Origin of the sequence: Methylobacterium sp. NPDC097929, from assembly GCF_049543375.1 — a bacterium.
In the GTDB taxonomy this organism is placed as follows: Bacteria; Pseudomonadota; Alphaproteobacteria; order Rhizobiales; family Beijerinckiaceae; genus Methylobacterium.
Map to the genome: position 1 here is coordinate 1,052,512 of NZ_JBMVEP010000001.1, position 110,454 is coordinate 1,162,965.

Genomic DNA, 110,454 nt, shown 5'->3' on the forward strand with positions numbered 1-110,454 from the left:
GTCTCGGACGCGCTCGGGCGGCGGCCCACCCTGCTGATCGGCCTCGGCATCTACACCGCGGGCTGCATCCTCTCGATGCTGGCGCCGAGCTACGAATGGCTGCTGGCCTCGCGGGTGATCCAGGGGATGGGCGCGGCCAGCGGGCGGGTGCTCTCGACGGCGATCGTGCGCGACCGCTTCTCGGGGCGCGAGATGGCGAGCGTGATGTCGCTCATCATGATGGTGTTCCTGATCGTGCCCATGCTCGGGCCGGCCATCGGCGCGACCATGCTGCTTCTCGGCTCGTGGATCTGGGTCTTCGTCTCGATGCTGGTGCTCGGCGGCGTGCTCGCGCTCTGGTTCGCCCTGCGCATGCCCGAGACGCTCCACCCCGAATACCGCCGCCCGCTCTCGCTCAGCGCCACGGGCCAAGCGCTGGCCACGGTGCTGCGCACCCGCATCGCCATCGGCTACGCCACGGCGCTCGGCCTGCTGACGGGCTGCATCATGGGCTATGTCGGCTCGGCCCAGCAGGTGTTCGACACCGGCCTCTACCACCTCGGCGGCCTGTTCCCCCTCGCCTTCGGCGCGGTGGCGGGCGCCATGGGCGCGGCAACGCTGATCAATTCGCGCATCGTGCGCCGGCTCGGGATGCGCACGCTCTCGCATGCCGGCATCACCGCCTTCACCGCGGTCGCCCTGGTGCAGGTCGGCATCGGCCTGCACTTCCAGGGTCACCCGCCGCTGTGGATGTTCCTGTCGGTGCTGGCGCTCAACCAGTTCCTGATCAGCTTCGCCCTACCGAACTTCAACGCGCTGGCGCTCCAGCCGCTCGGAGCCATCGCCGGTACGGCCTCCTCGTTCCTCGGCTTCTACACGACGATCCTCGGTGCCTTCTGCGGCTTCCTGATCGGGCGCGCCTTCGACGGCACGGTGATGCCGGTGGCCTACGGCTACGCCGCGCTCGGGGGGCTCGCGCTGCTCGTGGTCGCCTGGACCGAGCGCGGACGCCTGTACCGGGCGGGCGTTTCCGGTTGATGCCGCGATCCGCTTAACCGACGATTCAGGCTGCCCGCACAGGCTCCGGGAACCCTTCTCCCGTCGGAGCGTCCCCTCGTGTTCGGTTCAGCCCAGAACGGCGTGCTTCTCGCCGCCCGCCTCCTCATGGCCTCGGCCCTGCTGCCGACGGGCATCGCCCGGGCGCTCAACGTTTCCGGCTTCGCGGTGACGCTGGCGGGTGCCGGCTGCCCCGCCCCGAACGCGGTCGCGACGGCGGCCGTCATCGTGCAGGTGTTCGGGCCGCTCGCGGTGATCCTCGGGGTGATGCCGCGGATCACCGGTCTTGCCATGGCCGGGTTCGTGGCCGGCATGGCCGCGCTGCTGCACCCGTTCTGGCTCCAGGCCGGCGCGGCCGCGGTGACCGAGCGCACGTTCTTCCTCGCCGATCTCGGGCTGGCCGGCGCCTTCCTGATGTACGCGATGACCGGCCCCGGCGCCTGGGGCTGGCAGGGCTTCTTCCGCAGCGGCGACGCGCCGGCCCCGGCTCGAGCCCCCGCCAAGGCGCCGGCCCGGGCGAAGTCCGGCGGCGTCAAGCGGGCGGGCGGCCGGGCTCCGGCGCGGGCCGCGGCGTGACGGGCGCGAGAGCCTGAACCGATCCGTCGGCGGGGGTCGGCCCGCCGCGCGCGACCCGGCGCTGGCCCGACACCTCGGCGCCGGCATCCGGCGCCAGCCGCCGGAAGACGAGGAACGAGGCCGCCGAGATCACGGCCACGACCCCGAAGGCGACGGAGAAATCCGTCGCCTCGATCCCGGAATGGCCACGCCAGCCGGCGGCGCCTTCGAGCGCGAGGGCGCCGATCGAGACGCCGAGGCTGAGGGACAATTGCTGCGCCACGCTGGCGAGACTCGTGGCCGCGCTCATCTCGCGGGATTCGAGATCGGCATAGGCGATGGCGTTGACGCAGGTGAATTGCAGCGAGCGCACGCAGCCGCCCAGCAGCAGCACGCAGACGATGACCCAGTGCGGGGTTTGCGCCGTGAACAGCCCGTTGACCGCGAGAAAGGCCGCGGCGATCAGCGCGTTCGTCACCATCACCCGGCGGAAGCCGTAGGCGCGCAGGATGCGCGGGCCGACGATCTTGATGAGCAGCGCGCCGGCGGCGGCCGAGAAGGTGATGAGCCCCGAATGCAGCGGATCGAGCCCGAAGCCGATCTGGAGCATGAGCGGCAGCAGGAAGGGGATCGCCCCCGTGCCGATGCGAAACAGGCTGCCGCCGGTCACCGCCGCGCGGAAGGTGTGGTGCTTGAGGAGATCGAGCCGGATCAGCGGATGCTCGGTGGCCCTCGCATGGCGCAGGTAGAGGCCCACCAGCGCGAGGCCGCCGCCCATGCAGGCCCAGGAAACGCCGTCCGGCAGGAGGTGTCGCCCGGTCGAGGCAAAGCCCAGCATCAGCAGGGCGAGGCCGCCGCCGGAGAGGATGAAGCCGGCCACGTCCAGCGGCGGGCGCGTCTCCTCGCGGATGTCGCCGAAGTACAGGGTCGCGAGCACGATCCCGGCGAGCCCGATCGGGATGTTGATGAAGAAGATCCAGCGCCAGTCGGCGTAGGTGGTGATGAAGCCGCCCAGCGGCGGCCCGATGATCGGGCCGATCAGCGCCGGGATGGTGAGGTAGGCCAGCGCCCCCACGAGTTCCGATTTCGGCACGCTTCGCAGGATCACAAGGCGGCCCACCGGCACCATCATCGCCCCGCCCATGCCCTGCACGAAGCGGGCGGCGACGAATCCGGAGAGCGAGTTCGCGGCGGCGCAGGCGAGCGAGCCCGCCATGAACACGCAGAGCGCCGCGCGGAAGACGTTGCGGGCGCCGTAGCGGTCGGCGGCCCAGCCCGAGACGGGGATGAAGATCGCGAGGCTGACGAGGTAGGCGGTGAGCGCGAGCTTGAGGGCGATCGGGTCCGTCCGCAGGCTCGCCGCGATGGCCGGCAGCGCCGTGGCGATCACCGTCGAGTCGGTGTTCTCCATGAACAGCGCCGTGGCGACGACGAGGGGGACGATCTGGGCTGGACGCATCGGCAGGGACAAGCGCGGGGCGTGCGAAAGAGTTGCAGGCGTGAGACGCCGGAACCTGAAGGCGGCGCGGGGCGGGAATAAACAACGTGGCTGAACGGTCACAGCCCCCCGGGATGTGCCGGGCGGCACGTCTGCCAACCTTCCGGGAGCGGCCCCGTACAGCTAGGCTTCCGCCCGAAAAGAGACGCTGTCCGGCCGCTCGCGGCGGGATGCGCGTCCCCGAGCGCCCAGGGCGCCGGACCCAACATCCACGAAAGTGTCCGATGCTTCTGCGGTCGCCACGACGTCATCGCCTTCCCGCCCGTGCCGGGCGCCTCGCGCTGGCCGCGGCCCTGCTCGCCGGGGTCGCCGGCTGCGGCGACGTCGTCCTCACCGACGGCAGCTCGCTCTCGCGCCGCGACCAGTTCGTCACCAGCGATGCGGTCGCCTCCGAATCCAAGCTCTTCATCGACCCGACCCTGCCGCAGACCGTGCGCACCGTGCGCATCGTGCCGACCCGGTTCACCGCGGCGGTCTCCGGCCCCGGCCTGAACGAGGTGGAGCGGCGCGTCATCGCCAACGCCGCCGACCGGGCGCTCTGCTACGACCTCTCGCTGCGCTACGACGTGGTCTCGTCGGGCCGGGCCGACCTCACCGTCCGCTCGGCGATCACGCGGGTCGATCTCACCAACGTTCCGGCCTCCGGTGCGACCGTCGCCGCGACGACGGCCATCTCGGTGGCGGGCCAGGTCGGCGTCGGCTTCGCCAACTCGATCGGCCGGATTCCGGTGCCGCGGGTGCCGATCGGACTCGGCAGCCTGACCATCGAGGCGGAGGCGCTCGACGCCCGCAACCGCCAGCGCGCAGCAATGATCTGGGCGGGGGCGGCCAACTCCTTCACCAACCAAGCCCGGTTCTCCGCGGCCGGCGACGCCTACGATCTGGCGGGCGAGTTCGGCCAGGATTTCGGCTCCTACCTCGCCACGGGCAAGGACCCGTTCAAGGGCGAGCTGCAACTGCCGACCTACGACCGCATCCGCATCACCACGCTGGGCGAGGCGCCCCTCGACCCCGATTGCGAGGCCTTCGGCCGCGCCCCGGGCTTCGACGGCATGCTCGGCGACATGATCGGCCTGCCGCCGGACTGGACCGACAAGGGGCCGGGAATCTCCGCCGCCCGCTGAGGAACACTCTCCTCCGCCAGCGTGAGCGAAGCGATCCAGCCGCGCGACCCGTCCGGAAAGGTCGTGCCGCTGGATTGCTTCGGCATCGCCTCGCGAGGACGAGAGCGGCTCAGGCCGCCTCGAACAGCGGCACCGGGGCCATCTCCGGCACCCGCACCAGACCCTTGTCGGTGATGCGGATCTGCGGGATCACCGCGAGCGGGATCAGGTTGAAGCCCATATAGGGGATGCTGCAGCCGGCCCGCTCCCAGGCGCGCTTGAGGGCCTTCACCTCCTCAGCCACGTCGCCCACGCGCTTGTCGGAGATCAGCCCCGCCACGGGCAGCGGCACCATCGCGACGACCCGGCCCTCCTCGACGACGCAGACCCCGCCCCGGTGCGCGGCGATGGCGTCGAGGGCCGCGCGCATGTCGGCCTCGTTCAGACCCGCGACGATGACGTTGTGCGAGTCGTGACCGACGCTGCTCGCCACCGCGCCGCGCGTCAGCCCGAAGGCCGAGAGCAGCCCGTGGGCGACGGTGCCGACGCGGCCGTGCCGCTCGATCACGGCAACGTGGCAGAGGCCGTGCGCGGCCAGCGTCTCCGGCCAGTCGGCGCCGGGCGCCAGCGCGAGCCGCTCGTGGGTCAGCTCGATCCCCGGCAGCGTGGTGCGGATCGCGTTGACGGTGCAGGGGCCGGCGGGAAGAGCGGGGATCAGCGCGGGCAGCGGATCGGGCAGGCGCAGCGTGGCATAGGCCGGGGCCGGGTAGCGGTAGGGCCGGGCCAGCGCCGCCTCCAGAAGTGGGGTGGGCCGGCGGTCCTCCACCACGGGCTCGCCGCCGTACCACGTCGCCTGGGGCACGAGGTCGTCGTTCAGGAGCACGAGGTCGGCCCGGCGCCCGCCGCCCAGCCCGCCGATCTCCCCGTCGAGGCCGTAGCGGGTCGCCCCGTGCAGCGAACCCATCGCCCAGGCGGCGGGGCCGGGGATGCCGCGGGCCACGGCCTCGCGCACCACCCAGTCGAGGCCGAAGGCGAGCAGGTCGTCGGCATCGCGGTCGTCGGTGCAGGCGCAGACCCGCTTCCAGGCGGCACCGTACTCGGTCACCGTGCCGATCGCCCTGGGCAGCGAGTGCCAGGGGGTCGTGGGCGGGCCGCCGCGCAGGAAGATCCAGAGGCCGGCCTCCAGGAGGTCGTCGGCGATGTCGGCGTCGGTGGCCTCGTGGGTGTCGGTGACGCCGCTCGCCGCGTAGGCCGCCACGAAGTCGCGTCCGTAGACGTGGCCCGAGATCGGGCGCCCCCGCTCCAGGGCGGCGCGGATGATGGCGTGCGCCCGCTCGTCCCCGGCGGCGACCGCCACGAAATCCATCTTCTCGCCCAGCCCGATCGCCTCGGGCCAAGCGTCGAACAGGGCGGCGATCTTCGCGGCCGTGAGGTCGCCGCCCGCGGTCTCGAGGTCCGGCGTCGTGGCGGGCACCGTGCTCGGCACGGTGAGGAAGATGTTGAGGGGCGCCACGCGGGCATCCTCCAGCATCCATTCGACGCCGTTCACGTCCAGCACGTTGCCGATCTCGTGGCTGTCGCAGACGATCGTGGTCGTGCCGTTGATGAGCGCGGCCTCGGCGTAGGCGCAGGCCGTGACCATGCTGCTCTCGATATGCAGGTGCGGATCGACCAGTCCCGGCGCGATCAGGCCGCCGGCCACGTCGGTCCGCAACGCGCCGCCGCGATGCGTGCCGGCGGGCTTCACGGCGGCTATGCGCCCGCCCGCGATCCAGATCTCCCGGTCGGGCAGGATGCGCTCGGAATAGGTGGAGAGCACCCGCGCCCCGGTGATGACGCGGTCGGGCTCGGCGCGGCCGGAGGCGACCTCGGCGAGGCGCCGGGTCATCGCAGCCAGCGGCGCGACGGCGAAGCGGTTCAGGGGCGTTGCGGTCATCGGAACCTGCACCAAGCGCAGCGGTCGAAAGCGACCCGCAGGCATCGTGCCACGGAAGCCGCCTGCGGGGCACCCGGCGTCCCCGCCTCCGCTTGACGCGTCGTCATCGCGAGCGTCGGCGAAGCGATCAGCGGCGCGACATCTCCGAACAGGTCGCGCCCTGGATCGCCACGGCTTCGCCTCGCGATGACGGGCTGGCCATGACGGGGTGGCCATGACGGGGAACGGATGGATCTTCCGCGAACCGACGCTCGGGTCAGGCCTCGTCGTCCGCCTCGACCGTGCCGGACTGCCCCCGGAAGCCGGTGGCCAGAACGTAGAGCTCGCTCGAATCCGCCCGGCTCGCCGCCGGCTTGACGTGGCGCACGATCGCGAAGTCGCGCTTCAGCTCGGTCAGCAGGTCGCCCTCGGTGCCGCCCTGGAACACCTTGGCGAGGTAGGCGCCGCCCGGCGCCAGGATCTCGCGGGCGAAGGCGGCGGCGGTCTCGGCGAGCCCGATGATGCGCAGGTGGTCGGTCTTCTTGTGGCCGGTGGTGTTGGCGGCCATGTCGGAGAGGACGAGATCGGCCTTGCCGCCCAGAAGCTCGGTCAGGCGCTCGGGCGCGGACGGGTCGAGGAAGTCGAGGGTGATGAAGGTCGCGCCCGGCATCGGCTCGATCTCGAGCAGGTCGATGCCGACGATGCGGCCGCTCTCCCCGAGCGTGCGCGCCGCCACCTGCGACCAGCCGCCCGGCGCGGCGCCGAGATCGACGATCCGCTGGCCGGGCTTCAGCAGCTTGAAACGCTCGTCGATCTCGATGAGCTTGAAGGCCGCGCGGGAGCGGTAGCCCTCGCGCTTGGCCCGGGCGACGTAGGGATCGTTGAGCTGGCGCTCCAGCCAGCGCTTCTGGGACAGGGTGCGCCCGCGCCCGGTCTTCACCCGCTGCTTCAGGTCGCCGCGCAGGCCGCCCGTTCCGCCTCGCCGGTCGCTCATGGTCACCGTCCCTCTCAAGGACCCGTCCCTATCGCGGTCCGGCCGGCCCGTGAAGACCGGGGCTGTCTCAGCGGTAGCGGCCGCGGCGCCAGACGCCGTCCTCGCGCATCATGTTCATGAGCAGCCCCTCGCGCAGGCCCCGGTCGGCGATGCGCAGGCGCTCGGAGGGGAAGACCCGGCGGATCGCCTCCAGGATGGCGCAGCCGGCAAGCACGAGATCGGCCCGGTCGCGGCCGATGCAGGGATTGTCGGCGCGCTGCTCCAGGCGGGTGTCGAGCAGATCCTCGATCGCGTCGCTGACCTCCCCGTCGCTCATCCAGAGCCCGTCGACCCGCCGCCGCTCGTAGCGGGCGAGCCGCAGGTGCATGGCGGCGAGCGTCGTCACCGTGCCGGAGGTGCCGAGCAGGTGGAAATAGGGGGCCGTGGCCGCGGCCGCCGCGCGGATCGCGAAGGGGGAGATCAGGTCGCCGACCTCCTCCACCATGCCCTCGAAGGTGCGCCGGGTCACCTCGGTGCCGCCGTGGCGTTCGGCCAGCGTCACCACGCCGACGGGCAGCGAATCCCAGGCGCGGATGCGCAGGGTGGGGTCGGTCGAGGGGTTGGCCGCCGCCCCGTCGAGCCAGGCGATCTCGGTGGAGCCGCCGCCGATATCGAAGATCACGACCGATTCCGCCCGCGGGTCGGCCAGGGCGGCGCAGCCCGTCACGGCGAGGTAGGCTTCCGTTTGCCGGTCCACGATCTCCAGGTCGAGCCCGACCTCCGCGCGCACCCGCGCGACGAACTCGGACCCGTTGACGGCGAGCCGGCAGGCCTCGGTGGCGATCACCTTGGAGCGGGCCACCGCGCGGGCCTTCATCTTGCCGCGGCATATGCGCAGGGCCTCGACGGTGCGCTCGATCGCCGCCTCGGTGAGGCGGTTCGAGGTGCCCAGGCCCTCGCCGAGCCGGACGATGCGGGAGAAGGCGTCGATCACCCGGAAGCCGTTGGGCGTGGGCTCGGCCACCAGCAGGCGGCAATTGTTGGTGCCGAGGTCGAGCGCCGCGTAGGCGTCGCGGCGGCCGTGACGACCGGTCTCCTGGCGGCTGGCCTCGTAGCGCGGGGGATAGGCCTCGATCGGGCGTCCTCCCGTGATCGCGCGGGAACCCTCCCGCGAGGTTTGCGGGTCGGCGGGGCGGGCCGACACAGCGGCGGCGCTCTCATCCCTCATCGAGGCGGCCGAACTTCCTGGCGACGCGACCCAGCAAGACGCCGGGCCATCGTGGCTCCAAGGCTACAGGCGTTGTTCCGCAACTGCAAAGGCTCGATTGCCGGCACCGCACGATTTGCCGCGAGGAATGGTCCCGGCTGAAGCTGCGACGGAGGCCCTCAGCCCGGCTTTTGCTGCGGCCCGGTGCCGCCGGCGGAATAGCTGCGGCCCTTCCACACCCCCTTGCCCGCGCGGCCCGGGCGCAGCAGCACGTTCCACTGGATCGCGAGCGCGGTGCAGATCGTGGCCGGGTGCAGCGGGATCGTCGCCGGCGGCTCGGCCACCACGAGCGTGATGGCCGCGCGGGTCGCCAGGGAGACGAGGGCGGCGCCCGCGGCCACCAGGGCGGCGCCGTCCGCCCCGAGGGCGAGCGCCAGGACGAGGATCAGCCAGGGCAGAACGTGACCGCCGAACAGCAGCGCCGTCCAGACGGGCAGCGCCCGGGGCGTCGCCATGCCCTCGTGCGCGTTCTTGGAGAAGCCGGCCCAGGACTGGGCGAAACTCCGGTACATCCGGCAGGCGGCGAGCGCGTGGCCGGCGACGAGATCGGTGCGCAGGCCGCGCTCGCGGAACAGCCGCGGCAGGCGCACGCCGTCGTGGAGCGAGGTGCGGATCGCCCCGTGCCCGCCGGTCGCTGCGTAGGCCGCGCGCTCGATCAGGATCATCTGCCCGCAGGCCGCCCCCAGCGCGGGCGTGGGCAGCGCCCGCATCAGGCCGAAGGGCAGGTAGCCGATGAGCAGGAAGTCGATCATCGGCACGGTCAGGCGCTCGCCGAGGCTCTCCATCACCTGCCGCGGCACGCCGCTGACGAGATGCGCCCCGCAGGCGCCCGCATAGGCGGCCAGCGCCGCCGCCCCGTTCGGGGCCAGCGTCACGTCGGCGTCGAGGAAGAGCAGGTGCCCGCCCCGGGCCTCGCCCGCCAGCACCGTGCAGGCGTGGTTCTTGCCGGTCCAGCCCTCCGGCAGGGTGGGCACGGAGACGAGCCGCAGGCGCGGGTCGGAGCGGGCGAGCCCCGCCACGATGGTGGCGGTCGCGTCGGTGGAGTGGTCGTCGCCAACCAGAACCTCGACGGCGATGCCGGCACTGGACAGCGCCGCGCGCACGGTGCCCTCGATCACCGCCGCCTCGTTGCGGGCCGGGATCAGGATCGAGACGAGGCCGTCGCTGCGCAGCGGCGGCTCCGGCGTGCGCAGGATCGCGAGGTTGGCCGCCGTCACCGCGGCCGGCAGCAGGGCGAGCGCGAGGCTCACGATCGCGAGGACGAGCAGCGCAAGCGTCATCGCGGTCGTGTCTCCTGCCCCGGAGGGCGATCCCGGTGGCCGGGCTCGAAGCGGCGGCCGGTGAGGGCGGCCGCGAGCCGGCGCCAGCCGTCATAGACCCCGCCGACGCCGCGCCGGCCGGCGAGCAGCGCCTCGAAGGCGGCGGGGTCGCGGGCGATCACGTCCGCCGAGAGCCGGTCGAGGGTGGCGGTCAGCGCGTCCTCCAGCCGGGCGAGGCGCTCCGGACGGGGCAGGGCCAGGAGTTCGTCAGCCGTGAACGGCGCGCCGAAGGCGAGGCAGGCTTCCGCGCCGCGCTCGTCCCAGAAGGCGTACTCGATGGCGAGCGGCAGGACCGTCGCCCCGGGGGCGATCTCGGGCAGGCGGGCGACGCCGGGCTTCAGCCCGAGCGGCCGGGCGCGCACGTCGGCGAAGCGGCCCTGGGCGGTGATCCAGAGCACACGGCCGGGCTGCCCGAGGATCGCGCGGCAGGCGGAGAGGAATTGCGCGCCGCCCCGCGCGCTGTCGAGATCGACGGGAAAGGCGCCCATCCTGCGGAAGATGCCGTACTTCTCCAGCATCGCGGCCTCGATCGGCGCGAAGCTCTCGCGCTCCGGGAACAGGCGCTCGGCCGCCACGATCAGGATCGCCGCATCCCACCACGCCGGATGGTTGCAGTAGATCACGAGCGGCGCCCGCCCGTCGATGCCGGGCGGGCGGCCCCAGCGGGCGATCCGCAGGGCATTCATGTGGCGCCGCACGAAGCGATCGAAATAGGCGCTCATGAACCGCCAGAGCGGGGCCGAGCGCTCCGGCGGGGCTGGCTTCGCCGGCACGGCGAACGGCCTCAGGCGCTCTTGCGCAGCTCCGGCTCAGCCTTGCCGGGCAGATTTTGGCCGCGCAGATCCTGGTCGAGGGCGTCGGCCGCGATCCAGCCGGACATCATCACCATGGGCATGCCGGGCCCGGGATGGGCGGCGCCGCCGGCGAGGTAGAGGCCGCGCACCTCCCGCGAACGGTTGCCGGGCTTGAAGGCGCCCATCATCCGCCCGTGCGAGGCGAGCCCGTAGATCGCCCCGTTCAGAACCTTGTAGCGGTCGTGGATGTCCTGCGGGGTGAGGTGGCGCTCAAGCACGATGCGCTCCTCGAGATCCGGCATGCCGCCGGTGCGCTTGAGCTTCTCCAGGATGGTCCGGCGATAGGCCGGGAACATCTTCGACCAGTCGTGGTGGGGCCGCAGATAGGGCGTGTGGACGAGGACGTAGAGCGCCTCGCCGCCCTCCGGCGCCACGCTCGGATCGGTGGAGGAGGGGGCCGCGAGATAGGCGGTCGGATCGGGGGCCGGCTCGCCCTTGCGGTAGATGAAGTCGAACTCCTCCTCCGGATCGCGGGAGAAGACGAAGTCGTGGTGGTTGAGGTGCTCGTAGCGCTTGTTCAGGCCGAGATAGAGCACCACGCCCGAGCAGGCCGGCTCGAAGCTCTTCTTCTCGTAGGACTTGCCGACCTCGCCGCCGACGAGTTCGCGGTATGTGCGCACGGAATCCATGTTGGAGATGACGGCGTCGTAGGGCGCGATCCCGTCGCGGGTGCGCAGGCCGTGCAGGCGTCCGTTGGCGATGTCGAGACCCAGAACCTCGTCGGCCGGCTTCATCGTGGCGCCGAGTTCGCCCGCGAGCTTCATCAGCCCTTCCGCGACGGCGCGGGTGCCGCCCATCGGATACCAGACTCCTTCGGCCGTCTGCATGTGGGCGATGGCGCAGAGCACCGCCGGGGCGCCGTAGGGCGAGGAGCCGACATATTGCACGAAGTGGTCGAGCATCTGGGCGAGGCGCGCATCCTTGACCTTGCCGCGGATGGTGCTGGCGACGGTGGCGTGCATGCGCAGGGACAGCACGTCGCGCAGCGTGCCGGGATTCATGTTGGCGCGCAGGTCGATCGTGTCGAACAGGTCCTGCACCGCCTTCCAGAAGAAGAAGCGCTCGGAGACGCCGTGCAGGTGCTCGGAGACGGCGATGAACTTCTTGTAGCCCTCGCCCACCCCCTGGCCCGGCGCGAAGCGGTCCATGGAGGCAGCCATGGCATCGACGTCCTCGATGAGATCGACCTGGGAGCCGTCGTCGAAGAAGCAGCGCCATTGCGGGTCGAGCCGGCGCAGATCCATGTAGTCGTGCACCGAACGCCCGGCCTCGGCGAAGATCCGCTCCAACACGCGGGGTACGGTGAGGATGGTCGGCCCCATGTCGAAGCGGAAGCCGCCCTCGTGCAGCACCGCGGCCTTGCCGCCCATCCAGGCGTTCTTGTCGTAGACGGTGACGCGATGCCCGCGGGCCGCCGCCACGCAGGCCGAGGCGAGACCGCCGAGCCCGCTGCCGATGACCGCGACCGAGGAACCCTGGCTCATTGGAAACGCGTCTCCCGGGGCCCGAACAGGGCCTTCATGGCAAAGCTAGATGCCGGACGGGGCGGGTCAACGTGCCACCCGGTCGCGCTCCCGCCCTTTCACACCCCGGATTGTGGATAGAAGCGCCAGGAAGTTGCCGATTTCCCGCCGCCGCTGGCCGGATTCGAGGATGTCGGTGCCGAGACCGAGACGCCAGGCGCGGTGGCGGCGCGAGAGGCCCTCGCTCCCGGCCAGCTCGGCGATCTCCCCGGCATAGGCCTCGACCGCGGCGCGATCCGGGGCGAGCCCCTCGCTGACGACCTCGTCCGCGCTGAGCCGCAGCATCGCGGCCAGTTCGTCGAGGTCGGTCTCCGGATGGTACTGCGTGCCCCAGAACAGGCCGCGGCCCCGGCGGATCTCGATCGCCTGTACGTCGAGGACGGCGTTGGCCGCCAGCACGCGCGCGCCGGGCGGCGCCCCGGTCACGGCGTCGAGATGGATCGCGGGCGCGTCCCAGGCCGATCCGCGGCCGGCGAGCAGGGGATGCGCGCCGCCCTCATCGACCGGGGCGATGCGCCGGGCGAAGCCGTATTCCGGCCCACGGGGATTGCGGCCGACCTCTCCGCCGGCCACGGCGGCGGCGACCTGCATGCCCCAGCACGAGCCGAACACGGTCAGCCCGGCCTCGAATGCCGCGCGCATCAGCGCGAGTTGGCGCTCCACCGCCGGGCCGCCATCGGCGAGCCGCAGGGTCGAGCCGGTGAGGACGAGGCCGTCGAAGGCGGCAAGGTCGGTGCCGCGGGGCAGGGCGGCCTCGAGGCCGGCATCGGCCGGGTTCACCAGCGTGCAGGCCACCTCCGGCGCGAGATCCTGCACCACCGCCGCGAAGGCCTGCGAGGTCGTGCGCCCAACGGCCGCCTCCCGCTTGGCGCGGCCGTCGCGGTCGTTGCCGTCGGCGATCAGCAGGCGCAGCATCGTATGGGTCATGAGGCTCGAGGTCGTTCCGGCAGGGATCGGGTCCGATCGGCCTGCCTGTGCCCGATCCCGCCGCTCCGGTCGCGGGTGCCGGTCGCCGCGAGGCGATACGCCTCAGACGCGCCTGCGCCCGACCACGCCGACCGCCACCGCCAATCCCGCGGCGGCCAGGCCCGCCAGCACGCCCCAGGCGGGCAGCGCGGCGGCGGCGCCCTCGCCGAGGGCGGTCTGGTAGGCCTCGATCGCCCAGGCGTTCGGGGTGAGCCAGCCGGCCTGCTGCAGCCAGGGCGGCATGAGGAAGCGGGGCACCATGCTGCCGCCCACCGCCGAGAGCAGCAGCACGCCGAAGGTCGCGGCCAGATGCGCCTGCTGGCGGGTCGCCGAGAGGGCGCAGGCGGCGAGCGCCAGGCCCGCAGCCATGGCCGAGACGAGCGCCGAGGTGACGAGCCAGCCGATCCAGTGGGCGCTGATGTCGACGCCGTGCAGGAGCGCGGCCGCCGAGAAGATCAGCCCGGCCTGCACCACGCCCTGCCCAAGCAGGAACAGGAACTTGCCCATCACGATGACCGGCAGGCCGCCGGGGCCGGCGGCAAGGCGGTCGGCCAAGCCGCCTTCGCGCTCGTCCACCAGGGAGAGCGCCCCCTGCATCGCGGCAAACAGCAGGAACACGGCGGTGATGGCGCCCGCGTAGTAGCTCACCCGGTCGTTGCCGCGCCCGCGGGCGGTGGTGCGGGTCTCGACGAGGCGGGCGAAGGAGAAGGGCTCCTTCTTGGCGCGCTGCTCGGCGAAGGCCTCGTCGAGGAAGGCGCGCTCGTCGGCGCCGATCTTGCCGGAGCGCTCCACGTCCGCGACGATGCGCGAGAGCACCACGTCGGGCAGAGCCTCGTTGAGGACGCGCTGGAGCTGGCCGAGCGCGATCGGCGTGGCCAGCGCCCGGGAGGGGTTCTCGATCAGCAGAACCGGCTGCCCGGCGGCATTCGCCCGCGCCGAGAGGTCGCCCCGCAGCACCAGCGCCACGTCGACCTCGCCGCGCCGGACGGCGGCGATGGCGGCCTCTTCCCCCGTTCCCGGAAGGCGCTCGATGCGCAGGCTCGGGTCTGCTTCGAGCGCGCTCACGAGGCGCTGCGTGGTGGCGGTTCGAGCAAGGTCGGCCAGCCCGAGATGGATGCGGATGCGGTCGCCGATCGCGCCGGAGAAGATCGCGGCGAAGATCACGAAGATCACGGTCGGCAGCACGAAGGCCATCACCAGAGCCGCGCGGTCGCGCAGCAGCGAGAGCCACATCACCCGGAAGGCCGCCGCGATCATGCCGCCGCCCCGCGATCCGGCGCCAGCGCATCCCGGTAGAGGGTTTCGAGGCCGGGGCGGCGCACGCGGATCTCGGTCGCCGGCACGCCTTCCGCCCGCAGGGCGGTGAGCAGGGCCGCGCCGTCCAGCCCGCCCGCGGCGCCGTGGTCGGCCCGCCAGAAGCGCGGATCGGTCCCGTGCGGCGAGAACCCCGTTCGGCGCAGGGCCGCCTCGGCCGCGGCGTCGGGCGCGCCCTCCAGCACCGCCTCGTGCTCGGGCGGCGCCTCGTTGAGCGGGCGCATCAGCGCGGCCAGGGCGCCCTCGCGGCGGATCCGCCCGTCGGCGACGATGGCGACCCGGTCGGCCAGCCGCTCGGCCTCGGAGAAGTCGTGGGTGCTCAGGACGAGGCCGGCGCCCTCCGCGCGCAGCTTCGCCAGCACGGCGTGGATCGCCGCGCGCGCTTCCAGATCGACCCCCTGCGTCGGCTCGTCGAGCAGGATCAGGTCGGGGGCGGCCAGCAGGCTCGCGGCGATGTTCACCCGGCGCTGGTAGCCGCCCGAGAGCGTGGCGACCACCTGACGCCGCACGGCGTCGAGGGCACAGCGCCCGCTCACCGCCTCGACGGCCCGGCGCCGCTCCCCGCGCGGGAGCCCGGCGAGCCGCGCGAAGACGTCGAGGTTCTCGCTCACCGTGAGCCGCGGATAGAGCGCGATCTCCTGCGGCACGAAGCCGATCCTCTCGCGCACCGCGCGATCGGCATGCGGATCGCCGCCGAGAACGCGCACGGAGCCGGCATCGGGCTTGAGCCGCCCGGCGAGCAGGCGGATCAGGCTGGTCTTGCCGGCACCGTTCGGCCCGAGCAGCGCCAGCGTCGTGCCGCGAGAGAGCGCGAGATCGACGCCGCGCAGGGCCGGGCGGCCACGATAGGCGAGGGCGGCGCCCTCGACGCGGGCGAGGGGCGGGGCGGCGGGGGCCATCACCGGCCGGTCAGCGACGCGGCAGCGGGCGGGCGAGACGCACCCGGATCGAGGCGCCGGGCTCGCGCAGGGCGAAGCTCGCCTCGGCGAAATCCGGTCTGGCCCGGCGCCCGACCGCGCCCGAGAAACCGTAGGGCTCCAGCGGCAGGCCGAGCCCCGTGCGGTCGAGCCGGCCGTTGCCGTCGCTGTCCTGGAAGGCGGCGACCGCCCAGATCCCGGGGGATATGCCGGTGAAGACGAAGCGCGACTCGGCCCCGCGGGCCGGGGCGCTGCGGCCGACCGGGCAGGCGGCCTCCGACAGGCCGCCCTGGCAGAGGGTGACGTAGACTTCGCCCGCGCCCGGCTCGGCCCCTTCGACGACGACCTCCACGCTCGCGGCCCGCGCCGGGCCGGCGAGCACGGCCAGCGCGGCGAGGCTCGTGAGGGCGCGCCTCAACTCGGGTCGCCCTGCGTGGCGAGCGGCGAGGTGCCCGGAAGGTCCGCCAGGATCGCGGGGGCCTTCTCGCGGGCGAGATCCTCGATCAGCAGGCGCGCGGAGATGCGCGCGCCCTCGTAGATCACCGGAAGGCCCGAGCCCGGATGCGTGCCGCCGCCGACGAGGTAGAGGCCCGGCCCGAAGCGGTTGTGGGGGCGGAACCATAGCATCTGGAGCAGGTCGTGGGCGAGGTTGAAGGTCGCGCCCTCGTGCACCGCGAACGCGTCGCGCCAATCGCGGGGATCGACCACGCGCTCGTAGCGGATGCGGCTCTCCAGGTCGGGAATTCCGAGCAGCTTCAGCCGCTCCAAGATCAGCTGGCGGTAGGAGGGACCGACCGCCTCCCAATCGATGCCGGATTTCAGGTTCGGCACCGGCACCAGCACGTAGAGCGCCGTGTGGCCGGGGGGCGCCATGCCGCCATCGGTGAAGCCTGCGTGCTGCACGTAGATCGAGGGCTGCATCGGCAGGGTGCCGCCGGTGATCTCGGTGATGTTGCGCTCGTACTCCTTGGACAACAGGATCGTGTGATGGCCCAGGCTCTCGGGCATTTTGCCCTCGATGCCGAGGTAGAGCATGTAGGTCGAGCAGGAGAGGCGGGCCTTGCCGATCTTGGCATCGCGCCAGCGCGGACGGCGCTCCTCCGGCACGAGATCGCGGATCACCTTGGCGAAATCGCCGTTCACGACCACCGCGTCGGCCTTCAGCGTCTCCCCGCCGACGACCACGCCGCAGGCGCGCTTGCCCTCGAACAGCACCCGCTCGACGGTCTGGCCCAGGCGGATGTCGACGCCCATGCGACGGGCGAGCCCCGCCATCGCCTCCGAGACCGCGCCGCAACCGCCGACGGGGTGGTAGACCCCGTGCTCGTATTCGAGGAACGAGAGGATCGTGAACAGGCTCGGGCAGCGGAAAGGCGACATCCCGAGGTATTTGGTCTGGAACGAGAAGGCGAGGCGCACCCGCGGATCGGCGAAGTAGCGCCTGAGATCCCGGTCCACGCTGCGGCCGGGATGGAGATGGGGCAGGGCGGCGAGCATCGCCGGGCTCGCCATCGACAGGACATTGTCGAAGGGCTGCTCCAGCACCGGCTTGAAGTAGTTCAGCTTGGTCCGGTTCTCGGCGAAGAACTTTTCCACGTTCTCGGCGTCCGCCGGGGCGAGGCGGGCGATCTCCTCCTTCAGCCGCGGCACGTCGCCGGTCGCGCGGATCTGGCCCGAGACGCCGTCCTCGCCCTCGAAGACGAGATTGTATTGCGGGTCGAGCCGCTCCAGGCGGACATGGTCCTCCAGGCGCTCGCCGCAGGATTCGAAGATGTCGGCGAGGATCTGCGGGTAGAGGAAGAAGGTCGGGCCGATGTCGAAGCGGTAGCCGCCCGGCGCTTCGACGGTCTTGGTGCGCCCGCCGACCGCCGCGTCGCGCTCGATCAGCGTGACGTGCAGGCCGGCCTTGGCCAGGAGCAGCGCCGTGGCAAGCCCTCCCGGCCCCGCCCCGACGACGATGACGCGACGGCCCGACAGGGTGCGCAAACCTTCACGCGACTTCAACAACGCCCCAGGGCTCCTCGATCGGCACGAAAACGTGAGGGCCAATCTTGGCCGGAAGCGCGCGGCCGGCAAGTCGCGCGGATTGTCGCGCGCGATTTTCCTGGGCCGTGTCGGGTTCCATCCCGGATCACGTCCGACCACGCCGCCGAAGCGGCACGACCGCGGCGGCGCCGATCTGGGGCCCGGTCTCGGCGTCGAGATCGGGCACGGCGATGATCGGCGCGCCGCGCAGGTCGCGGCGCATGACGATGGCGCCGCGCTCCTCCAGATAGCCGAGCATGCGCCGGGCGCGGCCCGCCGAGCTCGTGCCGTAGGCTTCGGCGAGCGCCGCGTCGGAGGGGCAGGGCGCGTTCTGAAGCGCGGTGCGGGCGATGAGCAGGAACAGCCCGGCGAGATCCTCCGGCAGGCCGGCGGCGATCCCTTGCGCCCGCTCCCAGGCCGGCCCCTCGGCCGTCGCGTGGTCGACGCCGGCGCGGGCCACGGCGAGCCGCCGCTTGAACTCGGGCAGACCCATCGCCTCGCCGCCGATCCGGCGGATGCGGCAGCGGACGGTGAAGTCCTGGTAGAGGGTCGCGGGCGTGCAGGCGGCGGCGTCCGAATCCGCCAGCACGGAGGCCAGGACCTCGGCGATCGCCGCCTCGCGCTCGGCCGGGTCCATCGGCTCCTCCTCCGGCAGATCCTCGCGCACCGGCGGCCGGTAATTGGCGAGCTGGACCAGCACGTCGGGCCCGGGGGCGCGCACGGGCTTGGGTCGGGGGCTGAGCGGCGGTCGCGCCTCCTCCTCGGGGGAGGCGGTGAGGATCAGGGCACGGGCCTCCTCGCCCATGGTGGGCAGGGGCAGCAGGGCAGGGGCGGCGTTGCGGCTCTCCGTCACGGTCGGACCGATGGCGATGGGCAGCGGGCGCTTCGAGATCGCGGGCCCGAGGCCCACGAAATGGCCCCGCGCGAGATCGCGAAAGGTCTCGGCCTGGCGCCGGTCGAGGCCGAGCAGATCGGCGGCGCGGGCCATGTCGATGTCGAGGAAGGTGCGGCCCATCAGGAAGTTCGAGGCTTCCGCCGCGACGTTCTTGGCGAGCTTGGCCAGACGCTGCGTGGCGATGATGCCGGCGAGCCCGCGCTTTCGCCCGCGGCACATCAGGTTGGTCATGGCGCCCAGCGAGAGGCGGCGGGCCTCGTCGGAGACCTCGCCCGCGGCGGCGGGGGCGAAGAGCTGCGCCTCGTCCACCACCACCAGCATCGGGTACCAGAGGGATCGGTCGGCATCGAACAGGCCGCCGAGGAAGGCGGCGGCCGCGCGCATCTGGTCCTCGGCGTCGAGCCCTTCGAGCGAGAGCACGACCGAGACCCGGTGCTCGCGCACCCGGGCGGCGATGCGCAGAAGTTCGGCCTCGTTGCCGTCCGCCTCGACCACGACGTGGCCGTAGCGCTCGGCCAGCGTGACGAAATCGCCCTCCGGGTCGATGATCGCCTGCTGCACGAGGCCCGCGCTCTGCTCCAGCAGGCGGCGCAGCAGGTGCGACTTGCCCGACCCGGAATTGCCCTGGACGAGCAGGCGCGTCGCGAGCAGCTCGGTGAGGTCCATCGTCCCGGGCCTGTCGCCGGCCCGCCCCAGATCGATCTCGTAGCCCATCCCGTTCCCCGCTGGCGCCCTGGCTGTCTAACATGGGCGGGCGGGGCAAGGTCCGCGGCGGGGCGGGCCGTCCACAGGCGGGAGGCCGCACCCCACCCCATCGCCCGCGGCAGCGAAGCGATCCGGGGGCATGACCTCTTCGGATCGTGCGGAGCGCTGGATGGCTTCGGCTCCGCCTCGCCATGACGAAGCGGGTTCGCCGCCGGCTCAGCGGCCTTCGCAGGCGACCCTACTTCCGAGCCGCCGCCCGGCCAGATGATGCAGCGCGATCGCCCCGGCCGTCGCCACGTTGAGGGAGTCGAAGCCCGGCGCCATGGCGATGCGCACCCGGCGGGCCCGCGCCATCAGCGCGTCGGGCAGGCCCGGCCCCTCGGTGCCGAGCAGCAGCAGCGTGCGGGCCGGCGGTTCCAGCGCGTCCAGCGTCTCGACGCCGCCGGGCGTGAGCGCCAGCGGCGTGAGGGCGTGGCGCTGGGCGAGATCCAGCAGCGCGGCACCGTTCGCCGCGCGGGCGAAGGGGATGGTGAGCGCCGCGCCGGCCGAGACGCGGATCGCCTTGCGGTAGAGCGGATCGCAGGTGGCGGCGTCGAGCCAGACCGCGTCGGCGCCGAAGGCGGCGGCGTTGCGGAACAGGCCGCCGACATTGTCGTGGTTGGTCAGCCCCACGAGGCCGATCACGAGGGCCGGGTTCGGCGCAGGCGGGATCAGCGTCTCCGGCGCCGGCTCCTCGCCGCGCAGGCCCACCGCCAGCACGCCGCGATGGATCGGGAAGCCCGCGACCGCGCTCATCACGTCCCGGCCGGCGAGGTAGACCGGCGGCCCGCCCTCCCGGAACAGGTCCGCGAAGGCCGGCCAGCGCTCGGGCGCCAGCAGCACCGATTCCGCCGCGAAACGGGCGCGGGCCGAGAACAGCATCCGCAGGGTCACCTCGCCCTCGACGATGAAGCGGCCCTGCCGCCCCACGAGGTCGCGCTCGCGCACGGCCCGGTAGGCGGCGAGCCGGGAATCGTCCGGGTCGTCGATGGCGATCGGTTCGGGCACCGGTGGCCTACGCCCGGCCGCCGCCCATGCGCATGGCAAGCGGGTCCGCCTCTTCCTTCTTGGGCACCTTCACCAGGGCCTCGCCGTCGAGCACGACCTCGTCGCCGACGGAGCAGGTGCAGGCCAGCCGCGCCCGGCGGCGCTCGGGGATCAGCTCGGCCACCTCGACCTTCACCTCGACGATGTCGCCGATGCGCACGGGCGCGCGGAAGTTCAGAGTCTGCGAGATGTAGACCGCGCCCGGACCCGGCAGGCGGGTGCCGAGCACCGCCGAGATCAGGCCCGCCGTGTAGAGGCCGTGGGCGATGCGGGTGCCGAAGGGCGTGCGCGCGGCGAAGTGCTCGGAGAGATGGATCGGATTGCGGTCGCCGGTGATCTCGGCGAAGCCGACCACGTCGGAGGAGGAGATCTCCTTCTTGAGGATCTCGGTCAGCCCGACTTCGAGATCCTCGAAGTACAGCACGCGCAGTTCAGGCAACATCGTCAAGGCCTCCCCGGTCCGGGCCGCTCGATGGAGCGCACGGCAGCCCTTTGGCAAAGCTTTCGCCTTGCACAGGCGTGCGCGCAAATCCAGCCGGACAATAGGGCCAAAGCGGACGCAGCGGCGTGATCCCGTTTCCGATCGATCGGATTGAGGATGTGCCCTCGACAGGGCCGGGTGCCTCGGGCAATCACCGGCCCGCTTCCACCTGCCATGGAACCCGCCGGTGCCCCACCCGCCGCCTACGCCGAGCCTGCGCCCCGTCGTCGCCCGCGTGGCGGCGCTGAATCTCGGTTATTTCGGCATCGAGATCACGGTGGCCCTGGCCATCGGCTCGGTGGCGCTCATCGCCGACAGCCTCGACTTTCTCGAAGACGCCGCGATCAATCTCCTGATCTTCGCAGGGCTTGGCTGGAGCCTGCGCAACCGGGCGCGGCTGGGCACCCTGCTCGCCGCCATCCTGCTGGTGCCGGGCCTCGCCACGGCCTGGGCGGCCTACGAGAAGTTTTCGGACTTCACCGCGCCGTCCCCCGTGCCGCTGACCCTGACCGGGATCGGGGCGCTTCTCGTCAACCTCGCCTGCGCGCTGATGCTCGCCCGGCACCGCGACGGCCACGGCAGCCTGACGCGGGCGGCCTACCTCTCCGCCCGCAACGACGTGGCCGCCAACGTGGCGATCATCGTGGCGGGTCTCGCCACCGCCGTGATCCTCGCACGCTGGCCCGCCTTCGCCCCCTGGCCGGACCTCGTGGCGGCGGCAGGCATCGCCATCATCAACGCGGATTCGGCCTTCGACGTGCTCAAGGCCGCCCGGCGCGAGTGGCGGGCCGCGGCCGAGGCCGCCCGCGCAGAGGCCTGACCTCGCCCTCGATCTTTTCCCAGAAACCTGTTCCGGACAAACGTGCTGCGCCTCTTTCCCCTCTCCGACCTGCATCTCGAACGGCGCCGGCCCGCGTTGATCCCGCCGCCGTCGAACCCCTTCGACGTCCTCGTCTGTGCGGGCGACCTGCACGAGGGCCAGCCCGAGGCCGGGCTCGCCACGGTGCTGACGCTCGCGGGCGAGCGGCCGGTGGTGCTGGTGCCGGGCAACCACGAGCACTACGCCCCGACGGGCGACCCGCGCACCGCGCCCGAACTCCTCGCCGCCCTGGAGCGCGAGATCGCCCGGCTGAACGGGCCGGGGCAGCGCATCCACCTGCTCCAGGGCGGGCAGGACGCGGTGATCGGGGGCGTGCGCTTCGTCGGCACGACGCTCTGGAGCGACTGGTCGCTGGCCGGGCGCTGGCTCGCCGACGACGCGCCCAACCGGCCCGACGACCCGGTGGCCTATGCGGCTGCGCGGATGACCGATCCCGTCACCGGCTCGCGGGAGTATCGCGGCTCGATCCGCCGGGCCAACCGCCAGCCCTGGTCGCCGGCCGATGCGATGGAGGCCCATGCCCGCGAGAAGGCCGCGCTGCTCGAAGCCCTCGCCCGGAGCCATCCGGGGCCGACGGTCGTCGTCACGCACCACCCGCCGAGTCCGGCCGCCGCCGACGCCTTCCGGGATGCGCCGGGCGTGCCCTGGTGGGTGCCGGCCTTCTACGCCACCACCGTCCTCGACGACCTGCCGGACGCCGTCCGGCCCGCGGCCTGGATCTCGGGTCATTTCCACGCCGGCCACGACATGCGCGTCGGACGCACCCGCTGGGTCGCCAACCCGGTCGAGGGCGGGACGTTTCGCAACGACCTCATCGTCGAGGTCGCGTAGCGGGCCTCGCGACGAAACCCCGGAGCCGGCTCACGCGTAGGAGACGGCGCCCGCCTCACGGCGGGAAAGACCGACAAATGATCCGGGAGATTCGCCCATGAACGCCTTCATCGCCGTGGTGCTCGTCTGCGCCAACGCCGTTCCGCAACAGGATTGCACCGACGAGCGGGCGAGCGAGGTGCGCAAGGTCAGGGTGGCGAACGAACTCGGCTGCACCAGCGGCTGGCAGGAAATCATCGCCCGCACCGACCTGCGCGACGAGGTCGGCAAGACGAGCTACCTCAAGACCGAGTGCCGCCGGGTGAAGGAGCGGAACTAGAATCCATCCCGACACGATCGATCAGGGCCGTCCCGCGCTCACGAGAACGGCGCGACCGGAGTTTCCCGGGAGACACTGACTCGGGGAATAGTCGCGGCAAGCCGCTCCGGCGTCGCCTCGGCGCCGGAATCTGCTATTCAGGCGCGGCCGGATCCGACTATTCGCCTGCGCGGACGGGTCCGGCCCATAGTTCTCCGGATCGTCGAGAGAGTGATGCGCCTGAAACCCGGACCCGCCGCCCTGCGCCTGCCCGTTCTGGGCGTGCTGGCCGCCCTGTCCGTGGCGGCGCCTTCCCTCGCCGCCGCGCCGCCCAGCCAGCCGACGGAGGGTCCGGGCGGGATCGGCGACAAGTCCGCCACCATCGCCAAGCGCGCCGTGGGCCGGGCGAGCGCGGCGACCTACGCCTTCCACAAGGCCGGCCCGGCGCCGGAGGGCGGACGGCCGGTCGCGGTGTTCCTGCACGCCTGGGGCGCGCCGAACCCGCAGGCCTACGGCGCCTGGATCGACCATCTCGCCCGCCACGGCTGGCTCGTGCTGTTCCCCCGCTTCCAGGAGGTGAACCGCACCCGCCCGGCGGATGCCCCGGCCGTCGCCGCACGCCTCCTCAAGGCGTCCCTGGCCGAACTCGCCAACGACGCCGACGGCCGGCCCGACACGAGCCGCCTCGCCCTGATCGGGCATCTGGCCGGCGCGCCGCTCGCCGCCCACCTCGCGGCTGAGGCCGGGCAGGAGGGCCTGCCCGCGCCCAAGCTCGTCTACCTGACGATGCCCGGCGGCATCGCCCGGGACGCCAAGTCCCGCGGCATCCCGCTGGGCAACCTCGACGGCATCGCCCCGAAGACCCTGCTCGTCACGGTGATCGGCGACCGGGACGCGCGGGCCGCCGACGCCGCCGCCCGGCGCATCCTGCGCGACGCCCATTCCGTGCCGCCGGAGCGCAAGCTGTTCGTGCGCGCGCTCTCCGACGACCACGGCTTCCCGGCGCTCACCGCGACGCTGGCCGCACCGGCCGGGCTCGACGCCGCCTATGACGGCGGCGCGATCAAGCTGCCCCCGGACCCGCCGGGCGAGAAGCCGCCGCCCTTCCGCTGGTCGGCGGACATGGCGCTGTCGGGCGAGCAGACCACCCTGGTCTCGCAGATCAACAACGCCCGCGCCGACAGCCTCGACTACCTCGCCTTCTGGCGCACCTTCGACATGGCGGCCTCCGCCGCCTTCGCCGGCCGGGACGCGACCAGCCTGAAGAACGATCCCGCTTTCAGCGACATGCGCCGCTGGGGCGACGGCTGGCCGGTCAAGCGCCTGGGCGTCGAGATCCCGAAAGCCCCGACCACGACCCCCGCGGCCGTGCAGCGCTGAGCCAGCGCTCGAGAACCCCGATCGCACGCGGCCCCGTCCGGGCCGGTGCCCGCTCGCAAACCAGGAAGAGTGCCGTCAAGCCGATGAAGCTGTTTCACTCGCACAGCTCGCCCTTCGTGCGGAAGGTGATGGTCGTGGCCCAGGAACTCGGCCTCGCCGAGCGGCTGGAGCTGCTGCCGAGCGCCGTCCACCCGGTCAAGCGCGACCGCTCGGTGCTGGCGCAGCACCCGCTCGCTCAGGTGCCGACGCTGATCCTCGACACGGGCGAGAGCCTCGCCGACAGCCGGGTCATCTGCGAATATCTCGATGCGGAGGCCGGCGGCCGGCTGTTCCCGGCGCAGGGCCCCGCGCGCTGGCGGGCGCTCAACGAGCAATCCACCGCCGACGGGGTGCTCGATGCCGCCCTGCTGATCCGCTACGAACTCACCGCACGCCCGGAATCCGAGCGCTCCGCCGCCTGGATCGAGGGGCAGACCGCCAAGATCGAGAGCGCGCTGGCTTGGTTCGAGGAGGGGGCGGACGAACGCGCCGAGCGCGTGGATATCGGCACCATCGCGCTCGCCTGCGCACTGGGCTATCTCGACCTGCGCTTCTCCGACATCGCCTGGCGCGACGACGCCCCCGACCTCGCGGCGTGGTTCGCGCGCTTCGAGGAGCGGCCTTCCATGACCGCGACGCGCCCGCCCGCGGGCTGAACCGTCGAGGGCTCTTCCGGCTGGCTCGGCCCTTGCTAAGCTTGACCGTCCCCACCGGGAGGCCCCGTCATGCCCGACTTCGTCGCCGCCGCCCTCGCATCCGTGATCTTCTGCCTCGCCGTCATCGCGCTCAACGCGCTGACGCGCCTCGCCCTCCAGGCCCAGCTCGCGCCGGACGGGCTCGCCGAGAACGGCTTTCTCCAGTTCGGCGGCGCGCTCGTGCTGGCGCGCACGACCTACCGGCGCGCGACCCGGGTGCCGGGACGGCTCATCGGCGAGTGACCCGCGCCTGCCGGTAAAGACGTTCTGGCCGAGAGACTTATCCCGGGACGTTGTGAATCCGGATTGCTTCGGCTTCGCCTCGCCATGACGCAGAGCCCCCCGCCGTCATCGCGAGCAACAGCGAAGCGATCCAGGCACCGCGCCGGCGGCCGACCACGAAAAAGCCCGCCGCGGTCACACCGCGGCGGGCTCCGGCACGAGGCCCGCCCGAGGGCGGGACCGTCTCCCTAGAAGTACGACTTCAGCACGCCGCGGCGGCGCACGTCGAGCGTGGCGCAGTGGAACGAGCCGCCGAAGGGGCCGTAGGACAGGAACGGCGCCGGGATCGGATCGAAGCCCCAATCCTTCAGGGCCTTGATCAGGGTCGGCTGGCTCTGGTCGACGACGATCTTCTTCTCGTCGATGGCGAGCACGTTGATCGAGGTCCAGGGCGAGCACATCGAGATCTTGCTCATGAAGCCCTCGACCGGGTCGGGGCGGGGCGCGATCAGCACGTCCCACTTCTTGAGCACGGCCGGGAGCTTCTCCACGTCGATGTAGTCGGGGTTCACCAGCACCTTACCCGGCGCCAGGGGCATGAACGACGAATCGATGTGCATCGGCTGCGGGCAGCGGCTCTCGATCTCGTGGATGCGGAAGCCGGGGCCGAGGTGGCGGCGCAGCCACTCGATGCCCATGAGGTTCGTCACGTTCGAGCGGGTCACGAACAGGTCGCGGCCGCAGCGCACGAAGTCGGCCGCGTCGAAGACCGGCTCGAACTCGTTGACCGTGAACTGCATGGGCTCGCCGGCCTTCAGGTTCGGCACCCGGTAGTCATAGTTGTAGAGGTCGTCGGTGAGCTGAGGACGCGGCGCGGAGGTCCAGCGCGCGCCGGCGCGGAAGTACTCCTTGAAGAGCGAGCGGTAGGCGTCGCCCTCGAAGTAGCGCGAGCGCCAGCACATCGGGCTCTCGATGATCTCGTCGCCGATCACGAGGTACGGGTCGCGCGGGCAGGCGACGCAGAAGCCGCGCGAGGTCCAGCGCGGGGCCTTGAACTTCTTCGAGAAGTCGACCGGATCGGGACGGCGCACCTTCACGCCTTCGCCGGCTAGGATGCTGATGAAGTTGTCGAGCTCCTGTTGAGCCAACTTCTTCATGAACTTCGGATACTTCCAGCCGGAGGCGAAGCGGTAGAACGGCTGGGCCGCCCGCGGCAGGTTGAAGATCACGGTGAGGTGGTGGGTCGGGATCGTGGCGCCGTCGAGCGAGCCGACGATCACCTCCTCCAGCGGATCCCACTCGTTCCACGCCATCACCGGGCTGCGGGTGGCGGGCGAACGGCCTTCGTAGCCCTGCGAAAAACCGTTCGCCGAGGCGTCGTCGACCAGGGCGGAATCCGCCGTGATCTGCGGCTCGCGATCCATTATCGGCTCCATTGAAGCGGCGTCTCGCGACAATCGTCGCCAGCGTCCACCGCGGGCGCCGCTTTGCTCCCCGGTGTGTCAATCGGGTGATAGACAGGGCTGGGCAAAGCTGCAACCTGCGGAAACGCTCCGCACCATCGGCCAAGCTTCAAAGGCCGGCACGGGTGGGATTTCGACAACACTAGCCTTCGCCGATTATCGAAAGAGGCTGATGAAGCGTCTCACTACACTGGCATCGATCGTTGGATTGGGCACGGCGCTGGCGCTGTTCCTGTCCTCCGGCGTGTCCGATGTCACGGCCGCGCTCGTCGGCGCGGGCTGGGGCGCCGTCGCCGTCGTGGTCGCCCGCTTCCTGGCGGTCGCCTGGGCGGGTCTCGGCTGGCACGTGGTGTTCCCCCGCGGCGCCGGCCCGACCTTGCGCGACTGCATCTCCCTGCGCTTCGTGCGCGAGGGCATCAATACGCTTCTCCCGGTGGCGCAGGTCGGCGGCGACCTCATCGGCGCGCGCCTGCTCACCCGCCGCGGCACCCCGGGCGGCATGGCCGGCGCCAGCATGTTCGTCGACCTGATGACCCAGGCGATCACCCAGCTCCTGTTCACGGTGGCCGGGCTTCTGCTGCTGATCCAGATCACCGGCGACGGGCCGATGGTGCGCACGGTCGCGGGCGGCGTGCTGATCGCCGTGCCGGCGCTCATCGCCTTCTACGTCATCCAGCGCCGCAGCGGTCACCGCCTGATCGAGGCGGCGCTCAGCCGCTTCGCCGCGGGCCGCGAGTGGCGGGCGCTCGGCGCCGTCGACGTGCTCTACGAGAACCTGCGCCGCCTCTACGGCAACCGCGCCCGCGTCGGCGCCGCCCTGCTCATCCATCTCGTCGGCTGGGTCGTCGGCACGGTCGAGGTCTGGATCGCGCTCAACGCGATGGGCTACTCGATCAGCTTCGTGGACGCCCTCGTCATCGAGAGCCTCGCCCAGGCCGTGCGCGGCGCCGCCTTCGTGGTGCCCGGCGCCATCGGCGCCCAGGAGGGCGGCCTGATCGCCCTGTGCGCCCTGTTCGGCATCCCCCCGGAGGCCGCGCTCGCCCTCTCGCTGGTGAAGCGGGTGGCCGATCTCGCCGTCGGCCTGCCGAGCCTCGCCCTCTGGCACCTGATGGAGCGCAAGGCCGCCGTCGGCACCGAGCCGGATGCGGCCGATGCGGTGCGCGAGGGTCTCGGCGCGATCCGGGCGCGGCTCGGCCGCCGCCTCGCGCCGGCCCCGCTCGCCCCGGCCTACTTCCCGGCCGCGCGCACGCCCGCCCTTTCCCCGGACAACGAAGCTGGAGCGCTCCAGAAGTGCGCCTGAACCGCCGCACCCTTCTCGCCGCCGCCGCGGTGTTCGCCGTCGCGGGAACGCCGCAGGCCGCCGAGGCTGCGGAGGATCCGGCCGTGGAGCCGATCCGGCGCCTCTACGCCAAGTTCGAGGAGGCGCTGAAGAACGGCGCGGGCGACCTCAAGGCGCGCCTCGCCATCGTCGGCGACACGCTCGCCGCCACCTTCGACACGGCCAGCATGGTGCGCACCGCCGTCGGTCCGAAGTGGAAGAGCTTCAAGCCCGAGCAGCAGGAAGCTCTGACCGAGACCTTCGGCCGGTACTTCGTCACGCTCTACGCCAACCGCCTGTCGCAGGCGGCGGGCGGCAAGTTCGAGATCAAGCCCCAGAGCGAGGCGCGCGGGCCCAACCGCGTCGTCTTCACCCGGGTCTCGAACAAGGACGGCGACGATTCGGAGGTCGACTACGTCGTCAACCCGGAGAACCGGGTGCAGGACGTGCTGCTCAACGGCAACGTGAGCGAGGTCGCCTCCATGCGGGCGGGCTTCTCCGACCCGCTCAAGAGCGGCGGCGCCGACGGTTTGCTGAAATTCATGCGTGAACGCACCGACGGGATGCTCGCCGTCAAAGTCTCGCCTTGAGACCCGTGTCCTAGGACGTCGCTCCGAAAGCCGGTCGTCGGCTTTCGGGACGATACCGGAGCGGCGCTCCGCCCGAAACGGAGACCGGTTCGGGGGTCGGGAGCGCCTTATCAGCAGGGCATCGGAGCCGCGCCCGGCGGGGCACGGCCTCAAGGCCCGACCAGACGCCCCGCCGCGGCGGGATTCGATAGCCAACCAGCAGCGAGCAACGCGGCGCCATGGACCTGAACGAGCTGCTGGGCTGGATCGCACCGCTTCTGCTGACGATGGCGCTGGCCGGCTGCGTCTACGCCCTGCTCGCCGCCCGGCTCACCGGCCGCTTCGCCGCCCGCGCCGCGCCGGCCGCCCTGGCGCCCGACGCGCCCCGCCCCAGCGTGACGATCCTCAAGCCGCTCTGCGGCCTTGAGCCGGACCTGTTCGAGAATCTCGACAGCTTCTGCCGCCAGGATTACGCCGGCCCGGTGCAGGTCGTGTTCGGGGTGCAGAGCGCCGCCGACCCGGCCCTCGCCGTGGTGCAGCGCCTGCGCGCGGCCCATCCCTCCCTACGCCTCGACCTCGTGGTGGATGCGAGCCAGCACGGCTCGAACCGCAAGGTCTCCAACCTCATCAACATGTCGGAGAGGATCGCCCACGACGTCGTGGTTCTGGCCGATAGCGACATGTCGGTGCGGCCCGATTACCTGGAGCGCGTCGTCGCCGCCCTGTCCCAACCGGGCGTGACCGGCGTCACCTGCCTCTATCACGGCGTGCCGGGCGAGCGCGGCCCCTTCGCCCAGCTCGCGGCGCTCGCCATCGACGTGCAGTTCGTGCCCAACGTCATCCTCGGCACCAGCTTCGATCTCGCCCGGCCCTGCTTCGGCTCCACCATCGCCATGACGGCGGCGTCGCTCGCCCGCATCGGCGGCTTCCGCGCCTTCAAGGACGATCTGGCCGACGACTACGCCATCGGCGAGGCCCTGCGCGCCGAGGGCGGCCGGGTGGCGATTCCCGCCTTCACCATCGGGCATGCCTGCGTCGACACCGACCTGTCCGGCCTGTGGCGGCACGAGCTGCGCTGGAACCGCACCATCCGCAACGTCGATCCGAAGGGCTATGCCGGCTCGATCGTCACCCACGCCTTCCCGCTGGCGCTCATCGCCGCGCTGATGCCCGGCGCCGGCATCGGCGCGCTGGCGGTGGCCGCGCTCGCGCTCGCCTGCCGCATCCTGCTGTGCCTGCGCATCGAGCGGGCCTTCGGCCTCGCGCCCCACGCCTACTGGCTGTTGCCGATACGTGACATGCTCTCCTTCATCAACTTCACCTGGAGCTTCGTCTCGGGTGCGGTGACATGGAAAGGTCACGATTACCGTGTGGTTGCGGACGGCACGCTCATTCCGGAGCACGGCCTCGGTCGCGAGTCGCGCGCGACCTCGGTCTAAGCTTCAAACCATTCGCCCTCTACAGTCATTCGCTCGAGCCTTGAGGCCTTGAACCCCATGCGCACGCTCTTCCTGCAGGCCCCCACCTTCGACGGCTTCGATGGCGGCGCCGGCTCGCGCTACCAGGCCAAGCGCGAGATCAAGTCGTTCTGGTACCCGACCTGGCTGGCTCAGCCCGCCGCGCTCGTGCCGAACTCGAAGCTGATCGATGCGCCGCCGCACAACATCAAGCTTCAGGAGATCGTGGCCCAGGCCAACGATTTCGACCTCGTGGTGCTTCACACCTCGGTCCCGTCCTTCAAGTCGGACGTGAAGACCGTCGAGGCGCTCAAGGCCGCCAACCCTCGGCTGATCGCCGGCCTGATCGGCGCCAAGGTCGCGGTCGATGCCGCCGGCGCCATGGCCCAGGCCCCGGCCATCGATTTCTGCGCCCGCAACGAGTTCGACTTCACCGTCAAGGAAGTCGCCGACGGCGTGCCGATGTCTGAGATCAAGGGTCTGTCCTATCGTGACGCCAACGGCGTCGTGGTCCACAACGAGGACCGCGAGATCATGACGGACATGGACCAGCTGCCCTTCGTCACGAGCGTGTACAAGCGCGACCTCGAGATGGAGAAGTACTTCATCGGGTACCTCAAGCACCCCTACATCTCGTTCTACTCGGGCCGTGGCTGCAAGAGCCGCTGCACCTTCTGCCTCTGGCCGCAGACGGTCGGCGGGCACACCTACCGGACCCGCTCGGTCGCGCACGTGATCGAGGAGATCAAGTACTGCCTGAAGGAGTTTCCGCAGACGAAGGAGTTCTTCTTCGACGACGACACCTTCACCGACAATCTCCCGCGTGCCGAAGAGATCGCCCGCGAGCTGGGCAAGCTCGGCGTGACGTGGTCGTGCAACGCCAAGGCCAACGTGCCGCGCGAGACCCTGAAGGTCCTGAAGGAGAACGGCCTGCGTCTCCTGCTCGTCGGCTACGAGTCCGGCAACCAGAAGATCCTCAACAACATCAAGAAGGGCATGCGCGTCGAGGTGGCCGAGAAGTTCACCAAGGACTGCCACGACCTTGGCATCGCCATCCACGGCACCTTCATCGTCGGCCTGCCCGGTGAGACCAAGGAGACGATCCAGGAGACGATCGCGTTCGCCAAGCGCATCAACCCGCACACGATCCAGGTCTCGCTCGCCGCGCCCTATCCGGGCACCTTCCTCTACAAGCAGGCGGTCGAGAACGGCTGGCTCGATGTCGAGAATGCCGAGCTGGTCGACGAGAACGGCGTGCAGATCGCGCCGCTGCACTACCCGCACCTGTCGCACGGCGAGATCTTCGCCGCGGTCGAGGAATTCTACCGGAAGTTCTACTTCCGCGCCCCGAAGATCGCCTCGATCGTGAACGAGATGGTCCGCTCGCCCGACATGATGAAGCGCCGCCTGCGCGAGGGCGTCGAGTTCTGGCACTTCCTGCGGGACCGCAAGGCCGCCGCGTAACGCCGATCCGCGCGAACCGTCGAACAAGCGAGGAAGGCCGGGCGCGAGCCCGGCCTTCCTCGTTTCCAGGGCTCCGCCCTGGACCCGCGAGAGGGCTCGCCCTCTCGACACCCGAGAGAGGGGGCAGAGCTTGAAGCGACTGGTCGTCACCGCCGACGATTTCGGCCTGAGCCGCGAGGTCAACGAGGCCGTCGAGCAGGCCCATCGCGAGGGTATTCTGACCGCGGGGAGCCTGATGGTCTCCGCGCCGGGCGCCGCCGACGCCGTCGCGCGGGCACGGCGGACGCCGTCCTTGCGGGTCGGGCTGCATCTCGTTCTGGTCGAGGCGTGGCCGACCCTGCCGCCCGAGACGCTTCCCGACCTCACCGACGGGCAGGGGCTGATGCGGCGCGACATGGAGCGTCTCGGCCTCGACCTCGCCCTCAAGGCGAGCGCGCGCCGCCAGCTCGCCGCCGAGATCACCGCGCAGTTCGAGGCCTTCCGCGCGACCGGCCTGCCGCTCGATCACGTCAACGCGCACAAGCACTTCCACATCCACCCGCTGATCGCCGGGATGGTGCTGCGGATCGGCCGCGCCTACGGGATGCGGGCGCTGCGGGTGCCGCGCGAGCCGCGCGACCTGCTCCGGCGCGCGGAGCCCGGCTTTCAGGGCAAGCCCGCCCTCGATACGGCGCCCTGGGCGGCGCTCCTTGCCATGCGGGCACGGCAGGCGGGGCTGCTGATTCCGGACCGGACGCTCGGCCTCGCCTGGTCCGGGGCGATGACCCCAGATCGGGTCACCGCCCTGCTGCGTCACCTGCCGGACGGGCTGACCGAACTCTACACCCACCCCGCGACCTCCGGCGGTTTTACCGGGGAGGCGCCGGGTTACCGATACGCGGCCGAGCAGGACGCGCTGATCGCGCCGCAAGCGCGGGAGGCCGCCGACCGGAGCGGCGCGGCGCGGGGCGGGTTCTCGGATTTCGGGTGAGGCGGCCTTTCAGACGAGCTTTGCCGCGAGAGGGTGGTCGCGCAGAGCAGCGTCGAGCGTGACGAGCCGAAGGTTTTCGACGGCGCATTGCGCGAGCAGCAGCCGGTCGAACGGGTCGCGCGTGGGCGGAACAGGCGCGATTTCGATGAGAGCATGCGCGGCCGTGATCGGCAGGACGGCGAAGCCCGCCGCCTCGAAGTAGCCCGCCAGGCCATTCAAGGGCAGCCCCGGATCGAGCTTGCCGAGACGCGTCTTGATCGCGATCTCCCAGAGACTGGCAACGCTGACCTTCGCTTCAAGGCCGGGCTGTTGCAGCAGCCGTTCCGCGGCGGCACTGACCGCCGACAGTCGCTTCAGCGCGATCGCCACCAGGATGTGGCTGTCGAGGAGGAGCCTCACGTGCCGGGGAGGGGCCGGATCAGAAAGTCCTCTGGCAGCGGTTCGTCGAAGTCGGGGGCGATGAAGCCGGGGCGCCGCACGATGCCGTTTCGACGCAGATAGGCCTCGCCTGCCTCGAAATCGACCCCACCGCGCGGGCGATGCGGCACGAGGTCGGCCACGGGGCGCCCCTCGCGCGTCAGCACGACCGTTTCACCCGCCTCCACCCGGCGGGTCAGGTCGGCGAAGTCGCTCGCTGCCTCTTCAAGGGAGATCGTGACCATACCCGCGAGGATAGAATCCCCGCCGGGTACGGTCCAGCCCATCCCTCACTTCACCGCGGCATGCTCCCGGGCGACCGTGCCCGGCGGGCGGCCGGCTTCCTCGCCTTCGGGACGGCTCGCATCCGGCTGCTTCGGCGGCGGGCCGAGGAAGGCCGGAACCACGAAGAAGGCCGCGAGCAGCGTGAAGAACAGCGACAGCGCGAGCAATTCGCCCATGCTGGCCGTGCCCGGATGGCTCGACAGCATCAGCGAGCCGAAGGCGGTGCCCGTGGTCAGCGCGGAGAAGAAGATCGCCCGCGTCAGGCTGGAGGCTAGCATGTCGACGACGCCCGCCCGCCACGCGATCACGTAGTAGATGTGGAAGGCCACGCCGACCGCCAGCATCAGCGGCAGGGCGATGATGTTGGCAAAGTTCAGCGGCATGCCGATGACCTTGAGCGCCATCAGCGTCCACAGCGTCGCCAAGACCAACGGGCCGAGCGTCATCGCCACGTCCCAGGGTTTGCGTAGCGCGACCGAGAGCAGGATGAAGATCAGCGCGAGCGCCGTCAGGCCGGCCTGCACGAAGGCGCCGAGGATGGTGTAGCTCGACTCGGTCGTGGCGATCGGCGCGCCGGTGGCGTGGGGATCGACCGTCTGCACCTCCTTGGCGAAGCGGCGCAGCACCTCGTCGTCGTTCGAATCGCCCTTCGGGTGAACCTCGATGCGGGCGCGGCCGTCGCTCGTCACCCACTCGGCCTTCAGGGGCTTGGGCAGGTTGTCGAGGGTGATCTTCTTCGGATCGAGCAGCCCGGACAGGCGGCTCATCAGCGTCTTCAGGTCGGTGGTGAGCGCGACGCTGGCCGCCTCGCGCTTCTCGGCCGGGGCGGCGGCCAGCGTATCGAGGGTGCCCGACAGGCGGTCCGCCGCCTTGGCGCCGGCCGAATCGCCGTTCGCGATGGTCTTCAGCGCCGCGGCCGTTTCCTTGAGCGCCTTGACGTTCTCGGCATCCGTCGGCGGCGGCGGCTTGCGGGCCGGGTTGAGGGCCGGTCCGAGAAGCTGCGCCGTCTCTTGGATCGTGGCGAGCTTCTGGTCCTGATCGCGGGGCACGAAGGTGTCGATCGAAATCACCTTGGCGACCGTATCGAGACCTTCCAGGCGCTTGGACAGGTCCGGCACCGCATCGACGTTCGGGGCGAGCACGTCGATCGAGTTGGGGCTGGTGGCCGGGTCCTTGATCAGGTCGAGATAGGTCGCGATCGATTCCACCTTTGGACTGCGCAGGTGCATCGGGTTGGAATCGAACGGCAGCTTCAGGAGAAGCGGGATGCCGGCGACGGTGATCAGGCCGACGACGATCAGGACCCACTTGCGGTGCTCGACGATCCAGTGATCGACGCCCGCCATCCAGGTCGTCTCCACCGCCCGCTTCTCGCCGCGCGGGTTGAACACCGCGATCAGGGCCGGGAGCAGGGTGAGCGAGAACAGGTAGGCCACGATCATGCCGACGCCGGCGATGAGGCCGAGCTCGGACACGCCGCGGAACTGCGTGGGCAGGAAGGCGAAGAAGCCCGCCAGCAGCGAGACCGCCGCCAGCGTCAGCGACCAGCCGACCCCGCGCGACGCGCCGCGGAGTGCGGCATCGACGCTGCCGAGTTCGTAGCGGTCGGCCCGGTAGCGCACGGCGAACTGGATGCCGAAATCGATGCCGAGGCCCACGAACAGGGCGGCGAAAGCCACCGAGATCGGGTTCAGCTCGCCCACCATGGCCAGACCCAAGGCCGCCGTGACGACGAGGCCCGAGAAGGTCGTGATCAGAACGGCGATGACGAGCGGCCCGGAGCGGAGCGCCAGCCACAGGAACAGGACGATGGCCGCCGTCGTCAGCGAGTAGTTGAGGAAGGCGTCGTCGGCGAGCGTGGCGAACTCGTCGTCGGCCACCGCGACCGGGCCGGTGAGGCGGATGCGCAGGCCGTGCGCCGCATCGATGTTCTGCTCGGCGGCGACCCGCCGGATCAGCTTGGTCGCCTCGCGGCCCGGCTCCAGGGCGTTGTAGTCGAGCACCGGCTGGATCATCACGAACTTGCGCGTGTCCGTGGTCTCGCTGCGCCCGCCCGCGAGCAGGGTCTGCCAGGACATGCGGGCGCGCTGCCCGTCGAGCACCTTGCGCAGGGTGTCGTCGATCTGCGTCATCGGCTGGGCGAGATCGTCGAGCTTGGCGTCGCCGCTCTTCACGCCCTTCACGCCGAGGCTGAGCACCCGCATCACGCCGCGCAGGGAGGGGTCGGCGGCCAGCGGCCCGAGCAGGCCCTGCTGCTCGATCAGGCGCTCGGTGGCCTGCTCCAGTTCCTGCTGCGACATCAGCAGGAAGCCGTTGCGGTCGAAGAAGGGGCCGCCGTCGGGCCGGTAGACCGTCTCGATCTCGGAGCGGTAGGATTTCAGGGCGTCGGCGAAGCGCGCGGCGGCCTCCTCGGCGATCTCCGGCGTCTGCCCGTCGATCACCGCGGCCACGAGATTCGTGCGCTGCGGGAACGCCTTCTCGAAGGCGATCTCGTCCTGGCGCCAGGAGACGCTCGGCTCGATCAGCCGCTCGACATCGGTGTTGATGCGGAACAGGTGGGCGGCCGCCGCGGCCCCCGCGATCGTGAGGAGCGCCGCGGCCACCAGAACCAGCCAGCGACGCCGGACGGAAAACGCGACGAGACGTTCGATCACGTAAAACCCTGCCTGCCTAGCGATCCGGTCCGACACCCCCGTGACGACGGTCCGGGACGTTTTACGGTCCCGTTCCCTCCCGCGACACAGGACGCGGCGTCCTCAGAAGGCGGCGGCGCGCCGAATCGATCCTCATCATGACCCGCCGGACGTGACCCCCGGGGGTAGGAAGCCCGGATGGACGCCGCCGGTCGGCGGTCCCTTCCCGGTGGACACGGACCGCGCCTGGGTCAGCCCCCGAAGAGACTCCACGCCGATCCTTCGTGTCGTTGGCGCGCTACCTACTTGTCCCGGCGAGGGAATGCAACGCGCCGGCACAATCGCCGGCAGCCCGCGTGGGGCAGTGCGATTTCGCACCGCACCCGAATGGCTCGGGCGATCAGGGTCGCGGCGGGTTCCGGGGGAGCGACTCGGCGGTCGGACGAGGACCCGCCCGGTGGCGCGCGGCGCACACGAGATCGTCAACGATCCGGCCGTCCTTGCTTGGCTCATGTTTCGCAAGGTCAAAAATCCGCCGCAGAACCCGGAAATCAGCAGATCATTCCCGTTTCGGTCCGCTCAGCCGAAGGCCTCACCCCGATGCCTGAAGCCGCCTGCGCGTCCGCGACGACACAGTCAGCACAAATCGGGCGCGTCAAACGTCCTCTCGGAATGATTCCAGCCTAATGCGCTGGAATTCTTGTCCTTCTCACGCTAATCAGCCCGGCTGAATCCGGGAACAGCATTTAAGGAGCCGCGTCTTGGGAATCCCCATACGGTACGTCGCGAAGATCGGCGGCTATATCCTCAAGCAGCACCTCACCGGGCGGAAGCGCTACCCGCTCGTCATGATGATGGAGCCGCTGTTCCGCTGCAATCTCGCCTGCGCCGGCTGCGGAAAGATCGACTACCCCGACGAGATTCTGAACAAGCGCCTGCCGGTGGACGAGGCGCTCGAATCCGTGCGCGAGTGCGGGGCTCCCGTGGTCGTGATCGCGGGCGGCGAGCCGCTTCTCCACAAGGATCTGCCGCAGATCGTGCAGGGCATCATCGCGCAGAAGAAGTTCGCGATCGTCTGCACGAACGCGCTGCTCCTTGAGAAGAAGATCAAGGAGTACAAGCCCTCGCCCTACTTCACGTGGTCGATCCATCTCGACGGCGACAAGGAGATGCACGACGGCTCGGTGTGCCAGCGCGGCGTCTACGACAAGGCGGTGGCGGCGATCGCCAAGGCCAAGGAGATGGGCTTCCGCGTCACCATCAACTGCACCTTCTTCAACAATTCCTCGCCGGACAAGATCGCCGACTTCTTCGATTCGGTGACCCGCATGGGCATCGATGGCATCACCGTCTCGCCGGGCTACGCCTACGAGCGCGCGCCCGACCAGAAGCACTTCCTCAACCGCAAGGCGACCAAGGACTTGTTCCGCGGCGTGTTCCGGCACGGCAAGGAGAAGGGCCGCGAGAAGTGGACCTTCCAGCAGTCGGGCCTGTTCCTCGACTTCCTGGCCGGCAACCAGACCTACCACTGCACCCCGTGGGGCAATCCGACCCGCACCGTGTTCGGCTGGCAGAAGCCCTGCTACCTGCTCGGCGAGGGCTACGCCGCGACCTTCAAGGAGCTGATGGAAGAGACCGACTGGGACGCCTACGGCACCGGCAACTACGAGAAGTGCGCCGACTGCATGGTCCACTCGGGCTACGAGGCCTCCTCGGTGGTCGATTCCGTGCGCAAGCCCTGGAAGCCGTTGGTGCACGCGATCCGCGGCATCAAGACGGAAGGCGACATGGCGCCGGAGGTCAGCCTGGAGAACCAGCGCCCGGCCGAGTTCGTGTTCTCCCGCAACGTCGCCCAGAAGCTGTCCGAGATCAAAGCCTCGGGCGTCGACACCAAGCAGGAAGCCCGCAAGCGCACCGCCGCCTGAGGGCTCACGCCGGCAGATGTCCAACGAAAAGGCCCGCGCGGTTCCGCCGCGCGGGCCTTTTCATGTCCGGGCTCCCATCATGGCGGCGAAGTGGCCTCGCGGCGGAGTCCGAGCGCCGGCGCGACCCATCCGGGGCTCAGGGCAGGCCGAGACCGGGGCCGAGCCGTGCCCGGCAGCGCGCGAGCGCCGCAAACGCCGCCGAGGAATCGCGGCCGAGCCGGATCAGCTCGCCGATCCGGGCCTGACCGCTCAGCAGCGCCCCGAGCACCGCCCGGAGATCCGGCTCGCCCGCGGGCGTGAGGGCCGAGGCCGCGAAGGCGGGCAGGGCGCGCCCGGCGGGATCGCAGACGACGCGGATCGCCGCGAAGGGGAGGGCGTGGCGGGCGGCGTAGGCGGCCGCCACGTGGGATTCCATGTCGACCGCCAGGGCGCCCGTGCGGGCGTGCAGCGCCGTCTTGTCGGCCACCGCCATGATCGCGACGTCCGATCCCGCGAGGCCGCCGGCGACGACGCGATCCCGCGATCCGGCGAGGCGTTCGGAGAGATGCCGGGCGAGATCGGAATCCACCGGCTCTCGCCCGTCGGCGTCGAGCCGGGTGCAGACGACCACGTCGCCGGGCCGCAGGGCCGGGTCGAGCCCGCCGGCGATGCCGAAGCTGATCACCGCGCGCAGGCCGGCGGGCGGGCGCCCGTCGAGCGCGGTCCGCAGCCGGGCGGGATTGCCTCCGGCCTGGATCGTCTCGACACCGGGCCCGGCGGCGATGCGCGCCTCGCGGGCCAGCCCGACCACGGCGAGAACCGTCCCCGCGCCCATCGGAGCGGCCGCCGCGCCGCGGCTCACCGCTGGCGCGCGACGGAGTAGAGGGAGGCGCCGGAGGCGACCGGAGCGGCCACGGTGGAGAACACGCCGAGCACCTTGCCCACCTCGGCGAACGGCGCGCTCGACACGTAGACGAGGTCGCGGTTGCGCATGCGGAAGCTCTGGGTCAGGAACAGCCCCTGCGGATCGCGCAGGTTCACCCGGTACACCACCGGCACCTGGCCCGAGGCCAGGAGCGGCGAGTTCGGCCGCAGACGCCGCACCACCGCCGCCGGCTCGTAGCGGAACAGGAACACGCCCTCCGGATCAGCCTGGGTCTCGCGCAGGCCCGAGGCCCGCGCCAGCGCCTGCGACAGCGACAGCCCGTCGGCCGAGAACGGCACCTCGGTGGTGGCGCCCAGCGCACCCACCGAGAGGAAGGTCTGCGGATCGCGCACCAGCGTCAGGGTGTCGTCGGGGCGCACGAAGATGTTCTCGCGCGGGTTGGCCACCACCGTGCTCATCGGCACCGTGACCGTGCGGTTGCCGCGCGAGAGCCGCACGAAGGTCTCGGCCACGGGCGTGCGCACGCCGCCGGCCAGGGCGATCACGTCGAGCAGGCGGTCGGCCCGGCCGGTGAGCGGCACGCGCCCGCCGGTGCTGGCCTCGCCGGTGACGGTGACCGAGCGCGAGACCGGCTTGGTGACGGAGACGAGCACCTGCGGCTGGATCGCCTTGCCGGCCAGCTCGCTCTCGATCAGCGTCTGGACGTCCTGGGTGCGGCGCCCGGCGACCTTGATGCGTCCGGCATAGGGCACGGAGATGGAGCCGTCGGGTCCGACGATCTGCTCGGGGATGAGGGCGGATTTGGATCCGGCGGAGAAGCGGTCGGCCACGAGCGGCCCGGAGAACAGGCCGCCGGATCCGGCTTCCCAGACCTGGACGGCGACGGCATCGCCGACGCCGATGACGGGTTCGACGGCGGGGCGGTTGTCGCCGAAGGTGACGAGGAGGCTGTCGAGGGGGCGGGCGCGCAGGGCTTCGACGACGGCGGGGGTGACGTCGATGATCTCGTAGCGGGCGAACAGGCCCTCGGCGGTGGCCACGTCCGCGCCCGTCTCGATCGCCGAGGTGGTCGGACCGGCTGCCGGAAGGAACGAGCAGCCCGACACCGCCACGGCGGTGAGAAGGACGGTGGCTAGAGCGCGCATTCAGGCCGCCTGACGGTTTCTCTCAGCCGGTGGGTAGCCCAAACCGGCCAAGCTGTCCGTGGCGAGGCCGCCACACCGGCCCGATCCGCACGGAATCGGGCCTCTGTCCCCGAAGCCCACACCTGTCCCGTCCTCGCCGCGCGGCCGCGTCTTCGCATCCGGCCTCGCTTCGAAGGGAACGAGGATGGTCCTGCCGCCGGGCTCCGCTACCTGAGTCCCGCCCGCACGCGTCGCCCGCCCGGCCACGCAACCGTGAGAACGGTGCGCAGCAAGGACCGCTTCAAGGAGCCGGATGACCGCCTCGACATCCCGATCCCCCGCTCCGACCGTCCTCGTGGTGATGGGCGTCTCGGGCTCCGGCAAGAGCACGGTGGCCGCCCTGCTGGCCGAGCGACTCGGCTGGCCCTTCGTCGACGGCGACGACTTCCATACCCCTGAGAGCATCGCGCGGATGCATGGCGGGCACCCGCTCGACGATGCGGCGCGCGCGCCCTGGCTGGGGCGGATCCGCGCCTGGATCGACGCGCGGCTGGCCGCCGGTGAGAACGGGATCGTCGCCTGCTCGGCGCTCAAGCGCGCCTACCGCCAAGCCCTGACCGGGGACCGCCCGCAGGTCCGGATCGTCTTCCTGGAGGGAAGCCGTGCGGTGATTCAGGAGCGGATCCGGGCCCGGCACGGCCATTTCATGCCCGCCTCCCTCCTCGACAGCCAGTTCGCCGCCCTCGAACCACCGGGGCACGCCGAGGGCCCCATCACCGTCGGCATCGAGGAGGGGCCCGACGCCATCGTCGCCGCCGTGTCGATCCGGCTCGGGCTCCCGGCCGGCGATACCTGCGGATAGGACGCTTCCATGACCATCGCCCTCGTCGTCTCCGATGTCGACGGAACGCTCGTGACCGACGACAAGCGGCTCACGCCGGCCGCCGTCGCGGCCGTGCGACGGCTCGCGCGCGCGGGAATCGGCTTTACCCTGGCCTCCAGCCGGCCGCCGGTCGGCCTGCGCGCGCTGGCGCGGGCGCTCGATCTGACGCTGCCGATGGGCGCCTTCAACGGCAGCACCGTCTGCGCCCCCGACCTCGCGCCGATCTCGGAGCGGCTGATTCCCGAGCCGGTCGCCCGGGCGGCGGCGGAGCGCCTGGAGGCGGCGGGCGTCGATGTCTGGGTGTTCGCGCGCGGGGCCTGGAACCTGCGGGACGCGGAGGCGCCCTATACCGACCTGGAGCGCCGCACGCTCCAGGCCGATCCGAACGTGGTGGGCGATCTGGGCCCGCTGCTGGAGCAGGCGGCCAAGATCGTCGGCGTCAGCCGCGACCACGCGGGCTTGGCGCAGCTGGAAGAGGCGCTCACCGCCGAGATCGGGACCGGGGCTGCCGTGCATCGCTCGCAGCCCTACTACCTCGACGTGACGCCGCCCGGCATCGACAAGGGCAGCTTCGTCGCCGATCTCGGCCGGCGGCTCGGCCTTCCCCGGGAGCGAATCGCCACGCTGGGGGATGCCGCCAACGACATCGCCCTGTTCCGGGAGAGCGGAGTCTCCATCGCCATGGGAAACGCCGCCCCCGCGGTGCAGCGGGCGGCCTCCGCGGTGACGGCGAGCAACGAGGAGGACGGTTTCGCCCGCGCGATCAGCCGCTTCGTGTTCGGCGATACCTGAGATCCGCAACCGGCGGGGCCGGGCGCCGCTGCGCCAATCCTGCCACAGGCCTCGCGCCACGACTGCCGCCCTCCTCAGGGATTTCGGGCGCCTCCACGTTCCCGCCTCATTTGCCCCCGACCCAAGCGAGACAAACTGAGCCGTAACGCGTGATGCTCGCGCGGCTCCCGCGGCAGCCGCCCCGTCCAGGGACGCGCTGCCGAAATGGCGGGAGGTTCGCGAGGCACGAGAAAACGACCGGGTCTCCCATGCGCCTTCTCCTCGCCGCCTTGCTTGCCGCCGCCGTTCCGGCGACGGCCCTCGCTCAGGAGGCGGCGCGGGACAACATCGATGCGCTGATCGCCGAGCAGGCCCGGACCCACAAGGTGCCGGAGGCCTTCATCCATCGGGTGGTCAAGCGGGAGAGCAACTACAACGCCCGGGCCAAGGGCGGCTCGGCGCTGGGCCTGATGCAGATCAAGCACGCGACCGCCCGGGGCCTCGGCTATACCGGCGACGCGGCCGGGCTCTACGACCCCGCCACCAACCTGAAATACGGCATCGCCTACCTCGCCGGGGCCTACAAGGCCGCCAAGGGCGACTTGGAACAGGCCTACCGCTACTACAACCGCGGCTACTACTACGCCGCCAAGCGCCTCGGCATCGACGCTACGCCGCCCGACGAGGCCACCACGACCGTCGCCTCGGCCGCGCAGCCGGCCAAATCCGCCAACGGCTTCGCCACCCTGTTCGCCCCGCGCAGCAGCGGGACCTCAGCGGTCCCGGCCGCCGGCACCCAGGCGCTGGCCTACGCCGCGCCCGGCCCGGGCCCGACGGACGCCGTGGAGGTGCCGCTGCCGCCGCGCCGGCCCACGGCGCTCACCGGCGCCGCCGAGCCGGTTCAGGTCGCGAGCCTTCAGCAGCCCGTCGCCGCACCGCCCGCGCCGCAGGCACAGCCGGTCCAGGCGGCAGCTCAAGCGCCCTCCATCGCCGCGCAGCCGATGCAGGCTGGCCTGGCCGACAGCGTCGAGGTGCCGCTGCCGCCGCGCCGTCCCTCCGAGACCGTGCTGGCGGCCATCGCCCGCCCGCCCGTCGCGGTCGCCCGCAAGCCGTCCGCGCCCGCCCCGGTCCTGGAAGCCTCGGCCCAGGTCGCCACGCCCTGAGGCTGAAGCCCTTCGTTTCCCGGCTGTCGATCGAGAAACCGATCCTCTAGCCAGTCGCCTTTCCTGCGGTTATACAGCCCGCCTCGAATCTCCGTCACTCAACGCGGTGCCATCGGTGATCCCCCGATAAGGGGATGCCTTGGGCGCCCTTTTTGCCTGAGGTAATCTCCCATGGCCGTTCCGAAGCGAAAGACCTCCCCCTCCCGGCGCGGCATGCGCCGCTCCGCCGACGCCCTCAAGGCCCCGACCTATGTCGAGGACAAGGATTCCGGCGAGCTGCGCCGCCCGCACCACATCGACCTGAAGACCGGCATGTATCGCGGCCGTCAGGTCCTCAAGGTGAAGTCCGCCGAGGCGTGATCGCCTCGCGCGTTCCGACGGACCGGAAACCGGTCCGTCGACGGAATGCGCGTTGAAGCAAGTCGCTAAGGCCGCCGGCAGCAGGCCCGGCGGTCAGGCCCGTTTTCCGAAGGCCGCGGCCCGCGCGTAGAGCGCGACCGCGGCCTTCGTGCGTTCGGAGCGGGCCGTGCGTAGGGCCGGATCGGCGCTGACGATCAGCTGAGTGAGGAAGCCCGCCATCGGACGGCGCCCCCGCAGGCGGGGACCGGAGCCGGCATCGGACGTGTGACCGGGCAGGCGATCCAGAACGAGGGCGCGGCAGGACGAGCCGGGGGAGGGACCCGTTCCGGCACAGGCATGACCCGCCCCGGCACTCTCTTCCGTTTCGGGATGATCCATCGCGCGACGCCTCCGGCCCTGCACGCGGTTACGTGCAAGGCCGGGGCCGACGTTAACTCGATCTTAACGCTTTGTCGCCGGGGTCTGGTCGCCGGGGCTTGGCGCGGCCTACTTCCGCGCCAGCGATTCCAGGCGGGCCTGCATCTCGGCCATCTGCTTCTTCAGCTCGTCGAGGTCGCTCGTTCCGCCGGAGGCGGGCGCGGGGGTCGTCGTGGCCGGCACCGAGGAAGCGGCGCCCGACGGCGGGGCAGGGGGGCCGAAGCCGCCGGTGAACATCTTCATCGCGTCGCCGAAGAAGGTCATGTTGGCCCGCACCTGCTCCTGCAGCGCCTGCTGGAACACGGAGGGGCCGAAGCTCTGGGCCATCTTCTCGCGAAGACCGTCCTGATCCTTGGCGAAGTTGGCCATGGAGAATTCGAGGAAGCTCGGCACCATCGTGCGCATGCTGTCGCCGTAGAAGCGAATCAGCTGCCGCAGGAAGGCCACCGGGAGCAGGTTGTCCTCGCCGGCCTTGTTCTCCTGCTCGAAGATGATCTGCGTCAGCACCGAGCGGGTGATGTCGTCGCCCGAGCGCGCATCGTAGACGATGAAGTCCTCGCCGTTCTGCACCATCGTCGCGAGGTCTTCGAGCGTGACGTAGGTCGATGTGCCGGTATGGTAGAGCCGGCGGTTGGCGTATTTCTTGATGACGGTCTGATGCGCCCTGCCGTTCTCGGCCATCGTTGCGACACCTCCCGCTTCGGTCATGAGTCCGCGCAAAGCTCGACGCTCCGCCATGATCGGCCGCCCGCGTGACGCGAGCCCGGTTCTGTCATCGTCCCGGGCAACCTTAAGGCTTTCGCGGCGCGGCGAAAACAGCAATTTCTCCCTGTCCCCGCAGATTCCGGCCGCACCGACGAAACGTTCCCGCCGTGTTGTCCGAAAGCACGCTTGACTTCGACATGTGCGCGCTCTTCATCCGAAGAACGGCAGGTCGCGCACCGGATCATCTGGTCTACCAAATATCGCGCCGCCGAACGAGGAGAACGTCACGATGGCAGCCAGCGAAGATATCGTCATTGTCGGGGCGGCGCGCACGCCGGTGGGATCGTTCTCCGGCGCCTTCGGCTCGGTGCCCGCCCACGAACTCGGCGCCGTGGCGATCAAGGCCGCGCTGGAGCGCGCCGGCGTCTCGCCGGACGACGTGGACGAGGTGATCTTCGGCCAGGTTCTCACCGCCGCCGCCGGCCAGAACCCGGCCCGCCAAGCGGCCGTCGCCGCCGGCATCCCGGAGAAGGCGACCGCCTGGGGCCTCAACCAGGTCTGCGGCTCGGGCCTGCGCACCGTCGCGGTCGGCATGCAGCAGATTGCCAACGGCGACGCCACGGTCATCGTGGCCGGCGGCCAGGAATCGATGTCGCTCAGCCCCCACGCCCAGTACCTGCGCGGCGGCCAGAAGATGGGCGACCTCAAGCTCGTCGACACGATGATCAAGGACGGCCTCTGGGACGCCTTCAACGGCTACCACATGGGCCAGACCGCCGAGAACGTCGCCCAGGCCTTCCAGCTCACCCGCGAGCAGCAGGACCAGTTCGCGGTCCGCTCGCAGAACAAGGCCGAGGCCGCCCGCAAGGAGGGCCGCTTCAAGGAGGAGATCGTCCCCGTCACGGTGAAGGGCCGCAAGGGCGACACGATCGTTGATACCGACGAGTACATCCGCGACGGCGCCACCGTCGAAGCGATGGCCAAGCTCAAGCCGGCGTTTGCCAAGGACGGCACCGTGACCGCCGCCAACGCGTCGGGTCTCAACGACGGCGCCGCCGCCCTCGTGCTGATGTCGGCCGCCGAGGCCGAGCGCCGGGGCATCACCCCGCTCGCCCGGATCGTCTCCTGGGCGACCGCGGGCGTCGATCCGAAGGTGATGGGCACCGGCCCGATCCCCGCCTCCCGCAAGGCCCTCGAGAAGGCCGGCTGGAAGCCCTCCGACCTCGACCTGATCGAGGCCAACGAGGCTTTCGCCGCCCAGGCTCTGGCCGTGAACAAGGACATGGGCTGGGACGACGAGAAGGTGAACGTCAATGGCGGCGCCATCGCCATCGGCCACCCGATCGGGGCCTCGGGCGCCCGCGTCCTCATCACCCTGCTGCACGAGTTGAAGCGCCGCGATGCCAAGAAGGGCCTCGCGACCCTGTGCATCGGCGGCGGCATGGGCGTCGCCATGTGCGTCGAGCGCGTCTGAGCGGCAACGGGGAAGGGCGGCCGACGCCCTTCCCACCCCTAAACCTCAAGCAAAATTTAGCCAAAACGGCTTGAGGCCTCGTGAAATTTAAATGCGGTGCGGTCTCACGACCTGCCGTCTACACAGGCCGGGCGGGGGCCGTGGGCCGGCACGGACAGCGGTGGTGACAGGATCGTTGCCCTGTCCGCTGCAAGCCTAGCGGGCATTCCGCCAACCAGCTTAACAACAAAACCCGATACGGGAGCACGGAGGAAATCATGGCTCAGGAACGCGTCGCCCTCGTCACGGGCGGAACGCGCGGCATCGGCGCCGCCATCTCGAAGCGCCTGAAGGAGAAGGGCTACAAGGTCGCCGCCAATTACGGCGGCAACGACGAGGCCGCCAACGCCTTCAAAGCCGAGACCGGCATTCCGGTGTTCAAGTTCGATGTCGGCGATCTCGCCAGCTGCGAGGCGGGCATCAAGGCGATCGAGGCCGAGGTCGGGCCGATCGACGTGCTGGTGAACAATGCCGGCATCACCCGCGACGGTGCCTTCCACAAGATGACCTTTGAGAAGTGGCAGGCGGTCATCAAGACCAACCTCGACTCGATGTTCACCTGCACCCGGCCGCTGATCGAGGGCATGCGCTCGCGCAACTTCGGCCGCATCATCATCATCTCGTCGATCAACGGCCAGAAAGGCCAGGCCGGCCAGACCAACTATTCCGCCGCCAAGGCCGGCGTGATCGGCTTCGCCAAGGCTCTCGCTCAGGAGAGCGCCTCGAAGGGCATCACCGTGAACGTGGTGGCTCCGGGCTACATCGCCACCGAAATGGTGATGGCCGTGCCGGAGGACATCCGCAACAAGATCATCTCCACGATCCCGACCGGGCGCCTCGGCGAGGCCAACGAGATCGCCCAGGCGGTCGAGTATCTGGCGAGCGACGAGGCCGGCTTCATCACGGGCTCGACGCTGACCGTCAACGGCGGCCAGCACTTCGTCTAAGCGAAAGCCGTCCGTCCAAGCCTTCCGGAGGCCGCCGGTCCGTCATCGGGCCGGCGGCCTTCGCCGTTTCTCGGGCAGCGCGCTCGCCTGCCTGAGAAAAATACTTTATGCCCCCTCCAACCCTCCCCGATCCCTTCTCTCGATGAGCCGGCTGTGCTGCGCCTCGCGCTGATCTTGCGGCGGAACCTGCCTCGGCTGGCGGGGCTCGCGACCATCCCGCTGATCCGGTCGATCTTCCTGCTCGCCCGGATGCTCGGCACCGACCGGGCGAGCGCGGCCGGCGGCCGGCTGGCGCGCTTCGTCGGCCCGTTCCTGCCCTCGCACCGGACGGCGATGGCGAACCTGCGCGCGGCCTACCCGGAGGCGGACGAGGCGCGGCTGCGGGCGATCGCCCGCGACGCCTGGGACAATCTCGGCCGCACCGGCGCGGAATACGCCCATCTCGACACGATCTTCGACTACGACCCCGACGACGCCGCGACCCAGCGCATGGAGGTGCGCGGGCTGGAGCAGTTCACCGCGATCCGCGACGACGGTAAGCCGGGCCTGATCTTCTCGGCCCATCTCGCCAACTGGGAACTGCCCGCGATCTGCGCGGAGAAGTTCGGGCTGGAGACCACCGCCGTGTTCCGGCCGCCGAACAACCCGGCCGCGGCCCAGCTGGTGCAGGAGGTGCGCCGCAAGACCATGGGGGGGCTGGCCGCCTCCGGCCCCGGCGCGGTCTTCGCCATGCAGGGCGTGGTGGAGCGCGGCGGGCATCTCGGCCAGCTCATCGACCAGCACTTCACCCGCGGCGTCGTCGTGGATTTCTTCGGCCGGCCGGTGCTGGTCAACCCGCTGCTGGGCAAGCTCGCCCGGCACCACGACTGCCCGGTCCACGGGGCGCGCGTGGTGCGCAAGGAGGGCGGGCGCTTCCTGCTCGAACTGACGCCGCCCCTCGATCTGCCCCGCGGCCCCGACGGGCAGATCGAGGTCCAGGGCGCGATGCAGGCGATGACGGCGGTGATCGAGGGCTGGGTGCGCGAGCATCCCGGCCAGTGGCTCTGGATGCACCGCCGCTGGCGTCCCAACATGCTGCCGAAGGGCGCGCTCGCGGAAAGCGTCTCGCCGCGCCCATCCCATCTATCCCCCTCATCCTGAGGCGGCTGCGCCGCACCTCAGGATGAGGTCGCGGGTGGGCGAATGCCTCTACAAAGCAATCAATCGGCCCACTCGCCGCGGCGCATCACCGGTACGGCCTCGCCGGAGGCGGTGATCCCGTCCACGTCGATCTCGGCCGAGCCGATCATCCAGTCGATATGGATCAGGCTGCGGTTGGCACCACGCTCGGCCAGATCCGCCTCGCTCAGGCCCTCGCCGCCCGCGCGGAAGCACTTGGAGTAGGCTTGGCCGAGTGCGACGTGGCTCGCGGCGTTCTCGTCGTAGAGCGTGTTGTAGAACAGCAGGCCCGAGGCCGAGATCGCGGAGGAGGCGGGCACCAGCGCCACCTCGCCCAGACGGGCCGCGCCCTCGTCGGTGTCGAGCACCTTGGCGAGCACGTCGTTGCCCGTGCGCGCCCGCGCCTCGACGATCCGTCCCTCAGAGAAGCGGACGCGGATCTCGTCGATCAGCGTGCCCTGGTAGGAGAGCGGCTTGGTGCTGGCGACGACGCCCTCCACCCGCGCCCGGTGGGGCGTGGTGAACACCTCCTCGGTCGGGATGTTGGCGTTGCAGACGACGCCGTTCTTGGCGGTCGTGGCGCCGCCGCACCATTCGTGGTCGTCGGCGAGCCCCACGGTCAGGTCGGTACCCGGGCCGCGGAAGCGCAGGGCCGAGAAGCGGGAGCCGTTGAGCCGCTCGGTGCGGCGGGCGAGATCCCGGTTGTGCACGCCCCAGGCCGCGACGGGGTCAGCGGCATCGATGCGCGAGGCGGCGAACACGGCGTCCCAGAGGCGGGCGAGCGCCTCGTCCTCGGGCAGGTCGGGGAAGACCGTGCGCGCCCAGGGCTTGGTCGCCGCCGAGACGATGGTCCAGTTGGTAGAGAAGCCCGCGATCAGTTCGAGCGCCGGCACGTAGGCCTGCGAGCGCGAGCGGTTGGCGCGGGCGACCTTGGCCGGGTCCTGGCCCGCCAGCAGGGACGGATCGTCGCCGGAGATGGCGAGCCGCGCCGCGCCGCCGCGATAGGCATCCGCCATGCCGGCGTAGAGCCAGCCGGCGGCCTTGTCGAAGGCCTCGTCCGGCGCGTGGGCGAAGCGGGCGAGGGTGGCCGCGTCATCCGCGTAGAAGGTCGTCACCAGGGAGGCGCCGGCCCTGTAGGCGTGCTCGGTGATGGCGCGGGCCAGCGGCACCGCCTCCAGCGGCGCCGTCATCACGAGTTCCTGGCCCTGGCGAAGCCCGAGCCCGACCCGCACGGCGACCTCGGCCAGCCGGTCGAGGCGCTGGGCGAAGGGGAGGGCGGCCGTTCCCGGCATCTGGCTCATAGGATGGGTCTCTCCGAGCGATCCGCCGCGCGCCGTCTCCCCGGCTCAGGCCGGTCCGTCGGACCGATGCCCGCTCAGGCCGCGCGCGACCAAGTGATGTCGCCCAGATTCTCGCGGAAGGCAAAGCGCAGGAGGTGGTCGGACACGACGTTCTCCAGCCGGGTCAGGCCGGCGGGATCGGGGGTGGCGACCTGCATCAGCAGCGCGTCCGGGCTCGCCTCGAAGAGGCAGACCCGGTCCTCGCCGAACGGAACGCGGCCCTTGTCGCCGCTCTCCTCGACGGGGAACTTGTGGCTCCAGTGCCGGCAGAGCTGCTTGAGGTAGCGGGTGGCTTCCGCGGTGGGCACCCGGGCCTGGGAGGTGGGCATGGTGGGTCTCCTTCAGGATCGTTGAGGACGGGAGCGCGTGTGGGCCGCGCCGCAACCGTCGCGCCGAATGGATCGCGCCCGCCCTCTGCCGTTGCGGCGCGGGGCCGTCGGCACCGCAGCGCAGCATGTGAGGCGAACGGATAAGAGCATCATGCGACCAAACCGAGGCGTGTCGTCCCGGCCTGGATCGCCGCAGAGAGCGATTGTCGGGCCGCGAGGGTTAACGATCTCGTCATTCGAGGCGCGATTCCGGTTGTGCGCAAGGCCGATTTCCGTCCTTCGAGCAGCAATCATGCCGTCGCTTTGTGCGTCGCACAATAAGCGATTTGCACGGATGCGCGTTCCCGCGTGCGCCCCGTCACCTCGCCGCCGGGTGCGGAAACGGGCGCGGTTCGAACCGGTGCGAGGGCGCCGGTCAGACCGGCAGGGCGGGCGGCGGATCGTCGGACAGCGCCACGACCTTGCCGGGATTGAGCAGGTCGTGCGGGTCCAGCGCCGCCTTCAGCCGACGCATCAGGTCGAGCCCGACCGGATCGGCGATGCGGGCGAGCTCATCGCGCTTGATCAGGCCGATGCCGTGCTCGGCGGCGATCGAGCCGCCCATCCGCTCGACGATGGTGTGAACGATTCCGTTGAAACGGCCCCATTGCGCGAGGAAGGCCGCCGTCTCCAGGCCGACCGGCTGGGTCAGGTTGAAGTGGATGTTGCCGTCCCCGAAATGCCCGAACGGGCAGGGGCGCAGGCCCGGCATCTCGGCTTCGCAGGCGGCCGTGGCCTCCTCGAGAAAGTCGGCGAGGCGGGACAACGGCACCGAGACATCGTGCTTGATCGAGCCGCCCTCCGCCTTCTGCACCTCGGGCAGCGATTCGCGCAGGCGCCAGAGGGCGGCGTCCTGAGCGGCGCTGCCGCCGATGGCGGCATCCTCCACCAGTCCGGCCTCCATGGCCTCGGCCAGCAGCGCCTCCAGGTCGGCCCGCGTGTCCGCGCCGGGGCGCGGCGAGGACAGCTCGACCAGGGCGTAGGCGGCGTGGCTCCCGGCCAGGGGCGGACGCACGCCGATCCCGTGCCGCAGCACCATCTCCAGGCCGAAGCGGGGCATGTACTCGAAGGCCGTCAGCCCCCGGTCGGCGCCCGCGCGCAGCCGCTCGAACAGGGCGAGCGCCGCCCGCGCCGAGGGCAGCCCGACGAAGCCGACGGTCTTCGAGAGGGGCCTGGGGAACAGCTTCAGGGTCGCCGCGGTGATGATGCCGAGCGTCCCCTCCGAGCCGACGAAGAGGTGCTTGAGGTCGTAGCCCGCGTTGTTCTTGCGCAGAGCCTTGAGCCCGTTCCAGACCCGCCCGTCGGCGAGCACGACTTCGAGCCCGAGCACGAGGTCGCGGGCATTGCCGTAGGCGAGCACGGCGAGCCCCCCGGCGTTGGTGGCCAGCCCGCCGCCGATCCGCGCCGTGCCCTCCGCCGCCCAGGAGAGCGGGAACAGCAGGCCCGCCGCCTCGGCCGCCGCCTGCACGTCGGCCAGGATCATGCCGGCCTCCACCGTCATCGTGGCCCCGAGCGGATCGACGGCGCGCAGCCGGGTGAGGCGGTTCAGCGAGAGCACGATCCCGCCGAAGGGCACGCCGCCGCCGACGAGGCCGGTATTGCCCCCTTGGGCCACCACCGGCACCCGCGCCGCAGCGCAGGCCCGCACGGCGAAGGCGACCTCCTCGGTCGTGCCCGGGGTGACGACGGCGAGCGCGTGGCCGCGATAGAGCCCGCGCGACTCGACGAGGTGCGGCGCCAGATCCGCCGGCTCGGTGCGGACGTGGCGCCCGCCCAGCCGCTCGGCGAGCGCGGCGAGAAGGCGTCCGTGGGAGGCGCTGGCGTCTGGCATCGGCGGCGTTCGGAGGATGGGGAGCGATCCTCCCAGATAGGCCGGCCGGACGCCGTTTGCAGCCGCGGCCGCGCGGGGACATGACAGGCGCATGGCACGCGCGCTGCGCTCGCGGGTTTCCCTCCCGCGGCACCGCGCCGCCCGATCGAACGACCGCTCAGACGACGAGGCCCGAGGCGCCATGCTGTCCGTGATCCCCAATCCGCCGCGCGCCACGCTGCCGATCCTCGGCAGTTCCGATCTCTTTCCCGTGCGCCGGATCTACTGCGTGGGCCGCAATTACCGCGCCCATGCCCGCGAGATGGGCGCCGACGAGCGCGACCCGCCCTTCTTCTTCCTCAAGCCGGCCGACACGCTCCAAGTCGTGCCCGAGGGCGCGACGGTCGAGCATCCCTACCCGCCGCGCACGGACAACTACCATTTCGAGGTGGAACTGGTGGCCGCCCTCGGGCGGGGCGGGCGCGACATTCCCGTCGAGACGGCGGGCCAGCACGTCTACGGCTACGCAGTCGGCCTCGACATGACCCGGCGCGACCGCCAGGACGAGGCCAAGCGGCAGGCCCGGCCCTGGGACCTCGGCAAGGCCTCCGATCTCTCCGCGCCCGTCAGCCCGTTGCGGCCGGCCGGCACCATCGGCCATCCGCGCACCGGCGCGATCACCCTCGCCGTCGATGGTGCGGAGCGCCAGCGGGGCGACCTGTCCGAGATGATCTGGTCGGTGCCCGAGCAGATCGCGCTGCTCTCGACCTATTTCGAGCTGCATCCCGGCGACCTGATCTTCACCGGCACGCCCTCCGGCGTCGGGCCGGTGCTGCGCGGGCAGACCATGACCGCGCGGGTCGAGGGCGTGGGCGCGCTCAGCCTCCGCGTCGTGTAGGCGGCGCGATCGGGGCGGCCCGGAGCGCGAAGGGCCGAGATCTCGCCGGGACGTCAAGGCGTGCTTTACGCTTGCGGCGCATGCTGCCGCCAAGCGCGTCAGCTCCGGAGGGCCGCGTTGCTGTTCCTGGAGACGTGTGATGTCCGGCCGATCTTCGGACCGTTCGCGCCATAGCCGATTCACGCGCGCCGAAGCCCAGCCGGCGCAGTCCCTGTCCTTCGACGGGACGCACGACCGGCGCGCCCCCGGCCGTCGCGTCGCGACGATGAAGCTCGCGCGGGTGGTTCTGCCCTGCGGGAAGCGGATCGTGTGCGTCATCCGGGACGTCTCGGCGCAGGGCGCCAAGCTCAACATCTCCCGGCGCCATCCGCTGACCGAGGCGTTCCGGCTCGACATCGTGCGGACGAACAAGCGCTTCGTCGTCGAATGCGTCTGGCGGCGCGGCGACTATGCCGGCGTGCGCCTGATGCCGGTCGATATCGGCGACACGGTCTTCCGCTGAAGCATCGTCTTTTGCCGAAGGCCGGCTCCCGACGGCATCCCGGAGTCTCACTCATCTCCGCAGCGGAACAGCGGTCACGAGGCGCGGTTGCCCGAGACGGCGCCGCCGAAGGCCGCGGCCGATGGAGGAGAGCATGACGAAGATTATCACCGCCGCGCTTGCGCTGGCGCTCATGACGGGATCCGCACTGGCACAGTCCGGTGACAGCGGCGGCTCGGCCGGCAACCCGAGCAATGCGGGCGGCGGCAACACCAGTTCGGCCGGCTCCGGCGGATCGGGTCGGTAATCCGCGCCTGCCTCGGCCCCGCAGCGATCCGGATCGCTCGGGGCCTTCCCGTTCTCCGCCTTTGACGCGGTCGAGCTGACGCCGACCGCCCCCGCGCCCGCCCCGTCGAGCGCGCCGTCTCGCTTCCTCCGACGGACATGCCGGCCCCGGCCCCTCGGATCGCGGCGGCCGAGAGGAATCAGGGCGGTTCGTCCGCGCCCCGGCCGCCGGGATGAAAAGCGGCTTGCCAGACGTTTTATCAGCATATCAGCAGGGTGATGCGCGGTCATCCCAGATGCGTGCGCATGATCCCGGGCCATGCCGCAACACTTCGCAGGCATAGTCCGGAGCTTTGTTCTCAAACGACGCCGGAGGGCGGCAGACGATCCTGCCCTGATCCCGAGCCAGGAGGATGACGATGTTTGCAAGAGCAGTCTTGGCCGGATTGATCTTTCTGGGCGCGGCCTCTCCGGCGCAGACGACGACCCATCCGGCCCGGACGGGAACGGGAGGCGGGCCCGAGACGACCGTGACGGCCCCGCACACCGCGCCGACGGGCCAAGTCGTGCCCCGCCCGCACATGCTCAGCCCCCTGCCCGGAAGCACGGTCGAGGAGACGCGGGGACGGCGGGCGAAGGACAGCCATCTCATGAAGGGCATCTGCGTCGGCTGCTGAGCCGGACCGCCCGAGCCTCCTCTCCGTTCACGCCCCGCGCGGCGGGCGAGCGTCGTTTCGACGCCGGTGCGGAGACCGACGGGCCCGGCCGTCGTTGCCCTTCGATCGAGAGGCACTTCCCCCTGCCGGATCGGCTCGGCCGGGCGCGTCTCCGAGGCCGGGAGACGATCGCGATGGCAGAGGCCGACACGGCAACGAGCGGCATCCTCGGGCACCCCCATATCCGGGTCGAGGGGCGCGCCAAGGTGACGGGCGCGGCGCGCTACGCCTCCGACCGGCGCGAGGACGGCGCGCGCGCGAGCGACCGCGCCCACGCCGCCCTGGTCACCAGCCCCATCGCGCGCGGGCGCATCCGTGACTTCGACCTGCACGCGGCCCGCGCGGTGCCGGACCTCCTGGCGATCTTCACCTATCGCGACTTTGCCGGCGCGATCGCGCCGGTGGGCCACCTGATGGCGGGCGGCTACGCCAATTCCTCGCACCTGCCGCTCGGCTCGGACCGCATCGCCTATCAGGGCCAGATCGTGGCGCTCGTCGTGGCCCGCACCCAGGAGGCGGCGACCCGGGCCGCCGATCTGGTTCGCGCGACCTACGCGGCCGAGCCCGCTTCGGCGACCTTCGACGATCCGGGCGCCGAGACCGTGAGGCTCGCCGATCTCAAGGGCGATCACGAGGATATCGCGCGGGGCGATCCCGACGCAGCCTGGAGGGTCGCCGGAGCCCGGGTGGAGGCGCGCTACGAGACGCCGGTGCAGCATCACAACCCGATCGAGCTGTTCACCACCTGCTGCGCCTGGGACGGAGACCGCCTCACCGTGTACGAACCGAGCCGCTACATCGGCGCGGTCCAGCACGGGCTCGCGGCCCAGCTCGGCCTCGATCCGGCCCGGGTGCAGGTCGTCTCCGGGCCGATCGGTGGGCATTTCGGCTCGAAATTCGCCCTCTCGCAGCACACCGCCCTGGTCGCCCTCGCCGCCAAGCGCCTCGGGCGCCCGGTCTCGCTGGTGCCGACGCGGCGGCAATGCTTCACGATCGCCAATCACCGCCCGGAGACGCGCCACGACATCCGGCTGTCCGCCGACCGCGACGGGCGGTTCACGAGCCTCGTCCACGAGGCGGATGTCGTCACCTCGCGCTTCGATCCCTTCGCGATGGAGGGCGCCGACGTGACGGCGAGCCTCTATGCCTGCCCCGCGATCCGCACGGGCGAGCGCGCCGTGCGGGTCGACCGCAACACGCCCGGCCCGATGCGGGCGCCGCCGGAGGTGCCCTACCTGTTCGCCCTGGAGAGCGCGGTCGACGAGATGGCGTGCCGGCTCGGCCTCGATCCGATCGAACTGCGCCGCCGCAACGACACCGCCCAGGACCCGGTCTCGGGCAAGCCGTTCTCGAGCCGGCCGCTGATGGCCTGCTTCGATGCCGGCGCCGCCGCCTTCGGCTGGGAGCGGCGGGCGACCCCGCCCGGCACGATGCGACAGGGGGCGTGGCGGGTCGGGCTGGGCTGCGCCGCCTCGGTGCGGCCGGTGAAGATCGCCGCGGCGACGATGCGGCTGCGCCTGTCGGCGGACGGATCGGCGGAGGTGGGGTGCGCCCATCACGAGATCGGCAACGGCATCACGACGCTGCTGGCCATGGGGGCGGCCGAAGGGCTCGGCCTGTCCGTGGAGAGGGTGCGGGTGCGGCTCGGCGACACCGCCCTGCCGGCGGCCGGCCTCTCGGGCGGATCGAGCACCACGACGAGCCTGATGCACACGCTGGCGCTCGGCTGCGCGCAGCTGCGCGACCGGCTCGCACGCGCCGCCGTCGCCCCGGAACGCCCTCTCGCGGGCCGCGACCCGGCCGGGCTGCGCCTCGCCGGGGGCAGGCTCGTCGCGGCGGACGGCAGGGCGATGCCGCTCGCCGAGGCAGTCGCCCTCCTCGACCCGATGGGAGTGGAGACGGTCGCGGTGTTCACGCCCGCGGGGAGCGGAGACGCGGCGCTGAAGGCCCTGCGCGGCGGCCATATCGGCCTGAGCTCCGGGGGCGACAGGCTCACATGGGCCTTCGGTGCGCAATTCGCCGAGGTGCATGTTCACGGCGAGACCGGCGAGATCCGCGTGCCGCGCCTGACCGGCGCCTTCGCCGCGGGCCGCATCCTCAACCCGCTGACGGCCCGAAGCCAACTCGTCGGCGGGATGATCTGGGGCCTGGGATCGGCCCTGCTGGAGGAGACGGTCCTCGACGGCCCCACCTACCGCAACGCCGATCTCGCCGAGTATCTCGTGCCCACCGCCATGGATATCGACGCGGTCGAGGCGGTGCTGGTGCCGGACCCGGACGAGGCCGTGAACCCGCTCGGGCTGAAGGGGTTGGGCGAACTCGGCATCATCGGCGTCAACGCGGCGATCGCCAATGCCGTGCACCACGCCACCGGCCGCCGCATCCACAGGCTTCCGATCCGGATCGACGCCATGCTGTAGCGGACCCGACGGCTCGCCCCGTTCCGCACGTTGGGCGCGTCGCGCGCCGAGGCCCTGGGTTGGGGGTTCGGCGCATGGTAGAATGCTCGTCATGACGAACATCATCCGCCCGAATTTCGGCGGCCGCAGCCGAGAGGATGAGCCGGCCGCCCCCATCGCGGAGGCGGACGCGGTCGAACCGCTTCACGTCTACGGCACCGCGGCCGGCTACCTCGTGGCCCTGATGGAGGACGCGCGCGGGCCGGAAGGGCACGTTCTCAAGGTGGTGGTCGGCCCGGCCGGCCAGAACCTGTGCGAGGCCGTTGCCGTGATGCCGGCGACGGAGGCGGGCCGGGTCGATGCCGATGCGTCGGCCATAACCGTTCTGCGCGCCCTCGAGATCGTCGAGCAGGGCGAGGCGCCTGCGTCGGCGTGAGGCAGCCGCGCCGCCGCGCGTCACGAGACCCGCTGTCGACACGGATGCTGCGATGCACTATGCACCGCGCCCCACGGGTCGGGCCGCATCGCTTGGCCGACCTTGAGCGGCCTCTTTCGGGTTTCCGGCCGCCGCATCCCCTTCCGAGCCCGCATCATGAGAGGTCCGATGGCGTGGCTCATCCTGGGCGTGGCCGTGGCTACGGAGATCGTGTGGGCGCTGAGCCTGAAATGGGTCGCCGCGGGGCAAGGGTGGGCGGCTTCCCTCGTTCCGATCGTGCTGAGCTTCGTCAATATGGGCTTGTTGGCGCTGGCGATGCGCGGCCTGCCGGCCGGGACCGCCTACGCGGTCTGGACCGGCCTCGGGGCCGTCGGCGTGGTCGTCTTCGGGGCGATCCTGTTCGGCGAGAAGGTGAACGCGGTGCAGATGGGGTTCATGGCCCTCATCATCACGGGCGTGATCGGCACCAAGCTGTTCGCCCAGGCCTGACGCTCCGTCGTCCGTGACGAATGCTCCCGCCGCCCCGGTCCATCGGGGCGCGGGCCTTCCGTGACCGGCCTTGCGCAAGGCATTCCCAAACGCGAGGCCGGAGGGGCGCCTCGCGCTACCGCACGCTGCTTCTGAAGAGATCGCCCAGCGGCACGTAGTCCGTCATGGCGGGAAGATCTTTGGGGTGGATGTAGTGCTCGCCGAAGAACGGGTACTTCCGCAAGTCGAAGCAGGACCGGACCCAATCGATCGTGGTGCGGACGCGGGGGATGCGGTCGACATCCGGGTGATAGGTCAGCCAGACATCCAGCCTGAAGCAGAGGCCGCAATCGACCGGCACGAGGTTGGTGCCTAGGGTTCCCGTATAGGTCGGAAGCCAGCCGATGCCGGCGCCGTTGGCAACGGCGAGGATATGCGCACTCGTGACATTGGTCTTGATGGCGACGAAGGGCGCCCGCGCGAGATCCGGCAGGGTCTTTCCGTAGGTCGAGAGCGTCGAAGTCTGCTCCGCGACCTGAAACACCAGCGTATGATGTCCGATCTCCTCGGGAGTGGAGGGCAGCCCGTGCCGCTCGACATAGGATTGTGAGGCGAACGGCATCGTATGCAGGTAGCCGAGGCGCACGACCTTCAGGTCCGGCGCCTGCGGTCGCGTGAGCTGAACGGCGAGGTCCGCCTCCATCCGCAGCACGTCCGCGGAGGTCATCCCGCAGCTCAGATCGATGCGCAGGTAGGGATGGGCCTGCTGGAACTCGATGAGCCGGGGCATCAGCCAAGCCGAGCCGATCCCTTCCGTCACCGCGACCCGTACCTCGCCCTCGACGCCGCTTGAGAGGGAATCCCGGGCGCGCAGCACGTTGAAGGCCGCCGCCTCCATCTGCTTGGCCGCCGCGACGATGCGCTCCCCCTCCTCGGTGAGCTGGACGCCCATCACCCCGCGCGTGAGCAGGGACACCCCGAGCGTGGTCTCCAACTCGTCGATCCGCTTTCGCAGCGCGTTGAAGCCGATTCCCAGGCGGTGCGCGGCCGAGCGGAAGCTGCCCGTGCGCTGAAGCTCCAGAAACATCCAGAGCGAATGCCAGTCGGGCATCACCGTGTCCCGGTCGCCCGGCAGGTGCTCCGAATTCGTAACACCCTGTTCCGTGCTGGAGAGCATACCGATCACCCGCTGCATGCCATCTAGGGTCACATTCAAGGCCTCACGTAAAGTCCGGGTGCGACCAATGGCAGTCCGCAGCATGGAAAAATCATGTCTTCGCAGCGTGGTGCAGGATAATCGGACGTCGGATCGGCACTCCCTCGCGCACATGGAGGTGACCCGAATTTCACGCCATGTCGTCGCCTACACGCCGAGCATCGCCGAGGTCGAGCGGATGTTCGAGCGGGTGAGGCCGGAACTCGGTTCGCAGACGAGCCTCGACACCGTGCGCCGCATCATGTCGGCCAATCCCAACACGTTCCAGGCCTTCGCCCGGCGCGAATCCTTCGACTGGGCCGCGCCGCGGGCCGAGGGCTTCATCGCCTGGCTTCCGCTCTCGGAGACCGGGCGGACCGCCCTGCTGACCGGCCTGTTCGACGGTGCCAATCCGGCCAGCGAACACCTCGCGGCGCAGCACGAGAAACCCGCCGCCATCTATGTCTGGGCCATCTACGCGCCCGGCCGGCTCGCGGGCGGCATCGCCCTCGCGTTCGACCGGATGTCGACGCCGCTGAACCGCGATGCCGATCTCTACGCCTGGGGACCGACGGCGGCGGGCCGGCGCCTCATCGCTTCGCTGGGCTTCGTGCCGATCGAATCGCAGGAGGGCGGCGGTCGCTTCGGCCTCAGCATCTTCCGCAGGGGCGCGCCCTCGACGCTGGCCGCCGTCGAACCGGCGCCCCTCTACGATTCCTATCCGAACGCCACGTCGACGTTTTCGGTCACGGTCGTGCGCTCCGCCGACGATCTCGCGCGGGTCATGTCCGTGCGCAGCGCCGCGTTCGTCGGCGAGCAGGCCTGCCCCTACGAGGAGGAGTTCGACGGGAACGACTTCTCCTCGACGCACCTGCTCGGCTTCGTGAACAACGAACCCGCGGCCTCGATCCGGGTCCGCTGCTTTGCCAACTTCGCCAAGGCGGAGCGGCTGGCGGTGCGGCCGGAGTTCCGCCGGTCCCGGCTCGCCTTCGTGATCGTGAAGGCGGCGCACGAACTCTGCCGGGTCAAGGGATACCGCCGGATCTACGGTCACGCCCAGAAGGACCTCGTCGACTTCTGGTCCCGTGCCGGCGGACGCCCGTTCCCCGGTGCGCGCGAGTTCACCTTCTCGGACCACAGCTACGTCGAGATGATGTCCGAGGTGCCGCCGCATCCCGACGCCATCACGATCGGCACCGACCCCTACACGATCATCCGCCCGGAAGGCCGCTGGCACGCGCCGGGCGTGCTGGAGCGCTCCGCCTCCCGCGCCGTCACCCTCCACGCGGCCGATCCCGCCCTGCGCAAGCAGCGCCGCGCTTAGATCGCCACCCGACGCGTCCGGTCACGGATGGCCGCGCCCCGGCTGCGCCGTGGCCGCGGGCGTGTCGTGAACGACGCTTCGACCCTTCACCACTCCGTGAGACGGGCCCGCATCCACGATGACCGATCGACTCGTATCCCAGACCGAACTCTATTTTCGGACGCATATCCACACCGTCCTGCCCCTGCACGCGGCCCTCGTCGAGGCGATGTGCCGGGCGCCGCGCGTGCCCCAGGAACTGGCGACGGTGCTGGAGGATATCGGCCAGGGCTATTGCCGCCTCGCGGACGACCTCAACGCCGAGTTGATCCGGCGCGGCGAATTGGCGGTGGCGTCGCAGGCCGAGGATGAGGGCGCCGAAACGCGAATCGATGCCTTCGTCGAGCGCTTGATCGCGGGCCTCGGTCATATCGAGTTCGCGGACGGCCGGCGCCTCAGCGCGCGTCACGCGTTCGAGGCGCACGACGTGGCGGGCGACGCCCTCCGGACGGTGCTGCTGTTGGCACGCAAGGACCAGCTCGCGTCGGACACCGTGCCTTAGCGGGGACGGGCCGCCACACAGCCAAAAGCCCAGGACATCGCCGCGGCATGGTCCAAGTCCGTCGCACCGCGGGCGATGCGGCCAAGGCGCGGTTCCAGTGTTGCGGGCACTGCCCTGCGCACCGGCGTTCGGCGCATCCTGGGCGATGAAGCCGCGAAGACGCCCCACGCGACATCACCTGTCTGCGTGGCTCCCCGAGCGCAACGACGGTTCCCGCAAGACGCACGGGACATCGACGCGGTGACGCGCGCGGGTGGCTCGCCATGGACCCACGCTTACGACGCCGGTGCAGCCCTTTTCACCTGCGAGCGGCAAGCCTGAGGTAACCCGAGCCCCCTATGCCGACCGGCCCATCCTCAGCCGGCAGCCATGATGCTCCTTCCCGAACGCGCGTCCGATCCCCTTCCGCCCGAGGCCGCCGCGTGGCGCAACGCCTTCGGCGCCCTCCGTCCGACCTCGCCGCCCTGCCGCTACGTCAGCGCCGGGACCTGGGCCAACATTCACGAGAGCTGCGTCGACTTCATCGAGCGCTTCGGTGCCGAGGCCGTGGGTCTGGGCTGGACCGCGCCGCAGCTCTTCGGCGTGCACCCCAAGCACGGAACGTTGCGGGTGGATTGGTGCGGCGTGATGATGATCGGCGGTCGCAAGGCGCTCGCAGTCGAGGCCGACCGGATCCTGTTCGGCAACCTGACGGGCTACCGCAACCTGCCGGGGGTGCCGGTCGGCACGCCGGTCTGGGAGTTCGCCGCGCAGCGATAGGCCGAGACGATCCGCTCTCGCCGCACGGCGCGGCAAGAGCTTTCCGGGAGACTCCGGCCTCCGGGCAGATCAGGACGCGCCCCACGCCTGCCCCGTGATGCGAGATGCGCGCGTAGCGCACCTTCGCCGAGACCGCGTTAGGTTTGAACAAACCGCGACGCAGACCGTCTCTTCGAGGTAAGCGACTGATATTTCTGGTGGGCCCGGCAGGACTCGAACCTGCAACCAGACCGTTATGAGCGGTCGGCTCTAACCATTGAGCTACAGGCCCTAACCGTTTCCGATCAGGTACTTAGACTTAATATCGGGCTTCAGCAACGGATTGCTCTACAGAAATCCCCACAGAAACCTCGCCTGTGAGTAGCCGGGGAGGGGGCGTCCGGCAAGAGCCGCGGCGCAGGCTGGCGGTGCGGACGACATGGAGGCCACCATCGGCGGGCCGATGCGTTATCGGGCTGCCGATCTCGTCTGGAGCCATCCCCGTGCCTGTCCGTGCCGCCCTGCTTCTGCTGGCTCTCTCCACGACCGCTCAGGCGGCTCCCTTCGACAACCTGAAGGCCGACCTCGCCTCCTGCCTCCGCTTCGAGAGGGAAGGGAGCAGGGCGCAGCGGCCGGCGGGGGGCGCGGCCACTTACGCGCTTCGGCGCTGTGCCGACGAGGTCGAACGGCTCGATCGGGCCGACGGTCGCCGTCTGCGGGGCGATCAGGGACTCAGCCCCTCGACCTGGTCCGTGCTCCGAAGCGTCTTCGGTGCCGGCCGCGGCGGCCAGCGCAGACAGTTGATGTAGAACAGCCGGCCGTTCCGCGCGGCAGGCCGCACGCCGCGTCCTCCGATGCCCATCGGCGGACGATCCTGCCTCGTCGCGCCGGCCCCCGCGACGGCGGGGCGGCCGGCTGTCCGACGCGCCGGCCCCTGCCGGCCAACGAAGCACGATCCCTCCCGACGTCACGCGATCGGGGCGGCCGAGGCGCCGCGGCGCCATTCGTGCATCGGGCACGAACCGGCCTGCCGGTTCGGCGGCGAGCGGTCTCGCCTTGCAACAGGATGATGCGCGTCAGCGATGAGACAGGGTGAGACGAGCCTCTCGACGGACCGCGTCGGCGCGATCTGCCGATCCCTGCGGCGGGCCATCGTCGAGCGGGCACTGACCCCGGGCGACCGGTTGCCGGAGGATGCGCTCGGCGAGCGCTTCGGCGTCAGCCGCACGATCGCACGTCAGGCGCTCGGCCAGCTCGCGGGCGAGGGGCTGGTGGAACTGCGCCGCAACCGCATCGCCGTCGTGGCGAGCCCGAGCTGGGAGGAGGCGCGCGATACCTTCGACGTGCGCATCGGGCTCGAACGCCTCGTCGTCCAGCGCCTCGCCGGGCGGCTGAGCGCCGAGCAGCGGGCCGCGCTCGAAGCGCATATCGCGGGTGAGGAGCGGGCGAGCGGCGGGCCCGAGGCCGCCTCGATCCGGCTTGCCACCGAATTCCACCTGCTGCTGGCCGAGATGACCGGCAGCCCCGTGCTCGGCCGCTACGTGGCCGAACTCGGCTACCGCTGCGCCCTGATCCTCTCGCTCTACAGCCGGCCGCACTCGGCCGATTGCGCCGTGAGCGAGCATCGCGAGATCGTGGCGGCCCTCGTCTCGGGCGATGCCGCGCGGGCGGTCGCCCTGATGGATCACCACCTCGATGCCGTGGCCGAGCGGGCCCGCATCGTCGACGAGCCCCGGCGCGAGCGCGACCTGCTCCGCCTGCTCGCCCCCTACGTCGAGGGCTGAGGGGTCAGGAGGCGGCGCCCTGCCGTTCGAGCAGCCGCTCGGCGCTGTCGTTCCACACCTCCATCGAGACGATCAGGCCGTCCCGCACGGTGAAGCGGTCGACGTAGCGATTGCCCTCGAACGGCGTCCCGTCCGGCCAGGCGCCGTAGAGCGTGCCGAGGCTGTAGACCGTGGTGAGGCCGTCGCCCGGCACCACGTCGAGCCGCTCCATCCGCTTCTTCACCCAGGCGTAGCGCCCGGCATTGAAGGCCGTGACCTCGCGCGGATGGTGGAACACCCGGGCACCGGTGAAGACGATCGCGATGCCGGGCGCCATGTAGCGCGCCGCCGTCTCCGGATCGGGCACCATGGAGGCTTCGAGATAGGCGGTCACCGCCGCCGCATCGCGCGCGGCGGCCTCGGCTGCGTTCGGGCTCACGCTCATCGGTCCACCACTCTCCGCGTCCTGCGGGCCAACATGGCGGAGGCGACGCTGCCCTGCATGCAGAAAGTGTATGCACTTTGGCGCGATATTGTGCACACTCCTTTGACGAGCCGCGACCGCAGCGGAAAACGCGTGTTCGATCAGGGTTTTGCCAGTTGGCATAGGCGTTGCGGTAGTTGGTCGACCACAGCCGAGACCGGATCGCCATGCCCCGCCGCCGCCCCGCCGCCCGCTCGTTCACACGGCGCATTGCCCTCGGCCTGTTGCTGGCAGGTTTCGCAAGCCTGAACCCGGTCCAGGCCGCCGAGCCGGTGCGGATCGGCCTCGTCACGGCCCTCAGCGGCCAGTCGGCCAAGTCGGGCGAGGCGATCTCCCGCGGGATCGGGCTGGCGATCGACGAGATCAACCGGGCGGGCGGCGTGCTCGGGCGCCCGCTCGAACTGGTCGCCCGCGACGACGAGGCCAACCCGTCCAAGGGGGTGCTGGCCGCCCGCGAGCTGATCCAGCGGGCCGGCGTCGTCGCGCTGATCGGCGGGCTCGACACGCCGGTCTCGATGGCGATCGTGCCCATCGCCAACCAGATGAAGGTGCCCTTCGTCGGCCCCTGGGCGGCGGGCACCGGCATCACCCGCAACGGCGCGGCCGACAACTACGTGTTCCGGGTCTCCGCGGTCGACGCGCTCGTGGACGAGGCGCTCGTCACCTACGCGGTGAAGACCTACGGCGCCAAGACGCCCGGCGCGATCCTCGTCAACAACGCCTGGGGCGAGTCGAACCAGCAGGGGCTGGTCGCGGCGCTGAAGGCTGCGGGCCTGCCCAGCGCCGGCATCGAGAAATACGAGGCCAACGACATCGACATGGTCCCGCAGCTCTCCCGGCTGCGCGAGGCGGGGGCCGACGCGCTGTTCCTCGTCGGCAATGTCGGCCCCTCCGCCCAGGTCGTAAAGTCCCTCGCCCGGATGGGCTGGGACGTGCCGGTCATCTCCCACTGGGGCCCGGCGGGCGGGCGCTTCGACGAACTCGCGGGCCCCGGCGCGGCGCGGGTGCATTTCGTCCAGACCTTCACCTTCGCGGGCAACGACAGCCCGAAGGCGAAGGCGGTGCTCGATGCCCTCAAGGCGAAGTACCCGGCGATCAAGTCCATGGCCGACGTCACGCCCGCCGTCGGCATCGCCAACGCCTACGACGCCACGCACCTGATCGCGCTCGCGATTCAGGCGGCCGGCGTCACCGAGGGGCCGAAGGTTCGCGACGGCTTCTACAAGGTTCCGGCCTATTCCGGCCTGATCAAGACCTACGAGGCGCCCTTCGCACCGGGCCAGCACGACGCCCTGAAGCCGGACGACTACATCTTCGCCAGCTTCCGGAACGGCGAGATCGTCGCGGTGGCAAAGTGATCGGCTTCAGGAGCCCGCGCACGGGGAGGCATCCATGCTGACCAGCACCCTCGTCAGCGGGCTCGGCCTCGGCAGCATGTACGGGCTGGTGGCGCTGGGCTTCCACATCACCTTCGCGGTCTCCGGCACCGTGAACTTCGCGCAAGGAAGCGCCGTCACCCTCGGGGCGGTGCTGGGCTACGCCTTCGGGGTTCAGCTCGGCTGGCCGATGCCGCTGGCCGCCGCCGCGGCTCTGGCCGGCTGCGCGCTGCTCGGGCTCGCCGTCGAGCGCCTGCTGGTGCGCCCCTTCGTGACCCGCGGCTCCGATGCCTGGCTGCTCGCGACGGTCGCCGGCGGCATCATCCTCGACAACGTCCTGCTGTTCACCTTCGGCAAGGAGCCGCGCAGCCTGCCCTCCGCGCTGGTCGCGGAGCCCGTCCAGGTTCTGGGCGCGGGCGTCTACCCGCTCCAGCTCGTGATCCCCGTGATCGGCATCGCGGCGGCCATCGCGATCCGCGCCGTGTTCCGCGGGACGGAACTCGGCCGGGTGCTGCTGGCGGTGGCGCAGAACGCCGAGGCCGCGCGGCTGATGGGCATCGACGTCGCCCGTACCGTGGCCTGCGCCTTCGCGCTCTCGGCCGTGCTCGCGGGCGCGGCGGGGCTGCTGATCGCGCCGCTCTTCTCCGTCTCGGCCGAGATGGGCGCCCTGTTCGGCATCAAGGCCTTCGCGGTGGCGATCCTGGGCGGGATCGGCTCGGCCACCGGCGTGGTGCTGGCGGGGCTCCTCTACGGCCTCGTGGAGGCCGGCGTCACCGCGACGCTGGGCTCCGGCGCGACCCAGATCGTCGTCTTCTCGGTCATCATCCTCGCGCTGGCCCTGCGTCCGAACGGACTCCTCGGCCGCGCCGCCGTCAACAAGGTCTGACCATGCGCTCGCCTCTCCGGGCGCCGGCCGCGATGCCGCTCGCCATCCTGGCCCTGACGCTCGCGGGCCTCGGCCTCGTCGGGCTGACGGGCGGCTACAGCCACTTCGTCATCGCCCTGGTGGCCCTGACGGTGCTGGCCGGGACCGGGCTCAACGTCCTGCTCGGGCTCGCGGGCCTGATCTCCTTCGGCCATGCCGGGTTCTACGCGCTGGGCGCCTATGCGAGCGCGATCCTGACGCTGAAGGGGGTGAGCTTCTGGCTGGCGCTTCCCGCCGCCGCCGGGCTCTCCGCCCTCGTCGGCGCCGCGCTCGCCGTGCCGGCGATGCGGGTGCGCGGGCCCTACCTCGCTATGGTGACGATCGCCTTCGGCTTCCTCGTCGAGCACGCGCTGATCGAGGGTGGGGAGCTGACCGGCGGGCAGAACGGCCTCGTGGTCGCGGCCGGCCCGACCCTGTTCGGCCTGCCCGTCGGGGAACGCGACCTTGCGATCCTCGCCGTGACGGCAGCGGGCCTCAGCCTCTACGGCTTCCACCGGCTCCGCCATGCCCGCCTGGGCCAGGCTCTGCGCGCGGTGCGCGACGCGGATGTGGCCGCCGCCTCGCTCGGCTTCGACCCGGTCCGGGCGAAGACCGCGGCCTTCGCGATCTCGGCGGCGCTGACCGGGCTCGCGGGCGCGGTGCTGCCGCCGCTGATGCTGTTCATCGCGCCGAGTTCCTTCCCGTTCACGCAGTCGATCCTGTTCGTGCTCGCGGTGGTGGTCGGCGGCGCCGGGACCGTGCTCGGGCCTCTGTTCGGCGCGCTGGTGACGGTGCTGCTGCCCGAGGCGCTGGCGGGGCTGGCCGAGTACCGGCTGCTGTTCTTCGGCGTGACCACCCTCGTGGTGCTCTGGCTCGTGCCGGCGGGCATCGTCGGCAGCCTCGCCCGTCTGCTGCCGCGGGGCGGCGAGGCGCGCTCGGGGGCGGGATCGGAAGCGCCGGACTTCCTGCACCGGGCCGAGGGCGAGCCGCTCGCCGTCGAAGGGCTCGGAATCGCCTTCGGCGGGATCCGGGCGGCGGACGGCGTCGCCTTCGCGGCGCGGCCCGGGGCGATCACCAGCGTGATCGGACCGAACGGGGCCGGCAAGACCACCGTCCTCAACATGATCTCGGGCTTCTACCGGCCGAGCGCCGGCACGATCCGCCTCGGGGAACGTGAGCTGGCGGGAAGGCCGGCCCACCTCATCGCCCGCGCCGGCATCGCCCGCACCTACCAGACGACGCGGCTGTTCGGCTCGCTCAGCGTCATCGAGAACGTCACCCTCGCCCGCGCGCCCGGGCGTCTGCTGCGCCGGACGCAGGCGCGGGACCGCCAAGACGCGGCGGCCCTGCTGGCCTTCGTCGGCTATGCCGGCGCGCTCGACCGTCCGGCCTCCGAACTGCCCCATGTCGACCGGCGTCTGGTCGAGATCGCCCGCGCGCTCGCCGGGTCCCCGCTCGTGCTGCTCCTCGACGAGCCGGCCGCCGGCCTCGCCCGGGCCGAGACCGACCGCCTCGGCGCGCTGCTGCGCCGGATCGCGGCCTGCGGCATCGCGGTGATCCTCGTCGAGCACGACATGCCGCTGGTCATGGGCGTGTCGGACCACATCCTCGTCATGGATGCGGGCCGCCCGATCGCCCGCGGCACGCCGGCCGAGGTGCGCCGCGACCCCGCCGTGCTGCGGGCCTATCTCGGGGCCGCCGAGACGCCGGCCCGGCCGCGGGCCGCGCCCTGGAGCGGTCCGGCCGACGCGGTGCTGGCCGCCCACGGCCTGAAGGCGGGCTACGGCGCCGCGCCCGTCCTCGACGGCGTCTCGCTCGCGGTGCGGCCGGGCGAGACGGTGGCGCTGCTCGGTGCCAACGGGGCCGGCAAATCGACGGTGATGCGGGCGCTCTCCGGCCTCCTGCGCCCGGTCGAGGGCTCGGTGGTGCTGGCCGATACTCCGATCGCCGCCCTGTCGGCGCACAGGATCGCGCGGCTGGGCCTCGCCCTGGTGCCGGAAGGCCGGCAGGTCTTTCCTGAACTGACCGTCGTCGAGAACATCCGCCTCGGCGCGTGGAGTCGTTCCGGGAGCCGCGGCGGACGGGTCGATCCGGCCGAGGTCGAGGCTCTGCTCGACCGCTTCCCGCGGCTGCGCGAGCGGGCCGGCAGCCGCGCCGGCCTGCTCTCGGGCGGGGAGCAGCAGATGCTGGCCATCGCCCGGGGGATGATGGCGCGCCCGCGCATCCTCCTGCTCGACGAACCCTCCCTCGGCCTCGCGCCCGCGATCATCAACAGCCTCTACGCCACCGTCGCCGAGTTGCGCGATCAGGGCATCACCATTCTGATCGTCGATCAGATGGCCGCTCTGGCGCTGACCGTGGCGGACCGGGGCTACGTGCTGGAGCAGGGGCGCGTCGCCGCGTCCGGCACCGCGGCGGAGCTGAAGGCGGACGCGGCGCTCGAAGCGGCCTATCTCGGGGCGGCGTGAGGCGCCGCGTTTCCCTCCAACGACAGGATCGAGACCTTTCCCGTGACGACATCGGAGCCGAAACCCGCCGGCCATGGCCGCTACGCCTATTCCGCCCTACCCGAACGCCCGGTCTACGACTGGCCGGGGGGAAAGCGCCTCGCGGTCTACCTCGCGCTCAATCTCGAGACCTTCGCGTTCGGGGACGGCTTGGGCGCCGAGCTGGCGCCGGGCGGGCCGCAGCCGGACGTGCTGAACTTCGCCTGGCGCGACTGGGGCAACCGGGTCGGCGCCTGGCGCATCCGCGACATGCTCGACAGTCTCGGCTTGCCGGCCAGCATCCTCGTCAACAGCCGGATCTACCGGGATTGCCCGGGGCTGGTCGAAGCCTTCCGCGCGCGGGGCGACGAGATCGTCGGGCACGGGCGCAGCAATGCCGAGCGGCAGGGCACGCTCCCGGAGGCGGAGGAGCGCGCCCTCATCGACGAGGCGACCGCGATCCTGACGCGGGAGGAGGGGCGGGCGCCCGCCGGCTGGCTCGGGCCCTGGATCTCGCAGTCGCGGGCGACGCCGGACCTGCTGGCCGAGGCGGGCTACCGCTACTTGCTCGACTGGTGCCACGACGACCAGCCGACCTGGTTCGCAACCCGCGACGGCGGGCGCATCCTCTCGGTGCCCTATCCGCAGGAGCTGAACGACATCCCGGCCATCGTCGCCCGCAAGGAGACCGGGCGGCAATTCGCCGAGGCGATCGTCGACGCCTTCGACGAGATGCTGGAGCAGTCGCGCAGCGCGCCCCTGGTGATGGGGATTGCGCTCCACCCCTACATCGTCGGCCAGCCGCACCGGCTGCGCCCCCTGCGGCAGGCGCTCGAACACATCGCCCGGCACCGCGACGGGATCTGGATCACCACGGCGGGCGCGATCGCGGCGCATGCCGCCGAGCTGACGGAGTAGCGGCCCCGTGCAGTCCTCCTCACACCTCTGCGGGCCACGATGCGTCACGTGGCCCGCGCCGAAGTCCCGGTGACGCCGTCATGAAGCGCGGCGAACACCATCGACGGCCCGCGTCGCAGGTTTCGCGGCGCGTGCTTCTCCTGACCTCCGCGGCTGCCTTGGGTGCGACGACCGTGCCGAACCATCTCTTCGCCGAAGCGAGCGCCGCCCGCGGCGCCCTCGCCCGATCCAGCCAGGGCATGGTGACGAGCCCGCACGAACTCGCCAGCGAGGCGGGCCGGGAGGTGCTTCGGGCGGGGGGCAACGCCATCGAGGCGGTGATCGCCGTCAACGCCACCCTCTGCGTGACCTATCCGCATTTCTGCGGCCTGGGCGGCGACGCGTTCATGATCATCAGCGACGCCAAGGGCAACGGCGTCACGCTGTCCGGCATCGGTCAGGCGGCCGCGAAGCTGCCGCAGGACGGTCGGGCGATCCCGGTCCGCGGGCCCGGATCGGCGATCACCGCGGCGGCGGCCGTCGATACCTGGGACCAGGCCTTCGAATTCAGCCGACGGCGCTGGGGCGGGCGGCAATCCTGGAAGGATCTGTTCAAGCACGCCGTCGGGCATGCCGCGGAGGGCTTTCCCCTGACACCGTCGCAGCGGTTCTGGGCGAACTTCCGCGCCAACGAGATCGGCCAATGGCCCGATGTCGTGCGCGTGTTCACCGCGGATGGCCGCATCCCGGACGTGGGCGAGACCTTTCGCCAGCCCGATCTCGCCCGCACGCTCAGTCTTCTGGCGGAGAACGGCGCGCGCGATTTCTACGAGGGTGACCTCGCCGAGCGGATCGCGCGCGGGCTGCAGCAGGCGGGTTCGCCCCTGACCGCGGCGGATCTGGCCCGCACGCGCGCGCGGAACGAAACCGCGCTCCGCGTGCCCTACCGCGGAGGAGAGTTGATCAGCCTGCGCCCCCCGACGCAGGGCGTCACCACCCTCGAGATCATGGGCATTCTCGACCGCTTCGACCTCGGAAGCGTCCCCGAGGGCAGCGCCGACTACTACCACCTCCTCGTCGAGGCGGTGAAGCGAGCCTTCGTCGACCGCAACCGCTACGTCGCCGATCCCGATTTCGTCGACGTACCCGTGAACAGGCTGTTGTCGGAATCGCATCTCGACGCGCAGGCCCGCGCCATCGACCGCCGGGGGGCGGCGCCCTGGCCGCAGGTCTTCAAGACCGGCGACACCGTCTTCGTCGGGGCGGTCGACCGCTGGGGCAACTGCGTCAGCCTCTTGCAGACGATCTACTTCGACTGGGGAAGCGGCGTCGTCGCCGGGGATACGGGCATCCTCTGGCATAATCGCGGGGCGGCCTTCAGCGTCGATGCGGGGAGCATCAACCTGCTGCGCCCCGGCAAGCGCCCGTTCCACACGCTTAATCCCGGAATGTACCTCAGGGACGGCCGTCCAAAGCTGCTCTACGGCACGCAGGGCGCGGACGGGCAGCCGCAGACCCTGTCGGCCGTGCTGACGCGGCTGATCGATTACCGGATGGACCCGCTCACGGCTCTCGCACGGCCGCGCTTTCTCCTGGGCAAGACCTTCTCGGACAGCCGCGACAGCCTGAAGCTCGAACTCGATGCGGGCCAGGATGTGTTCGCGGAACTCAAGGCCCGGGGGCATGAGATCAGCCCCATCCCCGCACAAAGCCCGCTGGCCGGCCATCCGGGTGCGATCCGCATCGAGGATGACGGCAGCTTCGTCGGGGCTCACGACCCTCGCAGCGACGGCTTGGCCCTCGGCCTCTGATATCGTCTCCGTTTGATCGCCTCGGCCTTCGCCCCTCTCCGTCATAGCGAGGCGGAGCCGAAGCGACCCAGAGCGCGATCTGTCCGGACAATGCGGAGCCTTGGATCGCTTACAGCTTCGCCTCGCAAGGACGAGGGAAGAGATCGAAGCGATCAAACGGAAACCGGATGACGCCGCCCGGAAGCCCTTTGTCGACCGGGGGATTGCCAAGGCCGGCGATCTCGAGCGGTGCGACACCGAGCGCGGCCCGCCCCTGTCCGACACGCCCGCGCCGCCGTAGCCCGGGAAGTCGAGATCAAGTGACGCAGTCCCGATGGTCAATCTCAGGCTGCGTCTCAGCGAGACAAAACTTGAGATCGCTCAGGCTGCGTACTTCTCGATTGGTACAGAGCAAGCATTCTGTGCGCTACCGCACACCAGCCAAGAAGAGGGTCGATCAAACACGGGCGCGCCCATCGACGGGCGTGAAGCGGGAGAAGGGACCGTGCATCAGGTCGTCGGGTTCCTGGCCGTGGGTGCAGCGGGCGCGGCATTGCTGCACGCCTGGGATCTGCCGCGGATCGTCAGCTCGGGCTTTCTGCTGGTGAGCCTGCTCGTCGCGGCCCTGATCGGCTCGACGCAGGCGCTCGATCGAGAGGCGCCCAGCCAGCCGCTGCACGCCGGCCCGGCCTCACGGATGCCGGCGACCGAAGGGCGGATCGCTCCGATGCGCCGGCCGAATCCCCGCACCGACACGGCCGTCGCCTGGTAGCGCAGGAGGACGGCACCGGCCCGGGCGGAGCGTCCGTCGCGGGCCGGCGTGGAAGCGACCGTTCGGAAAGCGACCGGGCCAGCGCGAACCTGCTCGGAACATGGGTAGAGAGAGCGCGTTCTCTGGGCACTTTCCGAATATTCGTCTGCCGATAGGGCAACTCAATGCGCGACCTCAGCAAGTCGAACGGCCGTGCCTTCCCGTCCAGCTGGAAGCGAAGCGGCCGCACTGCCTCCTCGATCGGTCATGCCGGACTGGCGAAACTGTCTCCGATGCCGATGGACGGCCGAGCCCTGACGGATCAACAGCCGGCCTCCAGCAAACGCGTGTCGCCAGCGAGCGATTTCGAGGGTTTCGGCAGCTTCTCCAGCTGAGCCCAAAGCCGTCCCGCGCAGAGCGTCTGCCGCCTCATCTCACGGGGCGCCTGCCGACGATCGCGCGGCAGACCTTTCGAGCCGTTCAAGCAAGAGAAACCCGCGGAAGCGGTCGATCGGGGTCGCGGCTGACCCGGCCCTTTTCGCGTGCCGAACCGGGCCGTCGGTTCGGCCGCAGCACCTCATCCGCGCCTCAGGGCTTCGGATTCCCGTCCTCCGGTTTCCCAGTAGGGGGGCTCTTTGAGGGAGTGGGCGAGGGATTATCCTCCTGCCGGACCGTGGCCCCGGGCGTTCCCTTGCCGGGATGGCCCGTTGCCTCGTCGATATTGCCGAGCCCACCGCCCTCACGCGTCCGGGCGGCTTCCGTACCCGGCTTCTCCGGCTTCCTCATGGTACTCTCCCGAGCGAGGGACGCGGGCCTCACCAACCTGCAACAAAATTCATGACAGAGAAGCCGACGGCGCAGTATAGGGCATTATGATGCAGAGACGCGGGTTCGCTCGCAATCGCGACGCAACCCTCTGTACACCTTCATGCTTTCCGCCCGTGAAACGTGCAATCGCGGGCCGCACCCTCGCGATATCCTGCCGCTTCGCCTATGCTGGAGGGCCCGAACAGGAGAACGACATGCGTTATACCGTTCATTGGACCGCGCCGTCGGGCGCCTCCGCAGAGCCGCACGCCCTGGGCGTGAGGGCGGCCGAGCGAGCCATGACCTTCGCGAGCATGGGCGCGTCGGACGTCTACGTCGAGACACCTGACGGCCGCGTGTTCCGGGCACCCGCGCAGATGGCCGCCCTGATCGAGCACGCCCAGACGGCGGACGCCGCCCGGGGCTGAGAGCCCGCGGCTCGGGCCGGCCGGATCACGAGCCGACGAGCTGCCACTCGAACACGAGTTGGCGCAGCCGCGTCTGGGCGGCCCTGCGGGCCTCTTCGAAGGTGGCGTAGCTGGTCGGTCCGTAGCGCCGCGGCGCTCCCTTCTCGAGCACCGAGCAGACGAAGCGCCCCGGCATCCGCCAGCAGGGCCTGACGTCGATGGAGTAGGGATGATCGCCGCGGTCCGCCATGGCGGCACCGTGCCACGGCCCTGCCCGGCGACCAAGGCGGCCGGCGCGCGCCGCACTCACATTTCCTTGTGGCGCCTGTCCCCGACCGCAGGTCCCTGCGGCGCACGCCTCCTCGCGGAGCGGCGGGCGGCCCTCAGGCTTCGTCCTGGTCCTGCGCCGGCCGCAGCGAGCGCTCCAGGGTCTCCAGTACCGTGCCCGCGAGCGCCGCGTCCGGATCGTCGCGGAACAGCACGTCGCGCAGCATGGCGAGATAGCCTTCGAGGCGCTCGTCGTAATGATCGGAATCGATCGAGCGCAGCACGCTGGCCAGGAAGCCCACCGCCATCTGGTGGGCCACCTGCTTGGCGCCGAGGTCGGCGAGGCCCTCGGCGAGGTTCGTCACCGCCGCGTCGTGCCGGGCGCTGACGGCCGCGAGCGCGGCGAGCTGCTGGTTCAGGTCCATCGGGTCGGGTCCTCGGAACGCATCCGGACGATCGGGCTGCGAGACGGTCAGGATTCGAGGCGGGCATCGGCGAAGCGGCGGAACGCCTCCAGCGTCTCGGCGCTGACATGGTGCTCGATGCCCTCGGCGTCGCGCCGCGCCGTTTCCAGGCTGACGCCCAGGGCGCACAGGAAGCGCTCGACGATGCGGTGGCGCTCCCGCGACTGCTCGGCCAGGGCCTGCCCGGCGGCGGTGAGGAAGACCCCGCGATAGGGCCGCTGCTGCACGAGGCCGTCCTCGGCGAGCCGCTTGAGCATCTTGGCGACCGTCGGCTGGGCGACGCCGAGGCGGGCGGCGATGTCGACCTGCCGCGCCTCGCCGCCATCGCCGATCAGGTCGGCGATCAGCTCGACGTAATCCTCCACGAGTTCCAGGCGGCGCGCCTCGCGGGCCTGACGGAAGCTCTCGACATGCACCTCCGCATCGACGAGCGGCGCGTCCGCCCCCGGCCGCGCCGGCTCCTGCCTCGACTCTGGCGTCGCGTCCTGCATGGCGGCGGCGGACTCCTCCGTTTTCGGGCGCGAACCGTCCGCTCGCGCCGCGCGCTTCCGTTCAACGTTTCTCATGAACGCCCGCATCGCTCCTGCGGCCGTGCCCCGGGGGCACATCGCGCGGACCGTTCCCGCCCCCGTGTCTAACCCATGCGGGCCGCGGGCGGGAACCCGCAAGGCAGGCCCCGGCCCGAACCTTCGACGTCCCCAAGCTTCGACTCTCCCAAGCTTCGACGGCCCCAACCTTCGAGCGGCCCTTGATCTCAGCTTCAGCGCAGCTTTATAGCTGATGCTATAAACGGGACCGCCGGCTGGAGCGGTGATCGCGCACCGTTGCGACACATCGCGGTGACCCGTCGCTCTTAAAGGACGGGTGGAAGGCCGCGCCCTCCCGACGCCCCGTCCGACATCGGCGCCTCCTCAAGGGCCGGTGGCCACCTCCCGGGCCGATGCGCCCCCGATGCGAATGGAAAAGCCGCGATGGATCAGGTTCGGCCGGCGCCGCCCGCGCAGGCTCCCGCACAAGCCGCCGGAGAGGCCAGCCTCGGCGCGCTGAACGGCAGCGTCCCCGTGCGGGCGGACGGTTCCTGGATGCGGCGGCTCGTCGCCTTCATCGGGCCGGGCTACATGGTATCGGTCGGCTACATGGACCCGGGCAACTGGGCCACCGACATCGCGGGCGGCGCCCAGTTCGGCTACACCCTGCTCTCCGTCATCCTGCTCTCGAACCTGATGGCGATCGTGCTGCAGGCGCTGGCGGCGCGGCTCGGCATCGCCACCGGCCTCGATCTCGCCCAGGCCTGCCGCGAGCGCACCTCGCGGCCGGTCAGCTTCGCCCTTTGGCTGATCTGCGAGGCGGCGATCATCGCCTGCGACCTCGCCGAGGTGATCGGCACCGCCATCGCCCTCAAGCTGCTGTTCGGCATCCCGCTGACGCTGGGCGCGATCATCACGGCGCTCGACGTGTTCGTGGTGCTGCTGCTCCTGCGCCGGGGCTTCCGGGCGCTGGAGGCCTTCGTGATCGGCCTCCTGACGATCATCTTCGTCTGCTTCGGGGTGCAGATCGTGATGGCCGCGCCCCCGGTCCAGGCGGTGCTCGGCGGCTTCGTGCCCTCGCGGGAGATCGTGACCAACCCGGCCGCGCTCTACATCGCCATCGGCATCATCGGCGCCACCGTGATGCCGCACAACCTCTACCTCCACTCCTCGATCGTGCAGACGCGGGCCTATCCCCGCACGGAAGCGGGCCGGCGCGAGGCCCTGCGCTTCGCCGTCACCGACTCGACGGTGGCGCTGATGCTGGCCCTGTTCGTCAACGCCGCGATCCTGATCATGGCGGCGGCGGTGTTCCACGCGGCCGGGCGCACGGACGTGGAGGAGATCGAGCAGGCCCACGAACTGCTCTCGCCGCTTCTCGGCGTCGGGGTCGCCTCGACGCTGTTCGCCGTGGCGCTGCTGGCCTCGGGCCTCAACTCCACGGTGACCGCGACGCTGGCCGGCCAGATCGTGATGGAGGGCTTCCTGCGGCTGCGCCTGCCCACCTGGGCGCGGCGGCTGGTGACGCGGGGCATTGCCATCGTGCCGGTGGTGATCGTCACCGCCCTCTACGGCGAGCAGGGCACCGCCCGGCTCCTCGTGCTGAGCCAGGTCGTGCTCTCGATGCAGCTGCCCTTCGCGGTGATCCCGCTGGTGCATTTCGTCTCGGACCGGCGGATCATGGGCGGCCTCGTGATCCCCGGCTGGCTGAAGGGACTCGCCTGGATCATCGCCGCCATCATCGTGGCGCTGAACCTGAAGCTCCTGCTCGACACCTTCCTCGGCGGCTGATCAGGCCTCGGCCGCGCGCAGATGCGCGACGAAGTCCTGGGCGAAGGCGGGCAGGGCCTCGAATTCGCGCAGGCAGAGCTTGAGGTCGCGGGCCGCCCAGGGGTCCTCCAGCGGCACGAGGGCGATTCCCATCGTGCGCCACGCCCGCCGCGCCGTGGTCTCGGGCACGATGCCGAGGCCGACGCCGCACTCGACGAGGCGGCAGACCGCGTCGAAGCTGCGCAACTGCACCCGCAGCCGCATCGGCCGGCCGATGCGGGAGGCCTTGGCCGCGAGGAAGCGGGTCAGCGCGCTCGGCCGGTCGAGCCCGACGAGATCGTGCTCCAGCACCTCCGCGAAGCCGACGCTCTTGCGGCGGGCCAGCGCGTGGCCGGTCGCGACCACCACGACGAAGCGGTCGTGGCGGAAGGGGAAGGTCTGGAGCGTGCCGGTATCGACGGTGCCCGCCACGATGCCGAGATCCGCCGCCCCGTCGGCCACCAGTCCGACGATCTCGTCGGAGGTGCGCTCCTCGATGTCGACGCTGATGCCCGTGTGCAGGGCGAGGTAGGCGGAGAGCGCCTCGGGCAGGAATTCGGTCAGCGCGTTGGTGTTCGACAGGACCCGGATCTGGCCGACGGCCCCGCCCGCGAAGACGGAGAGGTCGCCCTGCAGCCGCTCGACCTGCCCCAGGATCTCGCGGGCATGGGCGAGCAGGGCGCGCCCGGCGGGCGTCGGCGTCACGCCCTGGCGCCCGCGCAGCAGGAGCGCGGCGCCGAGCGAATCCTCCATCGCCCGCACCCGGGCCGAGGCGGCGGCGAGCGCGAGGTTGGCCCGCTCGGCCCCATGGGTGATCGAGCCCGCCTCCACGACGTGGCGGAACAGGTTCAGATCGACGAGATCGAAGCGCATCATCGCTCGGCTTCCGTCCGGATCATCCGCATCCGGCATTCGCGCAACGTGAAGTCAGGTGGGGCCGGTCAACCTATCACAGCAGCGTGATCCGGGCACGAGCCTTCGCGAGTGGCGAAGGCACCCACTACGAAAGCCGAATTGCGAACGCTTCCAATTCGCGTTTGAAGCGCCCCATGAGCGCCGCAGCGGCCAGCATCTTCGGGGAACAGGGCACGGTCGTCGCGGCCGGGGGCCTGCTCGTGCTGTGCATGGGCCTGTGGGCGACCGGCCTCGTGGCCGAGATCGTCACGGCGCTGATGTTCTTCGCGCTCGCCATGCTGCTCAAGCTCGCCCCGGCGCAGACGGTCTTCTCGGGATTCGCCTCCTCCGCCTTCTGGCTGGTGACGGGCGGCATGGTGGTCGGGCTCGCCATGAACCGCACCGGCTTGGGCGACCGTCTCGCGCGGATGCTGGCGGCACGGCTGCCCGCCTCCTATCCCGGCTTCGTCGCGGGCCTCGTCGCCTTCTCCTTCGCGCTCGCCTTCGTGATGCCGTCCAATCTCGGCCGCATCGCCCTGATGGTGCCGGTGGTGATCGCGCTCTGCGACGCCTTCGGGCTGGAGGCCGGGCGCCCGGGCCGGACGGGGGCGCTGCTCGCCTTCGGCATCGCCACGCCGATGCTCTCAGCGGCGATCCTGCCCGCCAACGTGCCGAACCTCGTCATGGCCGGCACCGCCGAGACCCTGTTCGGCATCCACCTCGGCTATCTGCCGTATCTCTTTCTGCACGCACCCGTTCTCGGGTTCGTGAAGGGCGCGCTCCTCGTCGTCTGCACGGTGCTGATCTTCCGCGACCGGCTCGACGGCAAGCGGCCGGATCTGCCCCCGCTGCCGCCGCTCTCGGGCGAGGAGCGGCGCCTCTCGGTGATCCTCGCACTGATGCTGGCCCTCTGGCTCAGCGACGGCTGGCACGGCATCCCGCCCGCATGGATCGGGCTCGCGGCGGCGGTGATCTGCCTACTGCCGGGCGTCGGCGTGCTGCCGTCCCAGAGCTTCGGCGAGATCCCGTTGCGAACCTGCTTCTACGTCGCCGCCCTGTTCGGGTTGACGGCGATCGTCAACGAGACCGGGCTCGGCGCCCGTCTCGGCCACGCGCTGCTCTCGGTCGCGCCCTTGGAGCCGGGCGCACCCGCCAAGAACTTCGCCACGCTGACCGGCCTGTCGATCGGCTTCCTCTTCGCCGCCACCGCCAACGGCGCGCCCGCCCTCTACACGGCGCTCGCGGAGGAGTTTTCGCGCGCCAGCGGCTTCGATCTCATGAGCGTGCTGATGGTGCAGGTGGTCGGCTACTCGACCCTGTTCCTGCCCTATCAGGCGCCCCCCATCATCATGACGATGGATCTCGGCCGCCTCTCGCTGGCCGACGCGACCAAGCTCACCCTCGCCACGGGCGTCGCGTCGCTGTTGGTGGCGACCCCACTTGCCTATTTCTGGTTCAGACTGACCGGGCGATTGGCGTGAGACAGATCCGCGCGATCGTCAGCTACACCAATGCTGCACCGCAGCACCGGCATTGCCGGCCAGAGCCCGCCGCCCTAACCCTTCCCTGGAATTTATCCAGTCTTCGACGCGAGGATCGTGAGCCGCGATGAACCCTACCGTCAGACCTACGGTCGCCCAGCCGCTCTCGCCCCATCTCCAGATCTACCGCTGGACCTGGACCATGGCGATGTCGGTGTTCCACCGCGTCACCGGCACGGCGCTCTATGGCGGCACCTTCCTCGTCGCGGTCTGGCTGGTGGCGCTCGCCTCCGGTCCCAAGGCCTACGATACGGTGGCGTGGTTCTTCGGCTCGTGGGTCGGGCGCACGATCCTGTTCGCCTACACCTGGGTGCTCTTGCACCACATGCTGGGCGGCATCCGCCACTTCATCTGGGACGCGGGCTACGGCTTCGACCGCGACCGGCGCCTGGGCCTCGCCCGGGCCACGCTGATCGGCTCCGTCACCCTGACCCTTGTGATCTGGGCGGTCGCCCTGCTCGTGCGCTGAGGCTTCCCATGTCCCAGGTCGACAACCGCCAGAACACCGCGCTCTCGATGCGCACCCCGCGCGCCCGGGTGAAGGGGCTGGGCGCCTCGGGCCACGGCGCCGGCCATTTCTGGCTGCAGCGCCTGACCGGCGCCGCGAACGCGCTCCTGATGCTCGCCTTCGTCGTGATCATCGCCCTGATGGCCGGGCGGACCTACCCGCAGGCGGTCGCGCTGGTGTCGCACCCGCTCGTTTCGATCATCCTGATCCTCGCCGTGGTCTCGGTGACGATCCACATGCGTCTGGGGATGCAGACGGTCATCGAGGACTACGTGCACAGCCACGGCCTCAAGTTCGCGGCGCTCATCGCCAACACCTTCTACGCGGTCGCGGTGGCCGCCGCCTGCCTCTACGCGATCATCCGCGTGAGTCTGGCCGGCCTCGCCTGATCGCCGTCATCGAAACCGAGGATTCATCGCCCATGGCCTCCAACGGATCGAACGGCGGCGCCCCCGCCTACGCCATCACCGACCACACCTTCGACGTGGTGATCGTCGGCGCCGGCGGCGCCGGGCTTCGCGCCACGGTCGGCTGCTCTCAGGCCGGGCTTCGCACCGCCTGCATCACCAAGGTCTTCCCGACCCGCTCGCACACGGTGGCCGCGCAGGGCGGCATCTCCGCCTCGCTCGGCAATATGGGGCCGGACGACTGGCGCTGGCACATGTACGACACCGTGAAGGGCTCGGACTGGCTCGGCGACCAGGACGCGATCGAGTACCTGGTGCGCAACGCCCCCGCGGCCGTGTACGAGTTGGAGCACTGGGGCGTGCCCTTCTCCCGCACGGAAGAGGGCAAGATCTACCAGCGCCCGTTCGGCGGCATGACCACCGATTACGGCAAGGGCACCGCGCAGCGCACCTGCGCCGCGGCCGACCGTACCGGCCACGCCATGCTCCACACGCTCTACGGGCAGGCGGTGAAGAACAAGACCCAGTTCTTCATCGAGTACTTCGCCCTCGACCTGATCATGGACGAGGACGGCCGCTGCCGCGGCGTCATCGCCATCGATCAGGCCACCGGCGAGATCCATCGCTTCCGCGCCCAGCAGACGATCCTGGCCACCGGCGGCTACGGCCGCGCCTACTTCTCGGCGACCTCGGCCCATACCTGCACCGGTGACGGCAACGCCATGGTGCTGCGCGCCGGCCTGCCGCTGCAGGACATGGAGTTCGTGCAGTTCCATCCCACCGGCATCTACGGCGCCGGCTGCCTCATCACGGAGGGCGCACGCGGCGAGGGCGGCTACCTCACCAATTCCGAGGGCGAGCGCTTCATGGAGCGCTACGCGCCGTCGGCCAAGGATCTGGCCTCCCGCGACGTGGTCTCGCGCTCGATGACCATGGAGATCCGCGACGGCCGCGGCGTGGGCAAGGAAGGGGACCACATCTTCCTGCACCTCGACCACCTCGACCCCAAGATCCTGCACGAGCGCCTGCCCGGCATCTCGGAGAGCGCGAAGATCTTCGCGGGCGTGGACGTGACCAAGGAGCCGATCCCGGTCCTGCCCACCGTCCACTACAACATGGGCGGCATCCCGACGAACTATCACGGCGAGGTGCTGACCCTGAAGAACGGCAATCCGGACACGGTGGTGCCGGGCCTGATGGCGCTCGGCGAGGCGGCCTGCGTCTCGGTGCACGGCGCCAACCGCCTCGGCTCCAATTCGCTGATCGACCTCGTGGTGTTCGGCCGCGCGGCGGGCCTGCGCTGCGCCGACATCGTCGAGGCCGATGCCCGTCAGCCGGAACTGCCGCGGGACTCGGCCGACAAGGCGCTCGCGCGCCTCGACCGCTTCCGCTACGCCGACGGCTCCACCCCGACCGCGCAGCTGCGCGACCGGATGCAGCGGACCATGCAGAACAACTGCGCGGTCTTCCGCACCGGCGAGGTGCTGGAGGAGGGCAAGGGCCTGATCCACGAAGTCTGGCGCGGCGTCGCCGACATCGCGATCACCGACCGCTCGCTCGTTTGGAACACCGACCTGCTCGAGACCCTGGAGTTCGACAACCTGATCGGTCAGGCGGTCGTGACGATGGAATCGGCGGTCAACCGCAAGGAGAGCCGTGGGGCGCATGCCCGCGAGGACTTCCCCGATCGCGACGACAAGGAGTGGATGAAGCACACCCTGGCGTGGCTCGACCCCTCCAAGCACGGCGTCGAGATCGATTACCGGCCGGTGCACACCTACACCATGTCGAACGAGATCCAGTACATCGAGCCCAAGGCGCGGGTGTACTGAAGAAGGGCTCGCGCGCGTGTTCAAGCTGAAGAAGCGCCGAAGGGGACCGCCGGCCGGATCCGGCCTCCTCTGCACCGGAGCGCCGGCCCAGCCGCCGGCGTCCTGGGAAGAGATCGTCTGCGGCTTCGGGGCCTCCGTCGATCCGGTGGAGGCACGCGCGCAAGCGACCAATCCGGCCGAGGAGGCGTTCTTCGCACAGGAGGATCGCCTCGCGACCAAGTGGCATCATTACTTGGAAATCTACGACCGCTACCTGTCGCGCTACCGCGGAAAGCCCGTTCGGCTCCTCGAACTCGGCGTCTTCCAGGGCGGCTCGTTGCAGGTCTGGCGGCGCTATCTCGGGCCGGACGCCGTGATCCACGGCGTCGACATCAACCCGGGCTGCCGCGAGATCACCGAGGACGGCCTCACCGTCCATCTCGGCAGTCAGGCCGATCCGGGGCTGCTGCGGCGCATCGCCGGGGAGATGGGCGGCATCGATGTCGTGATCGACGATGCGGGCCACATCAGCGCCGAGCAGATCGCCAGTTTCGAGATCCTCTATCCCCTGCTCGCGCCGGACGGCGTCTACATTGTCGAGGACGTGCACGCCTCCTACTGGCCGGATCACGGCGGCGGCCTGAGGGCGCACGGCGCCTTCATGGAATACTCCAAGCTGCTCCTCGATCGCCTGCACGCCCGCTACGTGCTCGATCCCGATCCCTTCGCCCGCGATCCGGGCTTCGCCGACGTGACGCACGGCATCGCCTTCCACGACAGCATGGTGGTCTTCGAGAAGCGCCGGAAGGCGCTGCCGCGAAGTGTGCGCGTCGGTCACCGCACCCTGTCCTGACATTTCCCGCATGAGCCAGCCATGGCCCCGCTCACCCCTCCAGCGACTGCTCTGCCCGCCGACGATGAGGATCGACCAATGCCCGATCGGAGCCGGCACGATGTCGAATGCGACCCGGCCCGTCGCGACGGCGGGATGGTCTGATGCGGCGGCAACGGACCACGCCGTCGGAGTGCGGAAAGTCGCTGCGATGAGAGCGCCCTCGCGCCGCCTCGCGCCTGCGGTTCTCTCCGCCGCGATCGGGCTGCTGACGCTCCCGGCAACGGCGCGTGGCCCGGATTTCGACTTCCCCGCGGAGGTCGCCGGTTTCGCGCGAGGCCCGCGGACCGATTACGAGGCCCGCGCGCCGGGGCTCGGCTACTCGGTGGTCTACACCAACGGCCGCTGGAAGGCGGATGTCTACGTCTACGCTGCCGGTGTGGCGAACATCCCCGACGGACCGTCCTCGCCCGTGGTCACCGGCCAGCTCGCGCAGGCGGGCGGCGACGTCAGGACGGCGGTGGCGCAGGGCATCTACCGCAGCAGCGAGGATCGCGGCGCGGTGCGCGTGCCGGGGGAAGCGGGCGCCCGGCTCACCTGCCGCGCCTTCGCCATCGACCACGCGGCCCTCGGCCCGACCGAGAGCCTGCTCTGCATCACCGGCCTGCGCGGCCAATTCGTGAAGTTCCGCCTGTCCGGCCCGTCCGCGAAACGGCCGCCGCAGGAGGAGGCCGAGCGCTTCATGACCGGCTGGCTCAGCCGCCAGTAGCACTTTCTCACCATCGGAGCGCGCCGCAGGCCGCCGCACCAGAGAGGCACTCACCATGGCCCAGTTCAATCTTCCCAAGAATTCCCAGGTCACCGAGGGGAAATCCTGGCCGGCGCCGGATGGTGCCAAGAACATCCAGGTGTTCCGGATCTATCGCTGGAACCCGGATGACGGGAAGAACCCGCGCATCGACACCTACCGGGTCGATCGCGACGATTGCGGGCCGATGGTCCTCGACGCCCTGCTGTGGATCAAGAACAAGGTCGATCCGACGCTCGTCTTCCGCCGCTCCTGCCGCGAGGGCATCTGCGGCTCCTGCGCCATGAACATCGAGGGGCAGAACGCGCTCGCCTGCACCATGGGCATCGACGAGTGCAAGAGCCCCGACAACGCCCTGCCGTTCCTCACCCGCAAGGACAAGGACGGAGCGGTGCGGATCTATCCGCTGCCGCACATGCCGGTCCTGAAGGACCTCGTGCCGGATCTGACCAACTTCTACGCCCAGCACGCGGCGATCGAGCCCTGGCTCCAGACCGAGACGCCCGCGCCGGAAAAAGAGTGGAAGCAGACGCCGGAGGACCGCGCCCGGCTCGACGGCCTCTACGAGTGCATCCTGTGCGCCTGCTGCACCACGAGCTGCCCGAGCTACTGGTGGAACGGCGACAAGTTCCTCGGGCCGGCAGCCCTGCTCCAGGCCTATCGCTGGCTGATCGACAGCCGCGACGAGAACACCGGCGAGCGCCTCGACGGGCTGCACGACCCGTTCCGGCTTTACCGCTGCCACACGATCATGAACTGCGCCAACACCTGCCCGAAGAACCTCAACCCGGCCAAGGCCATCGCCGAGATCAAGAAGATGATGGTCGAGCGCGAGGTCTGATCTCCGTCGCAGGAATGGGTTTCGAGAGCCGCGCCCGAACGGGTCGCGGCTCTTCTCGTTTCGACAACCCGCCGGAGAGCCCGGCGCGGCGATGCCGCCTCCGGTGAGGCCGAGCCGCCACACCGCTTCGAAAACCTGCCGGTGCGCGGCTTTTCCCGGACGCACCGCGAAGCCTGCCTTGCCGCCAGCGCATTTGCTCGCGAGGGCAAGCGCGACCGTTGTGCGTCGTGTCGGGGGAGGTTCGTTGATGCTGCGTGGGGTCCTGTCGAAAGCCGCCTGTCTCGCCCTGGCCGCGAGTGTCGGCGCCTGCGCCTCGAACCGCTTCGAGGGCCCCCGCGAGCGCCCGCGGCCCCAGGCAGCGCTCGAACCCGCGACCCCGGCGCTGCCCGCGGGCACGGTGACGAGCGAGCCGCTCGCCCCGCCGCCGGGTGCGGCCGCCGCGCCCTCCGAGCCGCCGCCCAGCGTCGCCGACGCCCCGGCCATCGTCGAGGCGCCGCCCCCGCCCGCCCCACCGCCGGTGGTGGCGACCGGCCGCTCCTCGGTGGTGGGCTCGTGGAACGCCACCGATGCGGCGGGAAGCTGCAAGGTCTCCCTGTCGAGCACGCCCTCGCTCGACCTCTACAAGGCCTCGACCGCGGGCTGCGGCAACAAGGATCTCGCCAAGGTCTCGGCCTGGGATTTCCGGGACGGGGAGGTCTACCTCTACCAGCCGGGCGGCACCGTCGCCGCGCGCCTGCGCCAGGCCGGCGGCGGCCTCGACGGCGCGCTCTCGAAATCCGGCGCGCCGCTCTCCCTGGCCCGCTGACGCGCCGTCAGGGGTTCACCCGCACCCCGAGCAGCACCGTGTGCGCGTCGTAGCTCGACAGCGCGACGGTGCTGGTCAGGGTGGAATAGATGTAGCTGCCGCGCAGCGCGAGCCAGCGGTTGAAGCGGTAGTCGAACCGGGCGGTGGCGGAGTAGCCCCGCTCGCGGATCGGCACGCCGTCATAGGTGTTGGACAGGTAGGCGCCGCCCACCGTAATCGAGAGGTTGCGCAGCAGGTCGTGCTGCACCTCGAGCGTCGCGGCGTCGGTGAAGGCGCCGCTGGAGCCGGGAACCGCCGTCTCGATCACGCCGGTCTGCTGGTTGAAGCGCACCGTGGTGAGCGGCGAGACCGACCAGATCAGGGCCGCGTTGACGACCGGGGCGTTGATGTCCTGCAGCGAGCGATCGACGTAGGAGCGGTGCTGCAGGCCCGCCGAGACCTCGGCCGTCAGCGCGCTGTTGAGCTGCACGGTCGCGCCCGCGCTGAAGGCGACGCCGTCGGAATCGCGGCGCAGGCCGAACTGATCGACGGGCGTGTCGTAGATGCGGGTGTCGAGGAAGGTCTCGACGAAGGGCGTGATCGCGGGCGAGATCTCGTAGCCCGCCCGCAGGCGCAGGCCGTACTGGTTGGCGTTGCGGTCGCTCTGTCGGATCAGGGTGCCGTCGCCGAGCTGCGCATCCTCGAAGATCGAGCGGTCGATCGAGCCGCGCAGGGAGAGCTGCACGCGGTTGAAGTTCTGCTGCACGCCCGCGGTCGCCCCGTAGGAGGCGAAGAGCGGCCGGGTCGTCGCCGCCGCGCCGAGATCGGGGCTGCCGAGGCGCTGGCTGTCGAGCAGGAAGCGGGTCTCCAGCTCGAAGCGGGTGTCGCGGGTGACGTCGATGCGCAGCCGCGAGACGCCGACCGCGCTCGGGCGGCTGGCCTCCGGGTTCTGCGGATAATCGAGGTAGCTGCCGCGCATCTCGGCGGTGAACTCGCTGGCCGACCACTCGCTGCGCAGGGCCAGCTCCGCCTCGCTGCGGAGCGCCAGCGAGGGCCGCAGGCGGGTGGCGCCGATCTGGTCGGGGTTGGTGTCGTAGCCGACGCTCTGCGTGAAGGCGGGCAGCACCGTGAAGGTGCCGAGCTGGAGGCCGAGCGGCGCGTAGGCGGTGTCGGCGGGGATCGGCCGGCGCAGGGCCGTGCCGAGCAGGAGCCCGGCGGCGTTCGGCAGGCCGAGCCCGAGGATCGGCGTCGGCAGCGGCACGCCGGAGACCGGCGTCTGGATGACGGGGGTGAGGCGCAGATCCGTGGTGATGGTCTGCGTGCGCGTCTGGGTGATGCGCCGGGTGGCCGAGCCGATGCGGCGCGGCGGGGCGGCCCGCAGGCGCAGGAGCGAGGGCCGGGCCGGCGTGCCGAGGGCGGAGGTGCCCGGCAGCCCGGCGGCGGCGCGAAAGCGCGGCAGGCGCGAGACCTCGTCGTCGCCGCCGCCCTCGGCGGCGGGCGCCGGGTTCTGGCTCGTCGGCAGCGCGGCGGGGGGGGCGGTGCTGCCGCTGCTGCCGAAGCCGGCGGCGCTGCCGCGCAGGCCCGGCGTGGTGTCGAAAGTCGAGCGCGGGCGGTTGCGCGCGGCGCCCGTCGGCGCCGGCTCGGCCTCAGCCGGGGGAGGGGTGTCCGCGGCCGGCGGCTCCTGGGCGCGGGCGGGGGCTGCCAGCAGCGCGGAGGCGAGCAGCAGCGCGCCCGCGCCGCGGCGCGCCGTGCGCCTGTCTCCCATGGGCCGCTCGCGTGACACCGGCAGCGTGTTCCTCGATCCGGCCGGCGGCCCCGGAGCGGGGCGGCTCCCGTGTTCGCGGGCGCCGGCATGGTTAACGGGGCTACAGGAGACGTGGTTAACGCCCGGTTGCGGGGGCCGGCCCGGCGCCTGTCCCATCCCGAAAAGCCGCCTTGCGACCACATTCGGAGGCGAAGAAGCGGCCGACCTTGACGAGACGGGACGCGGGAACGCGCTTGATGGCCCAGGCACAACGGATCGAGCAGCGGGACGAGACGGCGCAGGCCGCGCCCTTCGACGGGGCGGCGGCGGCCGTGGCCTCGGCGCTGCGCACCATCGAGACCGAGCGCGAGGGGCTGGCCTGCCTGATGGCGGCGATCGGCAACGGGCTCGGCACGCCCTTCGCCGAGGCCGTGGCGCGGATCGGCGCGGCGCGCGGCCGGGTGATCTGCACCGGCATGGGCAAGTCCGGCCACGTCGCCCGCAAGATCGCGGCGACCCTGGCCTCCACCGGCACCCCGGCGCTCTACGTCCACCCGGCCGAGGCGAGCCACGGCGATCTCGGCATGATCCAGGCCGACGACGTGGTGGTGGCGCTCTCGTGGTCGGGCGAGACCACGGAACTGGCCGACATCATCGGTTACACCCGCCGCTACCGCGTCGGCCTCGTGGCGATCACGTCCAACCCCGTCTCGACGCTCGGCCGCGAGGCCGATACCTGCCTCGCCCTGCCCAAGGCCAAGGAGGCCTGCCCGAACGGGCTCGCCCCCACCACCTCGACGGCGATGCAGCTGGCGCTCGGCGACGCGCTGGCCGTCGCGCTGCTCGAAGCGCGCGGGTTCTCCGCCCGCGACTTTTCCGTGTTTCATCCCGGCGGCCGGCTCGGCGCCTCCCTGCGGCAGGTGCGCGAGGTCATGCACGGGGGCGAGCGCCTGCCCGTGGTGGCGCTCGGCACGCCGATGCGGGCGGCGGTGGCCGAGATCGACGCCAAGGGGTTCGGCTCCGTCCTCGTGGTCGATGGGCAGGGCTGCCTCACCGGCATCCTCACCGACGGCGACGTGCGCCGCGCCGTGTTCTCGCGGGCCGGGCTGGAGGGCCTGCCGGTCGAGGCGGTGATGACCCGCAACCCCCGCACGATCACGCCCGAGACCCTGCTCGCCAAGGCGCTGCAGATCCAGGAGGCGATGAAGATTACCGCCCTGGTGGTGGTGGAGGCCGGCCGCCCCGTCGGCCTCGTGCACTACCACGACCTGCTGCGCACCGGCGTGGCCTGAAGGCCCCGCCCGTCCCGATCCGCATCCGAGGGACGGCGCGCCGTCCGAGGCCCCGTCGCGGCGCCCGCCCCGCGCCGGCCCCTCGGGACGAGGCCGGGGCCCGGATTCCGGCGCCACCGCGATCGCTCGAATCGCCGCCCAAGCCGCTGCCAAGCCGCTTGCCCACGCGGGTTCGCCCCCGCAGCGCACGAAGGCGCCCGGAGGCTGGCGGGCCGATCGGCCGGCGGGGGACGCGAACCCAGACGAAACCGAGAGGGGGGACGCGGGACGCCGCGAGACCTCCGGAAACTTTTTTAAACTTTTGCCGGTCTCCCGGCGTCCCGCGGAGGGCGGGCCTCCTTGTCAGGGGGAGCCCGCCATCCGTTTTGGCGTCACGGTTCTTCTCGCCGGCATCGACCCCGGACATGCGGGCCTGTGGGACCCCCGGCACCGCCTCCCGGAAGGGAGAGGGCGCCGCGGCAGGCGAACATGAGCGGACTTGTCCGCACCGGACCTCGTAGTGAGCCCGGCTCCGGTTGGTCCTGGGCGCCGAACCGAGACGGCCTACGGCCCCATCCCGAGACGGCGTTGTGTCGCGCGCAGCGCCCGAGGCGATGGCGACCGGGCCACCGACGCGGGACCGCCCCACCTCCCAACGAGCCTCCCCGGCCGGTCACCGGGGACGCTCCCCCGGTTGGTCCGGGAGGTGAGTAGTCAGGGTTGTAGGATTATTTGTCTATAAAGTCAAGAGCGCTATCCGTTGGCGGCCGTCGATCTTAAGAAACCGGACTACGGAGCACCACTGAACTTCACACTTAGCAATTTGCGTTGATGCGCAGCCAGTCATATTGGCCAATCACAATAATGCCTATTCAGCGTCTCAAAAGAGCTAAGGAGTTTTTGGAAAGCTACGAAAATTCATGAAAAAGATCATAACCTTAGTTTTATATCAGCCTAGGCTCTTTCTTTTCGCGCTCAATCTCAACACTCTTTTCACCAGCGTCAGATGCCGCACTGCTTTTATCCAGCTTATCAGACGGATCAGGGGATTGAAATTTTTGCTCTACAGCGGTTTGATTAGATAACTCCCTGTCAATCACTGGAGCATTTTCATTTGCCCAACTCGTGGCAAACGAGGACCGATCTATTCCGCAGAAATCTAACACCGCCCCCATAAATGATTTCGCTACAGTCGGGAGTTCATCAAACGTAGGCGCGACTCGAGAATAAGCCGCATCTTCTAATATTTTTGCAGCATTGAACAACGATTCATTTCGCGCAGCCTGAGCCACAACTGTTGCAAGCCCTTCCGCAGGAACAGACATAATATCAATCCGAATTTTCTCTTTGACTATGCGCGCAACAGCTGCTCCGTTTGGCGCATAATCACGAACTGCCGCCTCTGCCCATGCCAGTCTTTGCTTTGTAACCTCCGGGTTGTCACCATACCGCAAGGCATCAACCAGATGCTCGATACGCTCTGCAGCAGGCCGAAGCGCAACCTCTGCCGCATAAAAATCAAGTGACACTGCAGCAATTGCTGCAGATAGATAAACCAACCGACCAGCCGCAACTGCCGAATTTGAGCGTGGATGTGCTGAAACGCATTCTTTAGCTAGATTCTGCGCATAAGCAAGACACGCATTAGCGCCTGCAGCACCAAATCGATCCCCGATAGTAGATTTTATTTCTGAAAATGATGAACTGAAATAATCAGAGCCTCGACCTTTATCGGACTCTCTAAAAACAACATCCAATTCCTCGTCCGACAGCCTATGATTAACATTCAGCTCAGGACTGTCTTTCATTCTTTGAATGTCAGCGCCATCCAGCCACAGCATACCATGTGTACGTGCAAGATCTCGGAGCGAGCGTCTATTATCTGTCGTTGCAACACCAGCCCCATCTACCTGCAACAATTCGGCCAAACCTTTGACAAAAAACAGCCGCTCTGCAGCTTGAGGTCGCGCCTTATCCTTAATATCTATGATAGTTCGACGGCGCGCTAACGTACCTGAACGCTCGTAAATCCAGAGATCAATATCAGTCAGATCATCTCCGTTGTGTTTCAGCGGCACAGATCTCACGACAAAAAAACCTGCACGCAGAAAATATCCACGGACAGTTTCTTCGGTTTTGTAGCCCTTTTGACCCGATTTTTTTTCGCTCATATCGTCACACCAACGCGAACAGCACTCAGCAGGTTTCTGGTTTGCGTCTTACTCGCTGTCGTCTGTGTCTTCCTCATGCGTGCTCGAGCAACTTCTGGCGCAGTATAAGCTCTCATGCCAGCACTAGGCAATGTTTCAAGTGCAGTTGCCGCAGCGTTTCCTCCCTGCAGAACTTGCAGGGCAATCTCACCAACTTCGCGCTTGAGAAGTCTCATTTTGAAGCTTCCATCCCCTCCATCTATTATTTGTACGACGCGCTCAAACTCCAACGCACGATAGTCGAATCCTATAGCGGGAGCTGGACCAACTGTCCCCCCTCTAATCAGCTTGCCCAACAACAGACCAATTCCCCAAATTCTCCCTCTTGTAGAGCTGCTTTGCGACATACCATAGCTCAAGGCCGAAACCAGGGCTTTGGCATGGTCAAAAGCATCTTCGGTCATGGGATTTGTAAATTTATGAAACGAGGCAGGGGAGGTTATAAAAACGTGCTCGCCAGCCTCATTAGACACGACATTCATATCATATAGAGCGGCAGCTTTGACCTTCGATAATAACGCAGACCCCATTACAGCCTCGGCCTTAGAGTGCATCACGTATCCAGATGCTTTGAGAAGGCTGTCAAATTCAGACAACTTCGCGATCTCGCCTGCGCTAAGCGATGCCAACACTTTCTTCGTTTTTTCCGCATTCTCGCGCCGAAAAAGATTACCATTGAATAGTAATCTGTCGGCCCCATCTCCTTCGGCATCAACGAAGCCTATTTCTGATGCGTTAGTGATAAAATCCGCCGAATCTGCCTTGGTGAGTCGGTGCATATCACCAATGTATTCGATTGCTTCGACAGCAGATAGCGGAGCCTCTGAAGCCTTTTCTGCAAGATTGATGGCGGCCATTTCATTTGACTGAGGGTCGTTATTATCGAGCAAAGTCGAAGCGTGAGACAATGCTGTTTCACCGCTTAAGCCGAGAACTTCTACGCCGTGTGCACTTCTCTGAATAAGTCTGTTTGCCTCAAGCTGCGCGAGGCACGCCTCCATTTCGGTCTTCGGATTGAGGCCACCAATCTTAACTGCGGCAACGACCTCAGCATGTCTTAATATAGCCTGATTGCTCTCCGCCATCCGAGCAAGCAGAGATGCCGACTTGTAGGCCAAATCTATTGTACTATATTCGGAAGCAGCCCTAACATCTGTTGATATTTTTCGACCATGATGGACTACCCATGCACCTTTTGTTTTTTTATCCATCCCTATGCAACCATTTTATTTCGAGCTTCGCTGCCCCGAAGCCTACTCGCATCTTAGAGTTGACGCAATCCCACTTATGCAAGGGGTTGAAAAGACAAGCTGGCTTAGTCTTGGAAATCGGTTTGGCCCGCCGCAACTCTAAATTAACCACATGAACATTTGGCCTTGAACAGACCAGTTATGAAATTCGGCAGCTATAGGGAAAATATTACATAGTTAATTTAGAAAATTAAACTACTGCTAGAGAATTCATATAGAAAAGCATATGAAGCAAACTTCAAAACACTGCCACCAGCCCGACCCCGATCACCATCAACACCGCCCCCGCCACGCGCCACACACTGGCCGGGTGCACCTGAAACCCGATCCACCCAAAATGGTCGAGCACGAGCGAGGCGAGCACGCCCACCGTCACAATAATCCCCAAAAAGGTCGCCGCGCCGATGGCGGGGGAGGCGTAGAGCTGGGCCAGGATCAGCAGAACACTCAAAAAACCGCCGAGCCAGGCCCACCAGGGCACCTGCCCGAGCTGCTGTCCCGAGGGGATTTCGAGCTTTCCCAGCGCGAGCCCGCCCGCGAGCAGGGCGGCGGTGCTGACCAGCAGCGTCAGCAAGGCCGCCGTGACGGGCAGGCCGAGCGACTTCGACAGGGTCGCGTTCTGTCCCGGCTGGATCGCGTTGGCGAGACCGGCGAGGATCGTCAGGGCGTAGAGGGTCCACATAGCCGGGACAGCCCGCCGGCCCGCCGCCAAGTTTCGCGGCTGCGACAATCGCGGCGCCCGAGGCCCCGTGTCCGGTCGATCGCGTTCGGACGGGCCGAACGCCGCTCTCGCGCGCCGGGGCGACGCGATCCGGGGCGCGCCCTTTTTCGGAGCGGGCGGACCCCGGATGGCCTGCGTCGCGCCGCGCGGGGGGCGGTGATGGCCTCCGGCGGAGGCGCTCTCACGCGCCCGTGAGCGGGGCGGGGGGCCCTCGACAAAGCGTCGCCGTCGGCCGAAGGTTTTTGGGGGATTTTTCGAGGGCGCGGGGCCGGGCGGGAGCGGATGAGCGAAGCCATCATCATCGAGGATCGGCCCGGCGGCGTCCGGCTGATCCGCTGGAACCGGCCGGAGAAGAAGAACGCGCTGACCGGCGCCATGTACGACGCCGCCCGCCGGGGCCTCGAAGAGGCGGACGCGTCGGAGGCGGTCGGCGCGGTGGTGTTCGCCGGGCTCCCCGGCGCCTTCACCGCCGGCAACGACCTCGCCGATTTCCACCGGGCCGCGCAGGCGCCGGGAATGGCGTTCTCGGACATGCCGGCCCTGCACTTCATCCGGCAGCTCGCCCGCACCGCCACGCCGATGGTCGCGGCGGTGGACGGGCTCGCCATCGGCATCGGCACGACGCTGACCCTGCATTGCGACCTCGTCTATGCCGGGCCGCAGGCGCGCTTCCGCATGCCGTTCGTGGAACTCGGGCTGGTGCCGGAGGCGGGCGCCAGCCACCTGCTGCCGCGCCGGGTCGGGCTCGCCCGCGCCTCGGCGCTGCTGCTGCTCGCCGACGGCTTCGACGGCGCGGCGGCCGTGGCGATGGGGCTCGCCAACGCGCTGGTCCCGTCGGAGGAGATCGAGGCGCACGCGCTGGCCCAGGCCGCACGCCTCGCCGCCCTGCCGCGCCGGGCGCTGGCCGCGAGCCGCGCCCTGATCCGCGGCGATGCCCGGGAGGTCGAGGCGGCGATCGAGGCGGAGGCGCAAGCCTTCGAGGCGGGCCTGCGCGATCCGGAGACGCAAGCGCGGCTCGCCCGCTTCCTGGCCCCCAAGGCCTGAGCGGCGCATGTCGCCCCCCTTGCGTGGAAAAATCTGCCTCGTGGCCGGGGCCTCGCGCGGGGTCGGGCGGGGGCTCGCCCGGGGCCTCGGCGAGGCCGGCGCCACGGTGATCGTCACCGCGCGCTCCTCGGAGACGGGCCGGCGCACGGAGACCCGGCCCGAGACGGTGGAGGACACCGCGCGGGAGGTCGACGCGGCGGGGGGCGAGGGGCACCACTACCTGTGCGACCACACGAGCGAGCGGGCGGTGGACGAACTCGTGCACTGGGCGCTCCGCCGCTTCGGGCGGATCGATGTCGCGGTGTCGAGCGTCTGGGGCGGCAACGAGGGCTATGACGGCGAGCGCTACCCCGACGGGGCGGCCTGGGGCACGCCGTTCTGGCGCCGCTCGGCCGAGCCGTTCGCGCAGTTTCTCGGGACGGGGCCCTATCCGGCGCTGCTGCTGGCCCGGGCCGTGGCCCCGGCCATGGTGGCGGCCAAGGGCGGGCTGATCGCCTTCGCCTCCTTCGGCACCGAGGAGTTCCTGGGGGATTTCTACTACGACCTCGCCAAGGCGGCGACCAACCGGCTCGCCTTCGCCTGCGCGGCGGAGCTCGCCCCCCACGGCGTCTGCGCGCTGGCGCTCTCGCCGGGCTTCGTCGCCACCGAGCGGGTGCGCGATCTGGGCCAGGACGGCCTCGCCACCGAGAGCCCGCTCTATGCCGGCCGGGCGCTGGCGGCGCTCGCCGCCGACGCCGCCGTGCTGGACCGGGCGGGGCGGACGGTCCATGTCGGGGACCTCGCGCGGGCCTACGGCTACACCGACATCGACGGACGCCAGCCGGAGCGCTTCCGGATCGGAGAGCACGACACATGAGCCTGGCCGGAAAGACCCTGTTCATCACCGGCGCCTCGCGGGGCATCGGCCTCGCCATCGGCCTGCGCGCGGCCCGCGACGGCGCCAACGTCGCCATCGCCGCCAAGACCGAGGCGCCGCACCCCAAGCTGGAGGGCACGATTTTCACCGCGGCCGAGGCGATCGAGCGGGCGGGCGGCCGGGCGCTGCCGCTCGTGATGGACGTGCGCGACGAGGAGGCGGTGAAGGCGGCCCTCGACCGGACCGCAGGGCAGTTCGGCGGGATCGACATCGTCGTGAACAACGCCAGCGCGATCTCGCTGACGAACACGCCCCAGACCGAGATGAAGCGCTTCGACCTGATGCACGGCATCAACGCGCGCGGCACCTACATGGTGAGCAAGCACGCGATCCCGCATCTGGAGCGCGCCACGAACCCCCACATCCTGATGCTCTCGCCGCCCCTCGACATGGCCGAGCGCTGGTTCGCGCCGCATCTGGCCTACAGCATGGCCAAGTTCGGCATGTCGCTCTGCGTGCTGGGGCTGGCGGGCGAGCTGCGGGGCCGGGGCATCGCCGTCAACGCCCTGTGGCCGCGCACCACCATCGCCACGGCCGCCGTGAAGAACCTGCTCGGCGGCGAGGCCTTGATGCAGGCCAGCCGCACGCCCGAGATCGTGGCGGACGCCGCGCACGCCGTGTTCCTGAAGGACGCCACGAGCTTCTCCGGGCGCTTCCTGATCGACGACACCGTCCTGGCGGGGGAGGGCGTCACGGACTTTTCAAAATACCGCGTCACAGCGGGCATCCCGCTTGCGCCGGACTTCTTCGTGCCGGAGACAAGCGTCGCCCCGCCCGGGGCGCTGGACTAGAGACCTCGCCCGGCAGGACCCCTCCCTTGATCTTCACCCACAAGCCCGTCGACGGCAGCACGCAGACGGTGCTGGAGCGCCGCTACCTCGAACTCCAGGACCCGATCGCCGAGGACACGGTCTGGCTCGACCTCGTGCGCCCGACCCGGGAGGAGGAGGTGAAGGTCGAATCCTTCCTCGGCATCACCGTGCCGACCCGGGAGGAGATGAAGGACATCGAGCCCTCGGAACTCCTCTACGTCGAGGCCGGCGCCCGCTACATGACGGGCCGCGTGCTCTCCCGCGTCAGCGATTCGGAGGAGCCGGGACTGGCCGGCATCACCTTCATCCTGCGCGACAACCGGCTCATCACCGTGCGCTACGAGGAGCCGCAGGCCTTCCGGATGTACACCCAGCGCGCCGGCCGCGCGACGGGCAACGGCCCCTCGCGCTCGGTCTCGGGCGAGTCGATCCTGGCCGGGCTGATCGAGGCGGTGATCGACCGCGCGGCGGACGTGCTCCAGCTCCAGGGCGAGCGCATCGACCGCTTGTCGCGCAAGATCTTCGAGGACCGGGGCGACCCGTCCGCCCGCAACACCGCCCTGCAGGACACGCTGCGGGCGCTGGGGCGGCACGGCGACCTGATCTCGAAGCAGCGCGAGAGCCTCGTCTCGATGGAGCGCATCCTGCTCTCGCTCTCGGCCACCTACCGCACGGCCAAGGCGCCGCGCGAGCTGCGCGAGGACGTGCGCTCGACCTTGCGCGACCTGCAATCGCTCGAAGAGCACGCGACCTTCATCTCGGCCAAGATCCAGTTCCTGCTCGACGCCACCCTCGGGCTGGTGAACCTGGAGCAGAACAACATCATCAAGCTGTTCTCGGTCATGGCGGTGGTGTTCATGCCGCCGACGCTGATCGCCTCGATCTACGGCATGAACTTCAAGGTCATGCCCGAACTCGACTGGCATTTCGGCTATCCGGTCGCGGTCTGCATGATGGTGGTGGCCGCCGTCCTCCCCTACGTGTTCTTCCGCTGGAAGAAGTGGCTGTAGCGCCGCCCGCGCCTCGCGATCGCGGGCGGGACGGGACGGGTGAACCTTGGCCGTAGCGCCGCGTTGTCGCCGTCCCGCAAGCCCGGGCGGCGACCGACGATGTCCCGCATGTCCCCGACCCTTTTGCTCTCGACCCTCCGGGCGGACATCGCCGCAGCCGAACACCGCGCCGCCGAGCGGGCCGCGGCGGTGACGGGGCGGCTGAGGGGCGGGGAGGACAGCGCGGAGGCCGAGCGGGCGCTGTTCGGCGCGTTGGACCGCCTCGCGCTCCTGCGCCAGCAGCTCTGCGCCCTCAAGGCGATGCAGCAGGCCTCGCCGGCGAGCCTCAGGGCGGCCTGACGGCTCCGGACGATCGAAACGATCGGCATGATATCGTTTCCGGTCGATCGCCTCGGCCGTCGCCCCGCTGCGTCATCGCGAGGCGGAGCCGACGCGACCCGGAGCATGACCTGTCCGGAGAGTGCGGAGCCCCGGATTGCTTTCGTTGAGCCTCGCAAGGACGAGGGAAGAGAAGGCTGCGGCTTCCAGGAGCTCTGTCGAGAGCCGGTGCGACAACCGGGCGAGGTTAGGGTGCCGGAACTGTCTCGGTCTGCCTCCCGTTGGATGGGAGTATCGCAATTGCGAAGGGAACTTCATGCGTAAGGGTCATCTCGTTCTCACCGCCGCCACGATGCTCGGCCTCGGCACCATGGCTGCTTCCGTGACACCGGCGGAAGCTGGATGGCGCGGCGGCTACGGCGGCTATCATGGCGGCTACGGCTACCGCGGCGGCTTCGGTGGGTATCGCGGCGTCGGCTTCCGTCGCGGCTACGGCGGCTACGGATATCGTGGCTATGGCTACCGCCGGGGCATCGGCCCGGGCGCAGCGATCGGTCTCGGCATCGCTGGTCTCGCGGCTGGTGCGATCGCTGCCAACTCCTACGGCTACGGCGGGTACGGCTATGGCCGTCCGGTGGGCTACTACGGCGGCTACGGTTATGCGCCCGCCTATGGCTATGCGCCCGTCTACGGCGGCTACGGCTACGGCTGGTAAGCGACGGCACCAAAACCAACGATGGGGTCGCCTGCGGGCGGCCCTTTTTCTTTGCGCATTCCCCGCCGACGCGCGCGATCGTCGTAACCGGCTGAACCCGGCGCTTTCGCTGGGCTCGCGAGGCCCGCATCCGGGGGCAAGCGGACCTCTGCGGTGCGACGGCCGTGAGATCGAGGACGCCGGTTGCAGGGCACAACGATCGATGCGATGGCGCTGCCCGGGTGCGCGGTCCGGTGATTGGACCGGTAGGTGTCTGCGCTGGTCGGGCCGCCAGCAGCAGGGAACCCGCGCCTGTGGCATCATCCGCTCGTCGTCCTGGCTTGCCGGCGACGCCGATGGTATCGCGGCGGTGAGCCTGCCGATGCGCAATTCCTGACCACGCGGCCCGATGCGCGACCTGACCGCCACCCTGCGCGAACTCTACGAGGGGGACACGGACCGGGCGCGGCGCTTCCGCTACGCGCTGCTGGTGTTCGACATCGCCACGATCGCCTTCGTGATCGTGACCTCGTTCCTGCCGCTCGTGTCGTGGATCATCGCCTGCGACGTGGTGCTGGGCCTGTGCGTGCTGGCCGACTTCGCCGCCCGCCTGCACATCAGCCGTCGCCGCGGCCGCGAGTTCCTGCGCCTGAGCACGTGGACCGACGTGGTGGCGATCGCCTCCTTCCTGGCGCCTGTGCTCGTGGAGGGCGTCGGCTTCCTGCGCATCCTGCGGACGCTGCGCCTGCTGCGCACCTACCACCTGCTGGAGCGGCTGCGGGCCGACAGCGCCCTGTTTCGCCGCAACGAGGAGGCGATCCTCGCCGCCACGAACCTCGTCGTGTTCGTGTTCACGATGACCGGCATCGTCTTCGCGAGCCAGCACGGCAGCAACCCGGCGATCCAGACGCCGGTCGATGCGCTCTACTTCACCGTCACCTCACTGACGACCACCGGCTACGGCGACATCACCCTGCCGGGGACGACGGGACGGCTGATCTCGGTCTTCGTCATGATCTGCGGCGTGACGCTGTTCTTCCGCCTCGCCCAGGTGGTGTTCCGCCCCTACAAGGTCCGCTTTCCCTGCGATGCCTGCGGCTTGCAGCGGCACGAGCCGGACGCCGTGCACTGTAAGGCCTGCGGCACCCTGCTGAACATTCCCGATGAGGGGGCGTACTGATTCCTCCCGACTGCGAAAATTCGGAAATCTGACGAGTCCGCAACGCCTGGGAAGCGGATCTAAGGCGCAGGCGAGCGTAGGAGCCCCCGGCTGGCATTCAGGAGGTGAACCTCCTAACCTTGCGGAATGCGCTGCGCTGAGGAGCCGTTCATGCTGTCGCGATCTGCTCTGTTGAGCCTGTCCGCATGGGCGCTCGTCACGGGTTCGGCCCATGCGCAGCAGCCGACGGGCCAAACAGAGTTGGACTGCTCACGGTTCACGCACAACACGGACGGATCGTGGAGCGTGAAGCAACCGCTCGAACTCTTCAGCGAAAGCGGTCGTGTTCGTATCTCTCCTGGCCCGCCGTTCAAGCCCGGCATGTCGTTCGGAGGTCTCGACATCGCGAGAATGCTCGATGAGCAGTGCCGATAGGCGTGATCCGATCCAATACCGGCACCACGGTCGGCAAACCCGCATCATCACTGCCGCTGTCATCGCAGATTGCACGATTGGCGGCTTCGTGAGGCGCGGCTGAGCCTTCGAAGGGGGCACCCGGACGCGGATGCTCCGAAAGTCCGAGAGGGGGCGGGAGCGGCGGTTCAGCGCCTCTTGGCTCGAGGCCGGTTCTTGGCGCGATGGGGACCGATGATCGAGCCTGCACCAATGTCCTCTTCGCCGATGTCCTCTTGGGCGATCCGGCAAGCGCCGCCTTACGGCCGAGATGAGCGCACGACGCAAAGTCGCCTTCTCGACCCGAATTCCGCCTCGGACGAGCGTTGGAGGAAGGGGGCGGCCGCTTCGTGACGGTCGCAGCCCCTTGCCATCCGTTGAGCTCGCGCGCTGGGCGGCCTATGCACTGACCCCATGGAACTCCGAGCTTCCGCCGAACGCCCCCCGGCTCCCTTGAGCAGCGCACCTCTGGCCTGCAAGCCGCCTCCCGGAACGGCGGCGCCGTTCCTGCCGATGAGCCGCGCCGAGATGACCGCCCTCGGCTGGGACGCCTGCGACATCGTGCTGGTGACGGGCGACGCCTACGTGGATCATCCGAGCTTCGGCATGGCCATCATCGGCCGGTTGCTCGAAGCGCAGGGGTTCCGGGTCGGCATCATCGCGCAGCCCGATTGGCAGTCGGCGGAGCCGTTCAAGGCCCTGGGCAGGCCGACCCTGTTCTTCGGGGTGACCGGCGGCAATCTCGATTCGATGGTGAACCGCTACACCGCGGACCGTCGCCTGCGCCACGACGACGCCTACACGGCCGGCGGGGAAGGCGGGAAGCGGCCTGACCGCTCGACGATCGTCTACACGCAGCGCTGCCGCGAGGCCTTCAAGGACGTGCCGATCGTGCTCGGCGGCATCGAGGCGTCGCTGCGGCGGATCGCGCATTACGATTACTGGTCCGACAAGGTGCGCCGCTCGATCCTGGCGGACGCCAAGGCCGACCTGCTCCTCTACGGCAATGCCGAGCGCGCCGTGGTCGAGGTGGCCAACCGCCTCGCCGCCGGCGAGGCGCCGCACGCGCTCGACGCGGTCCGGGGCGTCGCCCTGTTCCGCCGCGTGCCCGAGCACTACACCGAGCTGCCCGCCGACGATCTCGACTCGACGGACGAGGCCGCCGCCCGCCGGCCCGGCGAGACGGTGATCCGGCTGCCGGCCTACGACGAGGTCAAGGACGACAAGGAGGCCTATGCCCGCGCCTCGCGGGTGCTGCACCGGGAGGCCAACCCCGGCAATGCGCGCCCGCTCGTCCAGCGCCACGGCGACCGCGACCTGTGGCTGAACCCGCCGCCGATCCCGCTCTCCAGCGACGAGATGGACGCGGTCTACGACCTGCCCTACGCCCGCGCGCCGCATCCCTCCTACGGCGACGCCAAGATCCCCGCCTGGGACATGATCAAGTTCTCGGTGACGATCATGCGCGGCTGCTTCGGCGGTTGCACCTTCTGCTCGATCACCGAGCACGAGGGCCGGGTCATCCAGAACCGCTCGGAGGGCTCGATCCTGCGCGAGATCGAGCGGATCCGCGACAAGACGCCGGGCTTCACCGGCGTGATCTCGGATGTCGGCGGCCCGACCGCCAACATGTACCGGATGGCCTGCAAGGACCCGAAGATCGAGGCGGCGTGCCGGCTGCCGTCCTGCGTCTTTCCGGACATCTGCCCGAATCTCAACACCTCCCACGACGACCTGATCCGGCTCTATCGCAAGGTCCGCGAGGTGAAGGGCGTCAAGAAGGTGATGGTGGCGTCGGGCGTGCGCTACGACCTCGCGGTCCGAAGCCCCGAATACGTCGAGGAGCTCGTGACCCATCACGTCGGCGGCCGCCTGAAGATCGCGCCCGAGCACACCGAGCGCGGCCCCCTCGACCTGATGATGAAGCCGGGGATCGGCACCTACGACCGCTTCAAGGAGATGTTCGACGCCGCCGCCCAGAAGGCCGGCAAGAAATACTACCTGATCCCGTACTTCATCGCGGCGCATCCGGGCACGACCGACGAGGACATGCTGAACCTCGCCCTCTGGCTCAAAAAGAACGATTACCGCGCCGATCAGGTGCAGACCTTCCTGCCCTCGCCCATGGCGACCGCCACGGCGATGTACCACACCGAGGTCAATACGCTGAAAGGTGTCCGGCGCGGCGGCAGCGAGCCGGTCGAGGCGATCAAGGGAATGCGGCAGCGCAGGCTGCACAAGGCGTTCTTGCGCTACCACGACCCCGAGAACTGGCCCCTGCTGCGCGAGGCGCTGCGGGAGATGGGCCGCACCGATCTCATCGGCCCACGACCCGACCAGCTCGTGCCGTTCTCGCAGCCGCCGGGAACAGGCTCCGGCGCGGGCAAGGGGCGAGGCCAGCCGCGCCCCGTCTACCGCCCGGGCGGCGGACCGAGTTTCACGACGAAGGGCGTGCCGCTGAGAAAGTGACGGTCTCCCGCATCCGACCGGCGCCTGTTTCGAGAGCGGCTCGCGATACCGTTTCCGTTTGATCGCTCCGGTCTCTTCCCTCGTCCTTGCGAGGCTCGGCGAAAGCAATCGGGGGCTCCGCACTCTCCGAAGAGGTCGCGCTCTGGGTCGCTTCGGCTCCGCCTCGCGATGACGGAGAGGGGCGAAGGCCGAGGCGATCAACCGGAGACGATACGAGAGATTCGACCGGCCGCCGCCGAAGCTCCGAACGGGGTGGCAACCGGGCACGGACGGCTCGGCCCGAAGCGGCGGTTGAATCAGGCCCCGACGGAGCGTGCCGCGCTCGCGGTGACCTCCGCGACGGCCGCTCTGAGTTTCGGCGTCGCGTGATCCACGAACGCGCGCAGGGCCGCGTTCCGCCGCGGTATCGGATGGAAGATCAGGTGAATCGGAACCGGCCCCGGTTCGAAGTCGCGAAGGAGCGGCACGAGGCGACCGGCCTCGATGTACGCAATGACCTGATAGGCCATGACGCGGCAGATGCCCTTGCCACGCAGCGCCGCGTCGATCGCCGCGCCCGCACTGTTGAGGGCGATTCGAGGCCGTATGGCCGTCGAGAGCGGCCGGTCGCGACCCGCCGTACGGTCGATGAAAGGCCACAACTCGCGCTCGGTGCCCTCTTCGGTGCCGATGCAGCAATGGTGGTGAAGCGCGTCCGGCGTGCGCGGCATGGTCGACCGCGCGAGATAGCTCGGTGCGGCGCAGAGCAGCCGGCGCATCTCGCCGAGCTTGGCGGCGATCAGGCCCGATGCGGGCAGCGGCGCCAGCCGAACCGCGACGTCCACGCCCTCCTCGACGAGGCTCACCACACGGTTCAGCAGGAGCACGCGCACGCTGACGCCGGGATGCTCGTCGAGGAACGTCTCGACGACCGGCATCAGGATGGCTCGACCGAACAGTTCCGGCGCGGTCAGGGTGATCCGGCCCGTGATCCGGGCGTCGGGCGCATCGCCGCCCTCCGCCTCGGCGAGTTCGGCCAGAACGCTGCGGTAGACGGCCACCTGATGCTCGCCCCGCTCCGTCAGCCGCAAGGCACGGGTCGAGCGATGCAGCAGACGTTCGCCCAAGCGCTCCTCCAGCATCGCCACCGCCCGGGTGACCGTCGCCGGTGAGTGGCCGAGCTTGCGCCCGGCTGCGGCGAGCGAGCCTGTCTCAACGACGGCCACGAACACGGCCATGGCATCGAGCCGATCCATCGTTTCAGAACCTGAAATCTTAGCTTCCAGCTCTTCGATCTTATTGCAGACCGCGCAAGGCGCTAGCTTCGGCCTCGGCAACGACGCGCAGGAGCGTGACCATGGCGGCAACCCGGCACGACGCGACGCGACGAACGCTCCTCGCGGCGTTCGGGCTGGGAACGGCCGCGATGCCGCTCACCCCATGGCCCGTGCGGGCCGCCGCGCCTCGACGCGCTCCACACCCTCATTCCTCACAGGAGACCAGTTCCATGACGGTCAGCTACGGCACCCGGCAGGTCGGCGACGTCGGTGTGTTCTACCGGGAGGCGGGCTCGCCCGATGCGCCGGTGCTGCTCCTTCTGCACGGCTTCCCGACCTCATCGCACATGTTCCGCGACCTGATCCCCCTCTTGGCGGACCGCTACCGCGTGATCGCTCCCGACCTTCCGGGCTTCGGCAACACCGTGGCCCCCGGGCGCGGCAGGTTCGCGTACAGCTTCGAGCGTCTCGCGGAGGTGATCGAGGGCTTCGTCGATGCGATGGGGCTGGCGCGCTACGCTCTCTACATCTTCGATTACGGAGCGCCGACCGGCCTTCGGCTCGCGATGCGCCATCCCGAGCGGGTCAGCGCCATCATCTCGCAGAACGGCAACGCCTACGTCGAGGGTTTCAGCAAGGAATGGGAGCCGTGGCAGGCCTATTGGCGGGATCCCAGTCCGGCCAACCGTGAGGCTTGCCGCGCCGCGCTGACCGATGCAGCCATCCATCTCCAGTACGAGCACGGCGCACCGGCGGGCCGCGTGTCGCCCGACGGCCTGACGCTGGACATGCACTTCATGCGCCGGCCCGAGGCCGAGGAGATCCAGCTCGACCTGATCCTGAGCTACCGCACGAACGTCGCGCTCTATCCGGAATTCCAGGCCTATTTCCGCAAGCACCAGCCGCCGCTTCTCGCGGTCTGGGGGCGGAACGATCCCTTCTTCCTTCCGCCCGGCGCCGAGGCATACCGGCGCGATCTGCCCGAGGCCGAGATCCACTTCCTCGAGACCGGGCATTTCGCGCTGGAGACGCACGCGACCGCGATCGCGCGGCTGATGCGCGACTTCCTGGAACGGAAGCTGGGGCGGGACTGAGAGCGATCGATCGCATCGTGCGCGATGCAGGAGCGCCCACGAAAAAGGACCGCCCGAAGGCGGTCCCGCATCGTCCTCGTCTCGCGCTCCGGGCCGGGTCAGAGGCCCATCAGCAGGCCCGCCGAACTCCAGGCGGTCAGGCCGAGGCCCGCCGCGAACACGCCGATCATGCCGTAGGAGAAGAGTTTCAAAACCATGGTCTCTGCTCCGCTCCCGCTCAGCAGCGGTTGCCGCCGGAGGTCTGGCCGTACTGCTTGACCGGGAAATTCTGCTGGTTGGCATTGCCCTCGGCGGCCGAGCTCATCGGGCAGGAGCCCGGGTTACGGCTGCCGTAGAAGCCGATCGAACCGGTGGACTCGACTTCGTAGGGAGCAAAGCCGGTGTAGTGGCCGCGGGGTCCATCGTAGGGGAAAGCCAGAGCCGAGGTGGCGGGCGCGGCCACACCCATCATCAGGGCGGCGAGGGCGGCGGCGATACGAGTCTTCGTCATGCGGGTCATCTCCGTAAGTCTCACTGGGGGCTCGGCTGAGCCGGTCTGTCTTCGGTGATTTCAATATAGTCCCTGTCTTTCCGAAGCGCCGTGCCGAGACGCACCCCGCATCCGGGATTAAAATTCGCGCGGAGATTTGAGGAGCCTGCGGCACGAGGGCGGGCGCGCCCGGCGCATTGCGGCGCGGGAGCAGGCTTGGCCCCCGACGATGCGCGGCGGGGTGACGGTCTTGCGCCAGACGTCACGCGATCCCGCCCGTTCGCCGTCGAGGAGATGGCCGAAGCATCGGCCTCTCAGATTGCCCCTTCGATCCGGGACACGACCCATGGCGGAAGCAAGCGGTGCTGCCCGAACCGAGCCGCACGTGATAAGCCGCCGGGGTGAGCGACATCGACCTGCACGACCTCTCCCGGTGCTACGGGCGCGCGTTCGCCGGCTGCGAGCTGGTCGTCCCCGGCGTCAACCGGACCTACCGTCTGACTGCGGGCGACGACGTCTCCTACTTGCGTCTCTATCGGCCCGTCGGTCGATCCCCCGCCGAGATCGCGTTCGAGCTGCGCCTGCTGCGCGATGCCCGGCCAACCCCAGGCATCGACGTGGCGCGACCGATCCGCACCGTCGACGGGGCGGATTGCGTGCAAGTCCCGTTCGGCGGCGTGAGCCGCACGGCCTGCCTGTTCCAGGCGCTCGAGGGCCGGCCGATCACGAACGACCCTGAGGACGTGGCGCTGTTCGGTTCGGCGCTGGCGAAGCTGCACCACGCTCTCGCCGGGATCGACGGCGGCGGTGCGCGTCGTCTCGACCCGGAGGCGCTGTGCACGCGCGCCGCCGGGTCGCTGACGCGCATTCCCGGCAGCGAGGCCGCGCGGCGCGCTGTCGACCGATGCCGGGCGGCGCTGCTCGGCGAGCCTGCGGCGCACGGTTTGCCGTCAGGACACTGCCACGGAGACGCCCGGCTGGCCAACGCTGTGGTCCGGGAGGGCGCGGTGGGCTTCTTCGACTTCGACGATTGCGGCTACGGCCCCTACCTGCTCGATCTCGGGACCGCGGCCTGGCATTTCGCGCTCGGCGATCCGTCACGGACGGGGGCGCTCGTCGCTGCGCTTCTGAGCGGCTACGACAGGGAACGCCCGCTCTCGCGGGCAGAGCGGCGGGTCTTGCCGCACTACGTGAAGCTTGCCGAAATCCGCGCGCTCCTCTTCCTCGCCGAATTCTGCACACTGGCAGACGGGCTCTGGCCGCGCGTCCTCGACCGAGCGACGAACCTGCTGGAGCGCGAATTGACGCTCTGACGCCGCGTCATCGGCGCGGGCACCGGTTTCGACCCTAAGTGGCCCCTGAATCCAATCGCGGCGAGACGATTCGAACGACGTCAGAAAGTGCGCCCGGCGCGGGTGTTACCCCATATTCCCCGCCCGCCGCTGAATAAATCAACACAACGGCACCGACCACATCTGGCTCATGAAGATACAAAGCAACCTGAGTCACGGCCCGTTGAGCCACAGATTTAATATGCGACATTGCAGAAGTTCTTTTCAACTCAACCACAAGCCTCTCTTGTCCTCGGCGGACGACCACATCGGCCTCGCTGCTTGCAAATTTCTTGTTTTGCTCGACCGAGACATCTGGAAGGCTAGATAATTCTGATGCGAGATAGCCAGCGAGTGCGCCTTCAAGCCGGTAATAGTCATGTGCTGGGGAGTGCGTAGGGCCGACACTGTCGACGTGATTATGCGCAAATTCACGGATCTTGTTCGTTACAAGGCTAAGAAGCGGAGCATCTTTTTCTGCTGGCGATAGCCACTGTGACGGCGGAGCAGCAGCAGCAGCCTTGAAAGCAATTTTTCCATCAATCTGATCGGTCAAAACAATCGCAAACACTGTGACCGACACTATTGCAATCAGCGCTTCATCTTCATCAAAGTCCAAAGTGTAATCGTGCGCGGCTGGATTTCGCCACTCCTGGCGGTAATTTGTAAACTGATCCAGAACCTTTTTTCTAAGCAGATTGTTCGATGCCAAGAATTGCTCGATTTCGTACGGCCTAACTTTCTGTGGGTCTTTCTCAGCCAATACTCTATATGCCTCCTTGATACTCCCTTCGAAAGCTTGATTGCAGCGAAATATTACGTCAGTAAAGAGTGTCTCGTCTGGGTCGCTCTGCCCCCTTGCAAAATGGCGGACCGCCGCATCAATGTGTGACTTAACCGCTCTCAAGCCTTCTACATAAGGCCCGGAAGGAAGCTCCCTAATTTTCTTGTCAAAGATGTCTTGGATATCCATGCGGGATCCTGAGTCGATGGACATTTGGCCGGCCCAGCTTAGATGGGCAAGCGTAAATAATCCAAGTGCTTACGAACGACTGCCTTCCACTCCGAGCAGGCATTCGATCTACCCTCGCCGAGGGCCGGAAGCGGCCACCGGCACGGCCGAAGCGATCGGGTTTCGACCCGAAGAGCCGCCATCGCTCCAGGTGCGAGCCACCCGGCGGGCCGGCCCTCTCACAACGGGATGCGCACGCCCGTGAGCGTTTCCGAGAGCGTCCAGAGGCGCCCGGCCGCCGCCCGGTCGAGGGCTTGGGCGGCGATCGCGGCGGGCTTGGGGTATCCGCGGGCCTCCCAGAAGCCGTCGGGCCCGTAATAGCCGCCGCCCGAGGCGTCCGGGGCGGTCGCGGCGTAGAGGATCGGCAGGGCGCCTTGCGCCGCGGACTGGCCAATGAGCGAGAAGATGGCCCGGCCCGCGCCCTGCTGGAACGCCCCGGCCCGGTCGCCCCGGCGGAACACCTCGGTGATGGCGAGCCCCGGATGGGCGGCCAGCGCGGCGACGCCCGATCCCGCCGCCTTCAGGCGCCGGTCGAGTTCGAGGGCGAACATCAGAAGCGCGAGCTTGCTCTGCCGATAGGCGGGCTGCGCCGCGTAGCCGTCGCGCCAGTGCGGGTCGTCGAAGCGGATCGCGCCGCTGCGATGGGCGAGGCTCGCCACCGCGACGATCCGCGCCGAGGGGCTCAGGACCGGCAGCAGCAGCCCGGTGAGGGCGAAGTGGCCGAGATAGTTCGTGGCGAGCTGGCGCTCGAAGCCGTCCACGCTCTCCTCGCGGCGCGGCACCGCGGCGATGCCGGCGTTGAGGACCAGCCGGTCGATCGGCGTCCCCGGGTCCCAGCCCTCGGCGAAGGCGCGCACGGAGGCGAGCGAGGCGGTGTCGATCAGGCGCACCGAGAGGTCGGCGCCGGGATGCGCGCGGGCGATGGCCTCGACCGCGCGCGCGCCTCTCTCGGCATCGCGCACCGCCAGCACCACCGCCGCGCCGGCCCCGGCGAGCGCCCGGGCCGTCGCCAGCCCGAGCCCGGCGCTCGCCCCCGTGACGAGGGCGCGGCGGCCCGCCTGCGAGGGGATGTCGGCGACGGTCCAGGGATGACGCGCCATCGGGCGGCTTTCTCCGGGCGAGGGGAGAGGGGGCGAGGATCGCGCGATCCCCGGGACGAGCCACCGTTCATAGGAAAAACAGGGCGCCGGCTCACGGGGTAACCGCGCACCGTCCCCACGGTTCGGGCGCGCGGTGCCGCCCGCTCACGCCGAAGGCGCGCCGCCCGTCCCCGTCACCAGCGGTAGATCAGGCTGCCGATCACCGTCGCGGGGGCGCCGCGGTAGCAGAAGCCGGCCTGACAGGTGAAGTAGTCGCGGTCGAAGATGTTGTTGGCGTTCACCTGGGCGCGAAAGCCTTTGTACTTCGGATCGATCGCCGCGAAATCGTAGGCCACCAGCGCATCGAACAGGGTCACGGTCGGGTTGCGGACCGTGTTCTCGTCGTTGGCGTAGCTGTTGGCGCTGAAGCGGAGGCCGCCGCCGAGCGTCAGGCCGCTCAGGGCCGAACTCGGCGGGAACAGGTAGGTCAGGAAGCCGGTGAAGGTGTCTCCCGGGATGCCGGAGAGGTAGTTGCCGTCCAGCACCTGCCCCGCGAACGAGGTCTGGCTGAGGTAGCGCAGGTCGAGATGCGTGTAGGCCAGCGTCAGGTTGGTGCCGGGGGCGAGGTTGGCGATCGCCTCCATCTCGAAGCCGCGCGACTGGACGGAGCCGGTCGCGATCTGGAAGGCGATGTTGTTCGGGTCGGTGCGCAGCACGGAGCTCTGCACGATGTCGAAGCCGGCAAATCCCGCCTGGATGTTCGTGCCCGGGATCAGAACCTTGACGCCCGCCTCGATCTGATCGCCCGTCGCCGGCCGGAAGGCACGGCCCGTGGCGTCGGTGCCCGGCTGCGGCGCGAAGGTGGTCGCGTAGCTGGCATAGGGGACGAGGCCCGGCGCCAGCAGGTAGTTGAGGCCGACGCGGCCGGTGAAGGCCTGGTCGTTCTGCTGCGTCGCGGCGCCCGTCGTGTCGACCGTGTTCTGGAACACCCAGTCGTATCGGCCGCTCAGGGTCAGCACGAAGCGGTCGAACTTGGTCTGCTCCTGCAGGTAGAGCCCGACCTGATCCTGGCTCTGCGCGGTGCGCGGCCCGAGCGGCGCGGCGAAGATCGGCTGGAGGCCGTAATTGCGGGTGACGAGGTTGAGATCGGGCGCCGTGCCGAAGCCGAAGCGGTAGTTGAAGTCGTAATGCGCGTAGTCGAGCCCGGCCAGCAGCGTGTGCTGGACCGGCCCCGTCGCGAGATGCGCCTCGATCTGGTTGTCGAGGGTGAACTGGGTGAGATGCTGGCGCGAGAAGCCGGTCGAGCGGCTCGCGGTCACGCCGTCCGGGTTGAGGCCGGTGATCGAGGTGTAGCGGTAGTCGGTCGCGACATCGTAGAAGCGGAAGTTCTGGCGGAAGAACAGATCCCCGTCGAAGCGGTGCTCGAAGGCGTAGCCGATCCGGCCCTGCTGCTGCTTGAAGTCGTTGAAGGCGGGATCGCTCGCGTAGAGCCGGGTCGGCCGGAAGTTCTGGTTGAAGAACGTCGTGCTGCCCGGAAGTTTGTTCTCCTGGTACTCGCTCAAGAACGTGAAGGTCGTGTCGGCCGACGGCTTCCAGGTGAAGGCCGGCGCGATGTAGCTGCGGTCGTCGGCGCCGCCCGGCAGGAAGGTGTCGGATTGCCGCTTGATGCCGGTGATACGGTAGGCCAGCGTCCCGTCCGTGCCCTCGACCGGGCCGCCGATGTCGAAATTGCCCTGGTAGCGGTCGAAGTTGCCGACCTGCAGCTGCACCTCGCCGAAGCGCGTGAAGACCGGCCGCTTGGTGGTGACGTCGAGGATGCCGCCGGGCGAGCCGAGGCCGTAGAGCCCGGACGCCGGCCCGCGCAGGATCGTGGCCGACTCGATGCCGTAGGGCTCGATGCGCGGCACGGTCAGGCCCGACGCGATCTGGCGCAGGCCGTCGCGGAAGATGCCGTCATAGGTCAGGCTGAAGCCGCGCACGTAGAAGGAATCGAAGCGCGGATCGAAGCCGAAGACGTTCGAGGAGACGCCGGCCACGTAGCCGATGGCCTCGTTGAGGGTCTGGACGTTGCGGTCGTTGAGCGCCTCGCGGGTGAGCACCGTGACCGATTGCGGCGTCTCGAGCAGCGGCGTGTTGGTCTTGGTCGCGGTCGGGCTGACGCGGGCGGTGTAGCCCGTCACCCCGCTCGGTCCGCCGCCCCCGCCGCTCGTGGCCGCGCTGTCCTGGGAGACGGCGACGTTGCCGCCCGCCCCGCCGAGGCCGGTCCCGCTCCGGCTGCCCTCGACCGACAGCTCGCTCAGCTCGACGCTGGCCTGCTGCGCCAGGGCAGGGGAGGCGAGGGGCAGGGCCGACGACAGCGCCGTGGAGGCGAGAAGCAGGCCGGCGAGACGGCGGCGGGGCAGGAGCATGGTGCGGACGGGGGTTTCAAGCTTGGCCTTGAACGGCTTTGAAGGCTATTGGCGTGAAAGACAAGCCAATCTGCTCGAAAAGCCTCTCAGTTTTGAATTACTATAAATCGATGTGCATGAATCTTTTCTGTATATTTCTTGCCGCAAGGATTTTTCCGCCCCTGAGAAGACGATTATACTTCAACAGTTCATGCAACCCTCGATCGCACACAGTCGACCTGCCGGATCGCCAGGAGAACGCCGCCCCATGCTCCACCGCCGCACTCGGCCGCCGGCCGCAAGGAACGCCGCCCGATGACGCGCCCCTCGCGACGCGCGATGCTCCGGCTCTCGATGGGGCTCTCCCTGGGGTTGTCGGCCGGGATCGGGCTTCCGCTTCGTGTCCCCGTCCGGGCGGCGGCGGATGCGGATGGACCCGCCGTGCTCCCCGGGGCGGTCCGGTTCGACCTCGGCGCCGGCGAGGGCCGCGCGCCCCGGCGCATCACGGTCTTCGTCCCGCCCGGCGAGGCGCCCGCGGCCGGCTGGCCCTGCCTCACCCTGCTCGACGGCAACGCCCTGGCCGGGACGGCCATCGACATCGAGCGGGTGCAGGCCGCCTATCCGGCCGGCAGCGGCGTCGGCTCACGCTTCGTCGTCGTCGCGGTCGGATCCCCGTCGCAGGAGGCCTATGACGGCGTGGCCCGCTCCTGGGACTACACCCCGCCGCCGGGCCGGACCTACCCGCCCTTCAAACCGGGCGGCCCGGAATTGCGGACCGGCGGGGCGGCGGCCTTCCTCGACTTCGTGACGGGGGACCTGCGCAGTGAGGTCGCGCGGCGCTGCCCGCTCGACCGCTCGCGGCAGGCCCTGTTCGGGCATTCCTTCGGCGGCCTGTTCGTCCTCTACGCGCTCGCCCGCGCGCCGGAGGCGTTCTCGCACTGGATCGCCGCCAGCCCGAGCATCTTCTGGGAGAACGAGTCGCTGCTGCCCAGTATCGACGCCTTCGAGAGGGGATCGCCGGTCTGCGCCCGGGTGCTGCTCCTGGCCGGCGCCTACGAGGCGGAGCTGGCGCCGTTCCAGCAGGCGCTGCCCGACCGCGAGCAGCGCCTCGCCCGCCTGCGGGAGGCGGGCACGGTCGAGCGGGCGCGCGCCATGGCGGAACGGCTCGGCCGCCATCCCGGCGTGACGAGCGCCTTCCGGCTGATCCCCGGCCGCACCCATATGAGCGTGCTGCCGGAGGCGCTCAACGAGGCGGTGGCCTTCGCCTTCCCGCCGCACCCCGAGAGCTGCCCGGCGGGCGCTTCGAAGTAGGCTGGCGGCAGGGCGGCTTCACGCCGCCTGAAGCCTCCGCAGGCGCGCGAATCCGACCATCTTGCGCGCCTCTTCGTCCCAGAGCGCCAGCTTCAAGCAGCCCAGGCTCTCGCGCAGCGTCAAGCGGCCCACTCGGCCCAGGATCGCGTGACCGTCCAGGCATTCCTGCAGGCGGTAATTCGGGATGCGGCTGTTCAGATGGTGGACGTGGTGCAGCCCGACATTGCCGGTGAACCATTGCAGGACGCGCGGCAGGACGTAGTACGAGCTGCCGCCGAGCGCGGCGCGGTGGAAGTCCCAGGCCTCGGCCTCCTCCCAGATCGTCTCCTCGTACTGGTGCTGGACGTAGAACAGCCAGCCCCCGATCCAGGCGGCGACGCTGATCACCGGCAGGAACACCCAGAGCACCGGCCCGAGGCCTCCGGTCGCGTACGCGAGTGCCGCCAGGACGACGAGAAGGACGGCATCGAGCGCGAGCACGCTGCGCCAAGCCGTTCGCCAAGGCAGTCCCACGCCGTTGGGAAAGCGCTGCAGGACGAGGAAATTGATCGGCGAACCGAGCAGGATCAGGATCAGCGGGTTGCGGTAGAGGCGATAGCGGAGCCGGCTCCGACGCGGCAGGGCGAGGTACTCGCGCACGGTCAAGGTATGGATATCCCCGGTGCCGCGGCGGCTGAGATCCCCGGTGGAGGCATGATGCAGGGCGTGCGCCCGCTTCCAGCTGTCGTACGGCGTCACCGTCAGAAGGCTCAGGGCGTGGCCGAGCCAGTCGTTGCCGCGGCGTGAGGGCAGGAACGAGCCGTGCCCGCAATCGTGCTGGATGATGAAGAGCCTGACCAGAAGCCCGCCCGCCGGCACGGCGAGCGGCAGGGCGAGAAGCGCGTAGCCGTTCGCCGCCATGCCGAGCATCAGGGCGCAGAGGATCAGATACGGCAGCAGCGTGTCGGCGACTTGCCGAAGGGCCAGACGGAGGATCGGCTCGCGGAACGCAGCGCAGTGCCGGGCCACCTCCCGGGCGAGCTGCGTCGCGTCGTGTCGAGAGGCCTCGTCCGCGAGCCGATCCGCCGTGGGCGCTTTCGGGGGTGCTTGGGTCACGATGGTCGG

106 protein-coding genes and 1 tRNA gene (1 of these 107 only partly in view) are annotated in these 110,454 nt (G+C 70.1%); 64 read left to right on the top strand and 43 right to left on the bottom strand.

Going from position 1 to position 110,454, the window contains the following annotated elements; genetic code table 11:
* Together ACPCJR_RS05040 and ACPCJR_RS05045 are read left to right on the top strand one after the other, a co-directional pair.
* A protein-coding gene (locus ACPCJR_RS05040) for a multidrug effflux MFS transporter (RefSeq protein ID WP_391511194.1) crosses the window boundary here: on the top strand, window positions 1–1,017 show its 3' portion. The gene continues 150 nt to the left of window position 1, outside the view; 1,017 of the gene's 1,167 nt are visible here — the last part of the coding sequence; the start codon falls outside the window, past its left edge; the stop codon is at window positions 1,015–1,017.
* A 78-nt stretch (window positions 1,018–1,095) separates the two neighbouring features.
* Window positions 1,096–1,611 (top strand): DoxX family protein, encoded by a 516-nt coding sequence (locus ACPCJR_RS05045; protein WP_391510395.1) that lies wholly within the window; start codon window positions 1,096–1,098, stop codon window positions 1,609–1,611.
* On the opposite strand, the gene ACPCJR_RS05050 is transcribed toward ACPCJR_RS05045, so the two are convergent.
* Window positions 1,568–3,049 (bottom strand): MFS transporter, encoded by a 1,482-nt coding sequence (locus ACPCJR_RS05050; RefSeq protein WP_391510394.1) that lies wholly within the window; start codon window positions 3,047–3,049, stop codon window positions 1,568–1,570. The two genes, ACPCJR_RS05045 and ACPCJR_RS05050, sit on opposite strands and share 44 nt — an antisense overlap.
* Window positions 3,050–3,312: 263 nt before the next feature.
* Here ACPCJR_RS05050 and ACPCJR_RS05055 point away from each other — a divergent pair, with 263 nt between their 5' ends.
* A complete protein-coding gene (locus ACPCJR_RS05055; RefSeq protein WP_391510393.1) occupies window positions 3,313–4,212 on the top strand; it encodes a DUF3313 domain-containing protein in 900 nt (299 codons plus the stop codon).
* A 109-nt stretch (window positions 4,213–4,321) separates the two neighbouring features.
* Here the strand turns inward: ACPCJR_RS05055 and ACPCJR_RS05060 are convergent, their stop codons facing one another.
* The 14 genes from ACPCJR_RS05060 to croR form a co-directional block, all read right to left on the bottom strand.
* Window positions 4,322–6,127: an adenine deaminase C-terminal domain-containing protein gene (locus tag ACPCJR_RS05060; RefSeq protein WP_391510392.1), complete on the bottom strand. Its 1,806-nt coding sequence runs from the start codon at window positions 6,125–6,127 to the stop codon at window positions 4,322–4,324.
* Between the two features lie 256 nt (window positions 6,128–6,383).
* A complete protein-coding gene (locus ACPCJR_RS05065) occupies window positions 6,384–7,100 on the bottom strand; it encodes an RlmE family RNA methyltransferase (RefSeq protein WP_391510391.1) in 717 nt (238 codons plus the stop codon).
* A 67-nt stretch (window positions 7,101–7,167) separates the two neighbouring features.
* Window positions 7,168–8,307, bottom strand: a complete 1,140-nt coding sequence (locus tag ACPCJR_RS05070; RefSeq protein WP_391510390.1) for a Ppx/GppA phosphatase family protein — start codon at window positions 8,305–8,307, stop codon at window positions 7,168–7,170.
* A 158-nt stretch (window positions 8,308–8,465) separates the two neighbouring features.
* A complete protein-coding gene (locus ACPCJR_RS05075; RefSeq protein ID WP_391510389.1) occupies window positions 8,466–9,626 on the bottom strand; it encodes a glycosyltransferase in 1,161 nt (386 codons plus the stop codon).
* Window positions 9,623–10,387, bottom strand: coding sequence for a lysophospholipid acyltransferase family protein (locus ACPCJR_RS05080; protein ID WP_391511193.1), 765 nt, complete (start codon window positions 10,385–10,387; stop codon window positions 9,623–9,625). The genes ACPCJR_RS05075 and ACPCJR_RS05080 overlap by 4 nt, the downstream gene beginning before the upstream one ends.
* Before the next feature lie 62 nt (window positions 10,388–10,449).
* Complete coding sequence (locus tag ACPCJR_RS05085; protein WP_391510387.1) at window positions 10,450–12,003, bottom strand: phytoene desaturase family protein; 1,554 nt, start codon at window positions 12,001–12,003, stop codon at window positions 10,450–10,452.
* Between the two features lie 66 nt (window positions 12,004–12,069).
* On the bottom strand, window positions 12,070–12,969 hold the full coding sequence (locus ACPCJR_RS05090) for a type 1 glutamine amidotransferase (RefSeq protein ID WP_391510385.1): 900 nt from the start codon (window positions 12,967–12,969) through the stop codon (window positions 12,070–12,072).
* Between the two features lie 102 nt (window positions 12,970–13,071).
* Window positions 13,072–14,265 (bottom strand): ABC transporter permease, encoded by a 1,194-nt coding sequence (locus tag ACPCJR_RS05095; protein ID WP_391510384.1) that lies wholly within the window; start codon window positions 14,263–14,265, stop codon window positions 13,072–13,074.
* The gene (locus ACPCJR_RS05100) at window positions 14,262–15,224 is read right to left on the bottom strand and encodes an ABC transporter ATP-binding protein (RefSeq protein WP_391510383.1); all 963 of its coding nucleotides are present in this window, start codon (window positions 15,222–15,224) and stop codon (window positions 14,262–14,264) included. The genes ACPCJR_RS05095 and ACPCJR_RS05100 overlap by 4 nt, the downstream gene beginning before the upstream one ends.
* 7 nt (window positions 15,225–15,231) lie before the next feature.
* A complete protein-coding gene (locus ACPCJR_RS05105; RefSeq protein ID WP_391510382.1) occupies window positions 15,232–15,657 on the bottom strand; it encodes a DUF2141 domain-containing protein in 426 nt (141 codons plus the stop codon).
* Window positions 15,654–17,246: a phytoene desaturase family protein gene (gene crtI, locus ACPCJR_RS05110; RefSeq protein WP_391510380.1), complete on the bottom strand. Its 1,593-nt coding sequence runs from the start codon at window positions 17,244–17,246 to the stop codon at window positions 15,654–15,656. The genes ACPCJR_RS05105 and crtI overlap by 4 nt, the downstream gene beginning before the upstream one ends.
* Window positions 17,247–17,370: 124 nt before the next feature.
* The gene (locus ACPCJR_RS05115; protein ID WP_391510379.1) at window positions 17,371–18,873 is read right to left on the bottom strand and encodes a helicase HerA domain-containing protein; all 1,503 of its coding nucleotides are present in this window, start codon (window positions 18,871–18,873) and stop codon (window positions 17,371–17,373) included.
* Window positions 18,874–19,080: 207 nt separating this feature from the next.
* Complete coding sequence (locus ACPCJR_RS05120; protein ID WP_391510377.1) at window positions 19,081–19,911, bottom strand: TrmH family RNA methyltransferase; 831 nt, start codon at window positions 19,909–19,911, stop codon at window positions 19,081–19,083.
* A 7-nt stretch (window positions 19,912–19,918) separates the two neighbouring features.
* Window positions 19,919–20,392: a 3-hydroxybutyryl-CoA dehydratase gene (gene croR, locus ACPCJR_RS05125; protein ID WP_003606989.1), complete on the bottom strand. Its 474-nt coding sequence runs from the start codon at window positions 20,390–20,392 to the stop codon at window positions 19,919–19,921.
* Between the two features lie 226 nt (window positions 20,393–20,618).
* Here croR and ACPCJR_RS05130 point away from each other — a divergent pair, with 226 nt between their 5' ends.
* The 6 genes from ACPCJR_RS05130 to ACPCJR_RS05155 all read left to right on the top strand — a co-directional run bounded on the left by ACPCJR_RS05130 (window position 20,619) and on the right by ACPCJR_RS05155 (window position 24,797).
* Window positions 20,619–21,251: a cation transporter gene (locus ACPCJR_RS05130; protein WP_391510376.1), complete on the top strand. Its 633-nt coding sequence runs from the start codon at window positions 20,619–20,621 to the stop codon at window positions 21,249–21,251.
* Window positions 21,252–21,293: 42 nt separating this feature from the next.
* Window positions 21,294–22,142, top strand: coding sequence for a metallophosphoesterase (locus ACPCJR_RS05135; RefSeq protein ID WP_391510375.1), 849 nt, complete (start codon window positions 21,294–21,296; stop codon window positions 22,140–22,142).
* Between the two features lie 97 nt (window positions 22,143–22,239).
* Complete coding sequence (locus tag ACPCJR_RS05140) at window positions 22,240–22,461, top strand: hypothetical protein (RefSeq protein WP_391510374.1); 222 nt, start codon at window positions 22,240–22,242, stop codon at window positions 22,459–22,461.
* Window positions 22,462–22,674: 213 nt separating this feature from the next.
* Window positions 22,675–23,820, top strand: coding sequence for a chlorophyllase/cutinase-like alpha/beta fold protein (locus tag ACPCJR_RS05145; RefSeq protein WP_391510373.1), 1,146 nt, complete (start codon window positions 22,675–22,677; stop codon window positions 23,818–23,820).
* Window positions 23,821–23,903: 83 nt separating this feature from the next.
* Window positions 23,904–24,515: a glutathione S-transferase gene (locus ACPCJR_RS05150; protein WP_391510372.1), complete on the top strand. Its 612-nt coding sequence runs from the start codon at window positions 23,904–23,906 to the stop codon at window positions 24,513–24,515.
* A gap of 69 nt (window positions 24,516–24,584) precedes the next feature.
* Window positions 24,585–24,797 carry a hypothetical protein gene (locus tag ACPCJR_RS05155; RefSeq protein ID WP_391510371.1) on the top strand — a complete coding sequence of 71 codons (213 nt, stop codon included), beginning with the start codon at window positions 24,585–24,587 and terminating at the stop codon, window positions 24,795–24,797.
* Window positions 24,798–25,024: 227 nt separating this feature from the next.
* Here ACPCJR_RS05155 and ACPCJR_RS05160 read toward each other — a convergent pair whose 3' ends face one another.
* A complete protein-coding gene (locus tag ACPCJR_RS05160) occupies window positions 25,025–26,200 on the bottom strand; it encodes an amidinotransferase (protein ID WP_391510370.1) in 1,176 nt (391 codons plus the stop codon).
* A 211-nt stretch (window positions 26,201–26,411) separates the two neighbouring features.
* Between ACPCJR_RS05160 and ACPCJR_RS05165 the strand changes: the two genes are divergently transcribed.
* The 5 genes from ACPCJR_RS05165 (at window position 26,412) to hpnK (ending at window position 32,017) form a co-directional block, all read left to right on the top strand.
* Window positions 26,412–27,539, top strand: coding sequence for an HpnL family protein (locus tag ACPCJR_RS05165; RefSeq protein ID WP_391510369.1), 1,128 nt, complete (start codon window positions 26,412–26,414; stop codon window positions 27,537–27,539).
* Entirely contained in the window at window positions 27,530–28,147 is a 618-nt protein-coding gene (locus ACPCJR_RS05170; RefSeq protein WP_391510368.1) for an MlaC/ttg2D family ABC transporter substrate-binding protein, read from the top strand. The genes ACPCJR_RS05165 and ACPCJR_RS05170 overlap by 10 nt, the downstream gene beginning before the upstream one ends.
* A 218-nt stretch (window positions 28,148–28,365) precedes the next feature.
* Window positions 28,366–29,565, top strand: coding sequence for a bacteriohopanetetrol glucosamine biosynthesis glycosyltransferase HpnI (hpnI, locus tag ACPCJR_RS05175; protein ID WP_391510367.1), 1,200 nt, complete (start codon window positions 28,366–28,368; stop codon window positions 29,563–29,565).
* Between the two features lie 57 nt (window positions 29,566–29,622).
* Window positions 29,623–31,047 (top strand): hopanoid biosynthesis associated radical SAM protein HpnJ, encoded by a 1,425-nt coding sequence (gene hpnJ, locus ACPCJR_RS05180; RefSeq protein ID WP_110352851.1) that lies wholly within the window; start codon window positions 29,623–29,625, stop codon window positions 31,045–31,047.
* Between the two features lie 130 nt (window positions 31,048–31,177).
* Window positions 31,178–32,017: a hopanoid biosynthesis-associated protein HpnK gene (gene hpnK / locus ACPCJR_RS05185; RefSeq protein ID WP_391510366.1), complete on the top strand. Its 840-nt coding sequence runs from the start codon at window positions 31,178–31,180 to the stop codon at window positions 32,015–32,017.
* 9 nt (window positions 32,018–32,026) lie between these two features.
* Here hpnK and ACPCJR_RS05190 read toward each other — a convergent pair whose 3' ends face one another.
* The 3 genes from ACPCJR_RS05190 to ACPCJR_RS05200 are packed head-to-tail and all read right to left on the bottom strand — an operon-like array spanning window position 32,027 to window position 35,373.
* Window positions 32,027–32,416: a type II toxin-antitoxin system VapC family toxin gene (locus ACPCJR_RS05190; protein WP_391510365.1), complete on the bottom strand. Its 390-nt coding sequence runs from the start codon at window positions 32,414–32,416 to the stop codon at window positions 32,027–32,029.
* Window positions 32,413–32,679, bottom strand: coding sequence for a type II toxin-antitoxin system Phd/YefM family antitoxin (locus ACPCJR_RS05195; protein ID WP_391511192.1), 267 nt, complete (start codon window positions 32,677–32,679; stop codon window positions 32,413–32,415). Before ACPCJR_RS05195 ends, ACPCJR_RS05190 begins: the two co-directional genes overlap by 4 nt.
* Window positions 32,680–32,724: 45 nt before the next feature.
* On the bottom strand, window positions 32,725–35,373 hold the full coding sequence (locus ACPCJR_RS05200; RefSeq protein ID WP_391510364.1) for an MMPL family transporter: 2,649 nt from the start codon (window positions 35,371–35,373) through the stop codon (window positions 32,725–32,727).
* 740 nt (window positions 35,374–36,113) lie between these two features.
* On the opposite strand from ACPCJR_RS05200, the gene hpnH reads away from it, so the two are divergent.
* A complete protein-coding gene (gene hpnH / locus ACPCJR_RS05205; protein WP_110352854.1) occupies window positions 36,114–37,277 on the top strand; it encodes an adenosyl-hopene transferase HpnH in 1,164 nt (387 codons plus the stop codon).
* Window positions 37,278–37,413: 136 nt separating this feature from the next.
* Here hpnH and ACPCJR_RS05210 read toward each other — a convergent pair whose 3' ends face one another.
* Both ACPCJR_RS05210 and ACPCJR_RS05215 read right to left on the bottom strand, forming a co-directional pair.
* Complete coding sequence (locus tag ACPCJR_RS05210; RefSeq protein ID WP_391510363.1) at window positions 37,414–38,091, bottom strand: phosphorylase; 678 nt, start codon at window positions 38,089–38,091, stop codon at window positions 37,414–37,416.
* A gap of 23 nt (window positions 38,092–38,114) precedes the next feature.
* Window positions 38,115–39,287, bottom strand: coding sequence for a polysaccharide biosynthesis/export family protein (locus ACPCJR_RS05215; protein WP_423479141.1), 1,173 nt, complete (start codon window positions 39,285–39,287; stop codon window positions 38,115–38,117).
* Between the two features lie 292 nt (window positions 39,288–39,579).
* On the opposite strand from ACPCJR_RS05215, the gene ACPCJR_RS05220 reads away from it, so the two are divergent.
* The 4 genes from ACPCJR_RS05220 (at window position 39,580) to rpmF (ending at window position 42,443) form a co-directional block, all read left to right on the top strand.
* Window positions 39,580–40,128, top strand: coding sequence for a gluconokinase (locus ACPCJR_RS05220; protein ID WP_391511640.1), 549 nt, complete (start codon window positions 39,580–39,582; stop codon window positions 40,126–40,128).
* Between the two features lie 9 nt (window positions 40,129–40,137).
* Entirely contained in the window at window positions 40,138–40,941 is an 804-nt protein-coding gene (locus ACPCJR_RS05225) for a Cof-type HAD-IIB family hydrolase (protein ID WP_391511639.1), read from the top strand.
* Window positions 40,942–41,189: 248 nt separating this feature from the next.
* Window positions 41,190–42,083, top strand: coding sequence for a transglycosylase SLT domain-containing protein (locus ACPCJR_RS05230; RefSeq protein ID WP_391511638.1), 894 nt, complete (start codon window positions 41,190–41,192; stop codon window positions 42,081–42,083).
* A 171-nt stretch (window positions 42,084–42,254) separates the two neighbouring features.
* The gene (gene rpmF, locus ACPCJR_RS05235; RefSeq protein ID WP_003601373.1) at window positions 42,255–42,443 is read left to right on the top strand and encodes a 50S ribosomal protein L32; all 189 of its coding nucleotides are present in this window, start codon (window positions 42,255–42,257) and stop codon (window positions 42,441–42,443) included.
* Between the two features lie 93 nt (window positions 42,444–42,536).
* Here rpmF and ACPCJR_RS05240 read toward each other — a convergent pair whose 3' ends face one another.
* Both ACPCJR_RS05240 and phaR read right to left on the bottom strand, forming a co-directional pair.
* Entirely contained in the window at window positions 42,537–42,821 is a 285-nt protein-coding gene (locus ACPCJR_RS05240; RefSeq protein WP_391511637.1) for a hypothetical protein, read from the bottom strand.
* A 108-nt stretch (window positions 42,822–42,929) separates the two neighbouring features.
* Window positions 42,930–43,541 (bottom strand): polyhydroxyalkanoate synthesis repressor PhaR, encoded by a 612-nt coding sequence (gene phaR / locus ACPCJR_RS05245; protein ID WP_391511636.1) that lies wholly within the window; start codon window positions 43,539–43,541, stop codon window positions 42,930–42,932.
* Window positions 43,542–43,854: 313 nt separating this feature from the next.
* Between phaR and ACPCJR_RS05250 the strand changes: the two genes are divergently transcribed.
* The 3 genes from ACPCJR_RS05250 to ACPCJR_RS05260 all read left to right on the top strand — a co-directional run bounded on the left by ACPCJR_RS05250 (window position 43,855) and on the right by ACPCJR_RS05260 (window position 47,165).
* The gene (locus tag ACPCJR_RS05250) at window positions 43,855–45,039 is read left to right on the top strand and encodes an acetyl-CoA C-acetyltransferase (RefSeq protein WP_391511635.1); all 1,185 of its coding nucleotides are present in this window, start codon (window positions 43,855–43,857) and stop codon (window positions 45,037–45,039) included.
* A gap of 257 nt (window positions 45,040–45,296) precedes the next feature.
* Window positions 45,297–46,025 (top strand): acetoacetyl-CoA reductase, encoded by a 729-nt coding sequence (gene phbB, locus ACPCJR_RS05255; protein WP_110353880.1) that lies wholly within the window; start codon window positions 45,297–45,299, stop codon window positions 46,023–46,025.
* Window positions 46,026–46,178: 153 nt separating this feature from the next.
* A complete protein-coding gene (locus ACPCJR_RS05260) occupies window positions 46,179–47,165 on the top strand; it encodes a lipid A biosynthesis lauroyl acyltransferase (RefSeq protein ID WP_391511634.1) in 987 nt (328 codons plus the stop codon).
* 59 nt (window positions 47,166–47,224) lie between these two features.
* Here the strand turns inward: ACPCJR_RS05260 and ACPCJR_RS05265 are convergent, their stop codons facing one another.
* The 3 genes from ACPCJR_RS05265 to ACPCJR_RS05275 form a co-directional block, all read right to left on the bottom strand.
* Window positions 47,225–48,484: an aminopeptidase gene (locus ACPCJR_RS05265; protein ID WP_391511633.1), complete on the bottom strand. Its 1,260-nt coding sequence runs from the start codon at window positions 48,482–48,484 to the stop codon at window positions 47,225–47,227.
* Window positions 48,485–48,558: 74 nt separating this feature from the next.
* On the bottom strand, window positions 48,559–48,852 hold the full coding sequence (locus ACPCJR_RS05270) for a DUF2218 domain-containing protein (RefSeq protein WP_391511632.1): 294 nt from the start codon (window positions 48,850–48,852) through the stop codon (window positions 48,559–48,561).
* Between the two features lie 415 nt (window positions 48,853–49,267).
* Window positions 49,268–50,722 (bottom strand): FAD-binding oxidoreductase, encoded by a 1,455-nt coding sequence (locus ACPCJR_RS05275; RefSeq protein WP_391511631.1) that lies wholly within the window; start codon window positions 50,720–50,722, stop codon window positions 49,268–49,270.
* 181 nt (window positions 50,723–50,903) lie between these two features.
* Between ACPCJR_RS05275 and ACPCJR_RS05280 the strand changes: the two genes are divergently transcribed.
* From ACPCJR_RS05280 to ACPCJR_RS05310, 7 genes are all read left to right on the top strand, one after another.
* Window positions 50,904–51,599, top strand: a complete 696-nt coding sequence (locus ACPCJR_RS05280; protein WP_391511630.1) for a fumarylacetoacetate hydrolase family protein — start codon at window positions 50,904–50,906, stop codon at window positions 51,597–51,599.
* A 139-nt stretch (window positions 51,600–51,738) separates the two neighbouring features.
* The gene (locus ACPCJR_RS05285; RefSeq protein ID WP_391511629.1) at window positions 51,739–52,101 is read left to right on the top strand and encodes a PilZ domain-containing protein; all 363 of its coding nucleotides are present in this window, start codon (window positions 51,739–51,741) and stop codon (window positions 52,099–52,101) included.
* A gap of 133 nt (window positions 52,102–52,234) precedes the next feature.
* Window positions 52,235–52,387, top strand: a complete 153-nt coding sequence (locus ACPCJR_RS05290; protein WP_181425594.1) for a hypothetical protein — start codon at window positions 52,235–52,237, stop codon at window positions 52,385–52,387.
* A gap of 397 nt (window positions 52,388–52,784) precedes the next feature.
* On the top strand, window positions 52,785–53,042 hold the full coding sequence (locus ACPCJR_RS05295; protein ID WP_391511628.1) for a hypothetical protein: 258 nt from the start codon (window positions 52,785–52,787) through the stop codon (window positions 53,040–53,042).
* Between the two features lie 173 nt (window positions 53,043–53,215).
* A complete protein-coding gene (locus tag ACPCJR_RS05300; protein ID WP_391511627.1) occupies window positions 53,216–55,501 on the top strand; it encodes a xanthine dehydrogenase family protein molybdopterin-binding subunit in 2,286 nt (761 codons plus the stop codon).
* 91 nt (window positions 55,502–55,592) lie between these two features.
* Window positions 55,593–55,916, top strand: coding sequence for a hypothetical protein (locus tag ACPCJR_RS05305; protein WP_391511625.1), 324 nt, complete (start codon window positions 55,593–55,595; stop codon window positions 55,914–55,916).
* A gap of 168 nt (window positions 55,917–56,084) precedes the next feature.
* Complete coding sequence (locus ACPCJR_RS05310; protein WP_110353889.1) at window positions 56,085–56,405, top strand: DMT family transporter; 321 nt, start codon at window positions 56,085–56,087, stop codon at window positions 56,403–56,405.
* Between the two features lie 115 nt (window positions 56,406–56,520).
* Here ACPCJR_RS05310 and ACPCJR_RS05315 read toward each other — a convergent pair whose 3' ends face one another.
* Window positions 56,521–57,561, bottom strand: a complete 1,041-nt coding sequence (locus ACPCJR_RS05315) for a LysR family transcriptional regulator (RefSeq protein ID WP_391516793.1) — start codon at window positions 57,559–57,561, stop codon at window positions 56,521–56,523.
* 151 nt (window positions 57,562–57,712) lie between these two features.
* Between ACPCJR_RS05315 and ACPCJR_RS05320 the strand changes: the two genes are divergently transcribed.
* The 3 genes from ACPCJR_RS05320 to ACPCJR_RS05330 all read left to right on the top strand — a co-directional run bounded on the left by ACPCJR_RS05320 (window position 57,713) and on the right by ACPCJR_RS05330 (window position 60,203).
* Entirely contained in the window at window positions 57,713–58,903 is a 1,191-nt protein-coding gene (locus ACPCJR_RS05320; RefSeq protein WP_391511623.1) for a GNAT family N-acetyltransferase, read from the top strand.
* Window positions 58,904–59,021: 118 nt separating this feature from the next.
* Window positions 59,022–59,444, top strand: a complete 423-nt coding sequence (locus tag ACPCJR_RS05325; protein ID WP_391511622.1) for a hypothetical protein — start codon at window positions 59,022–59,024, stop codon at window positions 59,442–59,444.
* Window positions 59,445–59,816: 372 nt separating this feature from the next.
* Window positions 59,817–60,203 carry a hypothetical protein gene (locus ACPCJR_RS05330; RefSeq protein ID WP_391511621.1) on the top strand — a complete coding sequence of 129 codons (387 nt, stop codon included), beginning with the start codon at window positions 59,817–59,819 and terminating at the stop codon, window positions 60,201–60,203.
* A gap of 195 nt (window positions 60,204–60,398) precedes the next feature.
* On the opposite strand, the gene ACPCJR_RS05335 is transcribed toward ACPCJR_RS05330, so the two are convergent.
* A tRNA-Ile gene (locus ACPCJR_RS05335) sits at window positions 60,399–60,474 on the bottom strand.
* Between the two features lie 211 nt (window positions 60,475–60,685).
* On the opposite strand from ACPCJR_RS05335, the gene ACPCJR_RS05340 reads away from it, so the two are divergent.
* Window positions 60,686–60,991: a hypothetical protein gene (locus tag ACPCJR_RS05340; RefSeq protein WP_391511620.1), complete on the top strand. Its 306-nt coding sequence runs from the start codon at window positions 60,686–60,688 to the stop codon at window positions 60,989–60,991.
* 273 nt (window positions 60,992–61,264) lie between these two features.
* Window positions 61,265–61,966 carry a GntR family transcriptional regulator gene (locus tag ACPCJR_RS05345; RefSeq protein ID WP_391511619.1) on the top strand — a complete coding sequence of 234 codons (702 nt, stop codon included), beginning with the start codon at window positions 61,265–61,267 and terminating at the stop codon, window positions 61,964–61,966.
* 4 nt (window positions 61,967–61,970) lie between these two features.
* Here the strand turns inward: ACPCJR_RS05345 and ACPCJR_RS05350 are convergent, their stop codons facing one another.
* Window positions 61,971–62,390, bottom strand: a complete 420-nt coding sequence (locus ACPCJR_RS05350) for a nuclear transport factor 2 family protein (RefSeq protein WP_110351860.1) — start codon at window positions 62,388–62,390, stop codon at window positions 61,971–61,973.
* A 206-nt stretch (window positions 62,391–62,596) separates the two neighbouring features.
* On the opposite strand from ACPCJR_RS05350, the gene ACPCJR_RS05355 reads away from it, so the two are divergent.
* The 8 genes from ACPCJR_RS05355 to ACPCJR_RS05390 all read left to right on the top strand — a co-directional run bounded on the left by ACPCJR_RS05355 (window position 62,597) and on the right by ACPCJR_RS05390 (window position 71,868).
* Window positions 62,597–63,787: an ABC transporter substrate-binding protein gene (locus tag ACPCJR_RS05355; RefSeq protein ID WP_391511618.1), complete on the top strand. Its 1,191-nt coding sequence runs from the start codon at window positions 62,597–62,599 to the stop codon at window positions 63,785–63,787.
* A gap of 34 nt (window positions 63,788–63,821) precedes the next feature.
* Window positions 63,822–64,691 (top strand): branched-chain amino acid ABC transporter permease, encoded by an 870-nt coding sequence (locus tag ACPCJR_RS05360; RefSeq protein ID WP_391511617.1) that lies wholly within the window; start codon window positions 63,822–63,824, stop codon window positions 64,689–64,691.
* A 2-nt stretch (window positions 64,692–64,693) separates the two neighbouring features.
* Window positions 64,694–67,177, top strand: coding sequence for an ATP-binding cassette domain-containing protein (locus tag ACPCJR_RS05365; protein ID WP_391511616.1), 2,484 nt, complete (start codon window positions 64,694–64,696; stop codon window positions 67,175–67,177).
* A 42-nt stretch (window positions 67,178–67,219) separates the two neighbouring features.
* A complete protein-coding gene (locus tag ACPCJR_RS05370; protein ID WP_391511615.1) occupies window positions 67,220–68,113 on the top strand; it encodes a polysaccharide deacetylase family protein in 894 nt (297 codons plus the stop codon).
* Window positions 68,114–68,193: 80 nt separating this feature from the next.
* Complete coding sequence (gene ggt, locus ACPCJR_RS05375; RefSeq protein WP_391511614.1) at window positions 68,194–69,903, top strand: gamma-glutamyltransferase; 1,710 nt, start codon at window positions 68,194–68,196, stop codon at window positions 69,901–69,903.
* Window positions 69,904–70,216: 313 nt separating this feature from the next.
* Window positions 70,217–70,654, top strand: coding sequence for a hypothetical protein (locus ACPCJR_RS05380; protein ID WP_391511613.1), 438 nt, complete (start codon window positions 70,217–70,219; stop codon window positions 70,652–70,654).
* A gap of 164 nt (window positions 70,655–70,818) precedes the next feature.
* Window positions 70,819–71,028, top strand: coding sequence for a hypothetical protein (locus tag ACPCJR_RS05385; protein WP_391511612.1), 210 nt, complete (start codon window positions 70,819–70,821; stop codon window positions 71,026–71,028).
* A 627-nt stretch (window positions 71,029–71,655) separates the two neighbouring features.
* Entirely contained in the window at window positions 71,656–71,868 is a 213-nt protein-coding gene (locus ACPCJR_RS05390; RefSeq protein ID WP_110351870.1) for a hypothetical protein, read from the top strand.
* A gap of 25 nt (window positions 71,869–71,893) precedes the next feature.
* On the opposite strand, the gene ACPCJR_RS05395 is transcribed toward ACPCJR_RS05390, so the two are convergent.
* The 3 genes from ACPCJR_RS05395 to mntR form a co-directional block, all read right to left on the bottom strand.
* On the bottom strand, window positions 71,894–72,097 hold the full coding sequence (locus ACPCJR_RS05395; protein ID WP_391511611.1) for a hypothetical protein: 204 nt from the start codon (window positions 72,095–72,097) through the stop codon (window positions 71,894–71,896).
* Window positions 72,098–72,230: 133 nt separating this feature from the next.
* A complete protein-coding gene (locus tag ACPCJR_RS05400; protein ID WP_331286757.1) occupies window positions 72,231–72,539 on the bottom strand; it encodes a hypothetical protein in 309 nt (102 codons plus the stop codon).
* A 47-nt stretch (window positions 72,540–72,586) separates the two neighbouring features.
* The gene (gene mntR / locus ACPCJR_RS05405) at window positions 72,587–73,069 is read right to left on the bottom strand and encodes a manganese-binding transcriptional regulator MntR (protein ID WP_391511610.1); all 483 of its coding nucleotides are present in this window, start codon (window positions 73,067–73,069) and stop codon (window positions 72,587–72,589) included.
* A gap of 480 nt (window positions 73,070–73,549) precedes the next feature.
* On the opposite strand from mntR, the gene ACPCJR_RS05410 reads away from it, so the two are divergent.
* Window positions 73,550–74,896 carry an Nramp family divalent metal transporter gene (locus ACPCJR_RS05410; protein WP_391511609.1) on the top strand — a complete coding sequence of 449 codons (1,347 nt, stop codon included), beginning with the start codon at window positions 73,550–73,552 and terminating at the stop codon, window positions 74,894–74,896.
* Here the strand turns inward: ACPCJR_RS05410 and ACPCJR_RS05415 are convergent, their stop codons facing one another.
* Complete coding sequence (locus ACPCJR_RS05415) at window positions 74,897–75,787, bottom strand: LysR substrate-binding domain-containing protein (RefSeq protein ID WP_391511662.1); 891 nt, start codon at window positions 75,785–75,787, stop codon at window positions 74,897–74,899. It lies immediately after the preceding gene.
* Window positions 75,788–75,963: 176 nt separating this feature from the next.
* On the opposite strand from ACPCJR_RS05415, the gene ACPCJR_RS05420 reads away from it, so the two are divergent.
* From ACPCJR_RS05420 to ACPCJR_RS05455, 8 genes are all read left to right on the top strand, one after another.
* Entirely contained in the window at window positions 75,964–77,289 is a 1,326-nt protein-coding gene (locus ACPCJR_RS05420) for an SLC13 family permease (protein ID WP_391511608.1), read from the top strand.
* 127 nt (window positions 77,290–77,416) lie between these two features.
* On the top strand, window positions 77,417–77,818 hold the full coding sequence (gene sdhC, locus ACPCJR_RS05425) for a succinate dehydrogenase, cytochrome b556 subunit (protein ID WP_391511607.1): 402 nt from the start codon (window positions 77,417–77,419) through the stop codon (window positions 77,816–77,818).
* 8 nt (window positions 77,819–77,826) lie between these two features.
* A complete protein-coding gene (gene sdhD, locus ACPCJR_RS05430; RefSeq protein ID WP_391511606.1) occupies window positions 77,827–78,246 on the top strand; it encodes a succinate dehydrogenase, hydrophobic membrane anchor protein in 420 nt (139 codons plus the stop codon).
* A gap of 32 nt (window positions 78,247–78,278) precedes the next feature.
* Window positions 78,279–80,096, top strand: coding sequence for a succinate dehydrogenase flavoprotein subunit (gene sdhA / locus ACPCJR_RS05435; protein WP_391511605.1), 1,818 nt, complete (start codon window positions 78,279–78,281; stop codon window positions 80,094–80,096).
* Window positions 80,097–80,112: 16 nt separating this feature from the next.
* The gene (locus ACPCJR_RS05440; protein WP_391511604.1) at window positions 80,113–80,928 is read left to right on the top strand and encodes a class I SAM-dependent methyltransferase; all 816 of its coding nucleotides are present in this window, start codon (window positions 80,113–80,115) and stop codon (window positions 80,926–80,928) included.
* A 190-nt stretch (window positions 80,929–81,118) separates the two neighbouring features.
* A complete protein-coding gene (locus ACPCJR_RS05445; RefSeq protein WP_391511603.1) occupies window positions 81,119–81,676 on the top strand; it encodes a hypothetical protein in 558 nt (185 codons plus the stop codon).
* Between the two features lie 55 nt (window positions 81,677–81,731).
* Complete coding sequence (locus ACPCJR_RS05450) at window positions 81,732–82,556, top strand: succinate dehydrogenase iron-sulfur subunit (RefSeq protein ID WP_391511602.1); 825 nt, start codon at window positions 81,732–81,734, stop codon at window positions 82,554–82,556.
* Between the two features lie 247 nt (window positions 82,557–82,803).
* The gene (locus ACPCJR_RS05455) at window positions 82,804–83,361 is read left to right on the top strand and encodes an AprI/Inh family metalloprotease inhibitor (RefSeq protein WP_391511601.1); all 558 of its coding nucleotides are present in this window, start codon (window positions 82,804–82,806) and stop codon (window positions 83,359–83,361) included.
* A 7-nt stretch (window positions 83,362–83,368) separates the two neighbouring features.
* On the opposite strand, the gene ACPCJR_RS05460 is transcribed toward ACPCJR_RS05455, so the two are convergent.
* Window positions 83,369–85,105 carry an outer membrane beta-barrel protein gene (locus ACPCJR_RS05460; protein ID WP_391511600.1) on the bottom strand — a complete coding sequence of 579 codons (1,737 nt, stop codon included), beginning with the start codon at window positions 85,103–85,105 and terminating at the stop codon, window positions 83,369–83,371.
* 236 nt (window positions 85,106–85,341) lie between these two features.
* On the opposite strand from ACPCJR_RS05460, the gene ACPCJR_RS05465 reads away from it, so the two are divergent.
* Window positions 85,342–86,376: a KpsF/GutQ family sugar-phosphate isomerase gene (locus ACPCJR_RS05465; protein WP_391511599.1), complete on the top strand. Its 1,035-nt coding sequence runs from the start codon at window positions 85,342–85,344 to the stop codon at window positions 86,374–86,376.
* A gap of 923 nt (window positions 86,377–87,299) precedes the next feature.
* Here the strand turns inward: ACPCJR_RS05465 and ACPCJR_RS05470 are convergent.
* From ACPCJR_RS05470 to ACPCJR_RS05480, 3 genes are all read right to left on the bottom strand, one after another.
* A complete protein-coding gene (locus ACPCJR_RS05470; protein ID WP_391511598.1) occupies window positions 87,300–88,526 on the bottom strand; it encodes a hypothetical protein in 1,227 nt (408 codons plus the stop codon).
* A complete protein-coding gene (locus ACPCJR_RS05475) occupies window positions 88,523–89,776 on the bottom strand; it encodes a hypothetical protein (protein WP_391511597.1) in 1,254 nt (417 codons plus the stop codon). Before ACPCJR_RS05475 ends, ACPCJR_RS05470 begins: the two co-directional genes overlap by 4 nt.
* 277 nt (window positions 89,777–90,053) lie before the next feature.
* Window positions 90,054–90,497: a DMT family transporter gene (locus ACPCJR_RS05480; RefSeq protein WP_331286774.1), complete on the bottom strand. Its 444-nt coding sequence runs from the start codon at window positions 90,495–90,497 to the stop codon at window positions 90,054–90,056.
* A 321-nt stretch (window positions 90,498–90,818) separates the two neighbouring features.
* Between ACPCJR_RS05480 and ACPCJR_RS05485 the strand changes: the two genes are divergently transcribed.
* From ACPCJR_RS05485 to ACPCJR_RS05525, 9 genes are all read left to right on the top strand, one after another.
* On the top strand, window positions 90,819–91,580 hold the full coding sequence (locus ACPCJR_RS05485; protein WP_391511596.1) for an enoyl-CoA hydratase-related protein: 762 nt from the start codon (window positions 90,819–90,821) through the stop codon (window positions 91,578–91,580).
* Window positions 91,581–91,587: 7 nt separating this feature from the next.
* A complete protein-coding gene (locus ACPCJR_RS05490) occupies window positions 91,588–92,436 on the top strand; it encodes an SDR family NAD(P)-dependent oxidoreductase (RefSeq protein WP_391511595.1) in 849 nt (282 codons plus the stop codon).
* On the top strand, window positions 92,433–93,287 hold the full coding sequence (locus tag ACPCJR_RS05495; protein WP_391511594.1) for an SDR family oxidoreductase: 855 nt from the start codon (window positions 92,433–92,435) through the stop codon (window positions 93,285–93,287). The genes ACPCJR_RS05490 and ACPCJR_RS05495 overlap by 4 nt, the downstream gene beginning before the upstream one ends.
* Window positions 93,288–93,313: 26 nt before the next feature.
* The gene (locus tag ACPCJR_RS05500; RefSeq protein ID WP_391511593.1) at window positions 93,314–94,318 is read left to right on the top strand and encodes a magnesium transporter CorA family protein; all 1,005 of its coding nucleotides are present in this window, start codon (window positions 93,314–93,316) and stop codon (window positions 94,316–94,318) included.
* A gap of 108 nt (window positions 94,319–94,426) precedes the next feature.
* A complete protein-coding gene (locus ACPCJR_RS05505; protein ID WP_391511592.1) occupies window positions 94,427–94,657 on the top strand; it encodes a hypothetical protein in 231 nt (76 codons plus the stop codon).
* 295 nt (window positions 94,658–94,952) lie between these two features.
* On the top strand, window positions 94,953–95,351 hold the full coding sequence (locus ACPCJR_RS05510; protein WP_391511591.1) for a hypothetical protein: 399 nt from the start codon (window positions 94,953–94,955) through the stop codon (window positions 95,349–95,351).
* A gap of 388 nt (window positions 95,352–95,739) precedes the next feature.
* Complete coding sequence (locus ACPCJR_RS05515; protein WP_391511590.1) at window positions 95,740–96,510, top strand: potassium channel family protein; 771 nt, start codon at window positions 95,740–95,742, stop codon at window positions 96,508–96,510.
* A 150-nt stretch (window positions 96,511–96,660) separates the two neighbouring features.
* Window positions 96,661–96,924: a hypothetical protein gene (locus tag ACPCJR_RS05520; RefSeq protein WP_391511589.1), complete on the top strand. Its 264-nt coding sequence runs from the start codon at window positions 96,661–96,663 to the stop codon at window positions 96,922–96,924.
* 432 nt (window positions 96,925–97,356) lie between these two features.
* Complete coding sequence (locus ACPCJR_RS05525; protein WP_391511588.1) at window positions 97,357–99,411, top strand: YgiQ family radical SAM protein; 2,055 nt, start codon at window positions 97,357–97,359, stop codon at window positions 99,409–99,411.
* A gap of 296 nt (window positions 99,412–99,707) precedes the next feature.
* On the opposite strand, the gene ACPCJR_RS05530 is transcribed toward ACPCJR_RS05525, so the two are convergent.
* Window positions 99,708–100,646, bottom strand: a complete 939-nt coding sequence (locus ACPCJR_RS05530) for a LysR family transcriptional regulator (RefSeq protein WP_391511587.1) — start codon at window positions 100,644–100,646, stop codon at window positions 99,708–99,710.
* A 251-nt stretch (window positions 100,647–100,897) separates the two neighbouring features.
* On the opposite strand from ACPCJR_RS05530, the gene ACPCJR_RS05535 reads away from it, so the two are divergent.
* Window positions 100,898–101,761: an alpha/beta fold hydrolase gene (locus ACPCJR_RS05535; protein ID WP_391511586.1), complete on the top strand. Its 864-nt coding sequence runs from the start codon at window positions 100,898–100,900 to the stop codon at window positions 101,759–101,761.
* A gap of 217 nt (window positions 101,762–101,978) precedes the next feature.
* On the opposite strand, the gene ACPCJR_RS05540 is transcribed toward ACPCJR_RS05535, so the two are convergent.
* Window positions 101,979–102,251: a hypothetical protein gene (locus tag ACPCJR_RS05540; RefSeq protein WP_391511585.1), complete on the bottom strand. Its 273-nt coding sequence runs from the start codon at window positions 102,249–102,251 to the stop codon at window positions 101,979–101,981.
* Window positions 102,252–102,631: 380 nt separating this feature from the next.
* Here ACPCJR_RS05540 and ACPCJR_RS05545 point away from each other — a divergent pair, with 380 nt between their 5' ends.
* On the top strand, window positions 102,632–103,543 hold the full coding sequence (locus ACPCJR_RS05545; RefSeq protein WP_391511584.1) for a phosphotransferase enzyme family protein: 912 nt from the start codon (window positions 102,632–102,634) through the stop codon (window positions 103,541–103,543).
* A gap of 34 nt (window positions 103,544–103,577) precedes the next feature.
* Here ACPCJR_RS05545 and ACPCJR_RS05550 read toward each other — a convergent pair whose 3' ends face one another.
* From ACPCJR_RS05550 to ACPCJR_RS05560, 3 genes are all read right to left on the bottom strand, one after another.
* Window positions 103,578–104,534 carry a hypothetical protein gene (locus tag ACPCJR_RS05550; RefSeq protein WP_391511583.1) on the bottom strand — a complete coding sequence of 319 codons (957 nt, stop codon included), beginning with the start codon at window positions 104,532–104,534 and terminating at the stop codon, window positions 103,578–103,580.
* A gap of 218 nt (window positions 104,535–104,752) precedes the next feature.
* Window positions 104,753–105,673: an oxidoreductase gene (locus ACPCJR_RS05555; protein WP_391511582.1), complete on the bottom strand. Its 921-nt coding sequence runs from the start codon at window positions 105,671–105,673 to the stop codon at window positions 104,753–104,755.
* A gap of 173 nt (window positions 105,674–105,846) precedes the next feature.
* Window positions 105,847–108,060 (bottom strand): TonB-dependent siderophore receptor, encoded by a 2,214-nt coding sequence (locus ACPCJR_RS05560; RefSeq protein WP_391511581.1) that lies wholly within the window; start codon window positions 108,058–108,060, stop codon window positions 105,847–105,849.
* A gap of 294 nt (window positions 108,061–108,354) precedes the next feature.
* Here ACPCJR_RS05560 and ACPCJR_RS05565 point away from each other — a divergent pair, with 294 nt between their 5' ends.
* Complete coding sequence (locus tag ACPCJR_RS05565; RefSeq protein WP_391511580.1) at window positions 108,355–109,350, top strand: alpha/beta hydrolase; 996 nt, start codon at window positions 108,355–108,357, stop codon at window positions 109,348–109,350.
* Window positions 109,351–109,368: 18 nt separating this feature from the next.
* On the opposite strand, the gene ACPCJR_RS05570 is transcribed toward ACPCJR_RS05565, so the two are convergent.
* Window positions 109,369–110,445 carry a fatty acid desaturase gene (locus ACPCJR_RS05570; protein ID WP_391511579.1) on the bottom strand — a complete coding sequence of 359 codons (1,077 nt, stop codon included), beginning with the start codon at window positions 110,443–110,445 and terminating at the stop codon, window positions 109,369–109,371.
* Window positions 110,446–110,454: the final 9 nt, after the last annotated feature.

What these genes read in the sequence shown, in the direction of transcription:
- ACPCJR_RS05485 (WP_391511596.1), top strand. Translation starts at nt 90,819, where the DNA reads ATGAGCGAAGCCATCATCATCGAGGATCGGCCCGGCGGCGTCCGGCTG.
- ACPCJR_RS05420 (WP_391511608.1), top strand. Translation starts at nt 75,964, where the DNA reads ATGAGCGCCGCAGCGGCCAGCATCTTCGGGGAACAGGGCACGGTCGTC.
- ACPCJR_RS05095 (WP_391510384.1), bottom strand. Translation starts at nt 14,265, where the DNA reads ATGATCGCGGCGGCCTTCCGGGTGATGTGGCTCTCGCTGCTGCGCGAC.
- ACPCJR_RS05480 (WP_331286774.1), bottom strand. Translation starts at nt 90,497, where the DNA reads ATGTGGACCCTCTACGCCCTGACGATCCTCGCCGGTCTCGCCAACGCG.
- ACPCJR_RS05310 (WP_110353889.1), top strand. Translation starts at nt 56,085, where the DNA reads ATGGCGTGGCTCATCCTGGGCGTGGCCGTGGCTACGGAGATCGTGTGG.
- ACPCJR_RS05390 (WP_110351870.1), top strand. Translation starts at nt 71,656, where the DNA reads ATGCGTTATACCGTTCATTGGACCGCGCCGTCGGGCGCCTCCGCAGAG.
- ACPCJR_RS05320 (WP_391511623.1), top strand. Translation starts at nt 57,713, where the DNA reads ATGGAGGTGACCCGAATTTCACGCCATGTCGTCGCCTACACGCCGAGC.
- ACPCJR_RS05470 (WP_391511598.1), bottom strand. Translation starts at nt 88,526, where the DNA reads ATGAGCGAAAAAAAATCGGGTCAAAAGGGCTACAAAACCGAAGAAACT.
- phbB (WP_110353880.1), top strand. Translation starts at nt 45,297, where the DNA reads ATGGCTCAGGAACGCGTCGCCCTCGTCACGGGCGGAACGCGCGGCATC.
- ACPCJR_RS05055 (WP_391510393.1), top strand. Translation starts at nt 3,313, where the DNA reads ATGCTTCTGCGGTCGCCACGACGTCATCGCCTTCCCGCCCGTGCCGGG.
- ACPCJR_RS05565 (WP_391511580.1), top strand. Translation starts at nt 108,355, where the DNA reads ATGACGCGCCCCTCGCGACGCGCGATGCTCCGGCTCTCGATGGGGCTC.
- ACPCJR_RS05445 (WP_391511603.1), top strand. Translation starts at nt 81,119, where the DNA reads ATGAGAGCGCCCTCGCGCCGCCTCGCGCCTGCGGTTCTCTCCGCCGCG.
- ACPCJR_RS05555 (WP_391511582.1), bottom strand. Translation starts at nt 105,673, where the DNA reads ATGGCGCGTCATCCCTGGACCGTCGCCGACATCCCCTCGCAGGCGGGC.
- ACPCJR_RS05280 (WP_391511630.1), top strand. Translation starts at nt 50,904, where the DNA reads ATGCTGTCCGTGATCCCCAATCCGCCGCGCGCCACGCTGCCGATCCTC.
- ACPCJR_RS05145 (WP_391510373.1), top strand. Translation starts at nt 22,675, where the DNA reads ATGCGCCTGAAACCCGGACCCGCCGCCCTGCGCCTGCCCGTTCTGGGC.
- ACPCJR_RS05540 (WP_391511585.1), bottom strand. Translation starts at nt 102,251, where the DNA reads ATGACGAAGACTCGTATCGCCGCCGCCCTCGCCGCCCTGATGATGGGT.
- ACPCJR_RS05050 (WP_391510394.1), bottom strand. Translation starts at nt 3,049, where the DNA reads ATGCGTCCAGCCCAGATCGTCCCCCTCGTCGTCGCCACGGCGCTGTTC.
- ACPCJR_RS05365 (WP_391511616.1), top strand. Translation starts at nt 64,694, where the DNA reads ATGCGCTCGCCTCTCCGGGCGCCGGCCGCGATGCCGCTCGCCATCCTG.
- ACPCJR_RS05455 (WP_391511601.1), top strand. Translation starts at nt 82,804, where the DNA reads ATGCTGCGTGGGGTCCTGTCGAAAGCCGCCTGTCTCGCCCTGGCCGCG.
- sdhC (WP_391511607.1), top strand. Translation starts at nt 77,417, where the DNA reads ATGAACCCTACCGTCAGACCTACGGTCGCCCAGCCGCTCTCGCCCCAT.
- ACPCJR_RS05300 (WP_391511627.1), top strand. Translation starts at nt 53,216, where the DNA reads ATGGCAGAGGCCGACACGGCAACGAGCGGCATCCTCGGGCACCCCCAT.
- ACPCJR_RS05410 (WP_391511609.1), top strand. Translation starts at nt 73,550, where the DNA reads ATGGATCAGGTTCGGCCGGCGCCGCCCGCGCAGGCTCCCGCACAAGCC.
- ACPCJR_RS05085 (WP_391510387.1), bottom strand. Translation starts at nt 12,003, where the DNA reads ATGAGCCAGGGTTCCTCGGTCGCGGTCATCGGCAGCGGGCTCGGCGGT.
- ACPCJR_RS05065 (WP_391510391.1), bottom strand. Translation starts at nt 7,100, where the DNA reads ATGAGCGACCGGCGAGGCGGAACGGGCGGCCTGCGCGGCGACCTGAAG.
- ACPCJR_RS05295 (WP_391511628.1), top strand. Translation starts at nt 52,785, where the DNA reads ATGTTTGCAAGAGCAGTCTTGGCCGGATTGATCTTTCTGGGCGCGGCC.
- ACPCJR_RS05535 (WP_391511586.1), top strand. Translation starts at nt 100,898, where the DNA reads ATGACGGTCAGCTACGGCACCCGGCAGGTCGGCGACGTCGGTGTGTTC.
- ACPCJR_RS05225 (WP_391511639.1), top strand. Translation starts at nt 40,138, where the DNA reads ATGACCATCGCCCTCGTCGTCTCCGATGTCGACGGAACGCTCGTGACC.
- ACPCJR_RS05345 (WP_391511619.1), top strand. Translation starts at nt 61,265, where the DNA reads ATGAGACAGGGTGAGACGAGCCTCTCGACGGACCGCGTCGGCGCGATC.
- ACPCJR_RS05285 (WP_391511629.1), top strand. Translation starts at nt 51,739, where the DNA reads ATGTCCGGCCGATCTTCGGACCGTTCGCGCCATAGCCGATTCACGCGC.
- ACPCJR_RS05210 (WP_391510363.1), bottom strand. Translation starts at nt 38,091, where the DNA reads ATGGGCGCGGGGACGGTTCTCGCCGTGGTCGGGCTGGCCCGCGAGGCG.
- ACPCJR_RS05115 (WP_391510379.1), bottom strand. Translation starts at nt 18,873, where the DNA reads ATGGGCTACGAGATCGATCTGGGGCGGGCCGGCGACAGGCCCGGGACG.
- ACPCJR_RS05080 (WP_391511193.1), bottom strand. Translation starts at nt 10,387, where the DNA reads ATGAGCGCCTATTTCGATCGCTTCGTGCGGCGCCACATGAATGCCCTG.
- hpnI (WP_391510367.1), top strand. Translation starts at nt 28,366, where the DNA reads ATGGACCTGAACGAGCTGCTGGGCTGGATCGCACCGCTTCTGCTGACG.
- ACPCJR_RS05240 (WP_391511637.1), bottom strand. Translation starts at nt 42,821, where the DNA reads ATGGATCATCCCGAAACGGAAGAGAGTGCCGGGGCGGGTCATGCCTGT.
- ACPCJR_RS05090 (WP_391510385.1), bottom strand. Translation starts at nt 12,969, where the DNA reads ATGACCCATACGATGCTGCGCCTGCTGATCGCCGACGGCAACGACCGC.
- ACPCJR_RS05215 (WP_423479141.1), bottom strand. Translation starts at nt 39,287, where the DNA reads ATGCGCGCTCTAGCCACCGTCCTTCTCACCGCCGTGGCGGTGTCGGGC.
- ACPCJR_RS05525 (WP_391511588.1), top strand. Translation starts at nt 97,357, where the DNA reads ATGGAACTCCGAGCTTCCGCCGAACGCCCCCCGGCTCCCTTGAGCAGC.
- ACPCJR_RS05305 (WP_391511625.1), top strand. Translation starts at nt 55,593, where the DNA reads ATGACGAACATCATCCGCCCGAATTTCGGCGGCCGCAGCCGAGAGGAT.
- ACPCJR_RS05275 (WP_391511631.1), bottom strand. Translation starts at nt 50,722, where the DNA reads ATGCCAGACGCCAGCGCCTCCCACGGACGCCTTCTCGCCGCGCTCGCC.
- ACPCJR_RS05505 (WP_391511592.1), top strand. Translation starts at nt 94,427, where the DNA reads ATGTCCCCGACCCTTTTGCTCTCGACCCTCCGGGCGGACATCGCCGCA.
- ACPCJR_RS05475 (WP_391511597.1), bottom strand. Translation starts at nt 89,776, where the DNA reads ATGGATAAAAAAACAAAAGGTGCATGGGTAGTCCATCATGGTCGAAAA.
- ACPCJR_RS05150 (WP_391510372.1), top strand. Translation starts at nt 23,904, where the DNA reads ATGAAGCTGTTTCACTCGCACAGCTCGCCCTTCGTGCGGAAGGTGATG.
- sdhA (WP_391511605.1), top strand. Translation starts at nt 78,279, where the DNA reads ATGGCCTCCAACGGATCGAACGGCGGCGCCCCCGCCTACGCCATCACC.
- phaR (WP_391511636.1), bottom strand. Translation starts at nt 43,541, where the DNA reads ATGGCCGAGAACGGCAGGGCGCATCAGACCGTCATCAAGAAATACGCC.
- ACPCJR_RS05550 (WP_391511583.1), bottom strand. Translation starts at nt 104,534, where the DNA reads ATGGATATCCAAGACATCTTTGACAAGAAAATTAGGGAGCTTCCTTCC.
- ACPCJR_RS05070 (WP_391510390.1), bottom strand. Translation starts at nt 8,307, where the DNA reads ATGAGGGATGAGAGCGCCGCCGCTGTGTCGGCCCGCCCCGCCGACCCG.
- mntR (WP_391511610.1), bottom strand. Translation starts at nt 73,069, where the DNA reads ATGCAGGACGCGACGCCAGAGTCGAGGCAGGAGCCGGCGCGGCCGGGG.
- croR (WP_003606989.1), bottom strand. Translation starts at nt 20,392, where the DNA reads ATGTTGCCTGAACTGCGCGTGCTGTACTTCGAGGATCTCGAAGTCGGG.
- ACPCJR_RS05270 (WP_391511632.1), bottom strand. Translation starts at nt 48,852, where the DNA reads ATGCCCACCTCCCAGGCCCGGGTGCCCACCGCGGAAGCCACCCGCTAC.
- ACPCJR_RS05385 (WP_391511612.1), top strand. Translation starts at nt 70,819, where the DNA reads ATGCGCGACCTCAGCAAGTCGAACGGCCGTGCCTTCCCGTCCAGCTGG.
- ACPCJR_RS05465 (WP_391511599.1), top strand. Translation starts at nt 85,342, where the DNA reads ATGGCCCAGGCACAACGGATCGAGCAGCGGGACGAGACGGCGCAGGCC.
- ACPCJR_RS05160 (WP_391510370.1), bottom strand. Translation starts at nt 26,200, where the DNA reads ATGGATCGCGAGCCGCAGATCACGGCGGATTCCGCCCTGGTCGACGAC.
- ACPCJR_RS05400 (WP_331286757.1), bottom strand. Translation starts at nt 72,539, where the DNA reads ATGGACCTGAACCAGCAGCTCGCCGCGCTCGCGGCCGTCAGCGCCCGG.
- ACPCJR_RS05510 (WP_391511591.1), top strand. Translation starts at nt 94,953, where the DNA reads ATGCGTAAGGGTCATCTCGTTCTCACCGCCGCCACGATGCTCGGCCTC.
- ACPCJR_RS05490 (WP_391511595.1), top strand. Translation starts at nt 91,588, where the DNA reads ATGTCGCCCCCCTTGCGTGGAAAAATCTGCCTCGTGGCCGGGGCCTCG.
- ACPCJR_RS05140 (WP_391510374.1), top strand. Translation starts at nt 22,240, where the DNA reads ATGAACGCCTTCATCGCCGTGGTGCTCGTCTGCGCCAACGCCGTTCCG.
- ACPCJR_RS05350 (WP_110351860.1), bottom strand. Translation starts at nt 62,390, where the DNA reads ATGAGCGTGAGCCCGAACGCAGCCGAGGCCGCCGCGCGCGATGCGGCG.
- ACPCJR_RS05220 (WP_391511640.1), top strand. Translation starts at nt 39,580, where the DNA reads ATGACCGCCTCGACATCCCGATCCCCCGCTCCGACCGTCCTCGTGGTG.
- ACPCJR_RS05250 (WP_391511635.1), top strand. Translation starts at nt 43,855, where the DNA reads ATGGCAGCCAGCGAAGATATCGTCATTGTCGGGGCGGCGCGCACGCCG.
- ACPCJR_RS05330 (WP_391511621.1), top strand. Translation starts at nt 59,817, where the DNA reads ATGCTCCTTCCCGAACGCGCGTCCGATCCCCTTCCGCCCGAGGCCGCC.
- ACPCJR_RS05395 (WP_391511611.1), bottom strand. Translation starts at nt 72,097, where the DNA reads ATGGCGGACCGCGGCGATCATCCCTACTCCATCGACGTCAGGCCCTGC.
- sdhD (WP_391511606.1), top strand. Translation starts at nt 77,827, where the DNA reads ATGTCCCAGGTCGACAACCGCCAGAACACCGCGCTCTCGATGCGCACC.
- ACPCJR_RS05360 (WP_391511617.1), top strand. Translation starts at nt 63,822, where the DNA reads ATGCTGACCAGCACCCTCGTCAGCGGGCTCGGCCTCGGCAGCATGTAC.
- ACPCJR_RS05315 (WP_391516793.1), bottom strand. Translation starts at nt 57,561, where the DNA reads ATGCTCTCCAGCACGGAACAGGGTGTTACGAATTCGGAGCACCTGCCG.
- ACPCJR_RS05415 (WP_391511662.1), bottom strand. Translation starts at nt 75,787, where the DNA reads ATGCGCTTCGATCTCGTCGATCTGAACCTGTTCCGCCACGTCGTGGAG.
- ACPCJR_RS05530 (WP_391511587.1), bottom strand. Translation starts at nt 100,646, where the DNA reads ATGGATCGGCTCGATGCCATGGCCGTGTTCGTGGCCGTCGTTGAGACA.
- ACPCJR_RS05155 (WP_391510371.1), top strand. Translation starts at nt 24,585, where the DNA reads ATGCCCGACTTCGTCGCCGCCGCCCTCGCATCCGTGATCTTCTGCCTC.
- ACPCJR_RS05290 (WP_181425594.1), top strand. Translation starts at nt 52,235, where the DNA reads ATGACGAAGATTATCACCGCCGCGCTTGCGCTGGCGCTCATGACGGGA.
- ACPCJR_RS05355 (WP_391511618.1), top strand. Translation starts at nt 62,597, where the DNA reads ATGCCCCGCCGCCGCCCCGCCGCCCGCTCGTTCACACGGCGCATTGCC.
- ACPCJR_RS05460 (WP_391511600.1), bottom strand. Translation starts at nt 85,105, where the DNA reads ATGGGAGACAGGCGCACGGCGCGCCGCGGCGCGGGCGCGCTGCTGCTC.
- ACPCJR_RS05560 (WP_391511581.1), bottom strand. Translation starts at nt 108,060, where the DNA reads ATGCTCCTGCCCCGCCGCCGTCTCGCCGGCCTGCTTCTCGCCTCCACG.
- ACPCJR_RS05195 (WP_391511192.1), bottom strand. Translation starts at nt 32,679, where the DNA reads ATGGTCACGATCTCCCTTGAAGAGGCAGCGAGCGACTTCGCCGACCTG.
- ACPCJR_RS05520 (WP_391511589.1), top strand. Translation starts at nt 96,661, where the DNA reads ATGCTGTCGCGATCTGCTCTGTTGAGCCTGTCCGCATGGGCGCTCGTC.
- ACPCJR_RS05230 (WP_391511638.1), top strand. Translation starts at nt 41,190, where the DNA reads ATGCGCCTTCTCCTCGCCGCCTTGCTTGCCGCCGCCGTTCCGGCGACG.
- hpnJ (WP_110352851.1), top strand. Translation starts at nt 29,623, where the DNA reads ATGCGCACGCTCTTCCTGCAGGCCCCCACCTTCGACGGCTTCGATGGC.
- ACPCJR_RS05380 (WP_391511613.1), top strand. Translation starts at nt 70,217, where the DNA reads ATGGTCAATCTCAGGCTGCGTCTCAGCGAGACAAAACTTGAGATCGCT.
- ggt (WP_391511614.1), top strand. Translation starts at nt 68,194, where the DNA reads ATGAAGCGCGGCGAACACCATCGACGGCCCGCGTCGCAGGTTTCGCGG.
- ACPCJR_RS05450 (WP_391511602.1), top strand. Translation starts at nt 81,732, where the DNA reads ATGGCCCAGTTCAATCTTCCCAAGAATTCCCAGGTCACCGAGGGGAAA.
- ACPCJR_RS05495 (WP_391511594.1), top strand. Translation starts at nt 92,433, where the DNA reads ATGAGCCTGGCCGGAAAGACCCTGTTCATCACCGGCGCCTCGCGGGGC.
- rpmF (WP_003601373.1), top strand. Translation starts at nt 42,255, where the DNA reads ATGGCCGTTCCGAAGCGAAAGACCTCCCCCTCCCGGCGCGGCATGCGC.
- ACPCJR_RS05265 (WP_391511633.1), bottom strand. Translation starts at nt 48,484, where the DNA reads ATGAGCCAGATGCCGGGAACGGCCGCCCTCCCCTTCGCCCAGCGCCTC.
- ACPCJR_RS05515 (WP_391511590.1), top strand. Translation starts at nt 95,740, where the DNA reads ATGCGCGACCTGACCGCCACCCTGCGCGAACTCTACGAGGGGGACACG.
- ACPCJR_RS05060 (WP_391510392.1), bottom strand. Translation starts at nt 6,127, where the DNA reads ATGACCGCAACGCCCCTGAACCGCTTCGCCGTCGCGCCGCTGGCTGCG.
- ACPCJR_RS05325 (WP_391511622.1), top strand. Translation starts at nt 59,022, where the DNA reads ATGACCGATCGACTCGTATCCCAGACCGAACTCTATTTTCGGACGCAT.
- ACPCJR_RS05075 (WP_391510389.1), bottom strand. Translation starts at nt 9,626, where the DNA reads ATGACGCTTGCGCTGCTCGTCCTCGCGATCGTGAGCCTCGCGCTCGCC.
- ACPCJR_RS05165 (WP_391510369.1), top strand. Translation starts at nt 26,412, where the DNA reads ATGAAGCGTCTCACTACACTGGCATCGATCGTTGGATTGGGCACGGCG.